This is a genomic window from Pseudomonas sp. KD5, from assembly GCF_012932895.1.
Classification (GTDB): domain Bacteria; phylum Pseudomonadota; class Gammaproteobacteria; order Pseudomonadales; family Pseudomonadaceae; genus Aquipseudomonas.
Window position 1 is genome coordinate 1 of record NZ_JDWJ01000019.1, and the last position, 95043, is coordinate 95043.

The window sequence follows — 95043 nt, forward strand, 5'->3', positions numbered from 1 at the left end:
TGCCCAGATGGTGAAATTGGTAGACACGCCAGCTTCAGGTGCTGGTGACCGCAAGGTCGTGGAAGTTCGAGTCTTCTTCTGGGCACCAATTCAAATTCAAGGTCACGATCTTGAATTTCACAAAAACCCGCGAAAGCGGGTTTTTGCGTTTCTGGCCTTTGAAAACCCCAAGCCATTACTTCCCCGTGGCGAGGGGGCTTGCCCCCGCTGGGTCGCGAAGCGGCCCTCATCACTCGTTAGTCATACCGTAACTTCAGGATTTACGACTGCTTCGCAGCCGAACGGGGGCAAGCCCCCTCGCCACAGAGTCCAGCGCCAGCCCATTAGCAAACACTCCTCAGACCCTCAAGGCGCACTTGAGAAACAATATCGTTTATCATTGTTTCAAGTTTTTGCAATGCGACAGTGAGGAACCCTGCGAATGATGCTTCGAAATACCCTGCGCCGCGGCCTGACCATCACCCTCCTCGGCCTGACACTCGCCACGCCCCTCACCCAAGCCGCCGATCCGGTTTCCCTGACACTCTATAACGGTCAACATAAGGAAGTCGGCGATGCCGTCGCCAAAGCCTTCGAAGCCAAGACCGGGATTCACGTCAATGTGCGCAAGGGCAGCAGCAACCAACTCGCCAGCCAGATCGTCGAAGAAGGCGATCGCTCTCCCGCCGATGTGATCTACACCGAAGAATCGCCACCGCTGAACAAGCTCGGCGAACAAGGCCTGCTGGCGAAAGCCGATGCCGCCACGCTAGAAGTCCTGCCCAAGGACTACGTTGCCGGCAACGGCACCTGGATCGGCATCACCGCGCGGGTCCGGGTCGTCGCCTTCAACCCTAAACTGATCGACGAAAAAGACCTGCCCAAGTCCGTGATGGAATTCTCCGATCCAAAATGGCAAGGCAAGGTCGGCTTCGTGCCTAGCAGCGGCGCCTTCCAGGAACAGGCGGTGGCGATTATCAAGGTCCACGGGATGGACGCCGCCGAAGAGTGGCTGACCGGCCTGCGTGCGTTCGGCAAGACCTACAGCAACAACATGGTTGCGCTGAAAGCCGTGGAAAATGGCGAAGTCGCCACCGTGCTGGTGAACAACTATTACTGGTTCGCCTTGCAGCGTGAAAAAGGCCAACTCGATTCGAAACTACATTACTTCACCGGTGGCGACGTCGGCGGACTGATCACCGTTTCCAGTGCTGGCGTACTGAAATCCAGCAAACACCCGAAAGAAGCCCAGCAATTGCTCGCCTACATGGCCAGCGAAGAAGGTCAGCGCGTGATCACCCGGACCACTGCCGAATACCCGCTGCACAAGGGCATGGAATCGGATCGCGGTCTCAAGCCGTTCAGCGAACTGCAAGCGCCGAACGTCACACCAGCCGATCTCGGCAACGCCGAAGAAGCCCTGGACCTGGAACGTGACGTTGGCTTGAACTGATGAGCGCCTCGTTATCCGCCCCCGCTTCGCACGGGGGTTACATGCCAAGGCGCAAGCGGCCGTCGATCTGGCTGCTGCTACCGGTTCTGCTGTTGGTGGTACTCAGCCTGTTGCCGCTGGCCTATGTCAGCCTCAAAACCTGGCAAGCCGGCTGGGCCGAGGCGCTGCATCTGCTGTGGCGGCCCTACGTGTTTGGCCTGCTGCGCAATACCCTGGCGCTGATGCTGGGCGTCACATTGGCCTGCGGTGTGATTGGCTTGTCACTCGCCTGGCTGCTGGAGCGCAGCAATCTGCCGGGACGGCGGTTATGGGGCGTGATCCTGTGCCTGCCGTTCGCGGTGCCGGCATTTGTCAGCAGTTTCACCTGGGTGTCCCTGAGCGCTCACTTCGAAGGGCTGGGCGGGGCGATTCTGGTGATGACGCTATCCAAGTACCCGCTGATCTTTCTGCCGGTCGCGGCAACGCTGCGCAATCTCGACCCCTCTCTTGAAGAGTCTGCCCGCACCCTGGGGCAGAATCGTTGGGGTGTATTCTTCAAAATCACCCTGCCCCTGCTCTGGCCGTCACTGCTGGCCGGTTCACTGTTGATTGCGCTGCACATGCTGGTGGAGTTCGGCGCGCTGTCGATCATCGGCCTGCAAACCTTTACCACGGCGATCTATCAGCAGTTCGAACTGGAATTCAGCAACGCCAATGCAGCGATGCTTTCTGCGGTGTTGCTGGCGCTGTGCCTGGTGCTGCTATGGCTTGAGTTACGCGTGCGCGGCAAAGGCCGTCACGTACGCACCGGTCAGGGTGCTGCTCGGCATGCGGAGCAAGTTCGCCTCGGGCCGTGGGCGGCTGTGGGACAACTTTACTGCTTGCTGCTGGCGATCATCGGCAGCGGCATTCCACTGGGAATGCTGGCGTACTGGTTGATGGTGGGTTCGTCGGCAGCGTTCCCGGTGGCCGCGATCAGCGAGGCATTGCTCTCGTCGCTGGCGCTGTCGCTCGGTGGCGCTGCGCTGTGCCTGGTGCTGGCGGTGCCGGTGGGGTTGCTGGTGGTGCGCCATAAAGGCCGACTGGCAATCTGGGCCGAGCGCTTGCCGTATCTGCTGCATGCACTGCCGGGATTGGTGATTGCGCTGACCCTGGTGTATTTCGCCCTGCATTATGTGCCAGCGCTGTACCAGACCTCGGCGTTGCTGCTGATTGCCTATGCGCTGTTGTTTCTGCCACTGGCGCAGGCACCGATTCGCACCGCGCTGAACAAGGCCGCGCCGCAGCTGGAAGAGGCCGCACGCACGCTGGGGGCGTCGTCTTTCAGCGCGTTTTGTCGGGTGACCCTGCCCATCATCTTTCCCGCCCTGGGTGCTGCGTTTGCGCTGGTGTTTCTGGATGCGATGAAGGAACTGACGGCGACGCTGCTGCTGAGCCCGACCGGGCTCAATACATTGGCGACGGAAGTCTGGGCGCATACCGCGAATGTGGAGTTCGCGGCAGCGGCGCCTTATGCGGCGTTGTTGATTGTGGTGTCGGGGTTGCCTGTGTATCTGCTGACGACGCGGATGTATTTGAGTCGTTGAAAAGCTTCGCGGGCAAGCCTCGCTCCTACAAGGATTACGTAGCCCTTGTAGGAGCGAGGCTTGCCCGCGAAGGCACCAGACCTGCGAACGAGAAACCTAAGCCCTGAACTGCCCCAGGCTCGCCTTCAACTGCGCCGCCAACCCATCCAGCACCTTGCCGCTGGCCGTGGTCTCCACCACCGCCTGAGCTGCTTTCTCAGCTTGAGCATGGATGGTCTCAACCCGCCCACGCACAGCCTGCGCACCTTGCGCCTGATGCGCCGCGGCCTGGGTCGCCAGGCCGATCGCTGCATGTACCTGCTCGACCGACGCCTGCACCGACTGCTGCAACCGCGCACTGTCGCGCAACACCAACAAACCTTCACTGGCCTGACGCCCAGCCTGCCCGATTGCCGCAACAGCCTCACGCGCGCCCTGCTGCAGCGCAACAATGTGCGCCTGAATATCGCCGGTGGAGCTCTGGGTCTTGCTCGCCAGCGCCCGCACCTCGTCCGCCACCACGGCAAACCCGCGACCGGTCTCGCCGGCACGCGCAGCCTCGATGGCCGCGTTCAGCGCCAGCAAGTTGGTTTGTTCGGCGATCCCGTGAATCACCGTCAGCACCACTTCAATCTGCTCACTCTGCTGCGCCAGACGCTCGATGACTTTCGCACCAGTGTCGACTTGTCCGGCCAATGCCTCGATGAGACTGCCGACTTTCGCCGAAGTCCGGGTGTTCTCATCCGTGGCCTGACGAATGTCCACCACCTGCTGCAAAGCGGCCTGCATGGCGTGACTTTCAGACTGAGCCTCGTCAGCCATTTGCGACAACGCGCGCAGGCTTTCGGCCACTTCATCGCGCTGCATGCCAGCCGCTGCATCGGCACCGGCATTGCGCAGGGTCATGGCGCCGATTTCCACGCCGGTACGCTGGGCCACATCGCCTGCCTCGCGCACGATCGGCTGCAACTTATCCACAAAGCGATTGACCGCCGAGGCCATATCGCCAATCTCGTCCTGGCTGTTGATCTGCACGCGCTTGGTCAGGTCGCCCTCACCTGCCGCCAAGTCATCCATCGCGACAATGAGCATTTTCAGGCGATTGACCACTCGACGCCCCAGTACCACCGCCAGTAACAGCAGCACACCGAAACCCACCACCGCCAGGCCCATGCCGATGCGCCAGCGCAAAGCCCCCGCGGCTTCCTGCACGGCGCCCGTGGTGTTGGCTTTCATTTCAGAAGCAGTGGACTGCGCCGATTGCAGACGCCCACGCATCGCCGTTGCGCTGTCAGCCGCCGCACCTTTGAGGCTGTCACCCACCAATTGATCGCTGCTGGCGATCAGCGCTGAGAAACGCTTGTCCAGCGCCGCCAGATCGGTTTCCACGGAGGCAGTTGAGACCCCCATCAAGACCTTGCCGATTTCCACCCCATTGGGACTGATCGAAGCTTCAAGGTAGTAGACCGAAGGATCGCTCTTCGCTGCATCCAGCACCTTGTCCAGCGCCCGCTCGCCCTGGCCTTTCTCCAGCAGCCCCTTGTTGATCGGGTTCTCCCGGTTGAGGTAGCGCGTCAGGTGCTGGCCCGTGGCGTCGTCATAGACCACGAACAACACGTTGGGATTTCGCTGGGCGCGGCGAGCGAATTCGGACAGGGTAGGAATGTCGCTGTCCCACATGGCGCGGGGTGCGACCGAGGCCAGAAGTTGCGCCATGTCATTGGCCGACTCCTTCAGGTCCTTCTCCAGCGTCGTACGCAGTTGAGCCTGCTCGTCTTTCAAACGTGAAGACAGCCCAGCGGTCAGGCGCTGACGGGTACTGCTGGACAGGTTATCCAGGCTCGACGTGACTTCACGCCCCGCCTGCTCCAGCTCACCGGAGAGCTTTTGGCTATCGGCGCCCAGGCGCACGCCCAGATCGGTTTCCAGCGCAGTCACCGTGCTCCGGGTCAGAGCAACAGCCACCAGCACCTGCACCAAAAGGGCGATACCAAGGGTAACGAACACGGGCCGCAACAAACGGCTTTGTAACAGTGAGAGAACGGCCGACACAGGAAATCCCTCTACTCTAACGCCATTAAATTGATGGCATTCTGAAGGCGATATTCACAGCAAAGGTCATGCCGTCCAACAGGCATAAACGACAAAGGCCCCGATTAAGGGGCCTTTGTGTTTTACATCAACAACTTATTAAGCGAACGGGTGACGCAGAACGATGGTTTCGTTGCGGTCCGGGCCCGTCGAAATAATGTCGATCGGCGCGCCGACCAACTCTTCGATGCGCTTGATGTAGTTGCGCGCAGCCTGAGGCAGCTCTTCCAGGGTCTTGGCACCCAGGGTCGACTCACTCCAGCCCGGCATCTGCTCGTACACCGGCTCCAGGCCGATGTAGCTGTCGGCGTCGGTCGGTGCGTCGATCACTGCACCGTCTTCGTTCTTGTAGCCTACGCAGATGTTGATGGTTTCCAGGCCGTCCAGCACGTCCAGCTTGGTCAGGCACAGGCCCGAGATGCTGTTCACATCGATAGCGCGACGCAGAATCACGGCATCGAACCAACCGCAACGACGGGCACGGCCGGTGGTGGCGCCGAACTCGTGGCCACGCTTGGCCAGGAACGCACCAACGTCGTCGAACAGCTCAGTCGGGAACGGACCGGAACCGACGCGCGTGGTGTAGGCCTTGGTGATGCCGAGAATGTAATCCAGGAACATCGGACCAACACCCGAACCGGTGGCGATGCCGCCAGCGGTGGTGTTGGAGCTGGTGACGTACGGGTAGGTGCCGTGGTCGATGTCCAGCAGGGAGCCCTGGGCACCTTCGAACATGATGTCCTTGCCGGCACGACGCAGGTTGTGCAGCTCTGCGGTGACGTCGAGCATCATCGGCTTGAGCAGTTCGGCGTATTCCATGCACTCGTCGAGTGTCTTCTGGAAGTCGATCGCTGGCTCTTTGTAGTAATTGACCAGTACGAAGTTGTGGTAGTCCAGCAACTCGCCCAGCTTGGCGGCGAAACGCTCACGGTGGAACAGATCACCGATGCGCAGACCGCGACGGGCAACCTTGTCTTCGTAAGCCGGGCCGATGCCGCGACCGGTGGTGCCGATCTTCAACTCGCCACGGGCCTTTTCACGGGCCTGGTCCAGCGCTACGTGGTAGGACAGGATCAGCGGGCAGGACGGGCTGATACGCAGGCGCTCGCGCACCGGTACGCCTTTCTCTTCCAGCTTGTTGATTTCCCGCAGCAGGGCGTCGGGTGCAACCACCACGCCGTTACCGATCAGGCACTGCACGCCTTCGCGCAGCACGCCAGACGGGATCAGGTGCAAGACGGTTTTTTCGCCGTCGATCACCAGGGTGTGACCAGCGTTGTGGCCACCTTGGTAGCGCACTACGGCGGCAGCATGTTCGGTCAGCAGATCAACGATCTTGCCTTTGCCCTCATCACCCCATTGGGTGCCCAGGACTACGACATTCTTACCCATAACACTTGTCCTCATTCGCGCAAACTTGGTGCCGGCGGCGGCCGGCAGGAAAACTCAAGAAGCCAGTGGCGATACTTGCCAAAGCCCGTTCTGCTGAATCAATTGCCGGTCGCAGTCCGCTTCACGGGCGGCGGCCAAAGGTTGCCCAGGCAATGCCTGAACGACACGCTGACCCTCACTGCGCAACTGGCAAACCTGCTGCCAGAGTGCTGCATCCGTACTGTCAGGCATCCAGATACCGCCAGACGGTAGCTCGATCTCAGCACGCCCCAGGGTCACCAGGGTTTTCAAATCGGTGGAGAAGCCTGTCGCCGGACGGGCGCGACCGAAGTCGGCACCGATATCGTCGTAACGACCGCCCTGAGCGATGGACTGGCCAACACCTGGCACGAACACGGCGAACACCACACCGGTGTGGTAGTGGTAGCCGCGCAATTCGCCCAAGTCGAAGTACAGCGGTAACTCCGGGAAACGCGTGGACAGACGCTCGGCAATCGCCAGCAAATCGTCCAGGGCCGCCAGAACAGGCGCCGGCGCATTGGCCAGACGCTCGCGGGCAGCGCTCAACACTTCACGACCGCCACACAGGTCGACCAGCGCTCGCAGCATGCCCGACAGATCGGCAGGCAGGCCTTCGGTCAAGGTAATGACCTCGTCGATGGCTTTACGTTGCAATGCATCGAACAACTGTTGCTCGACTTCGCCGGACAAACCGGCGGCGCGGGCCAGGCCGCGGTAGATGCCGACATGCCCGAGGTCCATGTGCACATCCGGCACATCGGCCAGTTGCAGCATGGCCAGCATCAGGCTGATGACTTCCACGTCGCTGCTCGGGCTGGCATCGCCGTACAACTCGGCGCCCAGTTGAATCGGGCTGCGCGAGGACGACAACGCACGTGGCTGAGCATGCAGCACGCTACCGGCATAGCACAGACGGCTCGGGCCTTCGCGACGCAGGGTGTGCGCATCGATGCGCGCCACTTGCGGCGTGATGTCGGCACGGAAACCCATCTGCCGGCCCGACTGCGGGTCGATGACCTTGAAGGTGCGCAGATCGAGGTCCTGGCCTGCGCCGGTCAGCAGGGATTCCAGGTACTCGATATGGGGAGTCACGACAAACTCGTAACCCCAGCTCTGGAACAGATCCAACACCTGGCGACGCGCAACTTCAATGCGCGCAGCCTCCGGTGGCAGTACTTCTTCGATGCCATCTGGCAGCAGCCAGCGGTCTACCGTTGCCATTACGCCATTCCCCTATGATCCGGGCAGCAAGCCTTTGGGCGAGCCTTGAGTGAAGCAGAAAATGATCGGCTCATGTGCATAAACCCCGCGCATGAACAACGTGGCGAAAAGCCTGGAACCGGCTTCGCCAACCACTTTCCTCGAAAAACCTGTCGAGTCATTCAACTCGGGCGCCTGCATAAAAACAGCAATCAAACGTGCAGACGCAAAAAAGCCGGGAATTTCCCGGCTGCCGCATCATACACACGTTTTCCCAAAGGATCACCCCGCCCGAGGCTTTAGCCGCCAGGCGGGGGATGATTCAGGTCAACGTCGTATCAAGGCTTGGCTTTTTCCAGGTAACGGAAGAAGTCACTGCTCGGGTCCAGGACCATGACGTCGGATTTGTTCGCGAAGCTTTCACGGTAGGCACGCAGGCTACGGTAGAACGCGTAGAACTCCTGATCCTGGCCGTATGCCTTAGAGTAGATCGCAGCAGCCTGGGCATCACCATCACCGCGCACCTCTTCGGATTCACGATAGGCTTCAGCCAGCAGCACGCGGCGTTGACGGTCGGCGTCGGCACGGATGCCTTCGGCCAGCTCGTTACCCTTGGCGCGGTGCTCGCGAGCTTCACGCTCACGCTCGGTGCTCATACGCTCGAACACGCTGCGGTTCACTTCCTTCGGCAGGTCGATGGCCTTGACCCGGACATCGACAACTTCAATGCCCAGCTCTTTTTCTGCCATCTTGTTCAGCGAAGCGGTGATGTCTGCCATCAGCGCATCACGCTCACCGGACACCACTTCGTGCAGGGTGCGTTTACCGAACTGGTCACGCAGGCCCGACTCCAGACGACGGGACAGGCGCTCGTCGGCAATCTGCTTGAGGCCGGAAGTCGCGGTGTAGAAGCGCTCGGCATCTTTCACGCGCCACTTGGCGTAGGCATCGACCATCACGGCTTTCTTTTCCAGCGTCAGGAAGCGCTGTGTCGGTGCATCCAGCGTCATCAGACGCGCATCGAATATGCGCACCTTGTTAACGTAAGGCACTTTCACATGCAGGCCCGGCTGAACATCGGCCTGGACCACGCGACCGAACTGCAGCAACACCGCGCGCTCGGTCTGAGCCACGATGTAGAAGCAGTTCCAGGCAACGATCGCCACGACGACGCCGACAATAAGGGCGATCAGCGATTTATTGCTCATCAGCGACTCTCCCTGGTACGTGCCTGCTGTTGCTGCAGATCAGCTGCCGCACGCACATTCACTTCATTGCTGCTGGCTGCTGCGCCGGTCACCGGAGTGCTGGTGCGGCGACCATCCTCGACCATCTTGTCCAGCGGCAGATACAGCAGATTGCTCTGGCCATTCTTGTTGCCGGTCACGAGAACCTTGCTGGTGTTGCTGAAGATTTCCTGCATGGTGTCCAGGTACAGACGCTGACGGGTAACTTCAGGCGCCTTGCGGTATTCGGCCACCAGCTTAGTGAAGCGGTCAGCCTCACCTTTGGCGCGGGAGACGGTCTCGTCGCGGTAACCGTTGGCATCCTCGAGGATGCGCTGGGCCTGACCACGGGCTTCCGGCACGACGCCGTTGGCGTAGGTTTCAGCCTGGTTACGCGAACGCTGCTCGTCTTCACGGGCGCGGATCACGTCATCGAAGGCTTCCTGGACTTCACGCGGTGCAGCAGCGCTCTGTACGTTGACCTGAGTGACGGTGATACCGGTGCGGTAGGTATCGAGGAAACGTTGCAGACGCTCCTTGATTTCGCTGGCCATCAATTCACGACCTTCGGTCAGCACCTGGTCCATGGCGGTAGAACCCACCACGTGGCGCAAGGCACTGTCGGTCGCATGCTGCAGACTGATTTCCGGCTGATCGACGTTCAGCACGAAGTCCTGCAGGTTGCTGATCTTGTACTGCACGGTCAGCGGCACTTCGACGATGTTTTCGTCTTCAGTCAGCATTTGACCCTGCTTGGTGTAGGCACGCTCACGCGTGACGTTTTCCAGGTACTTGCGATCGATCGGCGGGAAATAGATGTTCAGGCCCGGGCCGACGGTTTCATAGTATTTGCCGAAGCGCAGCACCACGGCCTGCTCCTGCTCGTCGACCACGTAGACAGCGCTGTACAGCCACACAGCCGCCAGCACGGTCAGACCGATGCCGAGCAGGCCGCCAAAGCCGCCACTCTTGCCCGGACCACCGCCCTCGTCACCGCGTTTCTTGCCACCACCGAACAACCCGTTCAGGCTTTCCTGCAGCTTTCGGAAGGCCTCGTCGAGATCCGGTGGTCCCTTGCGGTCGCCGTTATTGCGGCGCTTGCCACCCCAAGGATCCTGATTATTCGAGTTGCCACCCGGCTCATTCCAAGCCATAGCGCTCTCCATCTGATAAAGCAAAGACGCACCCACGGCGCGCCGACCAATGCTACAGAATGCCTGTCACCGCGGCACAACCGCTTTCTCAGGCTTTTATTGCAAAGTGTGTTGCTCGATGAATTCCATCGGTTGCAGACCTTCGCGGCTCACGAGTCGATTCAATTCGATCCGTGGCAAGCGAACGGCCAGCAGGCTGATGCCTTCTTCGTCGTGTTCTTCTTTTTGCACCGCACCGAGTTCGAAAAACTGCGCACGCAGTCGAGCAAAACGTTGCGGCAAGCGCAAGGTGCCAACAAACAAATCGCTGCCCAACAGTTCCGCCACTGCCTGCTTGAGCAAGTCCAGGCCGGTACCGTCCTTGGCCGACAACCAGACCCGCTGCGGCTTGCCATCGGCATCGCGCTGGATCTGCGGCTCAACCCCCTCGAGCAAATCGAGTTTGTTGTATACCTCAAGGATCGGCAAGTCTTGTGCCCCGATCTCCCCGAGCACCACCATGACCTGTTCGATCTGGGCCATACGATCAGGCTCGTGCGCATCGATCACGTGCAGCAGCAGGTCGGAGTTGCTCGACTCTTCGAGCGTAGCTCGAAATGCTTCGACCAGTTTGTGCGGCAGGTGACGAATGAAGCCCACGGTGTCGGCCAACACGATCGGCCCGAGATCCTCGAGTTCGAGTCGGCGCAAGGTCGGGTCGAGGGTCGCGAATAGCTGGTTGGCGGCAAAGACGTCGGAATCGGTGACCGAGTTGAACAGCGTCGATTTGCCGGCGTTGGTATAACCCACCAGTGAAACCGTCGGAATGTCAGCACGCTTGCGCCCGCGACGAGACTGCTCGCGCTGGCTGCGGACCTTTTCCAGGCGCCCCTTGATCTGACGCAGACGAATCCGCAACAGGCGCCGGTCGGTTTCCAGCTGGGTTTCACCCGGCCCACGCAGACCGATACCACCCTTCTGCCGCTCAAGGTGAGTCCAGCCGCGAACCAGTCGCGTACTCATGTACTCAAGCTGGGCCAGTTCGACCTGGAGCTTGCCTTCATGGGTGCGAGCGCGTTGCGCGAAAATATCGAGAATCAGACCCGTGCGATCGATCACGCGACACTCGAAAATACGTTCGAGGTTACGTTCCTGACTGGGCGTGAGGATGTGATTGAAAATCACCAGATCGACCTGTTCGGCTTTGACCAGGTCGCGTAACTCTTCGACCTTGCCGCTGCTGATCAGGGTTTTGGCGGTTGGCCGATGACGCGGCACGTTAAAAAACGCGACGGTCTCGGCACCAGCCGAAATTGCCAACTCCTGAAACTCCTGCGGATCTTCGCGCGCCTCAGGGTCCTGACCATCCAAGTGAACGAGAATTGCCCGCTCACCACCACCGTGGCGCTCAAAGAACAAAGGAGACTCCTATCAGGCGTTACCTGGCTCAGCGTCGCCTGCTTCGGATTCGGTTGCGCTAGGCAGACGAATTGGACGAACTGGCACCACTGTAGAGATAGCGTGTTTGTAAACCATCTGGCTGACGGTGTTTTTCAGCAGGATAACGAACTGGTCGAAAGACTCGATCGTGCCTTGCAGTTTGATCCCGTTGACCAGGTAGATGGAAACCCCCACTTTCTCTTTACGTAAAGTATTCAAGTAAGGGTCTTGTAGCGAATGCCCTTTTGACATGTGCCGCACTCCTTTAAGGATTCAATATAAAAAATAGGTAAACAGATGGCTTGGGGCCGTCACACCCCCAAGGATAGACGGCAATTGCAAGGACTCAGCTCAATATGGAGATGGTCCCGAGGTATTTCAAGGCGCGCGGCAGATTGTCGCAATCGAGGCTGTCCAACCAGTGTAAATCAGCCCAACTGCGCAGCCAGGTGAACTGGCGCTTCGCCAATTGGCGCGTGGCAATGATTCCACGCTCCTGCATCTCGGCTTGCGTCAGCTTGCCATCCAGGTAATCCCAGACTTGTCGATAACCTACAGCACGTATAGACGGCAACCCGGAATGCAAGTCACCTCTATCTCGCAGGGCTACGACCTCGTCGACGAATCCCTGTTCCAACATATTTGTGAATCTTTGTTTAATGCGCTCGTGCAGTACCTGGCGATTTGCCGGAGCGATGGCCAAGTTCGCGACAGTATAGGGCAATTGTTGCAGTCCCGAAGCGGCTGCTTCAGTACTTTGCGCAGATTGTCGCAAGCGTAGCTCAGTCATGCTCTGACCGCTGACGCGATAAACTTCCAGTGCACGACTAAGGCGCTGCGGATCGTTCGGGTGAATTCGCGCCGCGGATTGCGGATCAATCACCGCCAATTGATCGTGCAGGGCTTGCCAGCCAAGGCGTGCAGCCTCTTCTTCGATTTGCGCACGAACGTCCGCATCGGCCGCTGGCATGTCGGCCAGACCTTCGAGCAAAGCCTTGTAATAGAGCATTGTGCCGCCCACCAGCAGCGGAATATTGCCCCGCGCGGTGATCTCGCTCATGGCTTGCAACGCATCGCGACGGAAATCCGCGGCAGAATAACTCTCGGCCGGGTCGAGAATGTCGATCAGACGATGCGGGAATTCGGCCAGGATCTCTTTGGAGGGTTTGGCGGTGCCGATGTCCATGCCACGATAAACCAGCGCCGAATCGACACTGATCAACTCGCAGGGCAGGACCTTGGTGAGTTCGATGGCCAAATCGGTCTTGCCGGCGGCCGTCGGCCCCATCAGGAAAATCGCGGGAGGGAACTGGCTCATCAACGACCGCGCAAGAACAGTTTGTCCAGATCGTCCAGGCCCAGTTGGGTCCAGGTCGGTCGGCCATGGTTGCATTGACCGCTGCGCTCGGTGTTTTCCATGTCCCGCAGCAGGCCGTTCATTTCCGGCAAGGCCAGGCGCCGATTCGCGCGAATCGCGCCGTGGCAGGCCATGGTGCCGAGCAGTTCGTTCAGGTGCGCCTGAATCCGGTCGCTGGTGCCGTATTCCATCAAATCCGCGAGCACATCGCTAACCAGTCGGTTGGCCTCGGCCTGTTTCAGCAACGCGGGGATTTGCCGGATGGCCAGGGTTTCCGGGCCAAGGCGCTGCAATTCAAAACCCAGACGCTGGAACCAGGCGACGTTTTCTTCGGCGCAATCGGCTTCGCGTTGGCTGACCGCCAGGGATTCCGGCACCAGCAATGGCTGACCGCTCAATCCCTCGCTGGCCATGGCGACTTTCAGGCGTTCGTACATGATCCGCTCATGCGCGGCATGCATGTCTACCAGCACCAGGCCTTGGGCGTTTTCCGAAAGAATGTAGATGCCCTTGAGCTGCGCCAGTGCATAGCCCAACGGCGGAATGTCATCTTGCCCGGCCGGCAGCGCGACCGCATTGGCCTCGGGCAACGGCGCGAAGAACTCACGATAGGCCGCCTGAGCTTCGGCGACGGGCACGCCGGACTGAGGCCGCGGCGTGTATTGATACTGATAACCGGCACCGGCGCCAGAACTCGCCGCGGTATTGAATGACGGCTGGGCCTGGGGCTGCTCCAGCAGTGCATTGGCCGCCAGACGCATCTCGCCCTGCGGGCCGAACTCGCCGGCTTCGATACCGGTTGGCCGGACCATGGCTGTCGCGACAGGCGCGGCCAACTGGTCTTCCGGCCGCACATCACCCAAGGCGCGATGCAAAGTGCCGTAAAGGAAGTCGTGAACCATGCGCCCGTCACGGAAACGCACTTCGTGTTTGGTCGGGTGCACGTTGACGTCGACGCCCGCCGGATCGACTTCGAAAAACAGCACGAATGTCGGGTGCCGACCGTTGAACAGCACGTCGCGATAAGCCTGACGCACCGCGTGGGCCACCAGTTTGTCGCGCACGGCACGGCCATTCACAAAGAAATACTGCAAATCCGCCTGGCTGCGGTTGAAGGTCGGTAATCCGACCCAGCCCCACAAATGCAGGCCATTGCGCTCGATTTCGATCGGCAGCGCCTGCTCCAGAAAGCCCGCCCCACAGATCGCCGCCACACGCCGGGCGCGGGCCGCGTCATCATGGGCTTCGTGCAGACTGAGGATGGTTTTGCCGTTGTGACGCAGATGGAACGCCACATCGAACCGCGCTAGCGCCAGACGCTTGATCACTTCTTGCAGGTGATCGAATTCGGTTTTTTCGGTCTTGAGAAACTTGCGGCGCGCCGGGGTATTGAAGAACAAATCGCGCACTTCCACCGAAGTGCCCACCGGATGGGCCGCTGGTTGCACGCGAGCCGCCATGTCCCGGCCTTCGGTTTCCACCTGCCAGGCTTGATCGGCGTCGCGAGTGCGGGAAGTCAGAGTCAGACGCGCCACGGAACTGATGGAGGCCAGCGCCTCACCACGAAACCCCAGGCTCATGACCTGTTCGAGGTCTTCCAGGTTGCGAATCTTGCTGGTGGCGTGACGGGCCAGGGCCAAAGGCAGGTCATCGGCAGAAATGCCGCTGCCATCGTCGCGCACCCGCAGCAGCTTGACGCCGCCCTGCTCCACATCGACATCGATGCGTTTGGCGCCGGAGTCGAGGCTGTTTTCCAGCAACTCCTTGATCACCGAGGCCGGGCGCTCAACCACTTCACCAGCAGCAATCTGGTTCGCCAGCCGCGGGCTGAGTAGCTCGATACGCGCCGTGTTGGTCAGCACCTGGTTCATTCTTTGGCCGCCAGTTCAGTACCTGGAATGGTCAACGTCTGACCAATCTTCAGCTCGTCACTTTGCAAGTTGTTGGCACTGCGCAAGGTGGCCGCAGACACCTGATAACGCACAGCGATCATCGCCAGGGTTTCGCCGGGGCTCACGCGATGGTCACGCGGGCCTTGGGCGATCTTGCCGGAATCGCGCAGCCAGGCAATGTAGGTGCCCGGCGGCGGGTTTTGCTGGAAGAATTGCCGCACGCCGCTGCTGATGGAGCGCGCCAGCGCCTGCTGGTGGCTCGATGCCGCGAGTTTCGAGGCTTCGTTGGCGTTGGAGATGAACCCGGTTTCCACCAGGATCGACGGGATGTCCGGCGACTTCAACACCATGAACCCGGCTTGCTCGACACGTTGTTTGTGCAACGGCGTGACGCGACCGATGTTGCTCAAGACTTTCTGGCCAACGTTCAGGCTGGAAGTCAGGGAAGCGGTCATCGACAGGTCGAGCAGCACGCCGGCGAGCATCCGGTCCTTGTCGTCGAGGCTGACGTTGCCGGCACCGCCGATCAAGTCGGAACGGTTTTCGCTGTCGGCCAGCCAACGGGCGGTCTCCGACGTAGCGCCGCGGTCAGACAAGGCAAACACCGACGCACCGAACGCAGCGGCTGACGGCGCGGCGTCGGCGTGGATCGAAACGAACAGGTCGGCGCCCTTCTTGCGGGCGATTTCGGTACGGCCGCGCAACGGAATGAAGTAGTCGCCGGTACGGGTCAGTTCGGCGCGGAAACCTTTCATGCCATTGACCTGACGCTGCAACTCACGGGCGATGGCCAGCACCACGTCTTTTTCACGCTGACCGCGAGAGCCCGAGGCGCCCGGGTCTTCACCGCCGTGACCGGCATCGATCACCACGATAATGTCGCGCTTGCCAGCCGGTGCAGGTGGCAGCTTGATCGAAGGCTCGGACGGCGTGACGGGTACGGCGGGTACCGTGGCCACAGACGGTGTTGGCGCAGGCGGTGGCGCGGCGTCGGCCGCGTTGTCGAACAGGTCGACTACCAGGCGATTGCCGTACTGGGCGTTCGGCGCCAAGGTGAAGCTTTTCGGCGTGACCGCTTTTTTCAGGTCGATGACCACCCGCAAATCGGTCGGCGTACGCTGAGCCGAACGCATTGCCGTGATCGGCGTGTTGGCCGTGGAGACGTTCAGTGGCGAGCCGAGCGTCGCGCCATTGATGTCGATTACCAGCCGATCCGGTGCGGTCAGGGTAAAGACGCTGTGCTGGACAGGCCCCGTCAGGTCGAACACCAGTCGAGTGTTATCCGGCGCCCGCCAAAGGCGAACACTGTTGACCTTCGTCTCGGCCACAGCGTCGACGGTCACCGCCAAAAACAACACCCCTACGGCAGCAACCAACGCGCGAAAGCGCATACCTAACCCCATCATTTATTTGGATTCCAATGCCAAAACGGCACACCACGACTCGCCACGCGAGCCTTGGGGCAAAATTCTCAGCGAACGCCCGCTGTCTTGCGGGCTAATGGTAATGGTCAGGTCGGGCTTTGGCAAAAAGCCTGCACCCTTCTGGGGCCATTCAATAAGACACAATGCGTCGTCATCGAAATAGTCGCGGATGCCGAGGTACTCCAGCTCCTCGGGGTCGACCAATCGATATAAGTCGAAATGGAAGGCGCGGACGGCGCCGATCTCGTAAGGCTCGACCAGGGTAAAGGTCGGACTTTTTACCGCGCCGGTATGCCCCAGGCCACGGATGATGCCCCGGGACAGCGTGGTTTTCCCCGCACCCAAATCCCCTTCAAGAAAGATCAGACCGTGCCCTCCGGTGGTTTTGGCGATACGTGCGCCAAAATCGCTCATGGCCTGTTCATCGGCCAGGTACAGGGTTACTTCAGACACGGTGCTTGCTCCTCCAACAACTGACGAATGGCTGGAATCAGATCACTGGCCGCCAGCCCGCGGCCGAATTTACCTTGTTGCTCACCGGCATTGGCGTGCAGCCAGACCGCCAGGCAGGCCGCGTCATACGCGTCCAGGCCCTGAGCGAGCAAGGCGCCGACCAGACCGGCCAGCACATCACCCAGCCCGGCCGACGCCATGGCCGGATGGCCCTGATGACACAGCGCCAGACGCCCATCGGGGCTGGCAATCAGACTGCCAGCGCCCTTGAGCACTACCACCGCTGTATATTTTTTGCTCAACGCATGGGCCGCGGCCGGGCGGTCAGCCTGTACGGCGGTTGTCGATATCCCCAGCAATCGCGCCGCTTCGCCCGGATGCGGCGTGATGACACTACCTGCGGGCAAGCTCACGCCACCTTCGGCCAACAGGTTCAACGCATCGGCATCCCAGACTTGTGGCTGCGACGCGTTGGCCGCGGCCGACAACAGGCTGCGCCCCCAGGCGGCCTGCCCCAGCCCCGGGCCGACGACCAGCACCGTGGCCTTCTCCAGCAGGCCCATCAATTGATTGGCCGACGACGTGCCGAGCACCATGACTTCCGGCAAACGCGCCAGGGCGGCCGGAACGTGCTCACTGCGCGTGGCCACGGACACCATGCCGGCACCGCTGCGCAGGGCACTTTGTGCACTGAGCAGGATGGCGCCGCCAAAACCGCGATCACCGCCGATCAGCAATACGTGGCCGAACTTGCCTTTGTGGGCGGTTGGAGCGCGGCCGGTGAGACGCGGCACATTACCGACCGTCAGGCGATGCGCACTGATGTCGGCCCCGATGAATGTCTCGGGGGCGACGTGCAGATCGTTGAATACCAAATCGCCCACCACATCCGCCGCGTCACCGGTGAACAGCCCCACCTTCAAACCGATGAACGTCACCGTCAGGTCCGCTCGAACCGCAATGCCGAGCTGGCGACCTGTATCGGCGCACAGCCCCGAGGGGATATCCACCGCCGCAACCGGGAGCCCACTGGCATTGATCGCGGCGATGACGCTGGCGAACGGCTCGCGTACTTCACCGGTCAGGCCGGTGCCGAGCAAGGCATCCAGCACAATGCCGCGCAACTCGGAGTGCGGGGTCCAGCCTTGAATGGCCACGCCTTCGGCCACCGCCTCGGCATGGGCCGACGCGGCATCGCCCTGCAAACGCCCGGGGTCGCCGGCGGCCAGCACCCGCACATGCCAGCCGGCACGTCGGGCCAGCACGGCCACCAGATAACCGTCGCCTGCGTTATTGCCGCGACCGGCTACCACACTCAATTCGTGCGCCGCCGGCCAATGGCGGACCAACGCACGCCAGGTCGCCCGTGCCGCACGCTGCATCAATTCGAAGCCCGGTGTACCGGCCGCGATCACGCTCGCATCGAGCCCTCGGACTTGCGCGGCGCTATACAGCGCGTCGGGTAATTCATCTTTAGTGTGCGGCATGCGTCTTCAGGCTCCGATGTCTGGCAGAATTATACGCATCTCAGCTCCGGTTTCTCTCGCCTCATGCCCGCTATTACTACAGACCTGCCCGCCCTCGCCCAATCCATCAAGGACTGGGGCCGCGAGCTGGGCTTTCAACAAGTCGGCATCAGCGGCCTCGACCTGGCCGAGCATGAGCAGCACCTGGAGCGCTGGCTCGCCGCTGGCTACCACGGCGAAATGGATTACATGGGCGCCCATGGCAGCAAACGCTCGCACCCGGAAGAACTTGTACCGGGCACCCTGCGCGTGGTTTCGCTGCGCATGGACTACCTGCCGGGCGACACGCACATGGCGCAACGGCTGGCCCAACCGGAAAAAGCCTACGTCTCGCGTTATGCCTTGGGCCGCGATTACCACAAATTAATTCGTAAACGCGTGCAACAACTGGCGGAAAAAATCCAGGCAGTGGTTGGCCCGTTCGGCTACCGCGCCTTTGTCGACAGCGCCCCGGTGCTGGAAAAGGCCATCGCCGAACAGGCTGGCCTGGGCTGGATCGGCAAAAACACGCTGGTCTTGAATCGCAAGGCCGGCAGTTACTTCTTCCTCAGCGAACTGTTCGTCGACCTGCCGCTGCCGGTGGACCCGCCCCACGCCACCGAGCACTGCGGTCGCTGCACGGCCTGCCTGGACATTTGCCCGACCAACGCCTTCGTCGGCCCCTACGTGCTGGACGCCCGTCGCTGCATTTCGTACCTGACCATCGAACTGAAAAGCGCGATTCCTGAAGATTTACGACCGCTGATCGGCAATCGGGTGTTCGGCTGCGATGACTGCCAGATCGTCTGCCCGTGGAACCGCTTCGCCCGGCCTTCCGGGGAAAGCGATTTCAAACCCCGGCACAACCTGGACAACGCCGAACTGGCCGAACTGTTCATGTGGGACGAAGAAAAATTCCTCAGCAGCACCGAAGGTTCACCGTTGCGTCGGGCCGGTTACGAGCGTTGGTTGCGCAATCTGGCGGTCGGCCTGGGCAATGCGCCGTCGAGCATTCCGGTGCTGGAAGCGTTGAAGGCACGGCGGGACTATCCGTCGGAACTGGTGCGCGAGCATGTCGAATGGGCGCTAAAACAACACGGGCTTATGTAGTAGCTGCCGAAGACTGCGTTCGGCGCGACTGCGAAGCGAGCCCTTCGGCCTCGAACGCAGCCTTCGGCAGCTGCTACAGGGACTGCGTGTAAATCAGGCTTCGTCGTTATAAACGAACTTGGGCATTTCCCAGTGGAAACGGATCGCCAGCAAGCGCAGCAGGAAGCCGCCGAATAGTGTGATCAGGATCGCCTGTTCACCCGGCAATTGCAGATAGACACAGAATAAATAGCACCACGCCGCGGCAAACGAGACGCTGGCGTAGAGTTCGCGGCGGAAGATCAGCGGGATGTCGTTGCAGAAGATGTCCCGCAGAATGCCACCGAATACCCCGGTGATCACGCCGCTGACCGAGGCCACCAGCATGCCGTGGCCCATTTCCAAGGCGATCATGCAGCCGATCAGGGTAAACGCCACCAGGCCCACGGCGTCGAGCACCAGAAACAGCGAGCGCAGATGGCGCATCCAGCGCGCCGCGAAGACGGTGAACATCGCTGCGATCGACGTCAGCACCAGGTATTCCGGGTGTTTGACCCAGGTCAGCGGGTAATGGCCAAGCAACACGTCGCGCACCGAACCGCCGCCCAACGCCGTGACGCATGCAATCAATACCACGCCAAACCAGTCCATGCCGCGACGGCCCGCAGACAGGGCGCCAGTCATGGCTTCGGCAGTAATGGCGATCAGGTAGAGCATCAGCAACATGGTGGCGGTCCTTACGAGAAGGCGCGCAGTCTACTCAGATCGTCAGGGCACCAAAAGGGGGCAAAGGAACCTGTGACGAGGGAGCTTGCTCTCGCTGGGCCGCAGAGCAGCCCCATCTGCTGACAGAGCAACTCTTCAAATAGACCGCGTCGGCTGACTTTACGACTGCTACGCAGCCGAACGGGACGGTGCGGCGTTCCGACAAGCTCCCTCGCCACAAAAACCTCCCTATACCCAATCAGAACTTGATGAAGTTCTTACGGTAGTGCTGCAGCTCGGCGATCGATTCGCGGATGTCGTCCAGGGCCAAGTGGGTGCTGCCCTTTTTGAAGCTGTCGCGCACATCCGGTGCCCAGCGCGCGGCCAACTCCTTGAGGGTCGACACGTCGAGGTTGCGGTAGTGGAAATAGCTTTCCAGCGACTTCATGTGGGTATAAAGGAAGCGACGGTCCTGGCAGATGCTGTTGCCACAGATCGGCGACTTGCCCTTCGGCACCCATTTCTCCAGGAAGGCGATGGTCTCGGCTTCCGCTTCGGCCATGCTGATGCGGCTGTCGCGAACCCGTTGGGTCAGCCCGGAGCCGCCGTGTTGACGGGTATTCCACTCGTCCATGCCGGCGAGGATCTCGTCGCTGTGATGGATGGCGATCACCGGACCTTCAGCCAAGGTGTTCAAATTACTGTCGGTGACGATGGTGGCCATCTCGATGATGACGTCGGTATCAGGGTTCAGCCCGGTCATTTCCAGGTCGATCCAGATCAGGTTCTGCGGGTTCTGCATATGTCGGCTCCTCGGCGTAGGTTCGCAGTTTAGCCTAGGGAGGCGGCCGGGCGTGCTAAACTCGCGGCCGTTTTACCTAATCGCTGCATTCTCGATACGGAACACCCATGGCCAAACGCCAACTCAATCGTCGTCAAAACTGGCGCATCGAAAAGATTCAGGGCGAGCGCGCTGCCCGCGCCGCCAAACGCGAGTCCTCGGCTGTCGAGGCACTTGAGGGTGGCGACCTGGGTCCGGAACAGACGGGCCTGGTGATCGCGCACTTCGGTGTGCAGGTCGAAGTCGAGGCTCTCGATGGCGAATTGGCCGGCCAGGTATTCCGCTGCCACTTGCGCGCCAACCTGCCGGCGCTGGTGACCGGCGATCAGGTCGTGTGGCGTGCCGGCAACCAGGGCATCGGCGTGATCGTGGCGCAACTGCCGCGCAAAACCGAGCTCTGCCGCCCGGATAGCCGTGGTCAGCTCAAGCCGGTGGCGGCCAACGTCGACATGATCGTCATCGTCTTCGCCCCATTGCCCGAGCCTCACGCCAACCTGATCGACCGTTATCTGGTCGCCGCCGAACACGCGGGTATCCGTCCGTTGCTGCTGCTGAACAAATTCGACCTGATCGACGAGCAGAACGCCCCGGCGCTGAATGCCTTGCTGGCGGTTTACCGCACGCTGGGTTACCCGGTGCTGGAAGTGTCGGCGCACCACGGCAACGGAATGGAGCAACTTCAAAAACTATTGGACGGGCACATCAGTGTGTTCGTCGGCCAGTCCGGCGTCGGCAAGTCGTCGCTGGTCAACAGCTTGCTGCCGGAAGTCGAAACCCGCGTCGGCCCGCTGTCCGAGCTGTCGGGCCAGGGCACCCACACCACCACCACCGCGCGGCTGTTCCACTTCCCCGGCGGCGGTGAGTTGATCGACTCCCCGGGCATTCGGGAATTCGGCCTGGGCCATGTCAGCCGCGCCGACGTCGAAGCCGGCTTCATCGAGTTCAACGACCTGCTCGGCACCTGCCGCTTCCGCGACTGCAAACACGACCGAGAACCGGGTTGCGCCCTGCTCAAGGCGCTGGAAGATGGCCGCGTGCAGCAGCAGCGGATGAACAGCTACCGCTCGATCATCGCCAGCTTGCCTGAAAACAGCTATTAAACAGATGCGCCAGCCGCCCAGACATCAATGGGACGGCTGGCTGTTCGCAGCAGCCTACAAAAACCACCCATCGACTTAAACATCAGATATTTCTGTAGGGCATCCGCACGCCTGTTTGAAGGGCACTTCTCTTTCACCGCGAAGCCCTTGTTCCAGCCATTCAACTGCATACATTCAAGCCCTCTTCGCACATTAGCGATACCGAGGGACAGCCATGCCAACCTATCATTTGTTCATCGTTCACTCGTGGAACCGTTCAGGCGCCCATTACCGCGAACTCGCCCTCAAGGAACACGTCTGATGCCTGTATTCATCAGCTACCGTCACGCGGATCGCCCCTACGCGATCGCCATCTGCAGCCGTCTGATACAGGCCAACATCAAGACCTACTTCGACGTGCTGGATCCGGAATCCCAGACCACTGACGACATCACCGGGGTCATCACCCGCTACATCACCGCGAGCACGCATCTGATAGCCGTGGTCTCGGGCAAGACCGTGCCGCCATGGTGGGTACCGTTCGAAGTCGGCGAGGCGACCATCAGCAACAGGCGGATTTGCTCATTCCAGACCGAACCGACGGAACTGCCGCTGTACCTCGATAAATGGCCAAAGCTCAGCACTGACAAGGATCTGGATTTTTTCATTGATGCCTACCGTGAAGAAGTGGCGACCAAGCGTTCAATGACACTCGATTCGATCAGCGAATCCCTTTACGGCACCTACAGACGCAATGCGGAGCTATTCCACGACCAGCTCAAGAGTCGCATCCGACGGGGTTTCTGAGAGGTGCAAAAAAGCCGCGTTCATCGCGGCTTTTTTTGGCCTCAGGAAACCGCTGCCGGCGGTTTCGGTTCGACGCTTTTCAGCCCAGGCTTCTGAAACGGGTACAAGTGCTGGCGCAGGATACCGCCCGGCAAGTCCTTGCCAAAAACCCCGTAGCGCGTCGGCCACTCCTTGGGTGGCAACTTGAAGGTGCCAAACAGCATATCCACCAGCGGCGTATGGATCGCATAGTTCTTGTAGATGTAATCCTTGTGCCGGGCATGATGCCAATGGTGATAGCGCGGCAGGACCAGCACATAATTCAGCCAGCCGCCGTTGATCCGTACATTGGCGTGGGCCAGCACGGCCTGCACCCCGACCAGAATCACGTAGGCGTTCAACGCCTGGGGCGCAAAACCCAGCAGCATCAAAGGCACCAGCACGCCGGTGCGGGTGAGCAGAATCTCGATGAAGTGGACACGCGAGCCGGCGAGCCAATCCATGTGCGTGCTTGAGTGATGTACGGCATGCATGCGCCATAACCACGGCACGACGTGATACAGCCGATGCAGCCAGTACTGACCGAGGTCGGCTACCAGTACCGCCAGTAAGAACTGCACAACGATCGGCAGGCTTTGTACGCTGGCCTGCAAATCCGTCGACACGGCCCAACCGGCCATAAAACTCGACGAGGCAGTGATGAAAATCAGGATGAACTGCACCAGCATATGACTGACAAAAAAGTAGGTCAGGTCAGTTCGCCAGTGCGGACGCAGAATGTTTTGCTCGGGGTCCTTGGAATAGAGTTTTTCCAGGGGGATAAAGACGATGGCCGACACCAGCAGAGCCAGGACGAACCAGTCCAGCCCCAGCGAGTACGGTGTCTGCCCAATCGAGCTGATCTGCACATTGGTACCGCCGAGAAACACCGCCAGCCCCGAGGCGACAAGCCCGGTGATCCCCAGGCGTTTGCGCTTGTTGAGCAGGATATTCAGGGTGCCCAGGCTGAAAGACAGTACCAGCCCAAGCAATAGCGTGGTGCGCGCAAACTGCTCGTCGTACACCTTGCGCAGTTCGGCGGTGGTCAGCCATTCGGGAAAGAGAAAGCACAATACCGCCAGCAGGCTCAATAGCCCGAGCGTGGCTGAGATGTAGCCACTGACCCGCCCTTCACCAAACTTGAAGGGTGCATTGCCATGCTGCTGAAAATAGGACTTGAGTCTTTCCATTACTGATCTTCCATGATTCCGAAAACAAACTTGCAGTGAGTCGAGTCATTGCGACGCTGCAGTGACGCAGCCAGAAACAAAAAAGCCACTCATGGTGGCTTTTTTGCAGGTTATTGCTTGGGCGGTACAGCAGGTTTGACCGGATCACCCGGCTTCGGCGCCGGATTATCAAACAGATTCAAACGCTCACGAAGTTCGTGTGCCGGCAGCGGCTCTTTATCCGCCGGCAATGCGTTCGGATCGGCTGGCGGCGCCGGCACTTCGCCCGGACCACCCTGCCCTTGCGTCGGCGCTGGCGCCGGTTCGGCACCTTGTTCGCCTTCGATGGCGCGCTGGGCTTTCTTGGTGAGCACCACGATGTCGATCCGGCGGTTGACCGGGTTGAACGGGTTCTCCCGATCGAACAGTGCCGATGAGGCATAACCCACGACGCGTGCCACCTGTGAATCTGGGTAGCTGCCGGCGACCAATGCACGACGAGCCGCGTTGGCGCGGTTGGCCGAGAGTTCCCAGTTGCCGAAATCGCCGGTGCCCGAGTACGGCTTGGCATCGGTGTGGCCGCTGATGCTGATTTTGTTCGGCACCGCTTTGATGGTGTCGGCCATGGCCAGCAGAATGTCTTCGAAGTATGGCTTCAGACGCGCACTGCCGGAGTCGAACATCGGGCGGTTTTCAGCGTCCATGATCTGGATGCGCAGACCGTCCTGGGTGATCTCGAAGAGGATCTGGTCCTTGAATTTCTGCAATTGCGGGTTTTCATTGACCTTGTTCTGCAACTCTTGCAGCAACAACTCCAGGCGTTCCTTCTCGACCTGCTCGGCCATGCCTTCAACCTGCTCGGCGTCGATGGTCACCTTGTCTGGCTGCGGCTGAGATTTCACCTCCGGGTTGAGGGTGTTCTCCGGCGCCAGAGTCGGTGTGCCGCCCAGGTCGATGATGTACGGCGTACCGCTTTCGGAAAACCCGACCGGGTCCTTGAAGTAACCGGCGATGGCGATCTTCTGTTCAGGCGTCGCGGTGGACAGCAGCCACAACACCAGGAAGAACGCCATCATCGCCGTCGCGAAGTCCGCGAAGGCGATTTTCCAGGCGCCCCCGTGATGCCCTCCGGCGATGCGCTTGACGCGCTTGATGATTATCGGCTGGTTATTTTCCATGACTTAACGACCGCGAACCGCTTGTTCCAGCTCAGCGAAGCTAGGACGGTGCGCCGGGTACAGAACCTTGCGACCGAACTCCACCGCCAGCGACGGCGGCATCCCGGAAGCCGAAGCCACCAGCGAAGCCTTGATGGCTTCGTAGGTGTTCAGTTCTTCCTTGGCATCGTGAGCCAGGGAGTGGGCCAGCGGGCCAAAGAAACCGTAGGCCGCGAGAATACCGAAGAAGGTACCGACCAGTGCCGCCCCCACGTGCAGACCGATGGACTTCTGGTCGCCTTCGCCCAGGGATGCCATGGTCACCACGATCCCCAATACCGCCGCGACGATACCGAAACCGGGCATGGCGTCGGCGATGCCGTTCACCGCGTGGGACGGGTGCTCAAGGTCTTCCTTGAGGCTGTAGAGTTCCATGTCGAACAGGCCTTCCAGCTCATGGGGAGCCATGTTGCCGGAGGACATGATGCGCAGGTAATCGCAGATGAACGCGGTCATGCGTTCGTCTTTGAGCACCGCCGGGTACTTGGCGAAGATCGGGCTCGCGGCGGCATCTTCGATGTCGCCTTCGATCGCCATCATGCCTTCGCGACGGCTCTTGTTGAGGATCTCGTAAATCAGCCCCAGCACTTCCAGGTAGAAGGTGTGGTTGAAACGCGAACTGAACATGCCCAAGGACTTCTTGAGCACGTGCATTGTCATGTGGCCGGGGTTGGCCTGCAGGAAGGCGCCAAGGGCCGCGCCGCCGATAATCATCACCTCGAAAGGCTGGATGAGAGCGGCAATCTTGCCGTGGGAAAGCACGTATCCGCCGAGCACGCTCGCGAATACGACGATGATGCCGATAATTTTAGCCATAGGTAGGAGAGCACTTACTGAGTCGGGTTCAAGGTCATATTCGGAAGTTAAAAAATCTCTTCTTCTACTTATCGGCAAAACTGCGCCAGACTATAGCCAGTTAAGGCGAAAAGCTAATTTGACCCGTTCAGGGCATAGGTAAAGCAGACGATGATCGCGTCCAGACATGGCTAACGAAACGAACGTCCCAACGCCAAAACCAACTACGCTTGAAAGCTGGGTCAAGCTTCTCGATGGCGTACGCCTGCCGGTTCCGCAAACCAGCCACGACCGGGTCTGCAAAGCCATCCGCGATAACCGCAGCTCGCTACGTGACATCGCTGAACTGATGCAGGAAAGCCCGGCCCTGGCGTTGAGCGTGATTCGCGAAGCCAACCGTCACACCCATGGCAGCATGACCGAGCCTGCTGAAAACCTTGAGGTGGCGATCAATCGCCTCGGTTTGAAACGCACCGAAGAACTGCTCGACCGCCTGCCCGCCGAACCCCAATTGCAAATCCCCGTCGCCCTGCGCCAGCTTCAACTGATCAGCCAGCACGCCACTCAACAGGCCAACGGTTTTTTTGCCAGTCGCCTGGCGCGACTGTGGCAGGACATCCACTGGGGCAGCCTGCTGTTTCTCTCGCCACTCTGGCCCATGGCGCTGACCCATCCGCAGTTGCTTGAAGAGTGGGAGTTGCGGGTTATCCATAAAGGCGAGTCGGCACGCAAAGTCGAAAAGCAATTGTTCGGTGTGCGCCTGCTGGAAATCTGTCTGGCGCTGGTGGACGTCTGGCGCCTGCCGATCTGGGTGCAGCAAGGTTATCGGCTGCTGCGCAGCGAGCAACGTGAGCTGGTGAAAGTCCTGCGCATCGCACGTGACAGCGACCACCCATTGCGCCAACAGAACCGCCTGGATGACGACCCGACGTTGCGCCGCTGGCTCAATCAGCCCGCCAATACCGTGCTGCTGGCCAACGGTCTGGCGCTGGCGGCACAACAGGCCTGGGACAGCCCCCATTGCGAGCGCTGGCAGTACCTGACCAGCCTTTACCTGCAAATGCCGATGGATGAGGTGCAACAACAATTGCACCAGCAGGCAGCCAACAGCGCTCGCCAACACGCCATGCCAGACCTCTGGCACCCGGCCGAATCGCTGATCTGGCCACCGGGCGCGCACCGCGTGCATGCCGGTTTGTTGCCCGCACCGGCGCCGACCGCCGAAGACCTGGCGAAGTGGCGCAAGCAATGCGCCGAATTGCTGGTGGAGCCGAGCCGCTTTACCAATGCCATGCACTTGACCACATCGGCCCGGGACGCTCTGGTGGCGTGTGGCATGCGCCGGGTGATGATTCTGATGGCCGATCGCACGCACGCCAATTTGCGTGTGCACCAGACCGCCGGGCTACCCAAGGAAGTGGCCGGCCTGAACCTGGTGGTCAGCCAGAGCACCGTGCTGCAACGCCTGCTCGCGCAACAGGCCCAGGTGCGCCTGACGCCGGCCAACAACGCACAATTCTCGGCCCTGCTGCCAGCCAGCTTGCGTAACCAATTCAGTGGCGAACACCTGCTGCTGCGCTCACTGGTCAACAACGGCCGGGTGATCATGATCGTGGTAGCGGATCAGGGCGGCGGACCGTTCTCGGAAATCACCGTGCAAGCGTTCGGCAAAACCGCTCAATGCATCGAAAAGGCCCTGCACAGCTTTAGCCACCGATAGGGCCTGTTATCAGTTATTTCCTGCCCCAAAATAACTGATAACAGGCCCTCATGACGCTGCGCTACAATCCTCCCCTTTGTGCTCTGGAGACCTCACATGTCTGACTTCTCTGGCTTGGCGCTGGTGATCGAACCGAGCGACCTGCTCCCGCGTCTCGACTCCCGCGAACTGATTCTGGTGGACCTGACCAGCAGCGCCCGCTATGCCGAAGGGCATATCCCCGGTGCACGCTTTGTCGATCCAAAACGCACTCAGCTGGGGCAGGCACCTGCGCCTGGCCTGTTGCCAACCCACGCCGCGCTTGAAGCATTGTTCGGCGAACTGGGGCACAACCCTGATGCGGTCTATGTCGTCTATGACGATGAAGGCGGCGGTTGGGCCGGGCGTTTTATCTGGCTGCTGGATGTCATCGGCCACAGCAAGTGTCACTATGTCGACGGCGGCCTGCCGGCCTGGCTGGCAGAAGGTTTGCCCATGTCGATCCAGATCCCGCCGGCAGTCGGCGGCCCGGTCGCCCTGACCCTGCACGACGAACCTGTCGCCACCCGCGAATACCTGCAAAGCCGCCTCGGCGCCGCTGACCTGGCGATCTGGGACGCACGTGGCCCGCAGGAATACTCCGGCGAGAAAGTGTTGGCGGCCAAGGGCGGGCACATCCCCGGCGCGGTCAATTTCGAATGGACCGCCGGCATGGATCAGGCGCGCAACCTGCGTATCCGCACCGACATGCCGAAAATCCTGGAACAACTCGGCATTACCAAAGACAAAGAAGTCATTACCCACTGCCAGACACACCATCGCTCTGGCTTCACCTATCTGGTGGCCAAGGCGCTCGGTTATCCGCGGGTCAAAGGCTACGCCGGCTCCTGGGGCGAATGGGGCAACCACCCTGACACGCCCGTAGAGATTTAAGTTTTTCAAGGACAGTTAATGAATAAGCGTTTGTTTATCCTCAGCCAATACCTGCTGCCCCATCACTTGCTCTCGCGACTGGCCGGCTGCATTGCCGAATGCCGCGTGCGCTGGTTCAAGAACGCCTTTACCGCCTGGTTCGCCAAGCGTTATCAAGTGGACATGTCCCAGGCGCTGGTCGAAGACCTGACGGCTTACGAGCACTTCAATGCGTTCTTTACCCGCGCCTTGAAGGACGGTGCTCGCCCGCTGGATCAAACTCCAGGCGCGATCCTCAGCCCGGCTGACGGTGCGGTCAGCCAGCTCGGCCCGATCGAACACGGTCGCGTTTTCCAGGCCAAGGGCCACAGCTTCAGCGTGCTGGAACTGCTGGGTGGCGACGCGGCCAACGCAGCGCCCTTCATGGGCGGCGATTTCGCCACCATTTATCTGTCGCCGAAAGACTACCACCGTGTGCACATGCCGCTGGCCGGCACTCTGCGCGAAATGGTCTACATCCCCGGCCGCATCTTCTCGGTCAACCAGACCACCGCTGAAAACGTTCCGGAACTGTTCGCCCGCAACGAGCGTGTAGCGTGCATTTTCGACACCGAGCGCGGCCCGATGGCCGTGGTGTTGGTGGGTGCGATGATCGTGGCGTCGATCGAAACCGTTTGGGCTGGCTTGGTCACACCGCCAAAACGCGAGCTGAAAACCTTCCGCTACGATGAAGCGGCCCGTGCGCCGATTCACTTGGAAAAAGGTGCGGAACTGGGTCGTTTCAAGCTCGGTTCTACGGCGGTCGTGCTGTTCGGACCGGATCAAGTGAAATGGGCTGAAGGGCTGGGCGCCCTTTCGCCAGTGCAGATGGGCCAGGGCATCGGCCTGCCAACCGCCTGATCCCTCGATCCGATCCCACGAACGCCTTTCGTGGGATCGGACATTTCCTCCCGTTGCGCCCCCTCCTCCAGCGTTCATAGCTGCTACAGTCAAAGTCATTCGTTGCCCATTTCCCGGTCGGAGTTTGTCCACGGCATGAATGAGACCAATCCTGCCCTGCTGCTACGCGCACCGATCCCGACGCAGTCGCGCCTGTCTTTCTGCGAAGCCACGCCACGCGACCTCAAGCGCTGGATCGCCAACCTGCCCAAAGCCAACATCGGTGAAACCGCTCGCCTGTTGTACCAAGGCTTGAATGAACTCAACCAACTGCTCACACCCAGCGACAATCGCCTGCAATTGCTCGAATTGCTGCGGCCCGAGGTGTATTACGTCTGCAAGCTCCTGGAGCGGCATTTTCTGCACCAGGCCATTGTGCTCGACGAGCGCTCGCGCAAGATTGCCAACCTTTGCCAGGCGCTGCAGAGCCACTTGGCGATCGGCTACAAGCAGATCGTCGTCCGCATTGCACCGCGTTTCAGTAAAGACCGTGCACCGCTGCTGACCCTGGCATTGCAACGTGCCGTCCATTGCTTGAACGGTACGTTGATCCGCGCCACTGAGCTCTATTGCCCAGCGCCCGAAGGGCTGTGGCTGGAACTGCATCAGCTGTACCGGATCGGCTGCGAACTTCAGCTGCAACATCAGAGCGTGCGCGATGAACTGGCCAGCCAGACGCAAAGCCTGAGTATCGAGCAGACCTACGTCGTCGCCCTCCTGCTGGGTGCTTCACGCTGCAATCAACTGCGCCAGAACCAGATAGCCCGGCTCGCCGAAGTGCTGGAACCCTGGAGCCAATGGATCAAGCTGCAACCCTCGGACAACGGGCTGTTTGCCGTCGCCCCAGACCTCGACAGCGGCCCGCGTTATCGCGTCAAATTCCCTGCCGAACAACAGGAGCGCTTGTTGGGGATCGACCCGCAGCCCTTGGTCGCTGCCATCGAAATCCATCTGCAACAATCGGCCGACAAGGCATCGCCGCTGCCGGTTCCGACGGGGCTGAATCTGGATACGCTCCAACACCTGCATGCCGCCTGGGGCCAGGCCTCCGAGCGTGGTTTCCAGCGCACCGTCGGCCACGGCACGTTGACCCTGTGCGTGGGCATGAGCGCCCTGCACTTTTATCTCGGTGGCAAACGCCCGTTCAACGACATCCTGAAAAAACCCGGCGCCCGCCCCGCGCAGTTCTCGGCAGCCGAGCCGGCAGGACGCGCCAAGGACCAATGGAAACAGGCCTTCGACGCCGCCCCCCATGGCACGGCAGACACGCTGCTGCCCTACGAAGAGATCGAATATCCACACCTTCAGAAACATGACAACCACGAGGCGTCCGGCCAACAGCATTTCCCGACCTACGCGCTACCGGTGATCAATCACAGCCCTGGCGGTTATTGCCTGGCCTGGCCCGGCGCAGTGCCTGCCGAACTGCAGGCTGGCGAAATGGTCGGTATCGAGGATACGGCCGGTCAAGGCTGGAGCGTTGCCGTGGTGCGCTGGATCCGCCAGGTACGGGGCGGCGGCACGCAGATGGGTATCGAACACGTTGCGCCTTACGCCGAACCCTGCGGCCTGCAACTGATTCGCTCCGGCGACGAACACAGCCAGTACTTGCGCGGGCTGTTACTGCCCGCTATCAGCGCCATCGACCTGCCGGCCACCCTGCTCACGCCGCGCCTGCCGTTCCAGGAAGGTAATAAGGTGTTGATCAACACCAATGGCCAGGAACGCCCGGCCGAGCTGGAGAGACGGATGACGGGCACCAACAGCTTCAATCAGTTTGCCTACCGTTCGCTGGAAGTAGCCAGAAACGAAAACGCCGCGGAAGGCGGCGTGGTCGGGGTAGCGCAAGAGTTCGATTCGTTGTGGAAGTCGCTATAACGGCGAGTCCCAGAGGGTGCCCCTATCGCGAGCAGGCTCGCGATAGGGCTCGCCCGGACGGTCGAAAACTCAGAGCTGCCCGTCGCGATCCCGGAAGCCCAGCAGATACAGCACGCCATCCAGCCCAAGGGTGGAAATTGCCTGCTTCGCCGATTGCTTGACCAATGGTTTGGCGCGGAACGCTACGCCCAGCCCGGCAATCGCCAGCATCGGCAGGTCGTTGGCACCGTCACCGACGGCAATCGTCTGCTCCAGACGCAAACCTTCTTTATGCGCCAGTTCACGCAGCAAATCCGCCTTGCGTTGCGCATCGACAATCGGTTCGACCGCCACGCCGGTGACTTTGCCATCGACCACTTCCAGTTCGTTGGCGAACACATAGTCGATGCCCAGCTTGGCCTGCAGCTGCTTGGCGAAGTAGGTGAAGCCGCCCGACAGAATCGCGGTCTTGTAGCCCAGACGCTTGAGTTCCGCGAACAGGGTTTCGGCGCCCTCGGTCAGGCGCAGGGAAGCACCGATGGAGTCCAGCACGCTGACGTCCAGCCCTTGCAGCAAGGCCAGGCGCTCCTTGAAGCTGGCGCGGAAGTCCAGCTCGCCGGCCATCGCTCGCTCAGTGATCGCGGACACCTGGTCGCCAACGCCGGCGGCCTTGGCCAGTTCGTCGATGACCTCGGCTTCAATCAGCGTCGAGTCCATGTCGAACACCGCCAGGCGACGGTTACGGCGGAACAGCGAATCTTCCTGGAAGGCGATGTCGACGTTCAGCTCTTGCGCGACGCTGAGGAATTCAGCCCGCAGCGCTTGCGGGTCAGCCGCTTCGCCACGTACGGAAAATTCGATGCAGCCCTTACCCTTGTCGGCCGGGGTGTCCAGCGGCATGCGCCCGGACAGACGGTCGATATGGTCGATGTTCAGACCGTATTTGGCGGTGATCGAACTCACACGCTGCAATTGCTCGGCGGTCACTTTGCGGGTCAACAGGGTGACGATGTGGCGTTTCTTGCCCTGGTTGCCGACCCACTGCTGGTAATCCTCTTCGGACACCGGCGTGAAACGCACTTGTTGCTCAAGCTCATAGCCTTTGAACAGGATGTCTTTGAGCACCGAGTTGCCTTGCTCGGTGTCAGGAATTTCAACCAGGATGCCGAACGACAGGGTGTCGTGGATCACCGCCTGACCGATGTCGAGAATGTTCACACCACCCTGGGCCAGAACGCCGGTTATGGCCGCAGTCAGACCCGGACGGTCGACTCCCGTGATGTTTATCAGGACGATTTCGCGCAAGGCGCACCCCCGCAGGTGGAAAAAAACCGCATTCTACCCATTTTCAGTGACCATCGGGCACCGCGAGCGCTTTGACGGCCTAGGGCCTGTCGCTATACTGCGCGTCAACTTCACGGACAAAGAGCCGAGCTCAAGTGAACCGGCCCACGCCAGTAAAAACCGATAACTTCTTTCTGCTGATCTTCCGGGCACTGCGTCATCGCCGTGTACCGATCGCATTACGCATTGCCAGCCATAACGTGATCCTGGTCGCTCTGGCCCTGGTGATCTATGCCTGTGTGATGGGTTTGCAGTTCAAGCAGGCCATGCACGAGCAGGCGGATGCCCTGGGCGAAAGCCTGACTACCCAGACGGCTACGTCGGCCACGGAGCTGTTGGTGTCCAACGACATCCTCAGCCTGAATGTGCTGCTCAACAACCTGACCAAGAACAAGCTGGTGGCCCACGCTGCCATCTACAGCGTGGATAACCGCATCCTCGCCGAAGCCGGTCAGCGTCCCAAGCACGGCCTGCTGGGCGAAGCCGAAGGCATGTACCAGAGCAAGATCACCTTCCAGGACGTGACCGCCGGGCAACTGCGCATCAGCCTGGACATGGATCAGTTCCAGCAGCCGATGACCATCAGCCTGCAAAGCATGGGCATTCTGAGCGCGATTCTGCTGGCGCTGTCCCTGGCCTTGAGCCTGCGCCTGGGCCGCAATATCTCCACGCCGCTGCTGCAGTTGCGGGTGTGGCTGCGCAATATCGACGAATACACCCCGGCCACCGAGCGTCAGGATGAAGTCGGCGATCTCGCTCGCCAGCTGCACGCCAATTTCGCGCCGGAGCCGGCCGAACCCGAGCCCGTTCCGGAGCCCGAGTTCGACGACAGCGATGACGACGAAGAGACCGATCCGGCCTTCGAAGTACGCAACCTGCGTGATCCTAGCTTCGATGAAAGCCGACCGGTGGCAGGTCTCAAGCCTGCTCCGCGGCGCATTGTCAGCACGGTCGAAGACGACGAGGACGACGAAGACCCGTTTGCCGATCTGCGTGACGATTCGACAGACAGTGCGCCGAAATCCGTCGCAAAGCCGCAGGTATCGAACGTGCCTCAACACAGCGCGGTATTGGCGGTGCAACTGGGCGCACAGGATCAACTCCGTCGCCTGCCCCGCGCACGTCTGGAAGAGCTGCTCAAACGCTACCGCGATTGCCTCGATCAGGCGGCGTCGCTCTACCAGAGCGAACTGCACACCCTGAACGATGGCAGCACGCTGATGCTGTTCCATACCGAAGACAGCGGCGATGACTACCTGACCAACGCCATCTGCTGCGGTGAGTTGCTGCGCGCCCTGGGTCATCAGTTGCAGATCGAAGTCGCCGACAGCGGCATCACCCTGCAATTGCAGTTGGGCCTGACCTTGGGCGACGAACTGTTCGGCTTGAGCCAGATCGACCTGCTACTGACCGAAACCGCTCAGGATGCCCTGGCCCTGTCGCAACACAGCCGCAACCTGCTGCTGGTGGAGCGCAAGATCAGCGACGACGCGCTGATTCGCCAGCGTGCGCGGATCCGCCCGATTGCAAGCCCTGAGGGTGCGTGCTGCGTAGAACGCCTGATGGAGCCTTATCCATCGATGCTGGAGCGGCAACTGGCGCGGATGCACGAACGCCGGGCATAACCCGTAACCTTGTGCCTGCTATAGAGAAGCCCGCAGATGAGTGATCGTCTGCGGGCTTTTTGTTGTCCCTTAACTCTTGTAGCAGCTGCCGAGCCTGCGAGGCTGCGTTCGGCTGCACAGCAGTCGTAAAATCAGGCGATGGGCACGGTCAGGCAAAACGCGCCAACAAGGTCTGCGAGGACTTCTTCCTCGAACGCAGCCTCGCAGGCTCCGCAGCTGCTACGACCAACCCGCAAAAACAACAAAGCCCGCACAAGGCGGGCTTTGTTCTGGACTCAATCCAGGCTCAGAACCTGAACACTTCCATATCCGTACGAATCGGCGAGGCCATCGGGATCTTTGGCTGTTTCTCCGGCTCTGCTGCCGGTGCTGCCGGTTTGGCAGCCGGTTTGCGCGGTGCTTCAGCGATCGGTGGCTGGTTGGCCAGTGGCTTGAGCGCTGTGGACAGTTGCTCGGCCAGACGCTGCAGCAACACACCCTGGGCCTGAACCTGAGACGCCGTGCCGCCGGAGTGCTGCTCTTGCAGATGAATGATACGGTTATCACGCACCTGACCACGACGATCGATCAGGCGCCATTGCGCGTCCAGGATCGCCGGTTGCGACACACCCGAGTCCAGACGGGTGATGGTCAGCAGAACCTGAACATCCGGCGTGAAGCCCACTGTCGCAGGTGCCAGGACAACGCGCTGGCTGTCCAGATGACCTGCGACCTGACGCAGCAACAGCTGATCGATGTCCGACGACAGGCTGCCCGCCCAACGACCGTCGGCCGATGCTTGAAGGCTGCCATCCGGCTGACGCTGCAACAAGGTTTCACGTTGCAGGTAATCAGCAACCGTTACCGGGCCCAACAATACCGCCATGCCCGCGCTTTGCGCAGGCTGAGCCGGACTTCCGCTGTCCAGTTGATACAGCGACACCGGCTGGTGCACGCTGCAACCCGCCAGGCCAAGAACGCCAGCGAGCATCAAAATAAAAGGAAGGCGCAGAGCAGTCATCGTCCCATCCAGGTGGCTGCCACAAGGCTCACCACAGTGAAAATACTCAAAAAATATGAAGAACGCTCGGCCACGCCGGCGCTTGAAAGGCCATATCATCCGTGAATATGCGTTCCGACTCCAGCGCCAAAGCGTCGATCTACGCGTTAAATCGTAGATCGAGCGCTCTAGGACGCTTAATTGAGGTTTTCGACGAACAGCGCATCCACTCTCTGAAAACCGCGTGGCAGCTTATTACCGCGACGCCCACGCTCACCTTTGTAGTGTTCGAGGTCGTCCGCCTTCAGTGACAAGGTACGTTTGCCGGCCTGCAGCACCAAAGTGGCGCCCTCCGGCAAAACAGCGATGTCCGTGACATATTCTTCGCGACTGGCAACACGCTCACCGGGAATCCCGATGATCTTATTCCCTTTACCTTTACCTAATTGTGGCAGATCGCTGATTTTGAAGATCAGCAGGCGACCCTCGGTGGTCACTGAGGCCAGCCAGTTGTGTTCACGGTCGGCCACCGGACGCGGCAGGATGACCTTGGCGTTGTTCGGCAGGCTCAACAGGGCCTTGCCCGCCTTGTTCTTGGCTTGCAGGTCTTCGCCCTTGACCACGAAACCGTAACCGGCGTCGGACGCAATCACGTACAGCGCATCATCTTCAGGCATCAGCACGCATTCGAAGCTCGCCCCTGGTGGCGGCGTCAGACGGCCGGTCAGCGGTTCGCCCTGGCCACGGGCCGACGGCAGTGTGTGAGTTGCAACCGAATAACTGCGGCCGGTGGAGTCGATAAACACCGCAAACTGGTTAGAGCGCCCGGCCGCCGAGGTCTTGAAGCCATCCCCGGCCTTGTAGGAAAGACCGGTGGCGTCGATGTCGTGACCTTTGGCAGAGCGAACCCAGCCTTTTTCCGACAATACGACCGTTACTTTCTCGTTCGGCAGCAGATCGTGCTCGGTCATCGCCTTGGCTTCGGCGCGCTCGACGATTGGCGAACGACGGTCATCGCCATAGGTTTCGGCGTCCTTGATCAGCTCGCTGCGTACCAGTTTCTTCAGCTTGGCTTCGCTGCCCAACAGGGCTTGCAGCTTGGCCTGCTCCTTGAGCAGTTCATCCTGCTCGGCACGCAGCTTCATTTCTTCCAGTCGCGCCAACTGACGCAAGCGGGTGTCGAGAATGTAGTCGGCCTGGATTTCGCTCAGGGCATAGCGCTCGATCAGGCTGGCCTTCGGCTGCTCCTCGGTACGGATGATGTGGATCACTTCGTCCAGGTTGAGGTAGGCAATCAGCAAGCCGTCCAACAGGTGCAGACGACGCTCGACCTTGTCCAAACGGAATTGCAGGCGTCGACGCACGGTCCGCACGCGGAATTCCAGCCATTCCACCAGCAATGCGCGCAGGTTCTTGAGCTGCGGCTTGCCGTCGAGGCCAATGATGTTGATGTTGACCCGATAGCTGGATTCCAGCTCGGTGGTCGCGAACAGATGCTGCATCAGCGCTTCGTGATCGACCCGGCTGTTGACCGGAATAATCACGATGCGGCAAGGGTTCTCGTGGTCCGACTCGTCGCGCAAGTCCGCGATCTGCGGGGCTTTCGACGGTTTGGCCTGCATCATCGCGGCAATCTGCTCCAGCACTTTGGCGCCAGAGACCTGGTGCGGCAGTGCCGTCACGACGATGTCGCCGTCTTCGACGTGGTAAACAGCGCGCATGCGCACCGAACCGCGACCGGTTTCGTAGATTTTCAGCAGGTCGGCGCGCGGCGTGATGATTTCCGCTTCGGTCGGATAATCCGGGCCCTGAATGTGTTCACAGAGCTCCTCGACCGTGGCTTTCGGTTCATCCAGCAAGCGCACGCAAGCGGTCGCGACTTCGCGCAGGTTATGCGGCGGGACGTCGGTGGCCATGCCCACGGCGATACCGGTGGTGCCGTTGAGCAGAATGTTCGGCAAACGGGCCGGCAACACCAGAGGTTCTTCCAGGGTGCCGTCGAAGTTCGGGCCCCAGTCCGCGGTGCCCTGGCCCAGTTCGCTGAGCAGCACTTCGGAATAACGCGACAGCCGCGCTTCGGTGTATCGCATGGCCGCGAAGGACTTGGGATCGTCCGGCGCACCCCAGTTACCCTGGCCGTCGACCAGCGTGTAGCGGTAGCTGAACGGCTGGGCCATCAGCACCATGGCTTCATAGCACGCCGAGTCGCCGTGAGGATGGAATTTACCGAGCACGTCACCGACGGTACGCGCCGACTTCTTGTGCTTGGAATCGGCGTCCAGCCCCAACTCGCTCATCGCATAGACGATGCGTCGCTGAACCGGTTTCAGGCCGTCGCCGATATGCGGCAAGGCACGGTCCATGATCACGTACATGGAGTAGTTGAGGTAGGCATTTTCGGTGAAGTCAGCCAGTGACCGGCGTTCTACACCGTCCAGGCTGAGATCAAGGGAGTCGCTCATGCGGGCCTCATTATTTCGTGGTCTGGCGCAGCAGCATGGTGCCACCGCGCTGGGTAAATTCAAGTTTGTTCAGTGCGCTCATGCCGAGCAGCACTTGATTGCCGTGCAAACCGGGCGCCACCAGCGCGCGAACGTCACGCAGCACGATGGCGCCCAGTTGCAGCCGGTCGAGGCGGGTTCGATAGCCCTCACTCAAGCCATTGGCCGTGCTCAGGGTCACCCCGAAGCCTTTTTCCAGCTTCAATCGTTCAGCCATTTCGGCTGGGATCGACACATCGGTTGCGCCGGTATCGAGCATGAACTCCACGGGCTGGCCGTTGATCTGGCCGGTGGCGACAAAATGCCCCTGGCTGTTGCCGATCAGCTTCACCTCGATAAAACCCTGGCCCTGCTCAGAGCTGACGACGGTGTTGGGATTTTGTTGACGCTCCTCCCATTGACCGAAGAACCGCGTCGCCAGAAACAGCGCGGCGCCCCAGGCCAGCACCATCAACACCCGACCGGCGCGTTTGCCCGGCGGTTGCTGACTCATGGCTTGGCACTCCAGCCACCTTCAGGCGCGGCAAAGCGCCACACAATCGGGCGCACCTCGCCGTCGGCACGTGCACCGTTGTTGTTGTCGATACCGATCCAGGCACCGTCGACGTCGATGATCAGCGCTTCCGCCAGCCCAAAGGGCTGTGAATAACGACGATTTTCCTGCAAGGCCTCGGCGGCAAACGACCAGCAGCGCTCGACCTTGGCCGTCACCGCATCACGGCGGCAGATCTGAAAGGCGTTGCGCTCAAGGGTAAACAGCTTGCCGTCGAACAATGACAGATCAGCAAAATCCCGAGGGCGCGCTCTGGCGTGGGGAAATTGCGCTGGCTGCATTTCCATCCCGCCTTCACTCAGCAGCACACAGCTACCGTCGCAGTCCCACACTGTTTGCTGGCGCTTGATCAGCAACAAACCGCGGCGCTCACGTTCGGCGGCTAGCCACAGCGTGTCACCGGCCGGATTGATCGCCAAGCCTTCAAATAATGCATTGAAGTGCAACAACATGCCGCTCGCCCGCGCTTCGCGAACCAGCATCGGCGAGATTTTCAGCCAGGACGCAGGCCCGGTTGGCGGTACTTGCAACACCGCGGCGTGGCCTTCGCTGACGATGTAACGATTGCCCGCGCTGTCACAGGTGATGCCTTCGAAATCCAGATCCCCGCCCCGCACGAACGATGCCGCCCAAGTCCGCGCACGCAAGCCCCAAGGCAAACCGGTGTCGGGCACCAGGGGTACGTCAATGTGCACGGTTTCGGCTTGCCAGGTGGGGTTGCGGGTGTCGAGGCGATAGATTTGATCATCGTCGCGATCCGAAACGGTCCACAGCTCCTTGCCACACTGGGCCAGCCCTGACAGATTGCCGCCGCGCATGCCGTCGACGGCATGTTCGGACAACAGGCGCAGCTCTAGCGCAGGCTCGGCAGAAACCGTCACCGAAGTCAGCAGCAACGCACACGCCAGGGCCCAGCCAAAGCGCATCAGCCCAAAACCTCGGCCAGGTTGCCTTTGGATTCCAGCCAGGTCTTGCGATCGCCCGCGCGTTTTTTCGCCAGCAACATATCCATCATTTCCGAGGTTTCGGCGAAATCTTCACCCAGCGTCAGTTGCACCAGGCGCCGCGTGTTCGGGTCCATGGTGGTTTCGCGCAACTGTGGCGGGTTCATTTCACCCAGCCCCTTGAATCGGGTGACCTGCGGCTTGCCACGTTTCTTCTCGGCCACCAGGCGATCGAGGATGCCGTCGCGCTCGGCCTCGTCGAGGGCGTAGTAGATCTCTTTGCCCAGGTCGATACGGTACAGCGGCGGCATCGCGACATAGACGTGACCGGCATCCACCAGCGGGCGGAAATGCTGGACGAACAAGGCGCAGAGTAAGGTTGCGATGTGCAGACCATCGGAGTCGGCGTCGGCGAGGATGCAGATCTTGCCGTAACGCAACTGGCTCATGTCCGCCGCGCCCGGATCGACACCAATCGCCACGGCGATGTTGTGCACTTCCTGGCTGGCCAGCACTTCGCTGCCATCGACTTCCCAGGTGTTCAGGATCTTGCCGCGCAATGGCAGGATCGCCTGAAACTCTTTGTCCCGCGCTTGCTTGGCCGAACCGCCTGCGGAGTCACCTTCCACCAGGAACAGCTCGGAACGCATCGGGTCCTGCCCGGCGCAGTCGGCGAGCTTGCCCGGCAATGCCGGCCCTTGGGTAATGCGTTTGCGCTCGACCTTCTTGCTGGCCTTCAGACGACGACCGGCGTTGTTGATCGCCAGTTCAGCCAGCAACATGCCGGTTTCCGGGTTGGCGTTGAGCCACAGGCTGAAAGCATCCTTGACCACACCGGAAACGAAGGCGGCCGCTTCACGGGAGGACAGGCGCTCCTTGGTCTGGCCGGAGAATTGCGGTTCCTGCATCTTCATCGACAGGACGAAAGCGATACGCTCCCAGACGTCTTCCGGCGCCAGCTTCACACCACGCGGCAACAGGCTGCGGAACTCGCAGAACTCGCGCATGGCGTCGAGCAAGCCCTGACGCAGACCGTTGACGTGAGTACCGCCCTGGGCTGTCGGGATCAGGTTGACGTAGCTTTCCTGAACGCTGTCGCCGCCCTCGGGCAACCACAGCAACGCCCAATCGACGGCTTCCTTGTTACCGGCCAGGCTGCCGCAGAACGGCTCGTCAGGCAGGCGTTCGAATTCGCTGACCGCGTCTACCAGGTAGGAGCGCAGGCCGTCTTCGTAATGCCATTCGACTTTCTCGCCGGTGGCCTTGTCTTCAAAACTGACCAGCAACCCTGGGCACAGAACGGCCTTGGCCTTGAGCACATGCTTGAGGCGGCTGATGGAGAATTTCGGTGAATCGAAATACTTCGGGTCCGGTGCGAAGAACACGCTGGTGCCGGTATTGCGCTTGCCGACGGTGCCGATGACTTCCAGCTCGGTTTTCTTGTAACCGTCGGCGAAGGTCATCTGGTATTCGTTGCCGTCGCGTTTTACACGCACCCGGACTTCGGTCGACAAGGCGTTGACCACGGAAATACCCACCCCGTGCAAACCGCCGGAGAACTGGTAGTTCTTGTTGGAAAACTTGCCGCCCGCATGGAGTTTGGTGAGGATCAGCTCGACGCCCGAAACACCCTCTTCCGGGTGAATGTCCACCGGCATGCCACGGCCGTCATCGCTGACTTCCAGGGAGTGATCGGCGTGCAGGATGACCTGCACCGACGTTGCATGCCCGGCCAAGGCTTCGTCGACGCTGTTGTCGATGACTTCCTGGGCGAGGTGGTTCGGCCGACTGGTGTCGGTGTACATGCCGGGGCGTTTGCGCACCGGGTCGAGGCCCGAGAGGACTTCGATGGCGTCTGCGTTATAAGAGCTAGCGCTGGGAGTGGCCATGGGGTCTCGTCGTCAGTGTTCAGTGAAAATAGGGGGCAATGATCACAGTGCTGTGAAATCGATCGCCTGATACAAATCTGCGCCGATGCCGGCAAAACTCAATATTGCCGGCAGTTGCGCGGCAAAACCCTGGAAACTATGGTCGCCGCCGGCCTGAATGCGCAAGGCACAGGCCCGGTAATATTGCTGGGCGAGGCGATAGTCCAGTGTTTCATCGCCAGTTTGCAACCATACCTGAAACCGCTGCGGATCCTGGGGCGCCGGCACTTCCAGCTCGGCCAGGGCCGTCACGTGGTCGTGGGTCATTTCCCAGGTCTCATCGGTATACAGGTTTTTCTGCGTCCCCAGAAACCCGTCGAACATCCGGTGTGGGCTGACGGCAGGGTTGATCAACAGGGCTTTCAAGCCATGGCGCTCGGCCAAGTGAGTCGCATAGTAGCCGCCGAGTGAGCTGCCGACCAGCAGTGGCCGCCCCAGCTCCACAATCGCCTGTTCCAGCTGAGCGATGGCCTCACGGGGATGGTGATGCAGGGCCGGTACACGCAACTGATCGCTCAAGCCCAGCCGTTCCATCACATTCATCAACTGACAGGCCTTTTTCGACGCCGGCGCGCTGTTAAAACCATGGATATAAAGGATCGAACCAGACATTTGAGCTCCCTGTGCGTCGGGTAAAGAAGGCGGAGTTTACAGGGACTCGGGGGGAATCGGGGACATGCGTGGGATTCATGTCGCCTGAGCGAATGCCATCGCGGGCAAGCTCGCGATGGCCACGCCTCGGCCTTTGAAAATGACAAAGAAATCAGTAGCCGTTGGAGCCGTAATCAATCTGGAAATCGAACCCGGTCACGCGCTCAACGCCAGTTTCAAGCTGACCATCGGGCAACAGCCGCAACCACCGATACCCCGGCGCCTGCTCACTCACCTTGAAATCGTCGCTGCCCGGCTCGAACTGGATGCAGGTCGAGGGCGATGCGATCAGGCGAACACCGTTGCGCTCTTGATCAATCTCCTGATGAACATGCCCCCAAAGCACCGCACGCACCTGCGGAAATCGATCCAGCACCGCGAACAACGCCTCTGGATTGCGCAATCCAATGGGCTCCATCCACGCACACCCGATCGACACCGGATGATGATGGAAACACACCAGATGATGCCGCTGCGGCGCCTCGCTCAACGAGCGCACGAGCAATTGCAACTGCTCATCCTGTAAATACCCCGGCACGGAACCCGGCACCGCCGAATCGAGCAACGTCACCCGCCAGTTGCCGATGTCCACCACCGGTTTCAACAATGCACTCTGCACCGCCGCCTCGGCCATGATCCGCGGCTCGTCGTGATTACCGGGAATCCAGCGCGCCGGGGCATCGATCTGCCGGGTCAGGTCGCGAAACAGCTGGTACGACTCCAGCGTCCCGTCCTGGGATAGATCGCCAGTGGCAATCATCAGATCGATCTGCGGTTGCTGCTTCAATACCAGCTCAATCACCTGTTGCAGGCTGTCGCGGGTATTCATGCCCAGCAACGTCGTGTCCGCCTCGGCAAACAGATGACTGTCGGAGAGTTGCACCAGCAACGCCGGATCGGCGGTGGTCAAAGTGGATACGCTCGGCAAGGCGTTCTCCCAGGGCGTGATCACGGGATTGGAAAGTGCCGCAATTATGCTGGGGGACGATCAAAAGAGGAAACCTGCGAACCGGAAGCAGTTCACAACTACACAGCACTCTTAGCGCACAACGGCGTACTCGTGTCCGCAAGCCAGGCAATGACTCAGCCATTCCCCCAGGAACAGATTGAGTTGAGCCTTTTCGTCCGGCTGATGCATCGCGGCGTTCGGGTAAGGATAGATGCCGCGAAAGCGTCGTGCATGTTCGGCACTGATAACTTCAGCCATGCGCGCGTCGTGATACACCTGCACTTCCAGTTGCGGCACCGGCAACCAGGGCAGGCTGTGTTCCTGACGCACTTGCAGGGTGGTGGTGTATGGACAGGCTTGCAGCACTTCCAGGGCCAGCACGCCAAGCATCTGGTCACCCTGGGTCACGGCAATGCGCCGGGCCGCCGGATCGTTGCGCATGTCCGGCAACAGTCGCATCAGGCGCGCGTAGTTGGCCTCGCAGGAAGCTTGCAGCCCCACCAGATCAACCCGATAGCGATCGCGCAGCTTGTTTACGACCATAACCCCCTCACTTCCACGCGGTTCAAAGCCAGCCATTGCAAGGCAATGATGCTCGCCGCGTTGGCAATACGTCCGTCACGCACGGCTTGCAGGGCATCTTCGAAAGCCCAGACCGTGACGCGAATATCTTCTGCCTCTTCCTCCAGCCCATGCAGGCCGCCAACCCCGGCACTGTCACAACGCCCCAGATACAAATGCACAAACTCGTTACTGCCACCCGGCGATGGAAAATATTTGGTCATCGGCCAGAGCGCCCCGAATACAAGTCCAGCTTCCTCCTGCGCTTCGCGGTGAGCAACTTCTTCCGGTATTTCATCCTTGTCGATCAGACCGGCGACCAGTTCGATCAGCCACGGATTGTCGGTCTTGCCCATGGCGCCGACGCGAAACTGCTCGATCAGCACCACTTCGTCGCGCTGTGGATCATAAGGCAGCACACACACCGCATCGTGGCGCAAGAACACTTCACGATTGATCTCGCGACTCATGCCGCCGTCGAACAATTCGTGGCGCAAGTGCACGCGGTCGAGCTTGTAGAAGCCCTCGTAGCACTTTTCACGCCGAACGATATCAACGGCGGTCGGAATGGCGTTGGCAAAATCAGTCATGACAATCCTCGTTTACTGCAAATCCGTTACGAGGCTCCTTTTGGTTACTTGCAACCTCGACTTCGCGCCATCCTAACGCGCCCGCGATGTTTGATGCAGCCCCTTTACAGTCAGCGGGATAGACGGTGAGGGCGAAACCAACTCTAATTAGCTTAGTGGCGAACTGACTGCCTCGTTGAGAGTCGAAGCGGGTAACTTTTCGCCTTCCCCTGTTTCATTAAGGACGCCCATGTCGCTTTTCAAGATCGCCTCCGTGGCCGCCATCGCCCTGACCCTGGGTGCGTGCCAGAGTCTTTTCCAGCCCAATTACCGGGCGCCGCTGGAAACCACCCGCGACGCTTCCGAACAGCTGAAACCGGGTTGCGCCAACCCTGACTGCCCGCTGGTGAACATCGATACGCTGCACTTCCCGGCTGAGCCTGCGCTTGACGGCATCATCGAAAAACGTTTGCTGCAAATGACCCGCACCTCACCCGACGCCCCTGTAGCGCCGACGCTGGCAGCGTATCGCGAGCAATTTCTGAACAGCGCCGAGCCGCGCTACAGCAGCTACTTGCAAGCCAAGGTACGTGAGCAGCATGACGGCTTGGTGATCATTGAATTGTCCAGCTATCTGGACAGCGGCGGTGCCCATGGCACGCCGGGCCGCGGTTTCATCAACTACTCGCGTCAGCAGCATAAAGTGCTGACGCTGTCGGATATGGTGATCCCGGGGCAGGAAGAAGCGTTCTGGAAAGCGGCCCAAGTGGCGCACAACAGCTGGTTGATCAGCACCAAACTCGATCAGGAGCCAGAGTTCGTCAAGAGCTGGCCGTTCGTGAAAACCCAGAACGTAGCGTTGACGTACGGCGGGGTGATCCTCAAGTACGAGGTGAGCACCCTTGCGCCTTACGCATTGGGCCACGTCGAACTGAAGATCCCCTACCCACGCCTGAACGGCATTCTCAAGCCTGAGCTGTTTCCCGGCCGTAGCTGAAGGCTCGACCAAGCACCAGTTGCAGCAGCCCTGCCAGTACCAGCGACGGCAGGGTTGCGCCGATGTCCGGATAGAGATTGGCCAGCAAGTGATAGGTGCTCACCCCGCCCAGCCAGGCGAGCAACGCCGGCCAGCGCAAGGCAGCCGATGCCACACGGGCACTGCGTTTGCGCAGGATGAAGTGATCCACCAGCACCACGCCAAACAGCGGCGCAAACACCGAACCGATCAACAGCAGGAAATTCTGGTACTGGGCCAATGGCGCCAGGCATGCGATCAGCGTGCAGATCACGCCGATGGCCAAGGCCAGATGCTCGACTTTCAAGCGCAACAGAATCCCGCTGGACACCGCCGCCGAATGAATATCGGCAAAGGCATTTTCTGATTCATCCAACAGAATCAGCAGCAACGGAATCCCCAGGCCCGCACCGGCCAGCGCCAGCAGCAAGGCATTCACTTCACCACTCGGCGCAAACGCCAGGGTGTACGCCACGCCCAGGCTCATCAGCCAGAAGTTACCGATAAAGAAACCCAACGCCGTACCGCCGAAGACATTCTTCGCACGCTTGCCGAAGCGTGAGTAGTCGGCAATCAGCGGCAGCCAGGACAGCGGCATCGCGATCGCAATGTCAAAGCCCACGGCGAACGGCATCGAACCATCACCGGCCTGCGCCCACAACGCCGCCAGGTCGGCCTTGGCGAACAGGTTCCAGGTCAGCCAGATGCACGCGGCCAGCAACAGCCAGATGCCCCACTTGCGCAGGATCTTGCGCACAAAGGTCAGCGGACCGCTGACCGCCAGCAAGGTGGCCAGTGCACCGAAGAACAGCGTCCACAGCAGTGGATTCGACCACAGGCTGCCTTCGCTGAATGCACGGGCGCCGAGCAGGCTGGCGGCGTCGCGCATCACGATGATTTCGAACGAACCCCAACCAATCAGTTGCAGCAGGTTCAGCACCGCCGGAAGGCTTGCGCCTTTTGCACCGAGGCTGAGTTTGAGCGCGGCCATCGATGACAGGCCGGTGTCACTGCCGATCACGCCGACAGCGGCCAGCAACAGCACGCCGACCAGCGTGCCGAGAAAAATCGCCAGCAATGAACCGGACAGACCCAGACCCGGCGCGAGCAAAGCGCCGGTCTGCAATACCATCAGGCCGATGCCGAGGGAGAACCACAGGGAAAACAGATCACGACCGCCGAAGACGCGCTTGTCGGTCGGCACCGCGATGTCCGGGGAATAAGTGCTGGGTTGAATGCTCAAGGGTGTTATCTCAGAGGAACATGTGTTGTGGTGTTGACCACCCCTTGTGGCGAGGGAGCTTGCTCCCTCGCCACAAGGGTAAGCGGCGCACCCGAGTGCGCCGGTCAGATCAAACCTTCTTGTACAGCTGACTGCCTTCCTGCTTGAACCGCTCAGCCTGTTCCGCCAGTCCCTTGGCGACTTCGGCATCGACGGTTTCGATCCGCTGGTTGGCCGCATATTCACGGACTTCCTGGGTGATCTTCATCGAGCAGAATTTCGGCCCGCACATGGAGCAGAAGTGCGCGACCTTGGCCGAATCCTTCGGCAGGGTTTCATCGTGGTACGAACGTGCGGTATCTGGATCGAGGCCCAGGTTGAACTGGTCTTCCCAACGGAATTCGAAACGCGCCTTGCTCAAGGCATTGTCGCGAATCTGTGCCCCCGGATGCCCTTTGGCCAGGTCGGCGGCGTGAGCGGCGATCTTGTAGGTGATGATCCCGGTCTTCACGTCATCCTTGTTCGGCAGGCCCAAGTGCTCCTTCGGCGTCACGTAGCAGAGCATGGCGCAACCGAACCAGCCGATCATCGCCGCACCGATACCAGAAGTGATGTGGTCGTAGCCTGGGGCGATGTCGGTGGTCAGTGGGCCGAGGGTGTAGAACGGCGCCTCGTCGCAGCACTCCAACTGCTTGTCCATGTTCTCTTTGATCAACTGCATCGGCACGTGGCCCGGGCCTTCGATCATGCACTGCACGTCGTGTTTCCAGGCGATTTTGGTCAGCTCGCCGAGGGTTTCCAGCTCACCGAATTGCGCTTCGTCGTTGGCGTCGGCAATCGAGCCCGGACGCAGGCCATCGCCCAGCGAGAAGCTGACGTCGTAGGCCTTCATGATTTCGCAGATGTCTTCGAAATGGGTGTAGAGGAAGTTTTCCTTGTGATGCGCCAGGCACCACTTGGCCATGATCGAACCGCCACGGGAGACGATGCCGGTCACGCGCTTGGCAGTCAGCGGCACGTAGCGCAGCAACACGCCGGCGTGGATGGTGAAGTAGTCGACGCCCTGCTCGGCCTGTTCGATCAGTGTGTCGCGGAACAACTCCCAGGTCAGGTCTTCGGCGACGCCATTGACCTTCTCCAGTGCCTGATAGATCGGTACGGTACCGATCGGCACCGGCGAGTTACGGATGATCCATTCGCGGGTTTCGTGAATGTGCTTGCCGGTGGACAGGTCCATGACCGTGTCCGAACCCCAGCGAATGCCCCAGGTCAGTTTCGCCACTTCTTCTTCGATGGACGAACCCAAGGCACTGTTGCCGATGTTGCCGTTGATCTTCACCAGGAAGTTACGGCCGATGATCATCGGTTCCAGTTCGGTGTGGTTGATGTTGGCCGGAATGATCGCGCGACCGCGGGCGATCTCTTCACGGACGAATTCCGGGGTGATGATTTTCGGCACGCTGGCGCCAAAGCTGTGGCCGGCGTGTTGCTGGTCCAGCAGGCCGGCGGCGCGGGCCACTTCGAGTTTCATGTTTTCGCGGATGGCAACGTATTCCATCTCGGCGGTGATGATGCCTTTACGGGCGTAGTGCATCTGGCTGACGTTGGCACCCGGCTTGGCGCGGCGCGGGTTGTTGACGTGGGCGAAACGCAGCTTGGTCAGTTCCGGATCGGCGAGGCGTTCCTGGCCGAAGTTGGAGCTCAGGCCGGACAGGCGCTCGGTGTCGCCACGGGATTCGATCCACGGCGACCGCACATCGCCCAGGCCTTTGCGCACATCGATGGTGACATTGGGGTCGGTGTACGGGCCCGAGGTGTCATACACCACCACCGGCGCGTTGATTTCGCCGCCGAAGTCGGTCGGGGTCACATCCAGGCTGATTTCGCGCATCGGCACGAGGATGTCGGGGCGTGTGCCCTGAACATAGATTTTTTGCGAGCGGGTAAACGGCTGAACCGATTGCTGATCGACCTTGGCCGAGTCACTCAGGTTGGTTGCGCTTTTTGATTTTGTAGTCATCACGGGCTCTCCAGACACACATCCAGGCAGTGGATTTTTGTCGGAGCGAACCTGTAAACGAATGGACGCACGGGCGCTGGAAATTCCAGCAGGTGCTGTGCTCAATGCTCGAGGGGTGTTCGATTGTCGAACAACATCCCGGACGAAGCACAAGAGGACTCGCCGGGTGACGAGAAATCTTGTTCCCTACGCAGGCGCTAACCTGATCAGGTTCAACGGGATCCGAAATTATTCGATCTCAGCCTCATAGCAAGGCACCCCGACAAGAACCCGGCCAGTCTAGACATAACCGGCAAAGAACGCCAACACCACGGTAAACACCGTGATGAATGGCGCAATCAGCGGATTGTTGCCGTGCCTGCGTGCAACTACACTCGCTACGCCGTGCCGCGCCTTGATGCTCTGCCTTGACGCTGCAGTGCGCCGCGCCGTAGCCTTGGCGTTCAAATTATCAGCATAATTTTTTAGGGATGGCCTCATGCTGCGCAAACTCTCACTGGCCCTTGCCGTGTCTTGTGCGTCCAATGGAATGGCTTGGGCAGCAGAAGCGCCCTTATCGACCAAAACCGACCTGGTCAGCGTCTATCAGGAAGCGGTGGACAACAACGCCGATATCGCCGCCGCCCGTGCCCAATACGGCGCCCAGAAGGAAGTCGTGCCCCAGGCCCGCGCCGGGCTGCTGCCTAACTTGTCGGCCGGTGCCGACATGAACAACACCCGTACCGCGCTCGATCAGCCATCGGTGACCTCGACCCGCAGCGGCACGGTGTATCAGGCGACCCTGTCGCAACCGATTTTCCGCGCCGACCGCTGGTTCCAGTTCCAGGCCGCCAAGGACGTCAACGAACAGGCCGCCTTACAACTCTCGGCCACCGAACAGAACCTGATCCTGCAAAGTGCCGAAAGCTACTTCAACGTGCTGCGCAGCCAGGACAACCTGGCCTCGACCAAGGCCGAAGAAGCAGCCTTCAAACGCCAGCTGGACCAGTCCAACGAGCGCTTCGACGTCGGCCTGTCGGACAAGACCGATGTGCTGCAATCCCAGGCCAGTTACGACACGGCGCGGGCCAACCGGATTCTCGCTCAGCGTCAGGTAGATGACGCGTTCGAAGCGCTGATCACCCTGACCAATCGTCAGTACAACTCGATCCAGGGCATCGTCCACACCTTGCCGATCCTGCCGCCGGCACCGAACGACGCCAAGGCTTGGGTCGATACCGCGGCCAAACAGAACCTGAATTTGCTGGCCAGCAACTACGCGGTGAGCGCCGCCGAAGAAACCCTCAAGCAGCGCAAGGCCGGGCATGCACCCACCCTGGATGCGGTCGCGCAATACAAGAAAGGTGATAACGACGCCCTCGGCTTTGAAAACCCGAGCGCGACCGGCGTGCGTTACGGTGGCGATGTCGAACAACGCACCGTCGGCCTGCAACTGAGCATCCCGATCTACAGCGGCGGACTGACCAGCTCCCAGGTGCGCGAGTCTTACTCACGGCTGGATCAGACCGAGCAACAACGCGAAGCCCTGCGTCGCCAGGTCGTGGAAAACACCCGCAATCTGCACCGCGCCGTGAACACCGACGTCGAGCAGGTGCAGGCGCGTCGGCAGTCGATTATTTCCAACCAGAGTGCGGTGGAGGCAACCGAAATCGGTTATCAGGTGGGGACGCGCAACATTGTCGACGTACTCGACGCCCAGCGTCAGCTCTACACTTCGGTGCGCAATTACAACAACACGCGCTACGACTACATCCTCGACAACCTGCGCCTGAAGCAGGCCGCCGGCACCTTGAACCCGGGGGATCTGCAGGACCTGACGCGTTACCTCAAAGCCGACTACAACCCGGACAAGGACTTCTTGCCGCCGGATCTGGCGAAGGCTGCGGCGGAGCAGTTACGAGCTAATCCCGCTCATTAAAAGGTAAACCTGTGGCGAGGGAGCTTGCTCCCTCGCCACAATTGGTCGGTGACAAACTCAAGACTTGTCGATCAACCTGCCCAACCCATCCAGCAACCGCTGCAGCGCGCCCTGATTGGTGCGCATCACCTTCAGCCCCGCCTCCGCCATCCGTTGAGCATCACGCGGCAGTTCGAACAGCCGCTGCACCGCCAGTGCCAGACCTTCAGCATCATCGACCTCGGCCAGCGCCCCGGCGCTGCGCAACTGCGCGGCGATTTCGAAGAAGTTGAACAGGTGCGGCCCGCTGAGCACCGGTTTGGCCAAGGCCGCCGGCTCCAGCAGGTTATGGCCGCCGTTGGGCACCAGGCTGCCACCGACGAAAGCGCTGTCGGCCAGGGCGTAGAGAAACAGCAACTCGCCCATGGTGTCGCCCAGCAATACCGAAGTGTCTGCAGTCACCGGCTCGCCCGTCGAACGCCGTACCGTGGCGAAACCTTTTTGCCGGCACAACTCAAACACCGGGTTGAAGCGCTCCGGATGACGCGGTACCAGAATCAACAAGGCATCGGGATGATTGGCCAACAGCCGACGATGGGCATCGAGCACCACTTCGTCTTCACCTTCATGGGTGCTCGCGGCGATCCACACCGGGCGATCCTGCGCCTGCCATTGTCCGCGCAGCTCGGCAGCACGCTGCAGCAGTTGCGGGTCGATGGTCAGGTCGAACTTGATCGAACCAGTCACTTCGACGGTTTCTGGGCGTGCACCCAAATCGCGGAAACGCTGCGCCTCGGCTTCGGTCTGCACTGCGAACAGGCTCATCTCGGCGAGCATCGGCCGGGTCAGTTTATGGAAGCGGCCATAACCTTTGGCCGAGCGCTCAGACAGTCGCGCATTGGCCAGGGCCACGGGAATTCCACGCTTGGCGCACTGATGGATATGGTTGGGCCAGAGTTCGGTTTCCATGATCACCGCCAGTTTCGGCCGGGCCCGATCAAGGAATCGCGCCGCAGCGCAAGGCAAGTCATAAGGCAAATAGCAGTGCTGAATGCGCGGCTCGTTGGCAAACAGCGCCTGGATGCGCTCGGATCCGGTCGGGGTCATGCAGGTGACGGTGATCGGCAGCGTCGGATATCGCTGCAGCAAGGCACGGATCATCGGCGCCGCGGCAATGCTTTCGCCCACCGACACCGCGTGCACCCAAAGGCCGTCCGGCTTCATCGCCGGTAGCGCGAGGGAGAAACGCTCGCCAATGCGTTTGGCGTACGCCGGCGCCTTGCGCGCCCGCAGCCAAAGCCGAATCGCTACCAATGGCAGCCCCAGGTAAAACAGCGCGGTGTAGAGGGTTCTATTCATGGCGGCGGAGTTTATCGGTTTTTTAGCCAATCGCCTGCAAGTGCACGGCAAAACGTTCCGCCAGCCAACGGGCTGCCGGGCCGAGGGGCTCGTCGCGGCGCCAGACCAGCTCCACAATCAATGCCGGCGGCGTCCATTCGCTGGTCAGTTCGACCATCAGATTCTGATACGCCGGGTACTGCACCACGTGGCGCGGCAGCCAGGCCCAGCCGAGGCCGCGCATCACCCATTCGGCCATCACATAGAAACTGTCGGCCCGCCAGACCTGCGGGCTGGCCGGCTCACTGCCGGGATAGACGCTGGACTGCGTGGACATCAGCAACTGTCGATGCTGCGCCAGTTGCTGGCAATTGACCTGCGTCTGTTGCGCCAATGGATGCCCCACGCCGCACACCGTGACCATTTCAACGCTGCCCAGCACTCGGCGCTCAAGGGCTTCGGGAATCTGCTCGTGATAAAACAGCAAGCCCAGGTCGGCCCGACGCTCCACCAGTTTGCGCGCGACATCACCCTGGGCCGCACTGGTCAGCTGCACTTCGAGGCTGGGAAATTGTTCGGCCAGGGCTTCGAAGCTTTCAACCACTGCCTGATAAGGCATTGCCTCGTCCTGAGCCACCCGCAAACTCGCTTCCTGGCCGCGCATCATCGCTAGTGCCCGGCCGTTGAGGCGCTCACATTGGCGCAGCACTTCCCGCGCCTCTTCAAGCAGCGCGGTGCCGGCTTCGGTGAGTTTCGGCTGGCGACCACTGCTGCGATCGAACAGGCTCACACCCAGGTCTTCTTCCAGCAGCGCAATCGAACTGCTGACCGCCGACTGCGCCTTGCGCTGATCCCGCGCCACCGCGGAAAAGGAACGTTGTTCCGCGACACTGACAAACAAGTGCAGCTGTTCCAGACTCCATTGCATATTCATGGCTCAACCCATCTCCAGAACAGATAGGTAATGACTTTACCGCATCTGGCGGATCTCTAGAATGCCGACCTCAGAAAGCAACACTTCATACGAGGATTGACCCATGACCGCTTACTACTACCTCGCAATTGCCATCTGCGCCGAAGTGATCGCCACCGTTTCGATGAAAGCGGTCAAAGGTATCAGCACGCCACTGCCGTTGCTGCTGGTCATCGTCGGTTACGGTATTGCTTTCGGGATGCTGACCCTGGTGGTGCGCAGCGTTCCGGTCGGCGTGGCCTACGCGGTGTGGGCCGGCATGGGCATCGTGATGGTCAGCGTCGCGGCGCTGTTTATCTACGGGCAGAAACTGGATGTGCCGGCAATGCTGGGGATGGCGTTGATTGTGCTGGGCGTCGTGGTTATTCAGCTGTTCTCGAAAACCGCGGGGCATTAACTGACACAACCAATGCTCTTGTGGCGAGGGGGCTTGCCCCCGTTGGGCCGCGAAGCGGCCCCGAATCCGGTCACCGCTTTTTTCTGACATATTGCGGCGGCAGGCTTTACGACTGCTGCGCAGTCGAACGGGGCGGTGCGGCGGTCCGACAAGCCCCCTCGCCACAATGGATCTCTTGATCGCCAGCAAAACCTCCAATCCATGAGTCTGTATACTGCGCCCTCGTCTTGAACACTGAGGTCGCTGCATGCCATCCGTTATTTCCACCGACGTTCTGATTGTCGGCGCTGGTGTCGCCGGCCTCTGGCTGAATGCACGCCTGCGCCGCCAGGGTTTCTCGACCGTGCTGGTGGAAAGTGCCAGCCTCGGTGGCGGGCAAAGCCTGAAGTCCCAGGGCATCATCCACGGCGGTGCCAAGTACGCATTGCACGGTGCCCTGACCGGCGCCTCGGAAGCCATTGCCGACATGCCGCGTCGCTGGCGTGAGGCGCTGGCCGGCGACGGTGAACTGGACCTGTCCGGCGTGCGTGTATTGTCCGATGCCCATTACCTCTGGTCCCCCGGCACCCTCGCCGGCAACCTCACCAGTTTTTTCGCCAGCAAAGCCGTGCGCGGGCGGGTCGATCAGGTCAAAGGTGATCAATTGCCGCCGGCGCTGCAAGACAAGCGCTTCAAGGGCAAGGTCTATCGCCTGACAGAACTGGTGGTCGACGTGCCAAGCCTGATCCAGCGCCTGGCCGACCTGGCTGGCGACGGTCTGTTGGCCGGTCAACACATCGAACCGCTGCTGGAGAATGGCGAACTGGTCGGTTTGAAAGTCGACGAACGCGAAATCCGCGCCCAGCGCATCGTTCTCAGTGCCGGTGGCGGCACCGCTGACCTGCTGACCGCGCTGGGCCTGAGTCAACCGGCCATGCAGCGCCGTCCCCTGCACATGATCATCGTCAAAGGCCCGAGCCTCAAACCGCTGTACGCCCACTGCCTGGGCGGCGGGCCGAAGCCGCGCGTCACCGTGACCACTCACCCGGCCGCCGATGGCCAGTGGGTCTGGTACGTGGGCGGCGACATCGCCGAAGCCGAAGGCGTGGCCCGCGAGCCAGCCGCGCAAATTGCCGCCGCCCAGAAAGAACTGGGCCAACTTCTGCCGTGGATCGACCTGAGCACCGCACAGTGGGCGACCTTGCGGGTCGAACGCGCCGAGCCCCTGCAATCGGGCCTGACCCGCCCGGACAACGCCTTCCTCGCCGAGCAGAATCGGCTGCTGGTGGGCTGGCCGACCAAACTGGCCCTGGCACCGGACTTCGCCGACCGCGTCTTCGCCACACTGCAACGCGACGGTATTCAGCCTAGCCATCCAGCCCCGCTGCCGGAACTGCCGAAACCGCCGATGGGCGTCCCTGCCTGGGAACAACTGCTGCCATGAGCCAACCGACCCTGCATGACCTGCATCGCCCGCTGGGCAGCACCGGCCTGCTGGTATCGCCCCTGGGCCTGGGCACAGTGAAACTTGGCCGCGATCAAGGGGTGAAATACCCCAACGGTTTTCAGATCCCCGGCGACGACGACGCCCGCAGGCTGCTCAAACTCGCGCGCGACCTGGGCATCAACCTGATCGACACCGCGCCGGCCTATGGCCGCAGTGAAGAGCGTCTCGGCCCGTTGCTGCGTGGGGAGCGTCAGGACTGGGTAATCGTCAGCAAGGTCGGTGAAGAGTTCGCCGATGGTCAGTCCCGCCATGATTTCAGCGCCGCGCATACCCGGTTCTCGGTGGAGCGCAGCCTGCAACGCCTGGAAACGGACTTTATCGATCTGGTGCTGGTGCATTCCGACGGCAACGACCTGGCGATCCTCAGCGACAATGAGGTCTATGCGACCCTTGCCGAGCTCAAGCGCGAAGGCAAGATTCGCGGTTTCGGCTTTTCCGGTAAAACCGTCGAAGGCGGTTTGAAGGCTCTGGAACAAGGTGATTGCGCAATGGTCACCTACAATCTGAACGAACAGAACGAGAAGCCAGTCATTGACTATGCTGCTGCTCACGGCAAAGCGATCCTGGTCAAAAAGGCCCTGGCCAGCGGCCATGTGTGCCTGAGCCCGGGCGTTGATCCGGTGCGTGCCAGCTTCGAGTTGTTGTTTGAACACCCGGGGGTGGCCAGTGCTATTGTCGGGACCATCAATCCGCTGCACCTCGCCCATAACGTCGCGACCGTTGCCCAGGTCCTTCATAGGGTCTGTTGACGTTTGGTGACGACCGCGACGCTGGCCGTCAACAGACCCTAGCCATTGATGCCGCCCACGCGGCCTTAAGCAGGAGCCGACATGCCGCGTACGCTGATCAGAAAGAACCCGAGCAACTTCAAGACCCTGCCGCTGTTCGTCGAAGCCACACCCGAAGGTTTGAGTTATCAGAGCGTCGGGATGCCGTTGAATTTTTCCCAGACCCTGCAACGCCGCCGTCCGGTGACGGTGGCCGACAGCGAACGGTTTGCCCTGGAGCTGGCGAACCTCGGGGTTTCGGTGCGCCTGACCCTGCATTGGCAGAATCGCGACTACTGGGTGTTGGTGCGTCAGCGTCGGCAGGATCGCGGCGACGTGGTGCTCAAGCTGATCTCCGGCTACGTGCCGGCCCATGAGCTGAACCTGCCGTTGCACACGGCAACCCAGGAAATTGCCGAAGAGTGCCTGCTGGAAACCCCGGAGGGCTGGCTCAGCGGGCGCTTCAACGAAACCTGGCTGCCAGCGCCCTACTCGGCTGCCCTGCACTACCGCGAAGCCCTGCCGTTTCGCCTGACACCACTCTCCGGCTCGGCGCGGCCGGTGCGCTGCGCGAACATGCCGCTGATCGAACGTCCCCGGGCCTACGTGCACTTGCCGACAGCCTCGCTGCAATTGATCTACGATTTGCGCCTGGACGTGCCCAAGGAAGCCAAATCCCTGAGCCTGTTCCATGTCGACGAGCGGCTGGAGGGCGATCAACTGGTGGCCCGGCTCGATCGCAAACGCCCCGATTTGTACTTGATGCCACTGCAGGACGGTCAGCCGATGGCCGAGCTCTATACCCTGAAAAAGGATCACCTGTACCCGGCGAGTACCCGCGGGTTGTATCTGGCGGAGAGTTTTGCCCGGCAGGAAGGCTGGCTGGTGAGGGATGAACGGATTCGCTGGAAGGATTGGGTGCGACAGCAGGGTTTGACCCCACCGGGGAAGGATTCGGGTTTGGCCCGGTTACGCGGGAAGGCGAAACAACTGCTGAAAAGAATCGTGCCGCGCAAGGCAGCACGATAGAACACTTGTGGCGAGGGGGCTTGCCCCCGTTGGGCCGCGAAGCAACCCCTGATCCGGTCACCGCGGTTTTACTGACATATCGCAGCGGGAGGTTTTACGACTGCTTCGCAGCCGAACGGGGGCAAGCCCCCTCGCCACAGCAAGCCCTCATCCAAAATCAGTGATTGCGAATCTTCTCGACAATCGCCGTGGTTGAGCTGTTTTCCACCAGCCCCAGCACTTTCACGGTCCCGCCGTAAGCGCTGACGATGTCCGCGCCAACCACTTGGTCGATCCCGTAATCACCGCCCTTGACCAGTACATCCGGCTTGACCGCACGCAGCAGGTTTTCGGGAGTGCCTTCAGAGAAGCTGATCACCCAATCCACGGCGCCTAAACCTGCCAGTACCGCCATGCGACGGTCGACGCTGTTGATCGGCCGACCCGGCCCTTTCAAGCGGCTCACCGACGCATCGTCATTGACCGCCACGATCAGGCGATCACCCTGGGCGCGCGCCTGTTCGAGGTAAGTCACGTGGCCGGCATGCAGGATGTCGAAGCAACCGTTGGTGAACACGATCTTCTCTTTGTGTGCTCGCGCGTCATCGACCGCCAGCAGCAACTGCTCGAGGCCCAGCACACCGCGCTCGGAGCCTTCCTCACGCTGAATCGCGCGACGCAGTTCCGGTGCGCTGATGGCAGCAGTACCGAGCTTGCCAACCACGATGCCCGCCGCCAGATTAGCCAGGGCCACCGCATGAGGCAGCTCTTCGCCAGCGGCGATCGCCGCCGCCAGGGTAGAAATCACCGTATCACCGGCACCGGTCACGTCGAACACTTCACGGGCACGGGCCGGCAAGTGCAGAGGTGGATGATCCGGGCGCAGCAAGGTCATGCCGTGCTCGCCACGGGTTACCAGCAACGCACCGAGGTCGAGGTCGTGCATCAGTTGCGCGCCCTTGCTCACCAGATCGTGCTCATCGGCACAACCGCCAACAATGGTTTCAAACTCGCTGAGGTTCGGGGTGATCAGGCTCGCACCGCGGTAGATCGAGAAATCCTTGCCCTTGGGATCAGCCAGTACCGGAATGCCCCGGGCACGGGCGGCCTGGATCAGTACCTGATGGTTTTTCAGCGCACCTTTGCCATAGTCGGACAGCACCAGCACCTTGATGCCTTCGAGCAATTCGTCGACTTGCTCGCCCAGCGCCAGGGCGTCGGTTGCGAAGGATTCTTCGAAGTCGATACGCAGCAATTGCTGGTGACGGCTCATGACCCGCAGCTTGACGATGGTCGGCTGGTGCGCAATGCGCTGGAACAACGCTCGCACGCCAGCGCCCTTGAGGCTATTGACCAGGCTGTCGGCGGCTTCGTCGTCGCCGGTCACACCGACCAGCGAGGCCGGCGCACCGAGCGCGGCAATGTTCAAGGCAACGTTGGCGGCACCGCCCGGGCGGTCCTCGATGTGATCGACCTTGACGACCGGTACCGGCGCCTCAGGGGAGATCCGTGAGGTACCACCATGCCAGTAACGGTCGAGCATGACATCGCCGACCACCAAGACAGGGGCTTGATTGAATCGCGGCATGGACAACTTCATGGAGCAACCCACATACAAAATGAACAGGGGCGCGATATTAACACAGGGTTGGTGCTGGCTTGCTGGACGGCTGCAACCTGATGAATCAGCGGGGGTTTCTGATCATTTATTGAGCAGAAATTGTGATAAACGACGGCAAGCATCTTCAAGTTGCAGCACCTGGGTATCGATCTCGCACTCCGCCGTCAGCGGCGCCTCATAAGGGCTGTCGATACCCGTAAAGTCCTTGATCCGCCCTTGCCGGGCAGCTTGATACAAGCCTTTGGGGTCGCGTTGCGCGCATACCGCGAACGGCGTGCTCACATACACCTCAATGAAATCACCCTCAGCAAACAACCGACGGGCAGCGTCTCGCTCGGCTCGAAACGGCGAGATCGCCGCGACAATCACAATCAAACCCGCGTCGACCATCAGCCGCGCCACCTCGGCCACGCGTCGAATGTTTTCCCGGCGACACTTGGCACTCATCCCAAGATCGCGGCACAGGCCATTGCGCAAGTTGTCACCATCAAGCAGAAACGTGTGCAGCCCATGCCGATTCAGTTGCAGCTCCAGCGCATTGGCCAGGGTCGACTTGCCCGCGCCTGAAAGGCCCGTCAGCCAGAGGCAGCGCGGGTGCTGGGATTTGATAACCGCGCGGTCGTGGTTCGACAGCGATAAATCGTAAGGCCTGATCTCCGGAACAGGCATCGACAGGGTCTCATTCATAACCGAGCATTTCGTAATCGCGCTGGTACACCCGTCGCACCAGCCGACGGGTACGCACCGAGCAGAAATCGCGGGCAAGCATCGGACGCCGCTGTTGCGAGCCGTTGAGGTGAGGTAACACCACCGAGTGGCCTAACTGTTCGCAGACCAAGCGAAAATCTCGCTCCAGATGCTCCTGGTAGCCGATGAAATCCGGGGCCAGATGCCCCAGAGAGTCGGTCAGAAAATCCGTTTGCGCGGCAAAATGTATTTGTCGGCTGATCGTCTCCGAATGCAGCCAGCGAGCGACGAAATCATCGAAGTCGCGGTAGTGGCTGACCAGCTGCTGCGCCGCCTGGTCGCGCCGACCCAACTCGTTGCCGCGCAAAAAGGCATAAGCCGAGTAAGCCCTTTCCAGCGGATCACGAACGAAGGCGAACTTAAAACTGGTGGCAAACTGTTCGGGGAATTGCTGCTCGTACCAATACAACGGCAAGTGCCCAGGGCTCCAGCCATCGAACAGCGCTGCACACACACTGCTCCCGGCACATTTGGGGACATGAATGAATAGACAGGAATGCTGTTCGAAGGCCTGAGGAAACCCCAGATTGGCCGACATGGATTTGTTGACCACCTGACGGTCCACGACCGACAGGCGCCCCAGCAGAAAAGCCCGCTGCGACTTGGGCAAGAGCTTCCAGAGATAGCGTTGCAGCATGGCAGTACCCGCGCGAAAGGGTTGCCCCATCGCTTGAAGTCAAAGTTCGTTCAGGAACCTTAACAAGCGCGTTGCCGAGATTTATTCCGGTTTGGTCAACAAGCGTAAAAGTCTGGATACAATCCACCGGACGCGTTGCACGCCGGTGAACGCAAGGGTGAGCAGGGCTCACCCTTGCATCGAGTCAGGCGATGTCTTCAGCCGGGGCATCGAGGCCCATGGCGTTCAGGCGGGCGTAGTAGCCGTTCTGTGCCAGAAGCTCGGCATGGGTGCCGCGCTCGACGATCCGGCCCTGATCCATGACCAGAATCAGGTCAGCCTTCTCAATGGTCGACAACCGATGAGCGATGACCAGCGTCGTGCGACCTTTCATGACTCGATCCAGCGCGCCTTGAATGTGCCGTTCAGACTCCGTATCCAGTGCCGACGTCGCTTCATCGAGAATCAACAGTGGCGCGTTTTTCAGCAAGGCGCGGGCGATCGCCAGACGCTGTCGCTGACCGCCGGAGAGGAGCACACCGTTCTCGCCGACATCGGTGTCCAGCCCCTGCGGCAGCTGGGCGATGAAATCCATGGCGTAGGCGTCTTGGGCAGCTTTCTCGATATCCGCACGCGGCGCGCCGGCCAGATCACCGTAGGCGATGTTGTTGGCAACCGTGTCATTGAACAGCGTGACGTGTTGCGTCACCTGGGCAACATGACGACGCAGATTGCGCAGGCGATAGTCTTCGATTTCAACGCCATCGAGCAGGATCTCGCCGGTTTCGTGGTGATAGAAGCGTGGAATCAGGCTGGCCAGCGTCGACTTGCCGCTGCCGGAACGCCCCACCAGTGCGATCATTTGCCCCGGTGCCGCGGTGAAACTGATGTTTTTCAGTACTTCACGGTCGGTTCCCGGATAGGTGAAGCTCAGGTTGCGCACCTCCAGATGACCGTTGATCCGATCTTTCTCGACTGTACCCTTGTCCAGCTCCGGCTCGACATCCAGTTGCTCGAAAATGCTTTCGGCCCCGGCGACGCCTTTCTGGATCGTCGAGCTGACTTCCGATAGCTGCCGAATCGGCTTGGGTAACAGGCCTGCGGCGGTAATGTATGCCACCAGGTCACCGGCGGTCGCATCGCCGCGCAGGAACAGCACCAGGAACATCAGCGCGGCCATGGCGCTGTAGATCACCAACTGCAGCATCGGCGTGTAGACTGCGCCGGTCTTGGTCATGCGCAATTGCTTGTCCGTGTTGCCCTGGCTGGCTTCGGCAAAGCGGCGCTCTTCATAGCTCTCGCCACCGAAGCTGCGCACAACGCGATACCCCTGGATGGTCTCGGACGCAACGTGGGTCACGTCGCCCATGGCCACCTGGATCTTCTTGCTCTGCTTGCGGAATTTCTTGCTGGTGCTGCCGACCATGATCGCGATGAGCGGCAAGATCGCCAGCATGACCAGGGTCAGTTTCCAGTTCATCCACAACAGGTAGGCAAACAGAAACACCACAGTCAGGCCTTCGCGGATCACCACCTTGATAGCGTCGGTGGCGGCGCCGGTAACCATGGTCACGTTGAAGGTGATGCGTGAAATCAGATGCCCGGAGTTATGGGTGTCGAAATAACGGTTAGGCAGTACCAGCAACTTGTTGAACAGCTCGACGCGCAAGTCGTGCACCAACCCCAGCGAAACCTTCGCCAGATAGTAGTTGCCAAGAAACGAGCCCAGGCCTTGCCACGCGGCGATCAGGATGATCAGCAACGGCACGGCCATCAGCAGCTGCAAGTCCTTCAGATAAGGCACATTGGGAAAGAGCACCGCTTCCGGGTTGCTCAAGCCGTCGACGAAATACTTGAGAATCCCGGCCAGCATGGGCTGCGTCGAAGCAAAGATCACGAAGCCGACGATACTGATGGCGAACATGCCCCAGTACGGGCGCACATACGACAGCAGGCGCAGGTAAATTTTCAAGCTCGACGGCGCAGGCGAATCAGGGCTAGTCATGAGAACCCGTTGTATGAGAAAAGAGCCCGCGAGTGTAACACAGGCCATTTTAGTCACTGAGCTGCGGTAACATGACCGGCTATCCATGCCTCACGGCGTCGAAACCTGGAGTATTGATGCAAGTGCTTGACCACCCCCGATACCTCGCCCTGCGCGAGGGAGCACAAGTCCTTGAAGCCGATGGCTCCGGGGACAAGGTTCTGCGGTTGACGGACGGCTCGATCCTCAAGCTGTTTCGCCGCAAGCGCCTGCTGACATCGGCTGCCTGGTACCCCTACGCCAAACGCTTTGCCGACAACTGCGACGCACTGCATGAGCGGCAGATTCCCTGCCCGTCGATACGTCAGGTCTACCGCATCCCCAGCATCGAGCGCGATGCCGTGCATTACGACCCGTTACCGGGTCGGACCCTGCGCCAACTTCTGGATGCCCAAGACGATGCCGACCCACTGCGCGGTCAGCTGGGGGCCTTCATGGCCACCTTGCATGAGCGCGGGATCTACTTCCGTTCAGCGCACCTGGGCAATATCGTGCTCACGCCCGAGCATCAGCTGGGCCTGATCGATATTGCAGACATGCGGGTTTATCGCCGTCCGCTGCGCAAGAGCCTACGGCTGCGCAACTTCAAGCACATGGTGAGATACCCGCAAGACCGCCTATGGTTGCTCGACGGTCGCGGCGAAGTCTTCATGAAGAATTATGGCCAGACGCAGAGCACCTGCTCCCCGGAGGAACTGAGCATCGCTCTGCAAAAATGATCCAGACACCTTCGTCCCTGGGGATGGGACGAAGGTCAGGTATTACACTAGTGCCTGGCGCTGCGCTTGCAATGCCCGAGAAAGGATCATCCCCGCTGGCAACAGCACCAATGGCCATAGTTCGTCTGGATTACCGATCAACAAGCCGCCGTCGAAATTCAACATCACTAGCGCACACGCCAGATACACGCCCCACTCATCACGCATACGCCAGGCCTGCCAAAGCGAGGCCGCCATCACAGCGATGAACAACACCAGTGCGACGGCGCCGCTGTAAAGCCCCAGCGAGACGAAAATATTGTGCGGATGCTGGATCGGCATCCAGCCGTCGAGCACCTGAGTGGTGTGGAAGTCGATGCCGCAACCCAGTACCCAGCCGCAACGGTGCCATTCGCCAACCATGACTTCGAAAATCTCGATGCGGTACGAATCGCCGCGCGTCCACAATGCCTGGTACCAGGCGTCGTTATGCACCGCCAGGAACAACAGCCCCATGAGCACCAGACTAATCGCGACGCCGCCGCCAACTTGCCGCGGCTTGTGATAGATCCCATAAAGCACCCAGATTCCCGCCAGGAACACGGCCCCTACCAACGCCGTGCGTGCCTGCAGAATGTAGACTACCGCGAATAACGAAAAAGCGACGGCCAAGCCAGCTTCGACGAACTTGCGTTCCCTGAGCCAGAATGGCAATGCCAGCGCCAGCGCGCACAACAGCCAGATACCGGCATATATGACGTTCTGCAAACGTGCAGGAAGCAATGCCACCCGACTACCGACGGCATACTCACCAGTTGCCCAGCTGTAGACCGCCCAGGCGAAAATGTACACCGCCAGGATCCAGAACTGCGCACGAACAAACAGGGGGCTGCGGAAAAAGCGAGGTTCGGTGAATGCGCCGAGCACCATGACGAACATCAGCACATAGAAAATGTGCTTGTAGAACTGCAAGTGTCCGGCAATCGCCGCAGGCACCACAAACCACAGAAGAAATGCCAGCCAGCCCCACATCAACGGCTGCTTGAGTAAGCCGTTACCGCGCTCCTTGATCAGGAAAAACAGGCCCGGCAATACCATCAGTCCGTAAAACAGGTTGTTGGTCCACTTCGACGACCAGCCCACTATGAAGCTCAGCAGAAACAGACAGAGCATCGTTCCAAAATAAGACGTGACGGTGATCTTTCCAGGCTTCGCGCCGCTAAATCCCATGGAGCACCCAACCTGTTGCCAAACCGATAATAAGGGCTGCCATCAGCTTGAGCCGATCGAGACGTTTGCGCTTCAATTTGTTCGCACGCTCCTGTGGAACCACCACATGTTCACCGAAGCCGGTGTGCAATACCGCGTCGTTTTCCAGAATCAACGCATAGCGGTTTTCCCCGGCATACAGACGCGACAAGTCTTTCTCTCCGGATAACCCGGAATACGGTGCATGCAACAGGTAATCCGCGCGACGGCGTAGCCCTGGGTTAAAGGAAAAACCCTGCCAGTCCGCCTTGTGCGAGCCCAGTATGTAGAAAGGAACGCCATGGCTGATTTTTCGTTCGCCCAGGAACACATAAGGACTGTGAACCATCAGGTCATGATTGAAGCTGCGCAACCACACCTGCAGCGCCTGTGGATCCTCCTCCAACAGTCGTTGGGAATCTTCTATAAACCCTTCGCGATAAAAATCCCAGTCGTCTTCGCAATGGAAGATCCATGACGTCTGCACCTGAGAATAGGCGGCATCGATGGATCGCAACTGACCCAGACGCGGATTGTTGATGAAGAACTGGGTGTGCGCCCTCCAGTGCTCCGGAATACAGGCCTCTACGGCACTGTCGCCGGAGTCCTCGGTAATGAACACTTTACGGATGGGGGCCGTGTTGAACCGGTCAAGTGTCTCCAGAGTCCGCTTCAACAGATCGAAGCGGCCGCAACTGGTGATGACGATCGAAATGTCGCTAGTATCGCTGAACAGCATTTATTTACACCGCACCATTTATTGTTTAATCGCCCGGCTTCACAGCCCCAACGACAAGCGTAGTTTCTCTTTCCAGCTCAGCGGCACCCGCTCGCGCAACGGCGCACGCATGGCATCGACAATCGCATGCCCCACCGCCCGGAAGGTATAGCGCTGCTCTACCAGAGCCTGACCGGCCAACGAAATGGCCTCGGCCAGTTGCGAGGACGCGCGCAACACGGCGAGTTTCTCTCTGAGTTCGTCGCGTGTCCGATAGAGCACAATATTCTGCATATCAACAAAACCTAGCGCGCGATTCTCTGCTTCCCCTTGATCGTAAGCAAACAGCACGCAACCACAGGCCATGGCCTCGAAATTCTTGATCATGTATTCGCCCATGCCGACATCGGCACTCACGAAGTAACGGATCCGGCTCAACGTCTCGCAGTACTCCTCACCCGACCCGGTGCGAGTGATCAGCAAGTTTTCGACGTCGGCCACCGACTCGAGCATGGCCTTGCGACCGGCATACGCCACACTATTGAGACTGCCAACGAAACCCAGCTCGATATCACGCTCACGCTGACGGTTTTGCAACAGCGCCTGATCGTAGCCCTTGGGCACGAAGTGCGCGTCAAAACCTTCATCACGCAAGCGCTGGCTGACCATGAAACCCGAGCTGATCACCCGTACCCACGGCAACTTGCGGTAATGGGCACTGAATTTCCCGGTGTATTTGCACGGGATGTAATTCTGGTACGCATCGTGTTCAAGAATAACCAGATTGGGCAGGGTTTGTATGAACCTCACCTGTCTGATTTCTTTTTTGAAGCGCAGGAAAAACACGATCCGGTCATAAAGGGTCACATCGACATGCCTGCGAAAGTAGCCACGCAAGTCGTCCTGCTCTGCACTGGTCAATTCACGCTTGTCGCACTCGCAATGCTCGGCGATCCCGTCATACAGTCGGTCAAGGATCGCTCGCTGCTCCTTCTGAACCAGAAACAGAACTTTCAATTGGACTCTCTCTTTCCAGACTGCTCTTGGACCCAAAACAACTCGTGGCGTCGCACTGTTTTACGGAAGAACTCGTTTTCGCCGAATGCCGGCCAGCGTCGGGCCGCCAGGCAACGTTGTATTGCCCGGCGAAGTAGACGCTTGAAGGGAGGCCCGGGCTGAAGGTCGTGCATCATGCCCAACGACATGGCCTTATGCCATTGTTTTTCGGCGGACAAACAAAGCGTCCAGGGCCGCAGCGGCTCATGCGTATCCATCTGCGGTGGCAGCGCTACGCCTGTACCGGCATCGCCCATTGGCCAGCGATCGTTGTCGTGCAAATGATTGGCGTAATGCAATAAGGTGTCGGGTTGCCAAGTCGTGCCGCTTAATGCCTGCATCACTGCCTGCTGCGAGCACAGATGGTCTGGATGAGGGTCAAAGTGTGGATGCGGCAAGACAATGATCTGAGGTTCAATGCGCTCGATCAACTCACGCAGATCCGCCAGCAGATTGTTCCAGGACGGCAGACCATCAACGTCACTGCCCAAGGCAAACGGATTGAACCGTCGGAAATATCGGGTATCGCCAAGCTGTGCCTCGCGGGACGCTACGGCCTCGGCGGGTGCTCTCTGCATGGCGGGCAATTGCAGGCAGAAGTACCCCAGTTGTATACAGCGCTCCTGAGGTACACCTCCCCACAACGGCACACTGACACTGTCCCAGGCACGCAGTGAACCTTTCATGCGGGACGCTTCGACATCATTGAGCCCCATCTGTCGATAGTGCCCGGCCTCAATTTCTCCGGCGGTCAGGGTCACCACCCAACTCTGACTTGCGCTACTGTACAGCCCGAATGCCGCCAGCTCGGCGTCGTCGGCGTGCGGGGCGATCACCATCACCCGTTGACGACTGTAATCCGGATGCTCGAACGCCCAAAGTACTGGCTCACCAAGCAATCGGCAGAAACGCCCGCGCAAACGTAATTCACCCTGTGACAGCACCCGTGACTGACCACTGAGATTGAGATAACGCAGCCCATTTACACCGCGCTCGAAAGTTTGCCGGTCGGGATTATCCCCCCCCAGCAACTCGACCACCGGATCGATAAAGCGCCCCAGCCAAGTACTTTTCACCCGCAACGCCAGTACCAGCGTGGCGTCATCGACCAGCATGACACCCTCATCCAGCCGCAGCCGTTCACCGTCCAGATGGATCTTGGGCTGTGGTGTATACGGCGGGAAGCTGTATTGGTAATCGTCTTGGGGGGAATAAAACAGATGGTCGGCAAACCATGCCTCGTGGGCGATCCAGCCCAGCACCGCAAACACCAGCGGCAGCCACCAGACCACCAGCACGCCGATCGCGATCAGCAGCATCAACGCAATCAACAGGCCGATGCGTTTGTTGCGCCGATGGCGCTTGAGCAGTTGCTGTTTTCGGCTCATGGGTTGGCTCATACCGTGAAGACCGGCACAGAATTGCACCAACGGTCCTTGTACTCACGGTCGGTTCGACCAAAGGAAAACCGCAGGGGTTTATCCAACGCGCGGGCATGTTCCCAGGCGCTTTGGGTGTTGAGGAAGCTCAGTACGCTGCCAGGGCTGAATTCGCGGGTCTCGGGATCGACACCGCCGTTGACGTATTCGACGCTGATCCATTCCGGCGCCTCGACGCGGTACACCAGTTGAGTCGCAATCGGTGCGTCGTTGAGGAAAATCACCGAGCCGATCAGCAACTCGCGCAACAACTCGATCACCTCGCCCATACGCTCGGCACCGGTGGCCGGAAAGCCCCAGCGACGCTGGAACAGGTCGCAATAGATCGCCGCCAGTTCACTGCTGGAAAACTCGGTAACCGGCCGCACCACGCCGCCCGCCTCTTCCAGCAGACGCAACTCGCGGCGCTGGTTGTAGCGAAACTTTTTCGACAATTCTTCAGGCGTACGGGCCAGCGCCAGTTGTTCTGTCTGCAGCTTGATACCGGTAAAACGACCTTCGCTCAGCGCCGACAGGTAACGCCCCCGATGGCGCAGCGGTGCCTGGGCATCGGTGGCGGCCGGCAGAATCAGTTCGGCATTGCCGAGGTCGAACAGGCCTTTTTTACCCGTGCGCTTGAGCACGTCCTTGGACAGCGCCAGGTCGCGCCCCCAGGTCGGGATGGCGGCTTTCACTTCGCCGTCCTGCTCCCAAGCCAGGTAACGCACCGGGATGTCGGCCAACTGTGCCAGACGTTCGACCACCAGAGGATGAGTCGCGACGCTGCCGCCAAAACGCTGCCAGGTTTGTGCATAAGTCGAGGCGTCGACCTGCACCCAGCCACGCTCGCGCCAGCCTTGAAATCGGTTGAGCATCAGCCCCTCGGTGCCAGTTCGGTAACGTGCGGCAAATGCCAGAAAGCATCGCGCACCGCGCGATCGGAGAAGCGCTCACGCAAGCGGTCGAACATCAGCTCGGCGCACTGCCGGCGTTGCTGCTCGTCCATCGCGGCCAGATGTTGCAGCCCTTGAGCCAAGTGCCCGGCATCGCCCAGCGGAAATAGAATGCCCACACCTTCGACCACTTCCCTGGCGCCACCACACGCGGTGGCGAGCAGCGGCACACCGGCGGCCATGGCCTCCAGCAATACCATGCCGAACGGTTCATGATCGGAACTCAAGGCAAACACATCGAAAGCGCGGAAGTAGCGACGCGCCTCGGGCACCTGGCCGAGGAACAGCACGCGATCGCCGATACCCAGTTCACGCGCCAGGGCCTTGAGGTCCTGCTCCAGCCGACCGCTGCCCAGAATCACCAGCTGACTGTTGGCCGGCAACCCCGGCAATGCGCTGGCAAAACCATGCAACAACGTAGTCTGATCCTTGTCCGGATGCAGGCGCCCGACGTTGCCGACAATCCAGGCATCCATCGACAGACCGAGGGTTTCCCGGGCCTCGCGAACCGACACTTGGCTGGCCTGCAACGCCTGCACATCAATCCGGTTATAGAGCGTCTGAATCCGCTCGACCGGCCATTTCGGCAAGCAACGGCGCATGTCGTCACGCACCGCGTCGGAGACGCCGAGCAGGCTCAGGCGTTTGCGGAAAATATGCGCGAACAGCTTGCGGGTGCGGCGCTGGTAATCACCAAACGCGTGATGCACGCCAATCACCGGCAACGAGGTGCCGAGCAGGGCGATGTAGATCGGTTTGAAACGATGAGCGATGCAGAAACTGAAGTTGCGCGATGCGGCGATCTTGCGCAGATCGCCGATGGCGCCCAGCTTCAGGCCACGAATGGCCTTGGAGCTGTACTCCATGAACAGCACCTCGTCGGACGCACAGTTCGCGGCGACTTGGCTATCTGCAGCCCCGGTCAGGAACACCGTGGTCACGCGATAACCGGTCCCCGCGAACAGGCTGGCGTACTGCCGGGCGCAGTCCAGAAACGGCCCGTCATAGCCGTGACAGAACTGCAGCACATGGCGTTCAGCCGAGCGAGTCATAAGCGTCCGCGCCTTCTTTGACCACCAGAATGTCTTCCATGATCAGGTACTGCAGGTCGGAACCGAAGAACATGTTCAAGGCGTCAGTCGGCGAGCAGATCATCGGCTCGCCACGACGGTTGAGCGAAGTGTTCAGCGACACACCGTTGCCGGTCAGTACTTCCAACGCCTTCATCATGTCGTAGTAGCGCGGGTTGTATTCGCGCTTGAGCACCTGGGCCCGGGACGTGCCGTCTTCATGGACGACTTCCGGCACGCGGGTTTTCCACTCTTCAGCCACTTCGAAGGTGAAGGTCATGAACGGTGCAGGGTGATCGATCTTGATCATTTGCGGCGCAACGGTGTCGAGCATCGACGGGCAGAAAGGCCTCCAGCGCTCGCGGAACTTGATCTGATGGTTGATACGGTCCGCCACGCCGGCCACGCTCGGGCAGCCAATGATCGAACGACCGCCCAAGGCACGCGGACCGAACTCCATGCGGCCCTGGAACCAGGCCACCGGGTTGCCATCGACCATGATTTTGGCGATCTGCTCCGGCATGTTGTCGAGCTTGCGCCACTTTGGCTTGTCGGCGTGACGGGCGCAGGCCGCGATCACGTCTTCATTGCTGTAGGACGGGCCGAGGTAGACGTGCTCCATCTTCTCGACCGGTACACCACGAGCATGAGACACGTAAGCGGCCGCACCCACCGCGGTACCGGCATCGCCGGACGCAGGCTGGACGAACAATTCTTTGATGTCGTCGCGGGCGATGATTTTCTGGTTCAGCTTGACGTTCAACGCACAACCACCGGCGAAGGCCAGCTTGCCGGTTTCCTTGAGCACATCGCCCAGGTAATGGTCGATCATCTGCAACGCCAGTTTCTCGAACAGCGCTTGCATGCTGGCGGCGTAGTGAATGTACGGCTCGTCGGCGATGTCGCCTTCACGTTTCGGACCCAGCCACTCGATCAGCTTCGGCGAGAAGTAGAAACCCTTGCCCTTCTCTTTATAACGACGCAGGCCGATGACGTTGGCGTAGTCGGTGTTGATCACCAGCTCGCCGTTCTCGAACGAGGCCAGACGGGAAAAATCGTATTTGCTGGCGTCGCCGTACGGCGCCATGCCCATGACCTTGAACTCACCGTCGAGCATTTCGAAGCCGAGGAACTCGGTGATCGCGCCGTACAGGCCGCCGAGGGAGTCCGGATCGAAGAATTCCTTGATCTTGTGGATCTTGCCGTTTTCGCCATAACCGAAGAAAGTCGTGGCGTACTCGCCCTTGCCGTCGATCCCCAGGATCGCGGTTTTCTCTTTGAAACCGGAGCAGTGGTAGGCGCTGGAGGCGTGGGCCAAGTGGTGCTCGACCGGCTCGATCTTGATCTTTTTCGGATCGAAACCCAATTGCTCGAGGCACCAGACAATCTTGTTGCGATAGCGCTTGTAGCGACGGTTACCCATCAGGATCGCATCGAGGGCGCGGTCCGGGGCGTACCAGTAGCGCTTGGCGTAGTGCCAGCGAGCCTTGCCGAACAGGCTGATCGGTGCGAATGGAATCGCCACCACGTCAACGTCGGATGGCTTGATGCCAGCCTGCTCGAGGCAGAATTTCGCCGACTCGTAAGGCATGCGGTTCTTTGCATGTTTATCACGCACGAAACGCTCTTCTTCAGCCGCCGCGACCAGCTTGCCGTCGATGTACAAGGCTGCGGAAGGATCATGGCTAAGGGCGCCGGACAGGCCAAGAATCGTCAATGCCACAGGGGTCTAGCCTCTTTAGTCTGCATGCAGGCGCAACGCGCCTCAAAAATTAATGTGCCCTCGCAAGGGGCGAGAGACAGCTAAAGGGCGGGATTATAGCGTAAACGTGGCGGGAATGACCCTGCCCTTATCGGTGCCGTGAAGATGACGTCGAGCCCAAGCGTTCGCCTTTGCTCATCCGCGACCCGGCCGCCAGTAAATCCTGATATTTCCGTCGGCAGCCTGCCGGTAAATCGTATAGGGCAAGAAAACCGTGTCGAATACACCCGAAAGGGTTAAGTCCAGCAATACGAACGGCACCAGAATACCCGTGGGATCGGGCGGCGCGTGCAAGAGGCAAAAGTCGTGAGCCAGACCGCTGTAGATGCGAGGAATGGACTGACAGTAGGTCTTTTGCTTTCTGAGGCCACGGGCGGCCTCTTCGTCATCCTGCAGCACCGTGACAGCGGTCCCGCAGCCAGACAGCGCCAGTGAAAAAGAGCTCAACATCACAGCCATTTTTATCGTCAAAATCTGCCCTCCGAGAACGTCAGGCAAACTAGCATCGTGGCTATTCAGGGCACAGTTCATGGGCTCTGCAGATCATGTAGGACAATTCACAAGAACTTGTCCGCCAGATCTCGGGAGACTGATCTGACCCCATCGCGGGCAAGCCCGCGATGGGGTCGAAGACCCGATTCAAGCAGCGCTAGAGATATCTTTGGGCAGACGCTGATCAATCACTTGGTACAGCGCACTGCTCTCGGGCCAGTTGCGCATGAACCGCGCCCGATCCCGCGCATACGCGGGGGCAAAGCTGCTGAGCGAACCATGCTGACACATCGAATCCAGATCGATCAGTGCCCAGCGATCCTGCTGCCAGAACAGGTTATGGCCCTTGAAGTCGCCATGGCTGATCCGCTCGCCGATCAGTTCGGCGAACAGGTGATCCAGAGCCCGTAACTCGGCTTCCGGCGCGTCCCCGCTCTCAACGTACGGCGCGAAGCGCTCGATGATGTCCGGCCCCGGCAAATACTCGGTCACCAGGTACGCCCGGCTGCGCAGCCAGAGAAAACGCTTCTCCAGCAACGCCAATGGTTTTGGCGTGGCAATACCGAGGAACGCCAGGCGATTGCCTTCGCGCCATGAGTGCCAGGCGCGGCTCGGGCGCCAGAAACGCTTGAGCCAGTGGGTAAAGCCTTTGATGTTGTAACGCTTGACCACCAGTGTGCGCCCGGCCACCTCGACCTTGCCGACGCTCGCCGCGCCGCCGGTCTTGTACAGATGCCCCTGATCGAGCAAGGCGTCGGCCTGTGCCAGCACCGGCAGCATCGCGGCCTCTTCCTCACGGCGAATCGCCCGTAAGCCGAACGCACCACGCTGGACGCTGAACAGCGTGCATTCGCGGCCGACCTTGATCAGAAAGTCCTTCAAACGCCAGCGACGGACCTTGTCGATCTGTTTTTGCAACGCCTCCATCGGCAACGCGTGTTCGCCGTTACTCAGCAGGTAATACACCAGCAACTCTTCGGTGAAGGGTTCCAGCACTTTGGGCAACTGGGCGAAAAACACCCCGAGGTTTTCCAGGACTTTCTGTTGCGACAGTGGCTTGCCCGCCGTTTCGACGCAGATCCCGGCGCCATCGATCAAATACAACTGACCGCCATGGCGCAGCAGGTTGTCCAGGTGCAGGTCTTCCTGCCACAGGCCTTTGCTGTGCAGTTGGCCGATGGCGCCCAACGCCTCAGCCAGCACCGCGGATTGTTCATCCGCCAATGCGGGCAAGTGTTCGACCTGCTTCCAGGCATCCCCCAGGCTCTCGGCGCCCTCAAGGAAATCGAACAACAGCCAACCGCCCTCGCCATCCTTGAGGCCATCGGCCAATAACAACGGCGTGGTCAGCCCCTGAGCGGCCAGCAAACGCACGCCGTCCAGTTCACGTTGAAAATGCCGCGCCGCTTTGCCACCGACCAACAACTTGGCCAGCACCGGCCGGCCGCGCCAGACGCCAGCACCCACATAACGCTGCCCCGGCAATACCCGCAGCAGACTCAGCAGCTGCAAATCGGCAGGCCCCGCGGCATCGGCCAGTGGAATGCTCAGCGGCAGGCTCGGGCTGCGGCCGGCGTTTTTCAGTTCGGACAAACGCATCAACGCGTCTCCTTGTTACTGCGGCGCGCACTCAGGCGCGATACCCAGCGGTCCACCCGCGAACTGTTCAGCGACTGATCCAGATAAACCGCCAACAATTCGCGCAGCTGGCTGTCGCTCCATTCCGGCGCCCGACGCAGCAACGGCTCCAGGTCCTTGACCCGATCACGCCGGCCGAAAAACAGCGGCCGGGTTTTTTCCAGGTCGATCAATTGCGCCTGATAGCCGTCGCCGGTGGCCTGAAGAAAAATGTGCTTGGGGTAGAAGCAACCGTGGACCTGGCGCCTGCCGTGCAGGCGTCGCGCCAGTTGCCCACAGGCCTTGAGAATGGCCGAGTGCTGTATCGCGCTCAGCTCCGACCAGCGCTGCAACAGCGAATCCAGATCATCCCAACCGTCCAGCGCGTGAGTCAGCAGAATCGCCCGAACTTCACCGTCGACCTTGCGCTCACCAAAAAACGCCGCCTGCAGCGCCGGAATACCCAGCGCCCGATAACGACTTATGTTGCGAAACTCACGGGCAAAACTCGGCTCGCCAAAGGGCGAATGCCGGGAGCGCGTCAGGTAGTTGCTCTGGCGCTTGAGGTAGTAGCCATGACCGTCCAGATCCAGCCGAAACACACTGCTCCAGCCACCCCGGCCGGTGTTGGGCTCGTCCACCGCGTCGAGCTGTTTGGCCCAAAGTGCGTCGAAGGTGCCGAGACCATGACGCTCGAACAGCGCACGGTCTTCAGCAGCCAGAAAATCAGTCATTCGCGTCCCTCAAAAAATCTCACCACGTGCCGAATGCGTTTCTTGTCCGCGGCGTCGAGCCGGGCGCATTGGCGGTATTGCAGGTAAAAGCGCAGGCGCTGGGTAGCCGACAGGTGATACTTGGCGACCTTGTCGAGGCAGGCCAGGTCTTTGGTGATGCGGTATTTGAGCCAGAAGCCACGCCAGAAATCGCCGTTGGGGCAATCGATCAGGAACAGCCGGGCCTCATCGTCGACCAACAGGTTGCGCCACTTCAAATCATTATGAGTGAAACGGTTGTCGTGCATGGTCCGGGTGTAACCGGCCAATTGGCGACTGACGGTATCAACCCAGGCGCGGTCCGCCAGTTTCGGATCACGCCGATTAGCCAGGACCGACAAGTCTTCGGTACGCGGCAGTTCGCGGGTGATCATTGCCCCACGGGCGTACGTCACACCGTGCCGCTCCAACCCCCAGGCCACAACCTCTGCGGTGGGAATGCCCCACTTGGCGAAACGCTTGAGGTTCTGCCACTCGGCCTTTACCCGAGGTTTTCCCAGGTAGCGTCGCAGGCCTTTGCCGGCACTGACGTAGCGTTTGACGTAATAGTTGACGCCTTTGCGCTGGACGCGAATAACTTCAGACAGCGGATCATGGGTCAGTCGCTCGCCCTCAAGGGCAAACACCGCATCAAGACTGCCGAAATCTTCTGCCAGATCGCTGTAAGCCGGCTCCAGTGTCCAACCCGACATCAGAGCGCATCCCCGTAGCGCTGTTTACGCTCGTAGAGCTTGTTGGCCTTGCCTTCGAGCCACGCCAGTAACCCGGCTTCTTCAACCAGTATCTGGCGCAGGGGCTGCTGGAAGTACCCCTTGAGGAAACGCAGTTTGTCGCGACGGGTCAGGCCGATCTCCAGCGCCGAAAAATACAGCGCCGCCAGGTCCTTGTTGCGCCAGCGCCGGGTAATCGTCGGGCGGGCCTGGGCGCGGTGCAGGTCGATCACCGACAACTTGAGGTCATCGCAGGTTACCGGCTTATCGGTGTGCAGCAGGAAGTGGCAGATGTAGCAGTCGCGATGGTTGACCCCGGCGCGGTGCATCATGCCGGTCATGCGCGCGACTTCGGCGATCAGGGCGCGCTTGAGCTTTGGCTCCGGCGGGTGCTTGACCCAGTCGATGCTGAAATCTTCAAGGCTGACGGTGGGCGCCAATTCTTCAGTGACGATGAACGAATGCTGATCCGCCGGGTTGCTGCCCTTTTCGCCATAAGCGACGGCAGTCATGGTCGGCACGCCGACTTCTTGCAGACGCTCAATGGCCTTCCACTCCTGGCCCGCGCCCAGCACCGGCAGCTTGGCGGTCAGCAGGTTCTTGAAAATCTCACCCCAGCCGATGCCCCGGTGGATCTTCACGAAGTACCCGTGGCCGTCCACTTCAGTTCGCAGTGTCCGGCGCGCTTCGAGCTCGCGGTACACCTCGCCCTTGAGGCCCTCGACTTCGGCGAACGGGTCGCGTCCGGCCCAGAGGCTCTTGAACGGTTCAGCCAGCATCAACTTCATTAAGCGTGCTCCGCCAGAATCACATCGGCCGCGTGCTGCGGCATGCTGTAGAGGTCGGCCGTCTCGGCGAAGGCCAGACCGTTGCGGCTCCAAGCCGCCCGTGCATCAGTGTCGTTCAACATGCCGGTCAGGTACTGAGTCAGTTGCGCCTGATCGAAGGGTTCGTCCAGCACCAGACCCGCGTCGGCCTCGGCGATGTAATGGGCATACCCACACACCGCGCTCACCAACACCGGCAAACCGGCTACCAGGGCTTCAAGCAATACCGTCCCGGTGTTTTCGTTGTACGCCGGGTGGATCAGCAGATCGGCACCGAGCAGGAAGCGCGGGATATCGCTGCGGCCCTTGAGGAATTGCACGTTGTCGCCGAGCCCCAATGTGGCGCTCTGCAATTGGAATACTTTGGGGTCGTCCTGGCCAATTACAAACAGCCGGGTGCGTTTTTTCAGCTCGGCGGGCAGCGCGGCCAGTGCCTTGAGGCTACGGTCCACGCCTTTGGTCTTGAACCCGGAACCGATCTGCACCAGCAGCAGCTCATCGTCCTTCAGGTTGAATTCGGCGCGGAACCCGGCGCGAATTTCATCCGCGTTCGCGGGGCGACGACGGTCTTGGGCAATGCCCGGTGGCAGCAAATGGAAGCGCTCCAGCGGTGTGTCGTAGTGCTTGATGAACAGCGGCTGCTGGACTTCGGAAATCATCAGCACTTCGGTCTTGGCATCTTTGGCGAACACCGCGCGTTCGTACTCAGCGAAGTGCCGGTAGCGGCCCCAGCGACGGTACAGCGAGTTGCGCAGGTTTTGCGCCTTGTCTTCGAAGCAGCCGTCGGCGGCGTAGTAAACGTCCAGGCCCGGCATTTTATTGAAACCAATCAGGCGATCCACCGGGCGCTTGGCCAGATCGGCCTCCATCCATTCGGTGAGTTTCTCGTTGCGCCGATGATTGAAGAACGCCTTGACCGGCGCCACCAACACTTCGAAGCCCGGCGGGATGTCACCTTCCCAGATCAACGTATAGACACGAATTTGATGGCCGCGCTGCTGGCATTCAAGGGCGATGCGCATGAAGTCGCGCTGCAAGCCGCCAAACGGAAAGTACTTGTACAGGACAAATGCCAATTGCATCAGCGCAGCTCCTCAGCCAGTAACAACGTGCTCAGTCGGCTCGCGACACGCTCGGGATTCAGACGCGTGAAGCACAGGGGCCACTCGCGCTTCAGGTCAAACCGACGGGCATCGTCGGCCGTCGGTTGATAGGTGCATTTCTTTTGCAGGCACGGTGCGCAAGGGAAGTCGCTGGCCATGTGAATCTGCGATTTGCCGTAGGCGCCGGTCAGGCCCGGATTGGTCGGGCCGAACAGCGACAGGGTCGGCACGTCCAGCGCCGCAGCCAGGTGACCGAGGCCGGTGTCCACCGCCACGCAGGCTTGCGCACCGGCCAGAACTTTGCCGACACCCGCCAGGTTCAGCCTGGGCAGTACTTCGACGTGTTTCATGTCTTTGGCAATGCGCTCGGCGCGGGCCTTTTCGACCGGGTTGCCCCACGGCAGCTTCACCGCCACGCCGAGATACCCCACCCGCTCGGCCAGCTCGCGCCAATAGGCTTCGGGCCAGTGTTTGGTGTCCCAGGTGGTGCCGTGGAGAAACACCACGTACGGATTCTTGCGCGGCAACTCCACCAGCCGCTCGACGTTCAGGCCGTAATCACCCAGGCCTTTGGGCAGGTCGTAACCCAGGGCCAACGCGAACAGCTGACGCACTCGTTCAACCGCGTGCTGCCCACGGGCCACGGCCAGACGTCGGGAATAGAAGCGCGCGGCGATCGGTTCACGGGCCGAGTTCTTGTCCAGCCCGGCCACCGGTGCTTTGGCATAGCGCGTCAACAATGCACTTTTCAGCAGGCCCTGGGCATCGATCACCAAGTCGTATTTCGTCGCGCGGACGCTTTGCTTGAAGCGCTTCCACTCGCCACTCTTGAGGGTCTGCCAGATGTTCTTGCGCCAGCGACGAATCGCCACCGGAATCACCTTGCCCACGGCCGGGTGCCAGGTCGGAATCTCGGCGAAACCTTCTTCCACCACCCAGTCGAACTTGATGCCGGGGATCGCCCGCGCCGCATCGGTCAACGCTGGCAACGCGTGAATCACATCGCCCAGCGAAGAAGTCTTGATCAACAGTACCCGCAAACTATTTGACCTCGACCACAGTGCCCAGCAACCGCTGCAAGGCTTCGTTCACCGCTTTGGGCATGAGCTGGCGCAAGCAGTTGTAATGACCGAAACGACAGGTGCGATCGAAGCACGGACTGCATTCGATGCCCAGGCGCACGATCTCGACATGCTCGGCCAGCGGTGGCGTGAAACCCGGCGACGTCGAGCCGTACACGGCCACCAACGGGCGGTTCAGCGCGGCAGCCACGTGCATCAGGCCCGAGTCGTTGGAGACCACCGCGTCGGCGCAGGACAGCAGATCGATGGCCTCGGCCAAGGAAGTGCCGCCACTGAGGTTTACCGACTCTTCACGCAGCCCCGGAATCAACCGCCCACGAATGTCTTCGCCCACCGCGTGATCGTTTTTCGAGCCGAACAGCCAGACTTGCCAGCCTTCACGAATCTTCGCCTCGGCGACCTTGGCATAGTGCTCGGACGGCCAGCGCTTGGACTCGCCGAATTCGGCGCCAGGGCACAGCGCCAACACTGGACGGTCAAGGGCCAGGCCGAACTTGGCCAGTGCGCCGTCGCGAGTCACCGGATCGATCTGCAAGCTCGGCCGTGGATAAGGTTTCGGCAGCTCGATGCCAGGCTCAAAGGCCAGGGCCATGAAGCGCTCGATCATCAACGGATAACGCTCTTTGTCGAGCGTGCGCACATCATTGAGCAGGCCGTAGCGGAACTCGCCACGCCAGCCGGTGCGTTTCGGGATGCCGGCAAAAAACGGCACCAGGGCCGATTTCAGCGAATTGGGCAGCAGGATGGCCTGGTCGTACTGACCGGCCAGGGATTTACCGATGCGCCGACGCGTCGCCAGTTCCAGCACGCCGTGGCCGAGCGGGAAGCTCAAGGCCTGGCGTACTTCGGGCATGCGCTCGAGGATCGGCCGGCTCCACTCGGGGGCCAGCACGTCGATTTCGCACTGCGGGTGGCGTTGTTTGAGACACTGAAAAAGTGTCTGCGCCATCACCATGTCACCGACCCAACTGGGCCCAACGATCAGAATTTTCATGTGGTTTCCAAAAACGAACCGGGGAGGCATACGCCTCCCCGCCTCGAGAATCCAGCACCTGCGGGGTGAGCCGCCAGGTCATTTGGACGAGCCTGTATAGGCTCGTCAGATCAATTTTTGCACATCCAGTGCGTGCAGCTTAGCCAGTAAATCTCTTGGGCTGACTTGTTAATGAGGCGAGGGGGCTTGCCCCCGCTGGAGTGCGGAGCACTCCCAAAATCTTCAACCACTTACACATATTATCGAGTGTAACGCTTTGCGACTGCTGCGCAGTCGAACGGGGGCAAGCCCCCTCGCCACAGCAAGCCCCCTCACCACAAAAGCCTGCCACACTCATGTCAGCTTAACCCCAGCTCACGCCAGATCCGCATGACCTGCCGTCGCTCATCCGCGAACTGGTCGCCCGGTATCACACCGGCATCCTTCTGCAAGGCCTCGCGGTGAGCGGCGGAGCGGTAGGCTTTATAAGCCTCACGCAACAGGCTGGCGTCTTCGGCGGGTATCAACCCTTCCTCCTCCAGCCCTTCCAGAATGCGGATATTGTCGGTGTAGCGCAGCAATGACGGATGTGTTTCAGACCACGCCAGAGCCGCGTATTGCACCATAAATTCAATATCGACGATACCTCCAGCGTCCTGCTTGAGATCGAACGGCGCCGTGGCCTCGAAGGCATTTGCCGCCGTGCCTGCCGCAGTGCTCTTGCTGCCGAGGTTATCGCGCATCTTGGCGCGCATCTCGCTGACCTCCTGGCGCAAGGTCGACAGGTCCCGCGATTTGGCCAATACCGTCGCGCGAACCTTCTCGAACGCCTGGCCGACATCCTGACTACCCACCAGCACCCGCGCCCGCACCAGCGCCTGGTGCTCCCAGGTCCAGGCCTCGTTTTCCTGATACCGGGCAAACGCGCCCAATGAACTCACCAGCAAACCGGAAGCACCGGACGGCCGCAGGCGCATGTCCACTTCATATAGCTGACCGGAGTTGGTCTGAGCCGTCAGCAAGTGAATGATCCGCTGCCCGAGCCGGGTAAAGAACTGCGCGCCGTCGATGGGTTTCGGGCCGTCGGTTTCCGCTTGCGGATCCGCGTCATGGATGAACACCAGGTCCAGGTCCGAACTGTGCCCCAATTCCAGGCCGCCGACTTTCCCGTAACCGACAATGATGAATCCAGGGTCGCACACGCTGCCATCGGTGCGCAGCGGTGTACCGTACTTGGCCACCGTCTGGCGCCAGGCCAGGGCCAGCACTTGTTCGAGGATCGCTTCGGCAAGCCAGGTCAGGTAATCGCTGACTTTCATCAACGGCAGGCTACCGGCAATTTCCGAAGCAGCGACACGCAAGCGGTGCGCCAGTTTGAAATGCCGCAGGGCTTCCATTTGTTGTTCGAGGTCGTCTTCGGGAATCCGCGTCAGACGCTCGCGCAACTCGGCCGCCAGCTCCGGCGCCAGCGGCGGCTTGAACAGCCGGCCTTCGTTGAGCAATTCGTCGAGCAGCAACGGGAAGCGCGTGATCTGTTCGGCAATCCACGGGCTCGCCGCGCACAGTGTCAGCAGACGGCGCAGCGCACCGGGGTTTTCGGTCAGCAGCACCAGATAGGCGGAACGCCGCGCCACCGCTTCAACCAGTGGCAGCACGCGCTCCAGCACCAGATCGGGATTGGCGTGCTCCACGGCCTGGGCCAGCAAGCGCGGTATAAAAGCATCGAGGCGTTCCCGCCCCAGGCGCTGCATGGCACGCAATTGCGGACTGCTGCGCAGACTGGCCAATGCTTTCAGCGCCTTGGCGGCATCGGCGAAACCGCCCTCTTCGAGCTGGCGGCACGCGGCTTCTTCGTCCTGGGCTTCTTCCCACAGCGGCAGCCATTCCCCGCCGACCACCACTTCGCTCTCGGTGCCCTGCTCTTCATCGGGATCGGCAATCACCTGACCAAAGTGCCAGGCCACCCGGCCACGCCAGTACATCAGTTGTTCGTGGAATGCCGTCCAGTTGGCAAACCCGAGCATGAAGGCAATGCGCGCCTGATCCTGCGGGCCGTCCGGCAACATCTGGGTCTGGCGGTCGGCAATCGCCTGAATCGCGTGCTCGGTGTAACGCAGGAATTCGTAGCCTTGGCGCAGTTCGCTGACCACCGCCGGCGGCAGATAGCCCTGCCCCTCCAGGGTGCTCAGTACTTTTAATAGAGGACGCTGCTGCAGGCTCAGGTCGCGACCACCGTGAATCAGCTGGAAGGCCTGGGCGATAAACTCGACTTCACGGATGCCGCCGGAGCCAAGCTTGATGTTGTCGGCCATACCCTTGCGCCGGACTTCCTGCTGGATCAACTGCTTCATGGTGCGCAGCGCTTCGATGGCCGAGAAGTCCAGGTAACGCCGGTAAACGAACGGCCGCAGCATCTCGAGCAACTGGGCGCCAGCCACTTGATCGCCAGCCACCACCCGCGCCTTGATCATCGCGTAGCGTTCCCAGTCACGGCCCTGATCCTGGTAATACTGTTCCAGCGCATTGAAGCTCAGCACCAGAGCGCCGGACGAACCATAAGGCCGCAGGCGCATGTCGACGCGGAACACGAAACCGTCGACAGTCATCGGGTCCAGCGCCTTGATCAGACGCTGGCCGAGGCGAATGAAAAACTCCTGGTTATCCAGCGAACGTTTCACGCCGACTGTTTCGCCGCCCTCGGGGTAGGCAAAGATCAGATCGATGTCCGACGACAGGTTCAGCTCCACCGCGCCGAGCTTGCCCATGCCGAGGATGACCATCTGCTGCGGCTCGCCGCTGCGCCGCCCGGTGGGCACACCGAACTGCTGGCAATGCCGCGAGTACAACCACTGATAGGCCTGATCGATGCTGGCATCGGCCATGTCCGAGAGGTCGCGACAGGTCTGCACCAGATCGGCCTGGCGAGTCAGGTCGCGCCAGATGATCCGCACCTGGTGACGATTACGCTGGCGGCGCAGGGCACGGCCTAGCTGGTCGTCGGTTTCGGCGGCGCTCACCGCCGTGGCGATCTGTGCGCACAACTCGCCCGGCGCCAAGGCACGGTCCAGTTCGCCGGACTGCACCAGTTCCAGCAACATCAAAGGGTCACGCAGACTCTGTTCAATCACAAAATCGCTGGCAGCGGCGACGCGGGCAAATTGCGCCCAGCGCTCAGGCGTCCAGGCAGACAGGCCATGGTCATCGGGAAGGACCCCGACCGTCGTACGAAACGACTGCTCGGCGCGGGTGACTAACGGCAGGAGCCCATCGGGCAGTTCGGCAAGCGAAGGGAGGCTCATGGTCTATCCTTGATCGGCGTGTGAAGGGCTGCATGTAGTGATTCGTGAAAACACGCTACGCGACTGAGTGTCGAACAAAGGTTAGAAATAGCTGAAATTTCTTTATTTTTGGCAGCGATCATCAAGCTTCCACCTTTTTCGATTGGCAAAAGACCAACCTTAACGATTATTCTCACAACGCAGCCGGAGGCCACAAGCCAATCATCTGTAGTTTTACTACTCGTCTATACATTCGAAAGGCTGAAATGCCCGAAGATTTGTAGTAAAACTACACGCCGCCGGAACAACCTATCGGCAATCCAAGAATTTATATCGTCTGCCCACAAGGCCAGTCGCAAACTCAGGCAACCGATTCTGGAAGCCTTTCCGCCCTGGAGCAAGCCATGCAAGACCTCGATCCCGTCGAAACCCAGGAATGGCTGGACGCCCTGGAATCGGTTCTCGACAAAGAAGGCGAAGACCGTGCTCACTATCTGATGACCCGTATGGGCGAACTCGCAACCCGTAGCGGTTCGCAATTGCCTTACGCCATCACCACGCCATACCGCAACACCATTCCCGTTACCCACGAAGCACGCATGCCTGGCGACCTGTTCATGGAACGCCGCATTCGCTCGCTGGTACGCTGGAACGCGATGGCCATGGTGATGCGCACGAACCTGAAAGATTCTGACCTGGGCGGTCACATCTCCAGCTTCGCCTCCAGCGCGACCCTGTACGACATCGGCTTCAACTATTTCTTCCAGGCCCCGACCGACGAACACGGCGGCGACCTGATCTACTTCCAGGGCCACACCTCGCCAGGCGTTTACGCCCGTGCGTTCATGGAAGGCCGCATCACCGAAGACCAGATGAACAACTTCCGCCAGGAAGTCGACGGTCAGGGCCTGTCGTCCTACCCTCACCCTTGGCTGATGCCTGACTTCTGGCAGTTCCCGACCGTATCCATGGGTCTGGGCCCGATCCAGGCGATCTACCAGGCACGCTTCATGAAGTACCTGGAACACCGTGGTTTCATCCAGCCAGGCAAACAGAAAGTCTGGTGCTTCCTGGGCGACGGCGAGTGCGACGAACCGGAATCCCTGGGTGCGATCTCCCTGGCCGGCCGCGAAAAGCTGGACAACCTGATCTTCGTCATCAACTGCAACCTGCAGCGCCTCGACGGCCCGGTTCGCGGCAACGGCAAGATCATCCAGGAACTCGAAGGCGTGTTCCGCGGTGCTCAGTGGAACGTGACCAAAGTCATCTGGGGCCGCTTCTGGGACCCACTGCTGGCCAAGGACGTCGACGGCATCCTGCAACGCCGCATGGACGAAGTCATCGACGGCGAGTACCAGAACTACAAAGCCAAAGACGGCGCGTTCGTGCGTGAACACTTCTTCAACTCGCCAGAACTCAAGGCGATGGTTGCCGATCTGTCCGACGACGAGATCTGGAAGCTCAACCGTGGCGGTCACGACCCGTACAAGGTCTACGCGGCATACCACGAAGCGGTCAACCACAAGGAACAACCGACTGTCATCCTGGCCAAGACCATCAAAGGTTATGGCACCGGTGCTGGCGAAGCGAAAAACACTGCGCACAACACCAAGAAAGTCGATGTCGACAGCCTGAAGTTGTTCCGCGATCGTTTCGACATTCCGGTCAAGGACGAAGAGTTGGAGAACCTGCCGTTCTTCAAACCGGAAGAAGGCAGCGCCGAAGCCCGCTACCTGGCCGAACGCCGTACCGCACTGGGCGGTTTCGTTCCTCAGCGTCGCGCCAAAAGCTTCAACATCCCTACCCCTCCACTGGACACCCTCAAGGCGATCCTGGACGGCTCGGGCGACCGTGAAATTTCCACCACCATGGCCTTCGTGCGGATCCTCGCGCAACTGGTCAAAGACAAGGAAATCGGCCCGCGCATCGTACCGATCATCCCGGACGAAGCCCGTACCTTTGGTATGGAAGGCATGTTCCGTCAGTTGGGCATCTACTCCTCCGTCGGCCAGCTCTACGAGCCAGTCGATAAAGACCAGGTGATGTTCTACAAGGAAGACCAGAAGGGCCAGATCCTCGAAGAAGGCATCAACGAAGCGGGCGCCATGAGCTCCTTCATCGCTGCCGGTACTTCGTACTCCAGCCACAACCAGCCGATGCTGCCGTTCTACATCTTCTACTCGATGTTCGGCTTCCAGCGTATTGGCGACCTGGCCTGGGCCGCTGGCGACAGCCGTACCCGTGGTTTCCTGATCGGCGGCACCGCCGGCCGTACCACCCTGAACGGTGAAGGCCTGCAACACGAAGACGGTCACAGCCACCTGCTGGCCGCGACCATCCCGAACTGCCGCACCTACGATCCAACCTACGGCTACGAGCTGGCGGTGATCATTCAGGACGGCATGAAGAAGATGACCGAAGAGCAACAGGACGTCTTCTACTACATCACCGTAATGAACGAGTCCTACCAGCAGCCAGCCATGCCGGCCGGTGCCGAAGAAGGCATCAAGAAAGGCATGTACCTGCTCGAGGAAGACACCCGCGAAGCGGCGCACCACGTTCAGCTGATGGGCTCCGGCACCATCCTGCGTGAAGTCCGTGAAGCGGCGAAGATCCTGCGTGAAGAGTTCAACGTCGGCGCCGACGTATGGAGCGTTACCAGCTTCAACGAACTGCGTCGCGATGGCCTGGCCGTTGAACGCACTAACCGTCTGCACCCTGGCCAGAAGCCTAAGCTGAGCTACGTCGAAGAGTGCCTGAACGGCCGTAAAGGTCCGGTCATTGCCTCTACCGACTACATGAAGCTGTTCGCTGAACAAATTCGTCAGTGGGTCCCGTCCAAGGAATTCAAAGTCCTGGGCACCGATGGTTTCGGCCGCAGTGACAGCCGCAAGAAGCTGCGTCACTTCTTCGAAGTAGACCGTCATTTCGTGGTGTTGGCAGCCCTGGAAGCCTTGGCTGACCGTGGTGACATCGAACCTAAAGTGGTGGCTGAAGCCATCGCCAAGTTCGGCATCAACCCGGAAAAACGCAACCCACTGGACTGCTGAGGAGACACTCTGTGAGCGAACTCATTCGCGTACCTGACATCGGCAGCGGTGAAGGTGAAGTAATTGAACTGTTTGTGAAGGTCGGCGACCGTATCGAAGCCGATCAGAGCATCCTGACGCTGGAATCGGACAAGGCGAGCATGGAAGTGCCTGCGCCTAAGGCCGGCATTATCAAGAGCCTGAAAGTGAAGCTGGGCGATCGCCTGAAAGAAGGCGACGAACTGCTGGAACTGGAAGTCGAAGGTGCCGTTGCGCCAGCCCCTGCGGCTGCTGCGCCAGCTGCCAAAGCTGAAGCCAAACCGGCTGCCGCACCTGCGCCGGCGGCGCCTGCTGCCGCGCCGACTGCTGCCAGCATCCAGCAAGTGCACGTGCCGGACATCGGTTCGTCGGGCAAGGCCCAGATCATCGAGATCCAGGTCAAGGTCGGCGACACCGTCGAGGCTGATCAGTCGCTGATCACCCTGGAATCCGACAAGGCCAGCATGGAAATCCCTTCGCCCGCCGCTGGCGTGGTCAAGGCCATCAGCGTCAAGCTCAACGACGAAGTCGGCACGGGCGATCTGATTCTGGATCTGGAAGTGGCGGGTGCTGCGGCCCCTGCTGCTGCCGCTCCTGCCCAGGCTGCTGCGCCTGCTGCCGCTGCTCCGGCGCCAGCCGCCGCGGCTCCGGCTGCACCGGTTGCCGACAGCGTTCAGGACATTCACGTCCCGGACATCGGTTCGGCTGGCAAGGCCAAGATCATCGAAGTACTGGTCAAGGCTGGCGACACTGTTGCCGCCGACCAGTCGCTGATCACCCTGGAATCCGACAAGGCGAGCATGGAAATCCCATCGCCTGCCGCTGGCGTGGTGGAAAGCATTTCCATCAAGCTGGATGACGAAGTCGGTACCGGCGACCTGATCCTGAAGCTGAAAGTCAAAGGCGCGGCACCTGCTGCAGCCCCGGCTCCGGCTGCCGCTGCTGCGCCGAGTGCTCCAGCGCCTGCCGCTGCTGCTCCGGCTGCCGCCGCTCCTGCTGCTGCCCCGGCTGCTGCTCCTGCCAAGCCTGGCGCGAAAGTTCACGCCGGCCCTGCCGTGCGTCAACTGGCCCGCGAGTTTGGCGTCGAGCTGAGCGCTGTCGGCGCCAGCGGTCCGCACGGTCGCATCCTGAAGGAAGACGTTCAGGTTTACGTCAAGGCCATGATGCAGAAGGCCAAGGAAGCTCCGGCCGCTGCAGCTGGTGCAACCGGCGGCGCGGGCATCCCGCCGATTCCGGTCGTGGACTTCAGCCGCTTCGGCGAAATCGAAGAAGTGCCGATGACACGCCTGATGCAGGTCGGCGCTGCCAACCTGCACCGCAGCTGGTTGAACGTGCCGCACGTGACGCAATTCGACTCGGCGGATATCACCGAGCTGGAAGCGTTCCGTAACGCCCAGAAAGCCGTTGCAGAGAAGGCCGGCGTCAAGCTGACCATCCTGCCGCTGCTGCTCAAGTCCTGCGCGCACCTGCTCAAGGAACTGCCGGATTTCAACAGCTCGCTGGCACCAAGCGGCAAAGCGATCATCCGCAAGAAATACGTAAACATCGGTTTCGCCGTCGACACCCCGGATGGCCTGCTGGTACCGGTCATCAAGAACGTCGACCAGAAGAGCCTCCTGCAACTGGCCGCCGAAGCTGCTTCCCTGGCTGAGAAAGCCCGGACCAAGAAGCTTTCGTCGGACGAGATGCAAGGCGCCTGCTTCACCATTTCCAGCCTCGGCCACATTGGCGGCACCGGCTTCACGCCGATCGTCAACGCGCCGGAAGTGGCGATCCTCGGTGTTTCCAAGGCAACCATCCAGCCAGTCTGGGACGGCAAAGCCTTCCAGCCGAAACTGATGCTGCCGCTGTCGCTGTCCTACGATCACCGTGTGATCAACGGCGCCGCTGCTGCACGCTTCACCAAGCGTCTGAGCGACCTGCTGGCGGACATCCGCACCATCCTGCTGTAACACCGACTGGCCCTCCCCTGGCGGAGGGCCAATCGCGTTCCACGTTTTCCGAGCGCCACGCTCGTACCTCAACCCCGTCGATTTGGCGGGGCTTTTTTTGCCCTGAAGAAAGCCCTCCGCGTTTCAGCATCCTATGTAGCAGCTGTCGAGCCCCAGCGAGGCTGCGTTCGGCTGCGTAGCAGTCGTGAATCCGGCTGACGCGGTGAGCCTGATGCACTGCAAGTTCTGGTTTGACGACTGCTACGCAGCCTCGCAAGCTCGACAGCTGCTACGGGATTGCCCCTCTTCGTGCCTTATTCCTACATCTAAGGCTTACGCCACCTACAACCCCAGTCCACTTCTGCCCGATATTTTTCTCCAGCCAATAACTAGGCTTAGTTCGGGGACTTCTAATAGAAACCTCGATAACTTAATCTGCTTAGTTAGCATTACTTCGAATGGATTCGAACATGTTCAAACCAACTGTTGGCCCAATTATCGGCCACACCACAACTAACCATGCCCGTATTTTTTTGCGCGGTGAATTACAGGACAATGCCTTGGTATTTGCAGGCATCCGTTATCGACGCACCGGTGAGCCATACTGGTCAAAAGGCGTATTTGCAAAACTGTCCGTCTTGCGCGACATGTCCGATGTCATTGCACTCAATGATCTGGCCACCGACACCGACTATGAATACCAGGCAGGCTGGTTCAGCCCCATGAACCCGGTGCATACCGTAGAGACGGTTCAGGAACTGCCGCTGCAATGGCCGCGGGAGATTTACCGCTTTCGCACGCAGTCCAGCAAAACCAGCCAGCCACGGGCCTATGTCGTCGGCTCGTGTCGTTACCTGCGAATGACCGCCGGCATTGCGTCGGCCCCACAGTTGGGCGACCGGACTTTTGCCTCGATCAACAGCCTGGCGGACAGCGCCGAACCGCCCATCAGCGCCATGCTGATGACTGGCGATCAGATTTACGTCGACGACTTGAACCTCGTGGCCCCCGACCGGGAATACAAGGACATTCTCAAAAAATACCGCACAGCCTTTTCCCAGCCTCATATTTCCAAGTTAATGTCAGGCATGCCGACTTACATGATCCTCGACGACCATGAAATAGAAGACAACTGGCCCGCCAACAAAAGTAACGCCGATGATTACTTATACAAAAATGCCATTGCAGCATATGAGTTATATCAAGCCAGTCACAGCCCCACGCATGAATTGCTGGCCAATGGGCAAGTAAGCAAAAGACTGGAACAGTATTGGTATCAGTTCTCCGAGGGTGATATCGGGTGGTTTATCACCGACAGCCGAACGCGACGCAATCTGTCGGCCAACGACCGGCGTATCCTTGACGAAGAACAGGAACAAGCGCTGCTCAAATGGCTGATCAATAGCCCGGCCCGGGTCAAATTCGTGGTCACCAGCGTCATGTTCTATCCCGACCGTAAACTTCACGGCGATGACGCCTGGAAAGCCTTCCCGGAGCAACGCCTACGGCTGCTGGAGACGATTCGTACACGCGGTATCAAGAATGTCTTGTTCATTTCCGGCGATGTCCACGGCTCCCTCACCAGTCGCCTGACCCACAGCGAGGCCCCGGATTTTGAAGTTCATACCATCGTGTCCTCACCGCTGTGCAACAGCAAACTGCTGCCGTACGCCAAGGTGTCGACCTTCATTCTCGATCAAGCCCTGGCCCGAACGCCCAAGGGAGATTATCGGCATGAACTGACCAGCGAGGTGATCAGCCAGGACAATTTTGCCCATCTGGTCGTCGAGGCCGAACAGGTTCGCGTCAATTATCACGATCGGGATGGCAAGCCATTGCAGTCGATCAGCATCAAATTGCGTTGACCCTTGAAAAAGATCGCAGCCTTATTGGAGCTGCCGAAGGCTGCGATCTCTTGATTCACAACATTACTTTCGGCGCCTCGTTGAAGAATTCTCCACGTCTGCCGACATATTCTTATAGCACTTGGCCTTCATGTCTCTTGTCAGTCGGTGTCGCAATGATGCAACCTTGCCGCAGGCAACAGTAAAGAGGGCGAGAGCCCGGCGCGATCAGCATATTCGAAGCGAGTTTCCTTCAATGAAAAGCCAACCCGATGCCGCCAGCCGTATGGTGGCCGAGGTAGTGACGCAGTTGCCTGTGCCCTCGCGGCTCGGCATGCTGCGTTTCGAACGGCTGAATGAACCAAGCTGGGCGCTGCTGTTTCTCGATCCCAATTGCGAACGACAGTTCGGCCTGCCGGCGGTGGAGCTTTGTGCTCTGGTCGGCTCGCCCTACGCCAGCCTGATGGAGCCCGAAGCGCGCTATCAACTGCATGACACGATCCAGCAGCAACTCACCGAAAGCCCGCATTACCTGATCCGCTACACCTTGCACACCGCCGCCGGCGTTCTGAGCCTGCTGGAACTGGGCGAAACCTACAAACAACACAATCGGCACCTGCTGCGCGGCTACCTGATGGTGGTGGACGGCCTGTTCGACGGCGAACCCTTGCTGCCAGCGCTGGATCTGGAAACCCAGAACTCACGCCTGCAAATCGCCCTGGAACTCAATCAACGTGCCCAGCAGGAACAACTGCAGCACCTGGACCGAGTGCGCGCCCAGCAAGACCTGATCCTGCTGCTGACCCGCCAGCGCTATAGCACCAACAATTCCCTGCAAGAAGCCGCCGAACTGATCACCCGCAGCGCCTGCGACATCTATGAAATCGACTGCGCCAGCCTGTGGAACCTCGATGGCTCGCTACTGACACCGATCTCGGCCTATCACCGCGCCACCCGGGGTCGCCAACTGCCAGAGCCGATCGACGCCAGTGGTTTTCCCGATTACCTCGACGCCTTGCACACCGGCCGCGCCATCGACGCCCACAACGCCATGCGTGACCCACGCACCCGGGAAATCGCCGAGCACCTGCGCCCGCGCGACGTCAACGCCATGCTCGACGCCAGCATCCGCGTCGATGGCCAGGTGGTCGGCGTGCTCTGCCTGGAACAGATCGGGGCGACCCGCGCCTGGCAGTCGGACGAAATCGCCTTTGCCGGCGAACTGGCGGATCAATTCGCCCAAGTCATCAACAACCACAACCGCCGCACCGCCACCAGCGCCCTGCACCTGTTCCAGCGTGCAGTGGAGCAAAGCGCCAACGCCTTTCTGCTGGTCAATTGCGACGGCGTAGTGGAGTACGTCAACCCAAGCTTCACCGCGATTACCCAGTACACCACCGAGGAAGTCCACGGCCAGCGGCTGTCGGAACTGCCAGCGCTGGAAAACCTCAGCGAACTGCTGTTCGACGCTCCGTCGGCGCTGGCCAAGAGCAACAGCTGGCAGGGCGAGTTCAAGAGCCGGCGTAAAAACCTCGAACCCTACTGGGGCCAGTTGTCGATTTCCAAGGTCTACGGCGACAACCGTGAGCTGACGCACTACATCGGCATCTACGAAGACATCACCCAGACCAAGCTCGCCCAGCAACGCATCGAGCGCCTGGCTTACACCGATAACCTGACCAACCTCGGCAACCGCCCGGCGTTCATCCGCAACCTCGATGAGCGCTTCGCCCGAGACAGCGATACACCCATCAGCCTGCTGCTGGTGGACATCGACAACTTCAAACGGATCAACGACAGCCTCGGCCACCAGACCGGCGACAAACTGCTGATCAGCCTGGCCCGACGCCTGCGCAACAGCCTGAGTTCGAGCGGCAGTCTGGCGCGTTTTGCCAGTAACGAATTCGCGGTACTGCTGGACGACACTGACCTCTCGGCGGGCCAGCAGGTTGCCAATCAATTGCTGGCAACCCTCGACAAACCGATGTTCGTCGACAACCAGTTGATCAGCGTCACCGGCTCCGTGGGCCTGGCCTGCGCGCCGCTGCACGGTCGCGACCCACAGACGCTGATGCGCAACGCCGGCCTGGCGCTGCACAAGGCCAAGGCCAACGGTAAACACCAGGTGCAGGTGTTCACCGAAGCACTGAATGCCGAGGCCAGCTACAAACTGTTCGTCGAAAACAACCTGCGCCGCGCCCTGACCCAGAACGAGCTGGACGTGTTCTACCAGCCCAAGCTGTGCCTGCGCAGCGGTCGCTTGCTGGGCATGGAAGCGCTGTTGCGCTGGAACCATCCGGAAAAAGGCATGATCCGCCCGGACCAGTTCATCAGCGTGGCCGAAGAAACCGGACTGATCATCCCGATCGGCAAATGGATCGCCCGCCAGGCCTGCCGCATGAGCAAAGACCTGACCGCCGCCGGCCTGGGCAACCTGCAAGTGGCGATCAACCTGTCGCCCAAGCAGTTCTCCGACCCGGACCTGGTGGCGTCCATCGCCAACATCCTCAAGGAAGAAGCGCTGCCGGCGAACCTGCTGGAGCTGGAGCTGACCGAAGGCCTGCTGCTGGAAGCCACCGAAGACACGCACTTGCAGCTCGATCAGCTCAAGCGTCTGGGCCTGACCCTGGCGATGGACGACTTCGGCACCGGTTACTCGTCGCTCAGCTACTTGAAAAAATTCCCGATCGACATCATCAAGATCGATCGAAGCTTCATCCACGAAATCCCGGACAACCAGGACGACATGGAAATCACCTCCGCCGTGATCGCCATGGCCCACAACCTGAAACTCAAGGTCGTGGCTGAAGGCATCGAGACTGCCGAGCAACTGGCCTTCCTGCGCCGCCACCGCTGCGACGTCGGCCAGGGCTACCTGTTCGACCGACCGATCCCGGGCTCCGAGCTGATCGAAAAGCTCAAACGCTACCCGCGCGGCCCAATCGCCTGACAGCGACGTAACACTCGGGCAAACTGGCAGTCTGTATTTACATCTCAACCTGACTGAGAGGACTGATCATGGTTCTGCGCTCGGAAATTCTGGTGAACAAAAACGTGCTCCCGACTAAAGAACAAGCTCTGCCTGGCCGCGAAACCCCGATCAAGGTTCCGGAGAAACACTTCGTCAACGGCAACCCGCTGCTGGGTCCGTTTCCGGGCAACGTAGAATTCGCAATCTTCGGCCTGGGTTGCTTCTGGGGCGCGGAACGCAAATTCTGGCAGCGCGAAGGCGTGTTCAGCACCTCGGTCGGTTACGCCGGCGGCTTCACGCCGAACCCGACCTACGAAGAAGTCTGCTCGGGCCTGACCGGGCACACCGAAGTGGTGCTCGTGGTGTATGAGCCGGAAAAAGTCAGCTATGAACAGCTGCTGAAAATGTTCTGGGAACTGCACAACCCGACCCAGGGCATGCGCCAGGGCAACGACATCGGCACCCAGTACCGCTCGGTGATCTACTGCACCAAACCGGAACAACTGGAAGCGGCGAAGAACAGCGCGAAAGTGTTCCAGGCGGAACTGACCAAGGCTGGCAAAGGCATCATTACCACTGAAATCGACGAAGCCCCGACGTTCTACTACGCCGAGGCGTATCACCAGCAGTACCTGGCCAAGAATCCTGAGGGGTATTGCGGGATTGGCGGTACTGGCGTGACGTGCCCGATCTAAATTTCGGCCCCTGAAAAGCATCGCGGGCAAGCCTCGCTCCTACGGTCACACCGACCTGCAGGAGCGAGGCTTGCCCGCGAAGGCGTCCGATTAGACGCCACACATGCAACTGATCAGCTCTCGGCGATCAACCAATCCATCTGCCAACCACCCTGGGTCTGCCCCAACTTCTTGGACAACCACGGCAGCAACTCACGCAACTCTTCCTCCAGCCCCCACGGCGGATTGGCAATCGCCAACCCCGAACCGTTCAAGCTGTTCGGCGTATCCAGCGGATGCACCAGCAACTCCACCCGCAGCAACTTAGGCGCACCCGTTCCGGCCAGATCCTGATAGAAGCGCCGCAACGCCCGCTGATCCTTCACCGGATACCAGATCGCCGCCACCGTTTGGCGCATCCGGCCAATCGCCTCTTTCAACGACGCCGCACAACGCTGCATCTCATCGAGCTGCTCAAATGGCGGATCGATCAACATCACCGCCCGCTTCTCCGGCACCGGCAGCAACGCACGCGGCACATGCCAGCCTTCACCCAGGTGAACCTTCACCCGACGATCGCCCTTCATGTTGTCCTTGAGCAACACACCGTCTTCCGGGTGCTTCTCGTTCAGCAACACGCGATCCTGAGGCCGGGTCAAACGCCGCGCCAACTCCGGCGACCCCGGGTAATAGCGCAACTGGCCATCCGGGTTCATCTCGTGCAACACCTTCATGTAATCGGCGGTCAGCGCCGGCAAATCCGGCTGATCCCACAACCGCGCGATGCCTTCCAGGTACTCACCGGTACGGCTGGCCTGATCGCCCTGAAGGTCATACAGACCAATGCCGGCGTGAGTGTCGAGATAGGCAAACGGCTGCTCCTTGCGCGACATCAAGGCGATGAGGCGGGTCAAAGTCAGGTGTTTGAACACATCGGCGTGATTGCCGGCATGGAAGGCGTGACGATAATTCATGGCTGCTCCTGCGAAGGCCGGGAAGTTTACCTTGTACGGGGCAGAACGTCAGGGGTTCGCGGCTGAGCGGGCAAGTACAACCCCAATACCGCGCCAATCCATAAACCCTGTGGCGAGGGGGCTTGCCCCCGTTGGGCTGCAAAGCAGCCCCAAAATATCCAGACCACCCCATAACCTGTGGCGAGGGAGCTTGCTCCCGCTCGACTGCGAAGCAGTCGCCAAACCAAGCCACTCGGTACAGCTGACAAAACGGGATTGCAGGTTTTGGGACTGCTACGCAGCCCAACGGGAGCAAGCTCCCTCGCCACAAAAGCCACTCGACGTTATTCCGAAGGCCGAGCCCGCAACCGCCGCCCCACCACATCCAGCACATCGCAGCCATCGCGCAATGAAATGGCACAGAGCAAAGCAAAATCACTAAGGATGAAGGATTCACACTCGACCGAACCGCGCATGGACATGTTTTCCAGCACCTGAGTGACCGCGCGAATTCGATAGCTGGCAGTGTCGGTCAAGATATCCAGCGGCGCGTGGGTATCGACGAATAGCGTGGGCATGTCGGTGCAGTTGCCGGTTAGGGCCATGAAACGGTTGGCGGGATGGGGGATTGGTTTTTCGTAGGGTGGATCGGGTGTAAGTGTTTTCATTTGAATTGCTCCAAGGAAGAAATGGAGCTGCCTTAGGCCTTCCTACAGGCTAGGGTGGCAGCTATGCACGGGGTAGGAATATCGAGACCCTTAGAGCAAAACTCGACCACGCCGAAGCGTGCCCGCGCATAGCCGCCGCAACTGATCATACGGACGCACGTTAACGGCCGCAAACCAAGCATCGACGCCAATATAGCTCTAACGGTTTCGAAGGGTTCCTACACCCCGCCACTGAATTTTCAGTGACCACCAAAGACTATCGATGGAAATCATTTCGCACCAGTTCATGGAAACCGATACGAGTTGAAGGAAACTTCCGACGACCTTGCCCAGAAATTCCGCCAAAAGCATGACAGATTATCAACCCAATAACGTTCGCCTAAGATTTATATCAACAAGACCCAACATTAGAGCTTTACAATTTCAGCTTGATATCGCAACAAACACTCCAAAAGAACCTGCATAAATTTCCGCCGATCCTCAACCTCATCATCAAAGTAAGTAGTTATCTTATCGAAGATCGAATCAAAGCTCTCACCAACTCCCAAATAATAAGTTAACGTATCGATATACCACTCGCGATCACTAGCACTATAGGAAACGAACTCAGGCCTCATAAGTATGTCGAACAGCTCAGCGAGCTCCCCCTCATTATTAACATCCTTAGATACTATGACCTCTTCTCTTTCATCGCTATCAACATTGTCGATATCAAATAGAAAAAGCAGGCCGCGCAAAATTGAAAGCTTTGGGGGACGCTTCATTTTCAAAAATCCGCATAAGTAGTTATTGGAGCACCAGCTCCATTCAATATGGCAACCGCATCTGTTTGCTCCCCATACTCCAATCCGTCCCGCTTGTATCCTTCACCAATTTTCTTACCCATATTCATTGGCTCCTTAGATGCCGCGTGACCATTTCGCCTGAATATTAGCTGAGCACGATGAATAGCGTTCAACTGATCTCTATAGCTAATAAAACGTGTTGCGGCACTAGGGATTTTGGGCTGACCAGCCTTCCTTCCGCGTGTGTACCTTTCAATAACGCCAGTTGTGGGGTTCCTTCCCGTCATCACCCGCTGACGTTGAGACTCCAAGCTGGTCTGCTTGCCATGCTTCTCTAGAAAATGAGCACCTTCTGTGGCCTGTTCCATCTCATATAAACGCCGATAAGCATTCGACTCCGCCAGCTCATCAATCCGCGCCCTCCGCTGATCACCTGTCAGCTTCGGCAGCGGCGGCTCACCTTCATCAACCTTAGCGCCAGTCGTATCATCCGGCGCCCCACACCCTGGCTTATTCGGTGGCGGACAATTCCCGCTTAACCCCAACGGATCAACCCAGCCCGTCGGGTTCGGCGTGTACTGATACTGGTTCAGCCCACCCGCCAGCTTGATCGGATCCGGCGTCAGATACCGACCAACCTCCGGATCATAGTACCGATGCCGGTTGTAGTGCAGACCACTCTCGGCATCAAAGTACTGCCCCTGAAAACGCAGCGGCTGGTCGAGCTGCTCGCCTCCACCGAATGCCAGGTGCGTGACTTTGCCGTAGGCGTTGTACTTCGCCGACCAGACAATCTCGCCACCAAAATCCGTCAGTTCCTGCGGCGTGCCGAGGTGGTCGAGTTGGTAGTAGAACGGGCAGGCCTTTTTCGGGCCTTTGCCGTCGAGCATGGCCAACGGGCGGAAGCTGCCCGGCTCGTAGACGTAGCTGCGGTAGTGCTCTTTGCTGCTTTCAGCGACCACTTGGTCGCCCTGCCAGAAGAACTCGGTGGTGTTGCCGTCGACGGTTTTGGCGATGCGACGGCCAAAAGCGTCGTAGCGATAACTCGCGCAACTTCCATCCGGCAATGTGACGCCGACCAGCCGATGCTGGCAGTCGTAGCGGTATTCGGTGACCAGTTTCTGCCCGGTGCCGCGGCGTTCGCGGATCAGGTTGCCGAAGGCGTCGTAGTCGTAATGGCGGTCGCCTTGCATCAACAGGCGATTGCCTTTGACGGTCGCCGGGCCAGGACGATCCTGCATCAGCAAGTTGCCGGCCGGATCGTGGGCGAAGGTTTCCGGTGGATCGTCGCGGGTGTGGCGGACGCGGGTCAGGCGGTTGAGTGCGTCGTAGTAGTAGCTGCGCTGGCCGTGACGGCTGTCGGCGATGGTCGCCAGGTT

77 protein-coding genes, 1 tRNA gene and 1 riboswitch are annotated in these 95043 nt (G+C 60.2%); of the genes, 23 read left to right on the forward strand and 55 right to left on the reverse strand.

Annotated elements, in window-relative coordinates:
• Window position 1 precedes the first annotated feature (1 nt).
• The 3 genes from AF70_RS28250 (at window position 2) to AF70_RS28260 (ending at window position 2997) form a co-directional block, all read left to right on the forward strand.
• Window positions 2–88, forward strand: a tRNA-Leu gene (locus tag AF70_RS28250).
• Window positions 89–421: 333 nt separating this feature from the next.
• Window positions 422–1432 (forward strand): extracellular solute-binding protein, encoded by a 1011-nt coding sequence (locus AF70_RS28255; RefSeq protein ID WP_028940164.1) that lies wholly within the window; start codon window positions 422–424, stop codon window positions 1430–1432.
• A complete protein-coding gene (locus AF70_RS28260; protein WP_028940165.1) occupies window positions 1432–2997 on the forward strand; it encodes an iron ABC transporter permease in 1566 nt (521 codons plus the stop codon). The genes AF70_RS28255 and AF70_RS28260 overlap by 1 nt, the downstream gene beginning before the upstream one ends.
• A 96-nt stretch (window positions 2998–3093) precedes the next feature.
• Here AF70_RS28260 and AF70_RS28265 read toward each other — a convergent pair whose 3' ends face one another.
• From AF70_RS28265 to AF70_RS28320, 12 genes are all read right to left on the reverse strand, one after another.
• Window positions 3094–5028, reverse strand: a complete 1935-nt coding sequence (locus AF70_RS28265; protein WP_019582203.1) for a methyl-accepting chemotaxis protein — start codon at window positions 5026–5028, stop codon at window positions 3094–3096.
• 138 nt (window positions 5029–5166) lie between these two features.
• Complete coding sequence (locus AF70_RS28270; protein ID WP_018928499.1) at window positions 5167–6459, reverse strand: adenylosuccinate synthase; 1293 nt, start codon at window positions 6457–6459, stop codon at window positions 5167–5169.
• 54 nt (window positions 6460–6513) lie between these two features.
• Complete coding sequence (locus AF70_RS28275) at window positions 6514–7701, reverse strand: ATP phosphoribosyltransferase regulatory subunit (RefSeq protein WP_007939588.1); 1188 nt, start codon at window positions 7699–7701, stop codon at window positions 6514–6516.
• Window positions 7702–8018: 317 nt separating this feature from the next.
• Window positions 8019–8888: a protease modulator HflC gene (gene hflC / locus AF70_RS28280; RefSeq protein WP_007939589.1), complete on the reverse strand. Its 870-nt coding sequence runs from the start codon at window positions 8886–8888 to the stop codon at window positions 8019–8021.
• The gene (hflK, locus tag AF70_RS28285) at window positions 8888–10060 is read right to left on the reverse strand and encodes an FtsH protease activity modulator HflK (protein ID WP_019582202.1); all 1173 of its coding nucleotides are present in this window, start codon (window positions 10058–10060) and stop codon (window positions 8888–8890) included. Before hflK ends, hflC begins: the two co-directional genes overlap by 1 nt.
• Before the next feature lie 96 nt (window positions 10061–10156).
• Window positions 10157–11458: a ribosome rescue GTPase HflX gene (hflX, locus tag AF70_RS28290; protein WP_007939591.1), complete on the reverse strand. Its 1302-nt coding sequence runs from the start codon at window positions 11456–11458 to the stop codon at window positions 10157–10159.
• Window positions 11459–11470: 12 nt separating this feature from the next.
• On the reverse strand, window positions 11471–11731 hold the full coding sequence (gene hfq / locus AF70_RS28295) for an RNA chaperone Hfq (protein ID WP_007902656.1): 261 nt from the start codon (window positions 11729–11731) through the stop codon (window positions 11471–11473).
• Window positions 11732–11825: 94 nt separating this feature from the next.
• Window positions 11826–12797, reverse strand: coding sequence for a tRNA (adenosine(37)-N6)-dimethylallyltransferase MiaA (miaA, locus tag AF70_RS28300; RefSeq protein WP_019582201.1), 972 nt, complete (start codon window positions 12795–12797; stop codon window positions 11826–11828).
• Window positions 12797–14707: a DNA mismatch repair endonuclease MutL gene (gene mutL / locus AF70_RS28305; protein ID WP_019582200.1), complete on the reverse strand. Its 1911-nt coding sequence runs from the start codon at window positions 14705–14707 to the stop codon at window positions 12797–12799. The genes miaA and mutL overlap by 1 nt, the downstream gene beginning before the upstream one ends.
• A complete protein-coding gene (locus AF70_RS28310; protein ID WP_019582199.1) occupies window positions 14704–16134 on the reverse strand; it encodes an N-acetylmuramoyl-L-alanine amidase in 1431 nt (476 codons plus the stop codon). Before AF70_RS28310 ends, mutL begins: the two co-directional genes overlap by 4 nt.
• A complete protein-coding gene (gene tsaE / locus AF70_RS28315) occupies window positions 16135–16605 on the reverse strand; it encodes a tRNA (adenosine(37)-N6)-threonylcarbamoyltransferase complex ATPase subunit type 1 TsaE (protein WP_018928505.1) in 471 nt (156 codons plus the stop codon).
• Window positions 16593–18092, reverse strand: coding sequence for a bifunctional ADP-dependent NAD(P)H-hydrate dehydratase/NAD(P)H-hydrate epimerase (locus tag AF70_RS28320; protein WP_019582198.1), 1500 nt, complete (start codon window positions 18090–18092; stop codon window positions 16593–16595). The genes tsaE and AF70_RS28320 overlap by 13 nt, the downstream gene beginning before the upstream one ends.
• Before the next feature lie 63 nt (window positions 18093–18155).
• Here AF70_RS28320 and queG point away from each other — a divergent pair, with 63 nt between their 5' ends.
• Entirely contained in the window at window positions 18156–19220 is a 1065-nt protein-coding gene (gene queG / locus AF70_RS28325; protein ID WP_018928507.1) for a tRNA epoxyqueuosine(34) reductase QueG, read from the forward strand.
• A 93-nt stretch (window positions 19221–19313) separates the two neighbouring features.
• Here the strand turns inward: queG and AF70_RS28330 are convergent, their stop codons facing one another.
• On the reverse strand, window positions 19314–19925 hold the full coding sequence (locus AF70_RS28330; protein ID WP_028940166.1) for a trimeric intracellular cation channel family protein: 612 nt from the start codon (window positions 19923–19925) through the stop codon (window positions 19314–19316).
• Between the two features lie 238 nt (window positions 19926–20163).
• A complete protein-coding gene (orn, locus tag AF70_RS28335; protein ID WP_019582197.1) occupies window positions 20164–20706 on the reverse strand; it encodes an oligoribonuclease in 543 nt (180 codons plus the stop codon).
• 107 nt (window positions 20707–20813) lie between these two features.
• Here orn and rsgA point away from each other — a divergent pair, with 107 nt between their 5' ends.
• A complete protein-coding gene (gene rsgA, locus AF70_RS28340; protein WP_018928510.1) occupies window positions 20814–21845 on the forward strand; it encodes a small ribosomal subunit biogenesis GTPase RsgA in 1032 nt (343 codons plus the stop codon).
• A gap of 300 nt (window positions 21846–22145) precedes the next feature.
• The gene (locus AF70_RS28345) at window positions 22146–22631 is read left to right on the forward strand and encodes a toll/interleukin-1 receptor domain-containing protein (protein ID WP_019582196.1); all 486 of its coding nucleotides are present in this window, start codon (window positions 22146–22148) and stop codon (window positions 22629–22631) included.
• A 41-nt stretch (window positions 22632–22672) separates the two neighbouring features.
• Here AF70_RS28345 and AF70_RS28350 read toward each other — a convergent pair whose 3' ends face one another.
• From AF70_RS28350 to motA, 3 genes are all read right to left on the reverse strand, one after another.
• A complete protein-coding gene (locus AF70_RS28350; protein WP_028940167.1) occupies window positions 22673–23839 on the reverse strand; it encodes a sterol desaturase family protein in 1167 nt (388 codons plus the stop codon).
• A gap of 110 nt (window positions 23840–23949) precedes the next feature.
• Window positions 23950–24996, reverse strand: a complete 1047-nt coding sequence (gene motB / locus AF70_RS28355) for a flagellar motor protein MotB (protein ID WP_019582194.1) — start codon at window positions 24994–24996, stop codon at window positions 23950–23952.
• A 3-nt stretch (window positions 24997–24999) separates the two neighbouring features.
• The gene (motA, locus tag AF70_RS28360; RefSeq protein ID WP_018928515.1) at window positions 25000–25851 is read right to left on the reverse strand and encodes a flagellar motor stator protein MotA; all 852 of its coding nucleotides are present in this window, start codon (window positions 25849–25851) and stop codon (window positions 25000–25002) included.
• A gap of 166 nt (window positions 25852–26017) precedes the next feature.
• Between motA and AF70_RS28365 the strand changes: the two genes are divergently transcribed.
• The 4 genes from AF70_RS28365 (at window position 26018) to AF70_RS28380 (ending at window position 31258) form a co-directional block, all read left to right on the forward strand.
• On the forward strand, window positions 26018–27550 hold the full coding sequence (locus AF70_RS28365; RefSeq protein ID WP_019582193.1) for an HDOD domain-containing protein: 1533 nt from the start codon (window positions 26018–26020) through the stop codon (window positions 27548–27550).
• 96 nt (window positions 27551–27646) lie between these two features.
• Window positions 27647–28462, forward strand: coding sequence for a rhodanese-like domain-containing protein (locus tag AF70_RS28370; protein ID WP_028940168.1), 816 nt, complete (start codon window positions 27647–27649; stop codon window positions 28460–28462).
• 18 nt (window positions 28463–28480) lie between these two features.
• A complete protein-coding gene (asd, locus tag AF70_RS28375; RefSeq protein ID WP_007939614.1) occupies window positions 28481–29341 on the forward strand; it encodes an archaetidylserine decarboxylase in 861 nt (286 codons plus the stop codon).
• A gap of 135 nt (window positions 29342–29476) precedes the next feature.
• A complete protein-coding gene (locus tag AF70_RS28380; RefSeq protein ID WP_028940169.1) occupies window positions 29477–31258 on the forward strand; it encodes a hypothetical protein in 1782 nt (593 codons plus the stop codon).
• 69 nt (window positions 31259–31327) lie between these two features.
• On the opposite strand, the gene serB is transcribed toward AF70_RS28380, so the two are convergent.
• The gene (gene serB / locus AF70_RS28385; protein ID WP_007939616.1) at window positions 31328–32542 is read right to left on the reverse strand and encodes a phosphoserine phosphatase SerB; all 1215 of its coding nucleotides are present in this window, start codon (window positions 32540–32542) and stop codon (window positions 31328–31330) included.
• A gap of 134 nt (window positions 32543–32676) precedes the next feature.
• On the opposite strand from serB, the gene AF70_RS28390 reads away from it, so the two are divergent.
• Window positions 32677–34206 (forward strand): AhpA/YtjB family protein, encoded by a 1530-nt coding sequence (locus AF70_RS28390; protein WP_028940170.1) that lies wholly within the window; start codon window positions 32677–32679, stop codon window positions 34204–34206.
• A 286-nt stretch (window positions 34207–34492) separates the two neighbouring features.
• Here the strand turns inward: AF70_RS28390 and AF70_RS28395 are convergent, their stop codons facing one another.
• The 9 genes from AF70_RS28395 to AF70_RS28435 all read right to left on the reverse strand — a co-directional run bounded on the left by AF70_RS28395 (window position 34493) and on the right by AF70_RS28435 (window position 43862).
• Window positions 34493–35206, reverse strand: coding sequence for a membrane integrity-associated transporter subunit PqiC (locus AF70_RS28395; RefSeq protein ID WP_019582189.1), 714 nt, complete (start codon window positions 35204–35206; stop codon window positions 34493–34495).
• Window positions 35207–35382: 176 nt separating this feature from the next.
• The gene (gene parC / locus AF70_RS28400; protein WP_019582188.1) at window positions 35383–37647 is read right to left on the reverse strand and encodes a DNA topoisomerase IV subunit A; all 2265 of its coding nucleotides are present in this window, start codon (window positions 37645–37647) and stop codon (window positions 35383–35385) included.
• Window positions 37648–37657: 10 nt separating this feature from the next.
• Entirely contained in the window at window positions 37658–38179 is a 522-nt protein-coding gene (locus AF70_RS28405; protein ID WP_018928522.1) for a TIGR02281 family clan AA aspartic protease, read from the reverse strand.
• Entirely contained in the window at window positions 38176–39165 is a 990-nt protein-coding gene (locus AF70_RS28410; protein ID WP_028940171.1) for an esterase-like activity of phytase family protein, read from the reverse strand. The genes AF70_RS28405 and AF70_RS28410 overlap by 4 nt, the downstream gene beginning before the upstream one ends.
• Window positions 39165–41072, reverse strand: coding sequence for a DNA topoisomerase IV subunit B (parE, locus tag AF70_RS28415; protein ID WP_019582186.1), 1908 nt, complete (start codon window positions 41070–41072; stop codon window positions 39165–39167). Before parE ends, AF70_RS28410 begins: the two co-directional genes overlap by 1 nt.
• A 42-nt stretch (window positions 41073–41114) precedes the next feature.
• Window positions 41115–41723 (reverse strand): YqiA/YcfP family alpha/beta fold hydrolase, encoded by a 609-nt coding sequence (locus AF70_RS28420; protein WP_018928525.1) that lies wholly within the window; start codon window positions 41721–41723, stop codon window positions 41115–41117.
• Between the two features lie 151 nt (window positions 41724–41874).
• On the reverse strand, window positions 41875–42690 hold the full coding sequence (gene cpdA, locus AF70_RS28425) for a 3',5'-cyclic-AMP phosphodiesterase (RefSeq protein ID WP_028940172.1): 816 nt from the start codon (window positions 42688–42690) through the stop codon (window positions 41875–41877).
• Between the two features lie 111 nt (window positions 42691–42801).
• Complete coding sequence (locus tag AF70_RS28430; RefSeq protein ID WP_007939629.1) at window positions 42802–43254, reverse strand: DUF1249 domain-containing protein; 453 nt, start codon at window positions 43252–43254, stop codon at window positions 42802–42804.
• Window positions 43245–43862 carry an NUDIX domain-containing protein gene (locus tag AF70_RS28435; protein ID WP_007939630.1) on the reverse strand — a complete coding sequence of 206 codons (618 nt, stop codon included), beginning with the start codon at window positions 43860–43862 and terminating at the stop codon, window positions 43245–43247. The genes AF70_RS28430 and AF70_RS28435 overlap by 10 nt, the downstream gene beginning before the upstream one ends.
• A gap of 229 nt (window positions 43863–44091) precedes the next feature.
• Here AF70_RS28435 and AF70_RS28440 point away from each other — a divergent pair, with 229 nt between their 5' ends.
• The gene (locus AF70_RS28440) at window positions 44092–44838 is read left to right on the forward strand and encodes an RsiV family protein (RefSeq protein ID WP_019582183.1); all 747 of its coding nucleotides are present in this window, start codon (window positions 44092–44094) and stop codon (window positions 44836–44838) included.
• Here AF70_RS28440 and cytX read toward each other — a convergent pair.
• On the reverse strand, window positions 44807–46099 hold the full coding sequence (gene cytX, locus AF70_RS28445; protein ID WP_018928530.1) for a putative hydroxymethylpyrimidine transporter CytX: 1293 nt from the start codon (window positions 46097–46099) through the stop codon (window positions 44807–44809). The genes AF70_RS28440 and cytX overlap by 32 nt on opposite strands.
• A gap of 109 nt (window positions 46100–46208) precedes the next feature.
• A complete protein-coding gene (thiC, locus tag AF70_RS28450) occupies window positions 46209–48098 on the reverse strand; it encodes a phosphomethylpyrimidine synthase ThiC (RefSeq protein WP_018928531.1) in 1890 nt (629 codons plus the stop codon).
• 166 nt (window positions 48099–48264) lie between these two features.
• Window positions 48265–48370, reverse strand: a riboswitch (TPP riboswitch).
• Between the two features lie 206 nt (window positions 48371–48576).
• On the opposite strand from thiC, the gene AF70_RS28455 reads away from it, so the two are divergent.
• Window positions 48577–50016, forward strand: coding sequence for a TolC family outer membrane protein (locus AF70_RS28455; RefSeq protein WP_019582181.1), 1440 nt, complete (start codon window positions 48577–48579; stop codon window positions 50014–50016).
• 57 nt (window positions 50017–50073) lie between these two features.
• On the opposite strand, the gene waaA is transcribed toward AF70_RS28455, so the two are convergent.
• Entirely contained in the window at window positions 50074–51354 is a 1281-nt protein-coding gene (waaA, locus tag AF70_RS28460; RefSeq protein ID WP_019582180.1) for a lipid IV(A) 3-deoxy-D-manno-octulosonic acid transferase, read from the reverse strand.
• A 22-nt stretch (window positions 51355–51376) separates the two neighbouring features.
• Window positions 51377–52267 carry a LysR family transcriptional regulator gene (locus AF70_RS28465; RefSeq protein ID WP_018928534.1) on the reverse strand — a complete coding sequence of 297 codons (891 nt, stop codon included), beginning with the start codon at window positions 52265–52267 and terminating at the stop codon, window positions 51377–51379.
• A 103-nt stretch (window positions 52268–52370) separates the two neighbouring features.
• Between AF70_RS28465 and AF70_RS28470 the strand changes: the two genes are divergently transcribed.
• The 4 genes from AF70_RS28470 (at window position 52371) to AF70_RS28485 (ending at window position 55985) form a co-directional block, all read left to right on the forward strand.
• Window positions 52371–52703, forward strand: a complete 333-nt coding sequence (locus tag AF70_RS28470) for a multidrug efflux SMR transporter (protein WP_007939639.1) — start codon at window positions 52371–52373, stop codon at window positions 52701–52703.
• A gap of 247 nt (window positions 52704–52950) precedes the next feature.
• The gene (locus AF70_RS28475) at window positions 52951–54126 is read left to right on the forward strand and encodes an FAD-binding oxidoreductase (RefSeq protein ID WP_019582179.1); all 1176 of its coding nucleotides are present in this window, start codon (window positions 52951–52953) and stop codon (window positions 54124–54126) included.
• Window positions 54123–54938 carry an aldo/keto reductase gene (locus tag AF70_RS28480; RefSeq protein WP_028940173.1) on the forward strand — a complete coding sequence of 272 codons (816 nt, stop codon included), beginning with the start codon at window positions 54123–54125 and terminating at the stop codon, window positions 54936–54938. The genes AF70_RS28475 and AF70_RS28480 overlap by 4 nt, the downstream gene beginning before the upstream one ends.
• A gap of 81 nt (window positions 54939–55019) precedes the next feature.
• Complete coding sequence (locus AF70_RS28485) at window positions 55020–55985, forward strand: hypothetical protein (protein WP_019582177.1); 966 nt, start codon at window positions 55020–55022, stop codon at window positions 55983–55985.
• 157 nt (window positions 55986–56142) lie between these two features.
• On the opposite strand, the gene hldE is transcribed toward AF70_RS28485, so the two are convergent.
• The 4 genes from hldE to msbA form a co-directional block, all read right to left on the reverse strand.
• Window positions 56143–57564 carry a bifunctional D-glycero-beta-D-manno-heptose-7-phosphate kinase/D-glycero-beta-D-manno-heptose 1-phosphate adenylyltransferase HldE gene (gene hldE / locus AF70_RS28490; protein WP_028940174.1) on the reverse strand — a complete coding sequence of 474 codons (1422 nt, stop codon included), beginning with the start codon at window positions 57562–57564 and terminating at the stop codon, window positions 56143–56145.
• 102 nt (window positions 57565–57666) lie between these two features.
• Window positions 57667–58272, reverse strand: a complete 606-nt coding sequence (gene cysC / locus AF70_RS28495) for an adenylyl-sulfate kinase (RefSeq protein ID WP_026331927.1) — start codon at window positions 58270–58272, stop codon at window positions 57667–57669.
• The gene (locus AF70_RS28500) at window positions 58265–58969 is read right to left on the reverse strand and encodes a sulfotransferase family 2 domain-containing protein (RefSeq protein WP_026331926.1); all 705 of its coding nucleotides are present in this window, start codon (window positions 58967–58969) and stop codon (window positions 58265–58267) included. The genes cysC and AF70_RS28500 overlap by 8 nt, the downstream gene beginning before the upstream one ends.
• A 184-nt stretch (window positions 58970–59153) precedes the next feature.
• The gene (gene msbA / locus AF70_RS28505; protein ID WP_019582173.1) at window positions 59154–60953 is read right to left on the reverse strand and encodes a lipid A export permease/ATP-binding protein MsbA; all 1800 of its coding nucleotides are present in this window, start codon (window positions 60951–60953) and stop codon (window positions 59154–59156) included.
• 116 nt (window positions 60954–61069) lie between these two features.
• Here msbA and AF70_RS28510 point away from each other — a divergent pair, with 116 nt between their 5' ends.
• Window positions 61070–61711: a toluene tolerance protein gene (locus AF70_RS28510; protein WP_019582172.1), complete on the forward strand. Its 642-nt coding sequence runs from the start codon at window positions 61070–61072 to the stop codon at window positions 61709–61711.
• A 42-nt stretch (window positions 61712–61753) separates the two neighbouring features.
• Here AF70_RS28510 and AF70_RS28515 read toward each other — a convergent pair whose 3' ends face one another.
• The 16 genes from AF70_RS28515 to glnE all read right to left on the reverse strand — a co-directional run bounded on the left by AF70_RS28515 (window position 61754) and on the right by glnE (window position 80791).
• A complete protein-coding gene (locus AF70_RS28515) occupies window positions 61754–62863 on the reverse strand; it encodes a membrane protein (protein WP_019582171.1) in 1110 nt (369 codons plus the stop codon).
• Window positions 62864–62909: 46 nt separating this feature from the next.
• On the reverse strand, window positions 62910–63677 hold the full coding sequence (locus tag AF70_RS28520) for a glycosyltransferase family A protein (RefSeq protein WP_028940175.1): 768 nt from the start codon (window positions 63675–63677) through the stop codon (window positions 62910–62912).
• A 39-nt stretch (window positions 63678–63716) separates the two neighbouring features.
• Window positions 63717–64673 (reverse strand): glycosyltransferase, encoded by a 957-nt coding sequence (locus tag AF70_RS28525; protein ID WP_019582169.1) that lies wholly within the window; start codon window positions 64671–64673, stop codon window positions 63717–63719.
• A complete protein-coding gene (locus AF70_RS28530; protein ID WP_026331924.1) occupies window positions 64670–66100 on the reverse strand; it encodes a PIG-L deacetylase family protein in 1431 nt (476 codons plus the stop codon). The genes AF70_RS28525 and AF70_RS28530 overlap by 4 nt, the downstream gene beginning before the upstream one ends.
• Window positions 66101–66108: 8 nt before the next feature.
• Entirely contained in the window at window positions 66109–67005 is an 897-nt protein-coding gene (locus AF70_RS28535) for an antimicrobial resistance protein Mig-14 (protein ID WP_019582167.1), read from the reverse strand.
• Window positions 67005–68135, reverse strand: a complete 1131-nt coding sequence (locus AF70_RS28540) for a glycosyltransferase (RefSeq protein ID WP_028940176.1) — start codon at window positions 68133–68135, stop codon at window positions 67005–67007. Before AF70_RS28540 ends, AF70_RS28535 begins: the two co-directional genes overlap by 1 nt.
• Window positions 68119–69876 carry a carbamoyltransferase gene (locus AF70_RS28545; protein ID WP_018928552.1) on the reverse strand — a complete coding sequence of 586 codons (1758 nt, stop codon included), beginning with the start codon at window positions 69874–69876 and terminating at the stop codon, window positions 68119–68121. Before AF70_RS28545 ends, AF70_RS28540 begins: the two co-directional genes overlap by 17 nt.
• A gap of 174 nt (window positions 69877–70050) precedes the next feature.
• Entirely contained in the window at window positions 70051–70386 is a 336-nt protein-coding gene (locus AF70_RS28550; RefSeq protein ID WP_081625785.1) for a YceK/YidQ family lipoprotein, read from the reverse strand.
• A gap of 168 nt (window positions 70387–70554) precedes the next feature.
• Window positions 70555–72006: a lipopolysaccharide kinase InaA family protein gene (locus tag AF70_RS28555; RefSeq protein ID WP_019582164.1), complete on the reverse strand. Its 1452-nt coding sequence runs from the start codon at window positions 72004–72006 to the stop codon at window positions 70555–70557.
• Window positions 72006–72758, reverse strand: coding sequence for a lipopolysaccharide kinase InaA family protein (locus AF70_RS28560; RefSeq protein WP_028940177.1), 753 nt, complete (start codon window positions 72756–72758; stop codon window positions 72006–72008). The genes AF70_RS28555 and AF70_RS28560 overlap by 1 nt, the downstream gene beginning before the upstream one ends.
• Complete coding sequence (locus tag AF70_RS28565; RefSeq protein ID WP_019582162.1) at window positions 72755–73489, reverse strand: lipopolysaccharide kinase InaA family protein; 735 nt, start codon at window positions 73487–73489, stop codon at window positions 72755–72757. Before AF70_RS28565 ends, AF70_RS28560 begins: the two co-directional genes overlap by 4 nt.
• The gene (rfaP, locus tag AF70_RS28570; protein WP_019582161.1) at window positions 73489–74295 is read right to left on the reverse strand and encodes a lipopolysaccharide core heptose(I) kinase RfaP; all 807 of its coding nucleotides are present in this window, start codon (window positions 74293–74295) and stop codon (window positions 73489–73491) included. The genes AF70_RS28565 and rfaP overlap by 1 nt, the downstream gene beginning before the upstream one ends.
• Complete coding sequence (locus AF70_RS28575; protein WP_018928558.1) at window positions 74295–75416, reverse strand: glycosyltransferase family 4 protein; 1122 nt, start codon at window positions 75414–75416, stop codon at window positions 74295–74297. The genes rfaP and AF70_RS28575 overlap by 1 nt, the downstream gene beginning before the upstream one ends.
• Entirely contained in the window at window positions 75416–76477 is a 1062-nt protein-coding gene (gene waaC / locus AF70_RS28580; RefSeq protein WP_019582160.1) for a lipopolysaccharide heptosyltransferase I, read from the reverse strand. The genes AF70_RS28575 and waaC overlap by 1 nt, the downstream gene beginning before the upstream one ends.
• A 1-nt stretch (window position 76478) precedes the next feature.
• On the reverse strand, window positions 76479–77513 hold the full coding sequence (gene waaF / locus AF70_RS28585; protein ID WP_018928560.1) for a lipopolysaccharide heptosyltransferase II: 1035 nt from the start codon (window positions 77511–77513) through the stop codon (window positions 76479–76481).
• A gap of 338 nt (window positions 77514–77851) precedes the next feature.
• The gene (gene glnE, locus AF70_RS28590; protein ID WP_028940178.1) at window positions 77852–80791 is read right to left on the reverse strand and encodes a bifunctional [glutamate--ammonia ligase]-adenylyl-L-tyrosine phosphorylase/[glutamate--ammonia-ligase] adenylyltransferase; all 2940 of its coding nucleotides are present in this window, start codon (window positions 80789–80791) and stop codon (window positions 77852–77854) included.
• A 383-nt stretch (window positions 80792–81174) separates the two neighbouring features.
• On the opposite strand from glnE, the gene aceE reads away from it, so the two are divergent.
• The 5 genes from aceE to msrA all read left to right on the forward strand — a co-directional run bounded on the left by aceE (window position 81175) and on the right by msrA (window position 91279).
• A complete protein-coding gene (gene aceE, locus AF70_RS28595) occupies window positions 81175–83820 on the forward strand; it encodes a pyruvate dehydrogenase (acetyl-transferring), homodimeric type (protein WP_019582157.1) in 2646 nt (881 codons plus the stop codon).
• A gap of 11 nt (window positions 83821–83831) precedes the next feature.
• A complete protein-coding gene (gene aceF, locus AF70_RS28600; protein WP_028940179.1) occupies window positions 83832–85790 on the forward strand; it encodes a dihydrolipoyllysine-residue acetyltransferase in 1959 nt (652 codons plus the stop codon).
• Between the two features lie 449 nt (window positions 85791–86239).
• A complete protein-coding gene (locus AF70_RS28605) occupies window positions 86240–87634 on the forward strand; it encodes an alkaline phosphatase D family protein (protein WP_028940180.1) in 1395 nt (464 codons plus the stop codon).
• Window positions 87635–87869: 235 nt separating this feature from the next.
• A complete protein-coding gene (locus AF70_RS28610) occupies window positions 87870–90563 on the forward strand; it encodes a bifunctional diguanylate cyclase/phosphodiesterase (RefSeq protein WP_028940181.1) in 2694 nt (897 codons plus the stop codon).
• A gap of 68 nt (window positions 90564–90631) precedes the next feature.
• Window positions 90632–91279 carry a peptide-methionine (S)-S-oxide reductase MsrA gene (msrA, locus tag AF70_RS28615; RefSeq protein ID WP_018928566.1) on the forward strand — a complete coding sequence of 216 codons (648 nt, stop codon included), beginning with the start codon at window positions 90632–90634 and terminating at the stop codon, window positions 91277–91279.
• Window positions 91280–91392: 113 nt separating this feature from the next.
• Here the strand turns inward: msrA and AF70_RS28620 are convergent, their stop codons facing one another.
• The 4 genes from AF70_RS28620 to AF70_RS28635 all read right to left on the reverse strand — a co-directional run.
• Window positions 91393–92232 carry a 23S rRNA (adenine(2030)-N(6))-methyltransferase RlmJ gene (locus AF70_RS28620; protein WP_018928567.1) on the reverse strand — a complete coding sequence of 280 codons (840 nt, stop codon included), beginning with the start codon at window positions 92230–92232 and terminating at the stop codon, window positions 91393–91395.
• A gap of 323 nt (window positions 92233–92555) precedes the next feature.
• Complete coding sequence (locus AF70_RS28625; protein ID WP_018928568.1) at window positions 92556–92879, reverse strand: hypothetical protein; 324 nt, start codon at window positions 92877–92879, stop codon at window positions 92556–92558.
• 407 nt (window positions 92880–93286) lie between these two features.
• Window positions 93287–93643 (reverse strand): hypothetical protein, encoded by a 357-nt coding sequence (locus AF70_RS28630; protein ID WP_028940182.1) that lies wholly within the window; start codon window positions 93641–93643, stop codon window positions 93287–93289.
• Between the two features lie 2 nt (window positions 93644–93645).
• Window positions 93646–95043: RHS repeat domain-containing protein (locus tag AF70_RS28635; RefSeq protein WP_178119837.1), on the reverse strand; the 1398-nt coding region annotated here is incomplete at its 5' end.

Excerpts from the sequence above, each read along its gene's own strand:
- AF70_RS28255 (WP_028940164.1), top strand. The coding sequence starts at position 422 with ATGATGCTTCGAAATACCCTGCGCCGCGGCCTGACCATCACCCTCCTC.
- AF70_RS28260 (WP_028940165.1), top strand. The coding sequence starts at position 1,432 with ATGAGCGCCTCGTTATCCGCCCCCGCTTCGCACGGGGGTTACATGCCA.
- AF70_RS28270 (WP_018928499.1), bottom strand. The coding sequence starts at position 6,459 with ATGGGTAAGAATGTCGTAGTCCTGGGCACCCAATGGGGTGATGAGGGC.
- AF70_RS28275 (WP_007939588.1), bottom strand. The coding sequence starts at position 7,701 with ATGGCAACGGTAGACCGCTGGCTGCTGCCAGATGGCATCGAAGAAGTA.
- hflC (WP_007939589.1), bottom strand. The coding sequence starts at position 8,888 with ATGAGCAATAAATCGCTGATCGCCCTTATTGTCGGCGTCGTCGTGGCG.
- hflK (WP_019582202.1), bottom strand. The coding sequence starts at position 10,060 with ATGGCTTGGAATGAGCCGGGTGGCAACTCGAATAATCAGGATCCTTGG.
- hfq (WP_007902656.1), bottom strand. The coding sequence starts at position 11,731 with ATGTCAAAAGGGCATTCGCTACAAGACCCTTACTTGAATACTTTACGT.
- miaA (WP_019582201.1), bottom strand. The coding sequence starts at position 12,797 with ATGAGCCAGTTCCCTCCCGCGATTTTCCTGATGGGGCCGACGGCCGCC.
- mutL (WP_019582200.1), bottom strand. The coding sequence starts at position 14,707 with ATGAACCAGGTGCTGACCAACACGGCGCGTATCGAGCTACTCAGCCCG.
- AF70_RS28310 (WP_019582199.1), bottom strand. The coding sequence starts at position 16,134 with ATGATGGGGTTAGGTATGCGCTTTCGCGCGTTGGTTGCTGCCGTAGGG.
- AF70_RS28320 (WP_019582198.1), bottom strand. The coding sequence starts at position 18,092 with ATGCCGCACACTAAAGATGAATTACCCGACGCGCTGTATAGCGCCGCG.
- queG (WP_018928507.1), top strand. The coding sequence starts at position 18,156 with ATGCCCGCTATTACTACAGACCTGCCCGCCCTCGCCCAATCCATCAAG.
- AF70_RS28330 (WP_028940166.1), bottom strand. The coding sequence starts at position 19,925 with ATGTTGCTGATGCTCTACCTGATCGCCATTACTGCCGAAGCCATGACT.
- orn (WP_019582197.1), bottom strand. The coding sequence starts at position 20,706 with ATGCAGAACCCGCAGAACCTGATCTGGATCGACCTGGAAATGACCGGG.
- rsgA (WP_018928510.1), top strand. The coding sequence starts at position 20,814 with ATGGCCAAACGCCAACTCAATCGTCGTCAAAACTGGCGCATCGAAAAG.
- AF70_RS28345 (WP_019582196.1), top strand. The coding sequence starts at position 22,146 with ATGCCTGTATTCATCAGCTACCGTCACGCGGATCGCCCCTACGCGATC.
- AF70_RS28350 (WP_028940167.1), bottom strand. The coding sequence starts at position 23,839 with ATGGAAAGACTCAAGTCCTATTTTCAGCAGCATGGCAATGCACCCTTC.
- motB (WP_019582194.1), bottom strand. The coding sequence starts at position 24,996 with ATGGAAAATAACCAGCCGATAATCATCAAGCGCGTCAAGCGCATCGCC.
- motA (WP_018928515.1), bottom strand. The coding sequence starts at position 25,851 with ATGGCTAAAATTATCGGCATCATCGTCGTATTCGCGAGCGTGCTCGGC.
- AF70_RS28365 (WP_019582193.1), top strand. The coding sequence starts at position 26,018 with ATGGCTAACGAAACGAACGTCCCAACGCCAAAACCAACTACGCTTGAA.
- AF70_RS28370 (WP_028940168.1), top strand. The coding sequence starts at position 27,647 with ATGTCTGACTTCTCTGGCTTGGCGCTGGTGATCGAACCGAGCGACCTG.
- asd (WP_007939614.1), top strand. The coding sequence starts at position 28,481 with ATGAATAAGCGTTTGTTTATCCTCAGCCAATACCTGCTGCCCCATCAC.
- AF70_RS28380 (WP_028940169.1), top strand. The coding sequence starts at position 29,477 with ATGAATGAGACCAATCCTGCCCTGCTGCTACGCGCACCGATCCCGACG.
- AF70_RS28395 (WP_019582189.1), bottom strand. The coding sequence starts at position 35,206 with ATGACTGCTCTGCGCCTTCCTTTTATTTTGATGCTCGCTGGCGTTCTT.
- parC (WP_019582188.1), bottom strand. The coding sequence starts at position 37,647 with ATGAGCGACTCCCTTGATCTCAGCCTGGACGGTGTAGAACGCCGGTCA.
- AF70_RS28405 (WP_018928522.1), bottom strand. The coding sequence starts at position 38,179 with ATGAGTCAGCAACCGCCGGGCAAACGCGCCGGTCGGGTGTTGATGGTG.
- AF70_RS28410 (WP_028940171.1), bottom strand. The coding sequence starts at position 39,165 with ATGCGCTTTGGCTGGGCCCTGGCGTGTGCGTTGCTGCTGACTTCGGTG.
- parE (WP_019582186.1), bottom strand. The coding sequence starts at position 41,072 with ATGGCCACTCCCAGCGCTAGCTCTTATAACGCAGACGCCATCGAAGTC.
- AF70_RS28420 (WP_018928525.1), bottom strand. The coding sequence starts at position 41,723 with ATGTCTGGTTCGATCCTTTATATCCATGGTTTTAACAGCGCGCCGGCG.
- AF70_RS28430 (WP_007939629.1), bottom strand. The coding sequence starts at position 43,254 with ATGGTCGTAAACAAGCTGCGCGATCGCTATCGGGTTGATCTGGTGGGG.
- AF70_RS28435 (WP_007939630.1), bottom strand. The coding sequence starts at position 43,862 with ATGACTGATTTTGCCAACGCCATTCCGACCGCCGTTGATATCGTTCGG.
- AF70_RS28440 (WP_019582183.1), top strand. The coding sequence starts at position 44,092 with ATGTCGCTTTTCAAGATCGCCTCCGTGGCCGCCATCGCCCTGACCCTG.
- thiC (WP_018928531.1), bottom strand. The coding sequence starts at position 48,098 with ATGACTACAAAATCAAAAAGCGCAACCAACCTGAGTGACTCGGCCAAG.
- AF70_RS28455 (WP_019582181.1), top strand. The coding sequence starts at position 48,577 with ATGCTGCGCAAACTCTCACTGGCCCTTGCCGTGTCTTGTGCGTCCAAT.
- waaA (WP_019582180.1), bottom strand. The coding sequence starts at position 51,354 with ATGAATAGAACCCTCTACACCGCGCTGTTTTACCTGGGGCTGCCATTG.
- AF70_RS28465 (WP_018928534.1), bottom strand. The coding sequence starts at position 52,267 with ATGAATATGCAATGGAGTCTGGAACAGCTGCACTTGTTTGTCAGTGTC.
- AF70_RS28470 (WP_007939639.1), top strand. The coding sequence starts at position 52,371 with ATGACCGCTTACTACTACCTCGCAATTGCCATCTGCGCCGAAGTGATC.
- AF70_RS28475 (WP_019582179.1), top strand. The coding sequence starts at position 52,951 with ATGCCATCCGTTATTTCCACCGACGTTCTGATTGTCGGCGCTGGTGTC.
- AF70_RS28480 (WP_028940173.1), top strand. The coding sequence starts at position 54,123 with ATGAGCCAACCGACCCTGCATGACCTGCATCGCCCGCTGGGCAGCACC.
- AF70_RS28485 (WP_019582177.1), top strand. The coding sequence starts at position 55,020 with ATGCCGCGTACGCTGATCAGAAAGAACCCGAGCAACTTCAAGACCCTG.
- hldE (WP_028940174.1), bottom strand. The coding sequence starts at position 57,564 with ATGAAGTTGTCCATGCCGCGATTCAATCAAGCCCCTGTCTTGGTGGTC.
- cysC (WP_026331927.1), bottom strand. The coding sequence starts at position 58,272 with ATGAATGAGACCCTGTCGATGCCTGTTCCGGAGATCAGGCCTTACGAT.
- AF70_RS28500 (WP_026331926.1), bottom strand. The coding sequence starts at position 58,969 with ATGCTGCAACGCTATCTCTGGAAGCTCTTGCCCAAGTCGCAGCGGGCT.
- msbA (WP_019582173.1), bottom strand. The coding sequence starts at position 60,953 with ATGACTAGCCCTGATTCGCCTGCGCCGTCGAGCTTGAAAATTTACCTG.
- AF70_RS28510 (WP_019582172.1), top strand. The coding sequence starts at position 61,070 with ATGCAAGTGCTTGACCACCCCCGATACCTCGCCCTGCGCGAGGGAGCA.
- AF70_RS28515 (WP_019582171.1), bottom strand. The coding sequence starts at position 62,863 with ATGCTCTGTCTGTTTCTGCTGAGCTTCATAGTGGGCTGGTCGTCGAAG.
- AF70_RS28520 (WP_028940175.1), bottom strand. The coding sequence starts at position 63,677 with ATGCTGTTCAGCGATACTAGCGACATTTCGATCGTCATCACCAGTTGC.
- AF70_RS28530 (WP_026331924.1), bottom strand. The coding sequence starts at position 66,100 with ATGAGCCGAAAACAGCAACTGCTCAAGCGCCATCGGCGCAACAAACGC.
- AF70_RS28535 (WP_019582167.1), bottom strand. The coding sequence starts at position 67,005 with ATGCTCAACCGATTTCAAGGCTGGCGCGAGCGTGGCTGGGTGCAGGTC.
- AF70_RS28540 (WP_028940176.1), bottom strand. The coding sequence starts at position 68,135 with ATGACTCGCTCGGCTGAACGCCATGTGCTGCAGTTCTGTCACGGCTAT.
- AF70_RS28555 (WP_019582164.1), bottom strand. The coding sequence starts at position 72,006 with ATGCGTTTGTCCGAACTGAAAAACGCCGGCCGCAGCCCGAGCCTGCCG.
- AF70_RS28560 (WP_028940177.1), bottom strand. The coding sequence starts at position 72,758 with ATGACTGATTTTCTGGCTGCTGAAGACCGTGCGCTGTTCGAGCGTCAT.
- AF70_RS28565 (WP_019582162.1), bottom strand. The coding sequence starts at position 73,489 with ATGTCGGGTTGGACACTGGAGCCGGCTTACAGCGATCTGGCAGAAGAT.
- rfaP (WP_019582161.1), bottom strand. The coding sequence starts at position 74,295 with ATGAAGTTGATGCTGGCTGAACCGTTCAAGAGCCTCTGGGCCGGACGC.
- AF70_RS28575 (WP_018928558.1), bottom strand. The coding sequence starts at position 75,416 with ATGCAATTGGCATTTGTCCTGTACAAGTACTTTCCGTTTGGCGGCTTG.
- waaF (WP_018928560.1), bottom strand. The coding sequence starts at position 77,513 with ATGAAAATTCTGATCGTTGGGCCCAGTTGGGTCGGTGACATGGTGATG.
- glnE (WP_028940178.1), bottom strand. The coding sequence starts at position 80,791 with ATGAGCCTCCCTTCGCTTGCCGAACTGCCCGATGGGCTCCTGCCGTTA.
- aceE (WP_019582157.1), top strand. The coding sequence starts at position 81,175 with ATGCAAGACCTCGATCCCGTCGAAACCCAGGAATGGCTGGACGCCCTG.
- AF70_RS28605 (WP_028940180.1), top strand. The coding sequence starts at position 86,240 with ATGTTCAAACCAACTGTTGGCCCAATTATCGGCCACACCACAACTAAC.
- AF70_RS28610 (WP_028940181.1), top strand. The coding sequence starts at position 87,870 with ATGAAAAGCCAACCCGATGCCGCCAGCCGTATGGTGGCCGAGGTAGTG.
- msrA (WP_018928566.1), top strand. The coding sequence starts at position 90,632 with ATGGTTCTGCGCTCGGAAATTCTGGTGAACAAAAACGTGCTCCCGACT.
- AF70_RS28620 (WP_018928567.1), bottom strand. The coding sequence starts at position 92,232 with ATGAATTATCGTCACGCCTTCCATGCCGGCAATCACGCCGATGTGTTC.
- AF70_RS28625 (WP_018928568.1), bottom strand. The coding sequence starts at position 92,879 with ATGAAAACACTTACACCCGATCCACCCTACGAAAAACCAATCCCCCAT.
- AF70_RS28630 (WP_028940182.1), bottom strand. The coding sequence starts at position 93,643 with ATGAAGCGTCCCCCAAAGCTTTCAATTTTGCGCGGCCTGCTTTTTCTA.